This is a genomic window from Pseudomonas anuradhapurensis (assembly GCF_014269225.2).
In the GTDB taxonomy this organism is placed as follows: Bacteria; Pseudomonadota; Gammaproteobacteria; order Pseudomonadales; family Pseudomonadaceae; genus Aquipseudomonas; species Aquipseudomonas anuradhapurensis.
The window spans coordinates 2,334,541-2,443,773 of sequence record NZ_CP077097.1; the positions used below are offsets into that span (position 1 = coordinate 2,334,541).

At 64.0% G+C, this 109,233-nt stretch carries 118 protein-coding genes and 1 pseudogene (2 of these 119 cut by a window edge); 62 read left to right on the forward strand and 57 right to left on the reverse strand.

All coding sequences use genetic code 11. The features are described from left to right. The 5 genes in view from HU763_RS10815 to cyoA are tightly spaced (at most 45 nt apart) and all read right to left on the reverse strand, a layout consistent with a single transcriptional unit that may run on beyond the window. Position 1: a 1-nt sliver of a mechanosensitive ion channel family protein gene (locus HU763_RS10815; RefSeq protein WP_186684777.1), read on the reverse strand. 1,124 nt of this gene lie to the left of the window's left edge; only 1 of the gene's 1,125 nt is visible here; its start codon straddles the left edge of the window (only 1 of its three bases is visible, at position 1); the stop codon falls past the left edge of the window. A gap of 45 nt (positions 2-46) precedes the next feature. After that, entirely contained in the window at positions 47-385 is a 339-nt protein-coding gene (gene cyoD, locus HU763_RS10820) for a cytochrome o ubiquinol oxidase subunit IV (RefSeq protein ID WP_170029565.1), read from the reverse strand. Then, on the reverse strand, positions 385-996 hold the full coding sequence (gene cyoC, locus HU763_RS10825; RefSeq protein WP_170029566.1) for a cytochrome o ubiquinol oxidase subunit III: 612 nt from the start codon (positions 994-996) through the stop codon (positions 385-387). Before cyoC ends, cyoD begins: the two co-directional genes overlap by 1 nt. A 3-nt stretch (positions 997-999) precedes the next feature. Beyond that, a complete protein-coding gene (gene cyoB, locus HU763_RS10830) occupies positions 1,000-2,973 on the reverse strand; it encodes a cytochrome o ubiquinol oxidase subunit I (RefSeq protein WP_186684778.1) in 1,974 nt (657 codons plus the stop codon). 5 nt (positions 2,974-2,978) lie between these two features. Then, positions 2,979-3,902, reverse strand: a complete 924-nt coding sequence (gene cyoA, locus HU763_RS10835) for a ubiquinol oxidase subunit II (protein ID WP_186684779.1) — start codon at positions 3,900-3,902, stop codon at positions 2,979-2,981. A 220-nt stretch (positions 3,903-4,122) separates the two neighbouring features. Between cyoA and HU763_RS10840 the strand changes: the two genes are divergently transcribed. Continuing rightward, positions 4,123-4,419: a hypothetical protein gene (locus HU763_RS10840; protein ID WP_170029569.1), complete on the forward strand. Its 297-nt coding sequence runs from the start codon at positions 4,123-4,125 to the stop codon at positions 4,417-4,419. Between the two features lie 3 nt (positions 4,420-4,422). Here the strand turns inward: HU763_RS10840 and HU763_RS10845 are convergent, their stop codons facing one another. Continuing rightward, the gene (locus tag HU763_RS10845) at positions 4,423-4,566 is read right to left on the reverse strand and encodes a hypothetical protein (protein ID WP_170029570.1); all 144 of its coding nucleotides are present in this window, start codon (positions 4,564-4,566) and stop codon (positions 4,423-4,425) included. Positions 4,567-4,713: 147 nt separating this feature from the next. Between HU763_RS10845 and HU763_RS10850 the strand changes: the two genes are divergently transcribed. Then, complete coding sequence (locus HU763_RS10850) at positions 4,714-5,427, forward strand: DUF72 domain-containing protein (RefSeq protein WP_186684780.1); 714 nt, start codon at positions 4,714-4,716, stop codon at positions 5,425-5,427. Positions 5,428-5,453: 26 nt separating this feature from the next. Here HU763_RS10850 and HU763_RS10855 read toward each other — a convergent pair whose 3' ends face one another. Together HU763_RS10855 and HU763_RS10860 are read right to left on the reverse strand one after the other, a co-directional pair. Next, positions 5,454-5,699: a hypothetical protein gene (locus tag HU763_RS10855; protein ID WP_170029572.1), complete on the reverse strand. Its 246-nt coding sequence runs from the start codon at positions 5,697-5,699 to the stop codon at positions 5,454-5,456. Between the two features lie 43 nt (positions 5,700-5,742). Next, a complete protein-coding gene (locus HU763_RS10860; protein ID WP_186684781.1) occupies positions 5,743-6,207 on the reverse strand; it encodes a hemerythrin domain-containing protein in 465 nt (154 codons plus the stop codon). Between the two features lie 192 nt (positions 6,208-6,399). Between HU763_RS10860 and HU763_RS10865 the strand changes: the two genes are divergently transcribed. After that, positions 6,400-6,696: a DUF6555 family protein gene (locus tag HU763_RS10865; RefSeq protein WP_186674432.1), complete on the forward strand. Its 297-nt coding sequence runs from the start codon at positions 6,400-6,402 to the stop codon at positions 6,694-6,696. Between the two features lie 69 nt (positions 6,697-6,765). After that, complete coding sequence (locus tag HU763_RS10870; protein WP_186684782.1) at positions 6,766-7,836, forward strand: M28 family peptidase; 1,071 nt, start codon at positions 6,766-6,768, stop codon at positions 7,834-7,836. On the opposite strand, the gene HU763_RS10875 is transcribed toward HU763_RS10870, so the two are convergent. The 3 genes from HU763_RS10875 to HU763_RS10885 are packed head-to-tail and all read right to left on the reverse strand — an operon-like array spanning position 7,820 to position 9,297. Next, complete coding sequence (locus tag HU763_RS10875) at positions 7,820-8,263, reverse strand: DUF421 domain-containing protein (RefSeq protein ID WP_170029576.1); 444 nt, start codon at positions 8,261-8,263, stop codon at positions 7,820-7,822. The two genes, HU763_RS10870 and HU763_RS10875, sit on opposite strands and share 17 nt — an antisense overlap. 12 nt (positions 8,264-8,275) lie before the next feature. Continuing rightward, a complete protein-coding gene (locus HU763_RS10880) occupies positions 8,276-8,782 on the reverse strand; it encodes a hypothetical protein (protein WP_186684783.1) in 507 nt (168 codons plus the stop codon). An 11-nt stretch (positions 8,783-8,793) separates the two neighbouring features. Next, positions 8,794-9,297, reverse strand: a complete 504-nt coding sequence (locus HU763_RS10885; RefSeq protein WP_186684785.1) for a CinA family protein — start codon at positions 9,295-9,297, stop codon at positions 8,794-8,796. A 187-nt stretch (positions 9,298-9,484) separates the two neighbouring features. Between HU763_RS10885 and HU763_RS10890 the strand changes: the two genes are divergently transcribed. Together HU763_RS10890 and HU763_RS10895 are read left to right on the forward strand one after the other, a co-directional pair. After that, positions 9,485-9,718, forward strand: coding sequence for a PLDc N-terminal domain-containing protein (locus tag HU763_RS10890; RefSeq protein ID WP_170029579.1), 234 nt, complete (start codon positions 9,485-9,487; stop codon positions 9,716-9,718). Positions 9,719-9,858: 140 nt separating this feature from the next. Then, positions 9,859-10,383 (forward strand): hypothetical protein, encoded by a 525-nt coding sequence (locus HU763_RS10895; protein ID WP_170029580.1) that lies wholly within the window; start codon positions 9,859-9,861, stop codon positions 10,381-10,383. A 49-nt stretch (positions 10,384-10,432) separates the two neighbouring features. Here HU763_RS10895 and HU763_RS10900 read toward each other — a convergent pair whose 3' ends face one another. Then, positions 10,433-10,849, reverse strand: coding sequence for a short chain dehydrogenase (locus tag HU763_RS10900; RefSeq protein WP_170029581.1), 417 nt, complete (start codon positions 10,847-10,849; stop codon positions 10,433-10,435). Continuing rightward, complete coding sequence (locus tag HU763_RS10905) at positions 10,846-12,066, reverse strand: zinc-dependent alcohol dehydrogenase (RefSeq protein WP_186684787.1); 1,221 nt, start codon at positions 12,064-12,066, stop codon at positions 10,846-10,848. The genes HU763_RS10900 and HU763_RS10905 overlap by 4 nt, the downstream gene beginning before the upstream one ends. Positions 12,067-12,245: 179 nt before the next feature. Between HU763_RS10905 and HU763_RS10910 the strand changes: the two genes are divergently transcribed. From HU763_RS10910 to HU763_RS10925, 4 genes are all read left to right on the forward strand, one after another. Further along, the gene (locus tag HU763_RS10910) at positions 12,246-12,497 is read left to right on the forward strand and encodes a hypothetical protein (RefSeq protein ID WP_186684789.1); all 252 of its coding nucleotides are present in this window, start codon (positions 12,246-12,248) and stop codon (positions 12,495-12,497) included. 172 nt (positions 12,498-12,669) lie between these two features. Beyond that, complete coding sequence (locus HU763_RS10915; RefSeq protein WP_186684791.1) at positions 12,670-13,269, forward strand: hypothetical protein; 600 nt, start codon at positions 12,670-12,672, stop codon at positions 13,267-13,269. Beyond that, complete coding sequence (locus tag HU763_RS10920) at positions 13,269-13,697, forward strand: phage holin family protein (RefSeq protein ID WP_186684793.1); 429 nt, start codon at positions 13,269-13,271, stop codon at positions 13,695-13,697. Before HU763_RS10915 ends, HU763_RS10920 begins: the two co-directional genes overlap by 1 nt. Then, positions 13,694-14,500, forward strand: a complete 807-nt coding sequence (locus HU763_RS10925; RefSeq protein WP_170029586.1) for a DUF3618 domain-containing protein — start codon at positions 13,694-13,696, stop codon at positions 14,498-14,500. Before HU763_RS10920 ends, HU763_RS10925 begins: the two co-directional genes overlap by 4 nt. 59 nt (positions 14,501-14,559) lie before the next feature. Here the strand turns inward: HU763_RS10925 and HU763_RS10930 are convergent, their stop codons facing one another. Next, complete coding sequence (locus HU763_RS10930) at positions 14,560-14,970, reverse strand: response regulator (RefSeq protein WP_186684795.1); 411 nt, start codon at positions 14,968-14,970, stop codon at positions 14,560-14,562. 192 nt (positions 14,971-15,162) lie between these two features. Continuing rightward, positions 15,163-15,858 (reverse strand): type 1 glutamine amidotransferase domain-containing protein, encoded by a 696-nt coding sequence (locus HU763_RS10935; protein WP_186684797.1) that lies wholly within the window; start codon positions 15,856-15,858, stop codon positions 15,163-15,165. A gap of 153 nt (positions 15,859-16,011) precedes the next feature. On the opposite strand from HU763_RS10935, the gene HU763_RS10940 reads away from it, so the two are divergent. From HU763_RS10940 to HU763_RS10995, 12 genes are all read left to right on the forward strand, one after another. Next, the gene (locus HU763_RS10940; protein ID WP_186684799.1) at positions 16,012-16,764 is read left to right on the forward strand and encodes a gamma-glutamyl-gamma-aminobutyrate hydrolase family protein; all 753 of its coding nucleotides are present in this window, start codon (positions 16,012-16,014) and stop codon (positions 16,762-16,764) included. Between the two features lie 65 nt (positions 16,765-16,829). After that, positions 16,830-16,988 carry a hypothetical protein gene (locus HU763_RS10945; protein WP_170029590.1) on the forward strand — a complete coding sequence of 53 codons (159 nt, stop codon included), beginning with the start codon at positions 16,830-16,832 and terminating at the stop codon, positions 16,986-16,988. A gap of 14 nt (positions 16,989-17,002) precedes the next feature. Next, the gene (locus tag HU763_RS10950) at positions 17,003-17,227 is read left to right on the forward strand and encodes a DUF2188 domain-containing protein (RefSeq protein WP_170029591.1); all 225 of its coding nucleotides are present in this window, start codon (positions 17,003-17,005) and stop codon (positions 17,225-17,227) included. A gap of 64 nt (positions 17,228-17,291) precedes the next feature. Next, the gene (locus tag HU763_RS10955; RefSeq protein ID WP_186684801.1) at positions 17,292-17,963 is read left to right on the forward strand and encodes a DUF2238 domain-containing protein; all 672 of its coding nucleotides are present in this window, start codon (positions 17,292-17,294) and stop codon (positions 17,961-17,963) included. Positions 17,964-18,056: 93 nt separating this feature from the next. Further along, positions 18,057-18,581, forward strand: coding sequence for an RNA polymerase sigma factor (locus HU763_RS10960; RefSeq protein ID WP_186684803.1), 525 nt, complete (start codon positions 18,057-18,059; stop codon positions 18,579-18,581). Further along, positions 18,578-19,408: a FecR family protein gene (locus HU763_RS10965; protein ID WP_186684805.1), complete on the forward strand. Its 831-nt coding sequence runs from the start codon at positions 18,578-18,580 to the stop codon at positions 19,406-19,408. The genes HU763_RS10960 and HU763_RS10965 overlap by 4 nt, the downstream gene beginning before the upstream one ends. 75 nt (positions 19,409-19,483) lie before the next feature. Beyond that, positions 19,484-21,922, forward strand: coding sequence for a TonB-dependent receptor (locus HU763_RS10970; RefSeq protein WP_186684807.1), 2,439 nt, complete (start codon positions 19,484-19,486; stop codon positions 21,920-21,922). Positions 21,923-22,031: 109 nt separating this feature from the next. Then, a complete protein-coding gene (locus HU763_RS10975) occupies positions 22,032-22,547 on the forward strand; it encodes a chalcone isomerase family protein (RefSeq protein WP_186684809.1) in 516 nt (171 codons plus the stop codon). Positions 22,548-22,561: 14 nt separating this feature from the next. After that, a complete protein-coding gene (locus tag HU763_RS10980; protein ID WP_170029597.1) occupies positions 22,562-23,098 on the forward strand; it encodes a DUF3833 domain-containing protein in 537 nt (178 codons plus the stop codon). Beyond that, complete coding sequence (locus HU763_RS10985; protein WP_170029598.1) at positions 23,095-23,400, forward strand: DUF6482 family protein; 306 nt, start codon at positions 23,095-23,097, stop codon at positions 23,398-23,400. Before HU763_RS10980 ends, HU763_RS10985 begins: the two co-directional genes overlap by 4 nt. Beyond that, the gene (locus HU763_RS10990) at positions 23,394-24,935 is read left to right on the forward strand and encodes a cryptochrome/photolyase family protein (protein ID WP_186684811.1); all 1,542 of its coding nucleotides are present in this window, start codon (positions 23,394-23,396) and stop codon (positions 24,933-24,935) included. Before HU763_RS10985 ends, HU763_RS10990 begins: the two co-directional genes overlap by 7 nt. After that, positions 24,932-25,078: a DUF2256 domain-containing protein gene (locus HU763_RS10995; RefSeq protein ID WP_186684813.1), complete on the forward strand. Its 147-nt coding sequence runs from the start codon at positions 24,932-24,934 to the stop codon at positions 25,076-25,078. Before HU763_RS10990 ends, HU763_RS10995 begins: the two co-directional genes overlap by 4 nt. Here the strand turns inward: HU763_RS10995 and HU763_RS11000 are convergent. The 7 genes from HU763_RS11000 to HU763_RS11030 all read right to left on the reverse strand — a co-directional run bounded on the left by HU763_RS11000 (position 25,052) and on the right by HU763_RS11030 (position 30,546). Beyond that, positions 25,052-25,540 (reverse strand): DUF2878 domain-containing protein, encoded by a 489-nt coding sequence (locus tag HU763_RS11000; protein ID WP_186684815.1) that lies wholly within the window; start codon positions 25,538-25,540, stop codon positions 25,052-25,054. The two genes, HU763_RS10995 and HU763_RS11000, sit on opposite strands and share 27 nt — an antisense overlap. A gap of 2 nt (positions 25,541-25,542) precedes the next feature. Then, entirely contained in the window at positions 25,543-26,790 is a 1,248-nt protein-coding gene (locus tag HU763_RS11005) for an SAM-dependent methyltransferase (RefSeq protein WP_186684817.1), read from the reverse strand. Further along, positions 26,765-27,574 carry a DUF1365 domain-containing protein gene (locus HU763_RS11010; RefSeq protein WP_186684819.1) on the reverse strand — a complete coding sequence of 270 codons (810 nt, stop codon included), beginning with the start codon at positions 27,572-27,574 and terminating at the stop codon, positions 26,765-26,767. Before HU763_RS11010 ends, HU763_RS11005 begins: the two co-directional genes overlap by 26 nt. Then, the gene (locus tag HU763_RS11015) at positions 27,571-28,818 is read right to left on the reverse strand and encodes an NAD(P)/FAD-dependent oxidoreductase (protein WP_186684821.1); all 1,248 of its coding nucleotides are present in this window, start codon (positions 28,816-28,818) and stop codon (positions 27,571-27,573) included. The genes HU763_RS11010 and HU763_RS11015 overlap by 4 nt, the downstream gene beginning before the upstream one ends. Before the next feature lie 5 nt (positions 28,819-28,823). After that, on the reverse strand, positions 28,824-29,576 hold the full coding sequence (locus tag HU763_RS11020; protein WP_186684822.1) for an SDR family NAD(P)-dependent oxidoreductase: 753 nt from the start codon (positions 29,574-29,576) through the stop codon (positions 28,824-28,826). After that, positions 29,573-29,995, reverse strand: a complete 423-nt coding sequence (locus HU763_RS11025) for a nuclear transport factor 2 family protein (protein ID WP_186684823.1) — start codon at positions 29,993-29,995, stop codon at positions 29,573-29,575. Before HU763_RS11025 ends, HU763_RS11020 begins: the two co-directional genes overlap by 4 nt. 104 nt (positions 29,996-30,099) lie before the next feature. Next, a complete protein-coding gene (locus HU763_RS11030) occupies positions 30,100-30,546 on the reverse strand; it encodes a PAS domain S-box protein (protein WP_186684824.1) in 447 nt (148 codons plus the stop codon). A gap of 147 nt (positions 30,547-30,693) precedes the next feature. On the opposite strand from HU763_RS11030, the gene HU763_RS11035 reads away from it, so the two are divergent. Further along, positions 30,694-31,581 carry a MerR family transcriptional regulator gene (locus HU763_RS11035; protein WP_186684825.1) on the forward strand — a complete coding sequence of 296 codons (888 nt, stop codon included), beginning with the start codon at positions 30,694-30,696 and terminating at the stop codon, positions 31,579-31,581. A gap of 177 nt (positions 31,582-31,758) precedes the next feature. Here the strand turns inward: HU763_RS11035 and HU763_RS11040 are convergent, their stop codons facing one another. From HU763_RS11040 to HU763_RS11050, 3 genes are read right to left on the reverse strand one after another with little or no spacing between them, the layout of a single operon-like run. Continuing rightward, entirely contained in the window at positions 31,759-32,994 is a 1,236-nt protein-coding gene (locus tag HU763_RS11040; protein WP_186684826.1) for an MgtC/SapB family protein, read from the reverse strand. Continuing rightward, positions 32,979-33,800, reverse strand: a complete 822-nt coding sequence (locus HU763_RS11045; RefSeq protein WP_186684828.1) for a helix-turn-helix domain-containing protein — start codon at positions 33,798-33,800, stop codon at positions 32,979-32,981. Before HU763_RS11045 ends, HU763_RS11040 begins: the two co-directional genes overlap by 16 nt. Positions 33,801-33,802: 2 nt before the next feature. After that, positions 33,803-34,051: a hypothetical protein gene (locus HU763_RS11050; RefSeq protein WP_186685079.1), complete on the reverse strand. Its 249-nt coding sequence runs from the start codon at positions 34,049-34,051 to the stop codon at positions 33,803-33,805. 260 nt (positions 34,052-34,311) lie between these two features. Here HU763_RS11050 and HU763_RS11055 point away from each other — a divergent pair, with 260 nt between their 5' ends. Beyond that, on the forward strand, positions 34,312-35,238 hold the full coding sequence (locus tag HU763_RS11055; RefSeq protein WP_170029610.1) for a universal stress protein: 927 nt from the start codon (positions 34,312-34,314) through the stop codon (positions 35,236-35,238). 26 nt (positions 35,239-35,264) lie between these two features. On the opposite strand, the gene HU763_RS11060 is transcribed toward HU763_RS11055, so the two are convergent. After that, positions 35,265-35,813, reverse strand: a complete 549-nt coding sequence (locus tag HU763_RS11060) for a GNAT family N-acetyltransferase (protein WP_170029611.1) — start codon at positions 35,811-35,813, stop codon at positions 35,265-35,267. A gap of 184 nt (positions 35,814-35,997) precedes the next feature. Between HU763_RS11060 and HU763_RS11065 the strand changes: the two genes are divergently transcribed. Genes HU763_RS11065 through HU763_RS11085 form a run of 5 tightly spaced genes read left to right on the forward strand, consistent with a single transcriptional unit; the run spans position 35,998 to position 40,354 of the window. Beyond that, complete coding sequence (locus HU763_RS11065; protein ID WP_170029612.1) at positions 35,998-36,924, forward strand: universal stress protein; 927 nt, start codon at positions 35,998-36,000, stop codon at positions 36,922-36,924. Beyond that, positions 36,915-38,282 (forward strand): MBL fold metallo-hydrolase RNA specificity domain-containing protein, encoded by a 1,368-nt coding sequence (locus tag HU763_RS11070; protein ID WP_186684830.1) that lies wholly within the window; start codon positions 36,915-36,917, stop codon positions 38,280-38,282. The genes HU763_RS11065 and HU763_RS11070 overlap by 10 nt, the downstream gene beginning before the upstream one ends. A 55-nt stretch (positions 38,283-38,337) precedes the next feature. Continuing rightward, positions 38,338-38,946: a hypothetical protein gene (locus HU763_RS11075; RefSeq protein WP_186674486.1), complete on the forward strand. Its 609-nt coding sequence runs from the start codon at positions 38,338-38,340 to the stop codon at positions 38,944-38,946. A gap of 57 nt (positions 38,947-39,003) precedes the next feature. Then, positions 39,004-39,696: a phosphoribosyltransferase gene (locus HU763_RS11080; RefSeq protein ID WP_186684832.1), complete on the forward strand. Its 693-nt coding sequence runs from the start codon at positions 39,004-39,006 to the stop codon at positions 39,694-39,696. A 4-nt stretch (positions 39,697-39,700) separates the two neighbouring features. Then, positions 39,701-40,354 (forward strand): dienelactone hydrolase family protein, encoded by a 654-nt coding sequence (locus tag HU763_RS11085; RefSeq protein WP_186684834.1) that lies wholly within the window; start codon positions 39,701-39,703, stop codon positions 40,352-40,354. 17 nt (positions 40,355-40,371) lie between these two features. Here the strand turns inward: HU763_RS11085 and HU763_RS11090 are convergent, their stop codons facing one another. The 3 genes from HU763_RS11090 to HU763_RS11100 all read right to left on the reverse strand — a co-directional run bounded on the left by HU763_RS11090 (position 40,372) and on the right by HU763_RS11100 (position 43,438). Next, positions 40,372-41,739 (reverse strand): erythromycin esterase family protein, encoded by a 1,368-nt coding sequence (locus HU763_RS11090; RefSeq protein ID WP_186684836.1) that lies wholly within the window; start codon positions 41,737-41,739, stop codon positions 40,372-40,374. A gap of 61 nt (positions 41,740-41,800) precedes the next feature. Continuing rightward, positions 41,801-42,370, reverse strand: coding sequence for a GNAT family N-acetyltransferase (locus tag HU763_RS11095; protein ID WP_170029617.1), 570 nt, complete (start codon positions 42,368-42,370; stop codon positions 41,801-41,803). A 96-nt stretch (positions 42,371-42,466) separates the two neighbouring features. Beyond that, positions 42,467-43,438 carry a universal stress protein gene (locus HU763_RS11100; RefSeq protein WP_186684838.1) on the reverse strand — a complete coding sequence of 324 codons (972 nt, stop codon included), beginning with the start codon at positions 43,436-43,438 and terminating at the stop codon, positions 42,467-42,469. A gap of 126 nt (positions 43,439-43,564) precedes the next feature. Between HU763_RS11100 and HU763_RS11105 the strand changes: the two genes are divergently transcribed. Next, positions 43,565-44,296, forward strand: a complete 732-nt coding sequence (locus HU763_RS11105) for a helix-turn-helix domain-containing protein (protein ID WP_170029619.1) — start codon at positions 43,565-43,567, stop codon at positions 44,294-44,296. Here HU763_RS11105 and HU763_RS11110 read toward each other — a convergent pair. Next, positions 44,271-44,993, reverse strand: a complete 723-nt coding sequence (locus HU763_RS11110) for a hypothetical protein (RefSeq protein ID WP_186684840.1) — start codon at positions 44,991-44,993, stop codon at positions 44,271-44,273. The two genes, HU763_RS11105 and HU763_RS11110, sit on opposite strands and share 26 nt — an antisense overlap. Before the next feature lie 194 nt (positions 44,994-45,187). Between HU763_RS11110 and HU763_RS11115 the strand changes: the two genes are divergently transcribed. From HU763_RS11115 to HU763_RS11125, 3 genes are read left to right on the forward strand one after another with little or no spacing between them, the layout of a single operon-like run. After that, positions 45,188-45,745, forward strand: coding sequence for an Hsp20/alpha crystallin family protein (locus tag HU763_RS11115; RefSeq protein ID WP_186674391.1), 558 nt, complete (start codon positions 45,188-45,190; stop codon positions 45,743-45,745). Between the two features lie 57 nt (positions 45,746-45,802). Beyond that, positions 45,803-46,267, forward strand: a complete 465-nt coding sequence (locus HU763_RS11120) for a CBS domain-containing protein (protein ID WP_186684842.1) — start codon at positions 45,803-45,805, stop codon at positions 46,265-46,267. Between the two features lie 33 nt (positions 46,268-46,300). Next, on the forward strand, positions 46,301-48,679 hold the full coding sequence (locus HU763_RS11125) for a phosphoketolase family protein (protein WP_186684844.1): 2,379 nt from the start codon (positions 46,301-46,303) through the stop codon (positions 48,677-48,679). Between the two features lie 6 nt (positions 48,680-48,685). Here the strand turns inward: HU763_RS11125 and HU763_RS11130 are convergent, their stop codons facing one another. The 3 genes from HU763_RS11130 to HU763_RS11140 are packed head-to-tail and all read right to left on the reverse strand — an operon-like array spanning position 48,686 to position 51,655. Further along, positions 48,686-49,111: a potassium channel family protein gene (locus tag HU763_RS11130; protein ID WP_186684846.1), complete on the reverse strand. Its 426-nt coding sequence runs from the start codon at positions 49,109-49,111 to the stop codon at positions 48,686-48,688. Between the two features lie 28 nt (positions 49,112-49,139). Continuing rightward, positions 49,140-50,987: an ATP-dependent zinc metalloprotease FtsH gene (gene ftsH, locus HU763_RS11135; protein WP_186684848.1), complete on the reverse strand. Its 1,848-nt coding sequence runs from the start codon at positions 50,985-50,987 to the stop codon at positions 49,140-49,142. Positions 50,988-51,007: 20 nt separating this feature from the next. Next, the gene (locus HU763_RS11140) at positions 51,008-51,655 is read right to left on the reverse strand and encodes a BON domain-containing protein (RefSeq protein WP_170029626.1); all 648 of its coding nucleotides are present in this window, start codon (positions 51,653-51,655) and stop codon (positions 51,008-51,010) included. A 200-nt stretch (positions 51,656-51,855) separates the two neighbouring features. On the opposite strand from HU763_RS11140, the gene HU763_RS11145 reads away from it, so the two are divergent. From HU763_RS11145 to HU763_RS11160, 4 genes are all read left to right on the forward strand, one after another. Beyond that, complete coding sequence (locus tag HU763_RS11145; RefSeq protein WP_170029627.1) at positions 51,856-52,107, forward strand: hypothetical protein; 252 nt, start codon at positions 51,856-51,858, stop codon at positions 52,105-52,107. A gap of 5 nt (positions 52,108-52,112) precedes the next feature. After that, entirely contained in the window at positions 52,113-54,395 is a 2,283-nt protein-coding gene (locus tag HU763_RS11150) for a heavy metal translocating P-type ATPase (RefSeq protein WP_186684850.1), read from the forward strand. A 111-nt stretch (positions 54,396-54,506) separates the two neighbouring features. Then, positions 54,507-56,126 (forward strand): chaperonin GroEL, encoded by a 1,620-nt coding sequence (gene groL, locus HU763_RS11155; RefSeq protein ID WP_170029629.1) that lies wholly within the window; start codon positions 54,507-54,509, stop codon positions 56,124-56,126. Positions 56,127-56,153: 27 nt separating this feature from the next. Beyond that, positions 56,154-57,044 (forward strand): universal stress protein, encoded by an 891-nt coding sequence (locus tag HU763_RS11160; RefSeq protein WP_186684852.1) that lies wholly within the window; start codon positions 56,154-56,156, stop codon positions 57,042-57,044. Between the two features lie 14 nt (positions 57,045-57,058). On the opposite strand, the gene HU763_RS11165 is transcribed toward HU763_RS11160, so the two are convergent. Beyond that, positions 57,059-58,018 (reverse strand): ribose-phosphate diphosphokinase, encoded by a 960-nt coding sequence (locus HU763_RS11165; RefSeq protein WP_186685061.1) that lies wholly within the window; start codon positions 58,016-58,018, stop codon positions 57,059-57,061. Positions 58,019-58,173: 155 nt separating this feature from the next. Between HU763_RS11165 and HU763_RS11170 the strand changes: the two genes are divergently transcribed. After that, positions 58,174-58,665: a BCAM0308 family protein gene (locus HU763_RS11170; RefSeq protein WP_225931945.1), complete on the forward strand. Its 492-nt coding sequence runs from the start codon at positions 58,174-58,176 to the stop codon at positions 58,663-58,665. 52 nt (positions 58,666-58,717) lie between these two features. Here the strand turns inward: HU763_RS11170 and HU763_RS11175 are convergent, their stop codons facing one another. Beyond that, entirely contained in the window at positions 58,718-59,707 is a 990-nt protein-coding gene (locus HU763_RS11175; protein ID WP_186684854.1) for a universal stress protein, read from the reverse strand. Positions 59,708-59,776: 69 nt separating this feature from the next. Between HU763_RS11175 and HU763_RS11180 the strand changes: the two genes are divergently transcribed. Further along, positions 59,777-60,667, forward strand: a complete 891-nt coding sequence (locus HU763_RS11180; protein ID WP_186684857.1) for a universal stress protein — start codon at positions 59,777-59,779, stop codon at positions 60,665-60,667. Between the two features lies 1 nt (position 60,668). Here HU763_RS11180 and HU763_RS11185 read toward each other — a convergent pair whose 3' ends face one another. Continuing rightward, positions 60,669-61,241 carry a phosphoribosyltransferase family protein gene (locus HU763_RS11185; protein WP_186684859.1) on the reverse strand — a complete coding sequence of 191 codons (573 nt, stop codon included), beginning with the start codon at positions 61,239-61,241 and terminating at the stop codon, positions 60,669-60,671. 234 nt (positions 61,242-61,475) lie between these two features. Between HU763_RS11185 and HU763_RS11190 the strand changes: the two genes are divergently transcribed. Genes HU763_RS11190 through HU763_RS11200 form a run of 3 tightly spaced genes read left to right on the forward strand, consistent with a single transcriptional unit; the run spans position 61,476 to position 64,964 of the window. Continuing rightward, positions 61,476-62,666, forward strand: coding sequence for a cation:proton antiporter (locus HU763_RS11190; RefSeq protein ID WP_186684861.1), 1,191 nt, complete (start codon positions 61,476-61,478; stop codon positions 62,664-62,666). Between the two features lie 55 nt (positions 62,667-62,721). Next, entirely contained in the window at positions 62,722-64,053 is a 1,332-nt protein-coding gene (gene potE, locus HU763_RS11195) for a putrescine-ornithine antiporter (protein ID WP_186684863.1), read from the forward strand. After that, positions 64,050-64,964, forward strand: coding sequence for a transporter substrate-binding domain-containing protein (locus HU763_RS11200; protein WP_225931946.1), 915 nt, complete (start codon positions 64,050-64,052; stop codon positions 64,962-64,964). Before potE ends, HU763_RS11200 begins: the two co-directional genes overlap by 4 nt. Here the strand turns inward: HU763_RS11200 and HU763_RS11205 are convergent. The 4 genes from HU763_RS11205 to HU763_RS11220 form a co-directional block, all read right to left on the reverse strand. After that, positions 64,961-66,067 carry a hypothetical protein gene (locus HU763_RS11205; protein WP_225931947.1) on the reverse strand — a complete coding sequence of 369 codons (1,107 nt, stop codon included), beginning with the start codon at positions 66,065-66,067 and terminating at the stop codon, positions 64,961-64,963. The two genes, HU763_RS11200 and HU763_RS11205, sit on opposite strands and share 4 nt — an antisense overlap. A gap of 58 nt (positions 66,068-66,125) precedes the next feature. Beyond that, the gene (locus HU763_RS11210; protein WP_186684864.1) at positions 66,126-67,544 is read right to left on the reverse strand and encodes a DUF2252 domain-containing protein; all 1,419 of its coding nucleotides are present in this window, start codon (positions 67,542-67,544) and stop codon (positions 66,126-66,128) included. Positions 67,545-67,709: 165 nt separating this feature from the next. Then, entirely contained in the window at positions 67,710-68,963 is a 1,254-nt protein-coding gene (locus HU763_RS11215) for an arsenic transporter (protein ID WP_186684865.1), read from the reverse strand. A 7-nt stretch (positions 68,964-68,970) separates the two neighbouring features. After that, positions 68,971-70,218 (reverse strand): MFS transporter, encoded by a 1,248-nt coding sequence (locus HU763_RS11220; protein WP_186684866.1) that lies wholly within the window; start codon positions 70,216-70,218, stop codon positions 68,971-68,973. Positions 70,219-70,600: 382 nt separating this feature from the next. Between HU763_RS11220 and HU763_RS11225 the strand changes: the two genes are divergently transcribed. From HU763_RS11225 to dctM, 4 genes are all read left to right on the forward strand, one after another. Beyond that, complete coding sequence (locus HU763_RS11225) at positions 70,601-72,229, forward strand: mechanosensitive ion channel family protein (protein WP_186685065.1); 1,629 nt, start codon at positions 70,601-70,603, stop codon at positions 72,227-72,229. A gap of 174 nt (positions 72,230-72,403) precedes the next feature. After that, the gene (gene dctP / locus HU763_RS11230) at positions 72,404-73,399 is read left to right on the forward strand and encodes a C4-dicarboxylate TRAP substrate-binding protein DctP (protein ID WP_170029640.1); all 996 of its coding nucleotides are present in this window, start codon (positions 72,404-72,406) and stop codon (positions 73,397-73,399) included. Positions 73,400-73,452: 53 nt separating this feature from the next. Continuing rightward, positions 73,453-74,085 carry a TRAP transporter small permease gene (locus tag HU763_RS11235; RefSeq protein ID WP_186684867.1) on the forward strand — a complete coding sequence of 211 codons (633 nt, stop codon included), beginning with the start codon at positions 73,453-73,455 and terminating at the stop codon, positions 74,083-74,085. Further along, a complete protein-coding gene (gene dctM, locus HU763_RS11240; RefSeq protein ID WP_186684868.1) occupies positions 74,082-75,362 on the forward strand; it encodes a C4-dicarboxylate TRAP transporter large permease protein DctM in 1,281 nt (426 codons plus the stop codon). Before HU763_RS11235 ends, dctM begins: the two co-directional genes overlap by 4 nt. Before the next feature lie 173 nt (positions 75,363-75,535). Here the strand turns inward: dctM and nhaA are convergent, their stop codons facing one another. Together nhaA and HU763_RS11250 are read right to left on the reverse strand one after the other, a co-directional pair. Continuing rightward, positions 75,536-76,897, reverse strand: a complete 1,362-nt coding sequence (nhaA, locus tag HU763_RS11245) for a Na+/H+ antiporter NhaA (RefSeq protein WP_186685067.1) — start codon at positions 76,895-76,897, stop codon at positions 75,536-75,538. Between the two features lie 228 nt (positions 76,898-77,125). Next, positions 77,126-78,040 (reverse strand): LysR family transcriptional regulator, encoded by a 915-nt coding sequence (locus HU763_RS11250; protein WP_112249302.1) that lies wholly within the window; start codon positions 78,038-78,040, stop codon positions 77,126-77,128. A 206-nt stretch (positions 78,041-78,246) separates the two neighbouring features. On the opposite strand from HU763_RS11250, the gene HU763_RS11255 reads away from it, so the two are divergent. From HU763_RS11255 to HU763_RS11275, 5 genes are all read left to right on the forward strand, one after another. After that, entirely contained in the window at positions 78,247-79,269 is a 1,023-nt protein-coding gene (locus HU763_RS11255) for a zinc-dependent alcohol dehydrogenase family protein (protein ID WP_186684869.1), read from the forward strand. A 517-nt stretch (positions 79,270-79,786) separates the two neighbouring features. Next, a complete protein-coding gene (locus tag HU763_RS11260; protein ID WP_186684871.1) occupies positions 79,787-81,160 on the forward strand; it encodes a hypothetical protein in 1,374 nt (457 codons plus the stop codon). Further along, entirely contained in the window at positions 81,160-82,518 is a 1,359-nt protein-coding gene (locus tag HU763_RS11265; protein WP_186684873.1) for a GntR family transcriptional regulator, read from the forward strand. The genes HU763_RS11260 and HU763_RS11265 overlap by 1 nt, the downstream gene beginning before the upstream one ends. Positions 82,519-82,603: 85 nt before the next feature. After that, positions 82,604-84,253 carry a VRR-NUC domain-containing protein gene (locus tag HU763_RS11270; RefSeq protein WP_186684875.1) on the forward strand — a complete coding sequence of 550 codons (1,650 nt, stop codon included), beginning with the start codon at positions 82,604-82,606 and terminating at the stop codon, positions 84,251-84,253. Continuing rightward, complete coding sequence (locus HU763_RS11275; protein WP_186684877.1) at positions 84,250-86,523, forward strand: ATP-dependent DNA helicase; 2,274 nt, start codon at positions 84,250-84,252, stop codon at positions 86,521-86,523. The genes HU763_RS11270 and HU763_RS11275 overlap by 4 nt, the downstream gene beginning before the upstream one ends. Here HU763_RS11275 and HU763_RS11280 read toward each other — a convergent pair. Next, positions 86,520-87,701 (reverse strand): NnrS family protein, encoded by a 1,182-nt coding sequence (locus tag HU763_RS11280; RefSeq protein WP_186684879.1) that lies wholly within the window; start codon positions 87,699-87,701, stop codon positions 86,520-86,522. The two genes, HU763_RS11275 and HU763_RS11280, sit on opposite strands and share 4 nt — an antisense overlap. Positions 87,702-87,915: 214 nt before the next feature. On the opposite strand from HU763_RS11280, the gene HU763_RS11285 reads away from it, so the two are divergent. The 9 genes from HU763_RS11285 to ureG all read left to right on the forward strand — a co-directional run bounded on the left by HU763_RS11285 (position 87,916) and on the right by ureG (position 94,775). After that, positions 87,916-88,830 carry a site-specific integrase gene (locus HU763_RS11285; RefSeq protein WP_186684881.1) on the forward strand — a complete coding sequence of 305 codons (915 nt, stop codon included), beginning with the start codon at positions 87,916-87,918 and terminating at the stop codon, positions 88,828-88,830. A gap of 382 nt (positions 88,831-89,212) precedes the next feature. Beyond that, a complete protein-coding gene (locus HU763_RS11290) occupies positions 89,213-90,046 on the forward strand; it encodes an urease accessory protein UreD (RefSeq protein WP_186684883.1) in 834 nt (277 codons plus the stop codon). 9 nt (positions 90,047-90,055) lie between these two features. After that, positions 90,056-90,358: an urease subunit gamma gene (locus tag HU763_RS11295; RefSeq protein WP_186684885.1), complete on the forward strand. Its 303-nt coding sequence runs from the start codon at positions 90,056-90,058 to the stop codon at positions 90,356-90,358. 19 nt (positions 90,359-90,377) lie between these two features. Continuing rightward, the gene (locus HU763_RS11300; protein ID WP_170029652.1) at positions 90,378-90,695 is read left to right on the forward strand and encodes an urease subunit beta; all 318 of its coding nucleotides are present in this window, start codon (positions 90,378-90,380) and stop codon (positions 90,693-90,695) included. Then, positions 90,692-92,395, forward strand: coding sequence for an urease subunit alpha (gene ureC, locus HU763_RS11305; RefSeq protein ID WP_186684886.1), 1,704 nt, complete (start codon positions 90,692-90,694; stop codon positions 92,393-92,395). Before HU763_RS11300 ends, ureC begins: the two co-directional genes overlap by 4 nt. Positions 92,396-92,405: 10 nt before the next feature. Further along, positions 92,406-92,903, forward strand: coding sequence for an urease accessory protein UreE (ureE, locus tag HU763_RS11310; RefSeq protein ID WP_170029654.1), 498 nt, complete (start codon positions 92,406-92,408; stop codon positions 92,901-92,903). A gap of 17 nt (positions 92,904-92,920) precedes the next feature. After that, the gene (locus HU763_RS11315; RefSeq protein WP_186684887.1) at positions 92,921-93,466 is read left to right on the forward strand and encodes a HupE/UreJ family protein; all 546 of its coding nucleotides are present in this window, start codon (positions 92,921-92,923) and stop codon (positions 93,464-93,466) included. Then, on the forward strand, positions 93,466-94,140 hold the full coding sequence (locus HU763_RS11320; RefSeq protein WP_186684888.1) for an urease accessory protein UreF: 675 nt from the start codon (positions 93,466-93,468) through the stop codon (positions 94,138-94,140). The genes HU763_RS11315 and HU763_RS11320 overlap by 1 nt, the downstream gene beginning before the upstream one ends. An 11-nt stretch (positions 94,141-94,151) precedes the next feature. Next, positions 94,152-94,775: an urease accessory protein UreG gene (gene ureG / locus HU763_RS11325; protein WP_010953755.1), complete on the forward strand. Its 624-nt coding sequence runs from the start codon at positions 94,152-94,154 to the stop codon at positions 94,773-94,775. 145 nt (positions 94,776-94,920) lie between these two features. Here ureG and HU763_RS11330 read toward each other — a convergent pair whose 3' ends face one another. The 12 genes and pseudogenes from HU763_RS11330 to HU763_RS25055 all read right to left on the reverse strand — a co-directional run. Continuing rightward, positions 94,921-95,649: a DUF899 domain-containing protein gene (locus HU763_RS11330; protein WP_186684889.1), complete on the reverse strand. Its 729-nt coding sequence runs from the start codon at positions 95,647-95,649 to the stop codon at positions 94,921-94,923. A 95-nt stretch (positions 95,650-95,744) separates the two neighbouring features. Continuing rightward, the gene (locus HU763_RS11335) at positions 95,745-97,946 is read right to left on the reverse strand and encodes an LTA synthase family protein (RefSeq protein ID WP_186684890.1); all 2,202 of its coding nucleotides are present in this window, start codon (positions 97,944-97,946) and stop codon (positions 95,745-95,747) included. Between the two features lie 135 nt (positions 97,947-98,081). Further along, a complete protein-coding gene (locus HU763_RS11340) occupies positions 98,082-99,362 on the reverse strand; it encodes a hypothetical protein (RefSeq protein ID WP_186684891.1) in 1,281 nt (426 codons plus the stop codon). Positions 99,363-99,408: 46 nt separating this feature from the next. After that, positions 99,409-100,161 (reverse strand): hypothetical protein, encoded by a 753-nt coding sequence (locus HU763_RS11345; protein WP_186684893.1) that lies wholly within the window; start codon positions 100,159-100,161, stop codon positions 99,409-99,411. A gap of 44 nt (positions 100,162-100,205) precedes the next feature. Continuing rightward, on the reverse strand, positions 100,206-100,886 hold the full coding sequence (locus tag HU763_RS11350; protein ID WP_186684895.1) for a C39 family peptidase: 681 nt from the start codon (positions 100,884-100,886) through the stop codon (positions 100,206-100,208). Positions 100,887-100,948: 62 nt separating this feature from the next. After that, a complete protein-coding gene (locus HU763_RS11355; protein ID WP_186684897.1) occupies positions 100,949-102,400 on the reverse strand; it encodes a heme utilization protein in 1,452 nt (483 codons plus the stop codon). Positions 102,401-102,449: 49 nt separating this feature from the next. Beyond that, positions 102,450-103,028 carry an adhesin gene (locus HU763_RS11360; RefSeq protein WP_186684899.1) on the reverse strand — a complete coding sequence of 193 codons (579 nt, stop codon included), beginning with the start codon at positions 103,026-103,028 and terminating at the stop codon, positions 102,450-102,452. A gap of 1 nt (position 103,029) precedes the next feature. After that, positions 103,030-103,464: a hypothetical protein gene (locus tag HU763_RS11365; RefSeq protein ID WP_186684901.1), complete on the reverse strand. Its 435-nt coding sequence runs from the start codon at positions 103,462-103,464 to the stop codon at positions 103,030-103,032. A gap of 301 nt (positions 103,465-103,765) precedes the next feature. Further along, on the reverse strand, positions 103,766-104,335 hold the full coding sequence (locus HU763_RS11370; RefSeq protein WP_186684903.1) for an AAA family ATPase: 570 nt from the start codon (positions 104,333-104,335) through the stop codon (positions 103,766-103,768). Further along, positions 104,332-104,898: a nicotinamide riboside transporter PnuC gene (gene pnuC / locus HU763_RS11375; protein ID WP_186684905.1), complete on the reverse strand. Its 567-nt coding sequence runs from the start codon at positions 104,896-104,898 to the stop codon at positions 104,332-104,334. The genes HU763_RS11370 and pnuC overlap by 4 nt, the downstream gene beginning before the upstream one ends. Before the next feature lie 113 nt (positions 104,899-105,011). Then, positions 105,012-105,746, reverse strand: a complete 735-nt coding sequence (locus tag HU763_RS25050; protein ID WP_420831055.1) for a methyl-accepting chemotaxis protein — start codon at positions 105,744-105,746, stop codon at positions 105,012-105,014. 138 nt (positions 105,747-105,884) lie between these two features. Beyond that, positions 105,885-106,661: pseudogene (locus tag HU763_RS25055) on the reverse strand (cache domain-containing protein); the annotation flags it as partial. Between the two features lie 282 nt (positions 106,662-106,943). On the opposite strand from HU763_RS25055, the gene HU763_RS11385 reads away from it, so the two are divergent. Together HU763_RS11385 and HU763_RS11390 are read left to right on the forward strand one after the other, a co-directional pair. Further along, positions 106,944-107,774, forward strand: a complete 831-nt coding sequence (locus HU763_RS11385; RefSeq protein WP_170029668.1) for an undecaprenyl-diphosphate phosphatase — start codon at positions 106,944-106,946, stop codon at positions 107,772-107,774. After that, positions 107,767-108,180: a DUF1294 domain-containing protein gene (locus HU763_RS11390; protein ID WP_186684910.1), complete on the forward strand. Its 414-nt coding sequence runs from the start codon at positions 107,767-107,769 to the stop codon at positions 108,178-108,180. The genes HU763_RS11385 and HU763_RS11390 overlap by 8 nt, the downstream gene beginning before the upstream one ends. A 76-nt stretch (positions 108,181-108,256) precedes the next feature. On the opposite strand, the gene HU763_RS11395 is transcribed toward HU763_RS11390, so the two are convergent. Continuing rightward, complete coding sequence (locus tag HU763_RS11395; protein WP_186684911.1) at positions 108,257-108,616, reverse strand: MmcQ/YjbR family DNA-binding protein; 360 nt, start codon at positions 108,614-108,616, stop codon at positions 108,257-108,259. Beyond that, positions 108,609-109,233, reverse strand: the 3' portion of a protein-coding gene (locus HU763_RS11400) for a LysR substrate-binding domain-containing protein (RefSeq protein ID WP_186684912.1). Its footprint extends 278 nt past the window's final position; only the last 625 of its 903 coding nucleotides appear in the window; its start codon lies beyond the right edge, outside the window; the stop codon is at positions 108,609-108,611. The genes HU763_RS11395 and HU763_RS11400 overlap by 8 nt, the downstream gene beginning before the upstream one ends.

A 109,233-nucleotide genomic window follows, 5' to 3' on the forward strand; every position in this document is an offset into this window, starting at 1 on the left:
TGAGGGCTTGCCTCCTTCCGTCAGGGTCGGGTGACAGGGGCCGGGCCTACAGACCCAGCATGTTGGCGTGCACGTAGTACATGATCCACAACGACAGCCCCACCAGCAGCACGATGATCACCACCGTGAACACCAGCGCCACCAGGCTCCAGCGCTGCTCCCGCGCAGTGGTCAGGTGCAGGAAGAACAGCATGTGCACGAGGATCTGCACCACCGCGCAGACCAGCACCAGCAGGAACGTCAGGTGGCGTGGCAGGCTCGGGTACATGGCCAGCCCGAAGGGCACGAGGGTGAGGATGGCGGCCAGCAGGAAACCCACGTTGTAGGATTGGTGGCTGCTCTGGCTGGCACCGGCACTGCTGTGGACCTGGCTTTCACTGGACATCAGATCACCCCGAACAGGTAGACGACGGTAAACACGCACACCCACACGATGTCGAGGAAGTGCCAGAACAGGCTCAGGCAGCTCAGGCGTGTGGAGTTGACGCAGCACAGGCCGCGCTGCTGCACCTGGATCATCAGCAAGGCCATCCACACCAGGCCGACCAGCACATGCAGGCCATGGGTGCCGACCAGGGTGAAGAAGCCGGTGAGGAACGCGCTGCGCTGCGGGCCGGCACCTTCGGCAATCAGGTGGTGGAATTCGTTGAGCTCCATGGCGATGAAGCCCAGGCCGAGCAGGAAGGTCACCCCGAGCCACTGCAGCACCCGGCGTTTGTCCTTGCGGTGGTTGGCCAGCATGGCGTAGCCGTAGCTGATGCTGCTGAACAGCAGCAGGAAGGTTTCGACCAGTACATACGGCAGCTCGAAGATGTCCGCCGCGCTCGGCCCGCCGGCCACCGCCTGGCCCAGCACGGCATAGGTGGCGAACAGCGTGGCGAACAGGATGCAGTCGGTCATCAGGTAGATCCAGAAGCCGAACAGGCTCAGGGAACCGGCATCCTCGTAGCCTTGCTCCTGCTGGTGGGCAGTTTCGTTCAGCACGATATGGGACATGGTTCAGGCCTCCGCCAGCAGTTGCCGCCGTTCGGTTTCCACGCGCTCGACTTCCTCGGCCGACACGTAGTATTCGGTGTGCTGGTCATAGCTGCGCACCACCAGCGTCGCCACCGTGGCCAGCAGGCTGGCGATCACCAGCCACCAGATGTGCCAGACCAGGGCAAAGCCCATCACCGTCGAGAGTGCCCCAAGCACCACGCCCAGGCTGGTGTTGCAAGGCATGTGGATCTTGCGGAAGTCCGCCTCCACCAGGGTTTTCACGCCTTTCTCCTTCATCCCCCAATAGGCATCGATGCCATGTACCACGGGTTGCTCGGCAAAGTTGTAGAACGGCGGCGGCGAGGCGGTGGCCCATTCCAGGGTCCGGCCGTCCCACGGGTCGCCGGTGTGGTCGCGGTTTTCGTGGCGCTTGCGGATACTCACCACCAGTTGCATGACCTGGCAGGCCACGCCGCACAGGATGATCAGCACGCCGAGCATCTCCAGGAGCAGCAACGGCCGCCATTCCGGCACGTCGAAGTGGTTCAGGCGCCGGGTCATGCCCATGAAGCCAAGGAAGTAGGACGGCATGAAGGCGCAGTAGAAGCCGACCAGCCAGCACCAGAACGCCGCACGGCCCAGCGGGTCGTAGAGCTTGAAGCCGAAGGCCTTGGGGAACCAGTAGGTGAGGCCGCACAGGTAGCCGAACACCGCACCGCCAATGATCACGTTATGGAAGTGCGCGATCAGGAACAGGCTGTTGTGCAGCAGGAAGTCCGCACTTGGCACCGCCAGCAGTACCCCGGTCATGCCGCCGATGCTGAAGGTGACGATAAAACCAACGGTCCACAGCATCGGGGTCTCGAAGCGCACCCGCCCGCGGTACATGGTGAACAGCCAGGTGAAGATCTTCACCCCGGTCGGCACGGCAATGATCATGGTCATGATGCCGAAGAACGCGTTGACGTTGGGCCCGGCGCCCATGGTGAAGAAGTGGTGCACCCAGACGATGAACGACAGCACGGTGATGACGATGGTCGCCCACACCAGCGAGTAGTAGCCGAACAGGCGCTTGCGCGAGAAGGTCGAGGCCACTTCGGAGAAGATGCCGAAGGCCGGCAGGATCAGGATGTACACCTCCGGGTGGCCCCAGGCCCAGATGAGGTTGATGTACATCATCGGGTTGCCGCCCAGCTCGTTGGTGAAGAAGTGCATGCCCAGGTAGCGGTCCAGGCTGAGCATGAACAGCGTCGCGGTGAGGATGGGGAAGGCCGCCAGGATCAGGATCGAGGTGCACAGCACGGTCCAGGTGAACACCGGCATGCGGAACAGGGTCATGCCAGTGGTGCGCATCTTGAGGATGGTGACGAAGAAATTCAGGCCCGTGAGCAAGGTGCCGATGCCGGATATCTGTAGCGACCAGATGTAGTAGTCCACGCCGACGCCCGGGCTGTAGCCGATGCCGGACAATGGCGGGTAGGCGACCCATCCGGTGTGGGCGAACTCGCCGACACCGAGGGAAATGTTGACCAGCAGGGCACCGGCAACGAACAGCCAGAAGCTGACCGCGTTGAGGAACGGATAGGCCACGTCGCGCGCACCGATCTGCAACGGCACCACGATGTTCATCAGGCCGACCACGAACGGCATGGCCATGAAGAAGATCATGATCACCCCGTGGGCGGTGAAGATCTGGTCGTAGTGCTCCGGCGGCAGGTAGCCCGGCGAACCGTCGGCGGCCATGGCCTGCTGGGTGCGCATCATCAGCGCGTCGGCGAAACCGCGCAGCAGCATCACCAGGGCGACCACGATGTACATCACGCCGATGCGCTTGTGGTCCACCGAGGTAAACCACTCCCGCCACAGGTACGTCCACTTGCGCTTGTAGCTGATCGCCCCCACGCCGCCGATGCCGATCAGCCCGACCACCGCCAGGGTGTACATGATGATGGGCTCGCCGAGAGGGATGGCATCCCAGGTCAGTTTTCCGAACATGTGCGTTACTCCTTGCCGGGTTGTGGCGCATCACCTTGTGGGTCGCTCAGGCGTCGCTCGACCTCGCGCGAGCGCTTGACGCCCTGGTACTTGTCGATCAGCGACTGGAACAATTGCGTGTCGACCGCGGCGTAGTGCTCCACCGGGTGGGCGACACTGGGCTTGGCCAACTGCGTGTAGCTGGCCTGGTCGAGGCGGCGCTGCGAACCACGCACCTTGGCCACCCAGGCGTCGAAGCCGGCCGGGTCGAGGGCGAGGGCCTTGAAGTGCATGTCGGAAAAACCGGGGCCGTTGTAGTTGGCGGCGATGCCGGTATAGCTGCCGGCATGGTTGGCGATCAGGTGCAGCTGCGTCTGCATGTCGGCCATGGCGTAGATCTGCCCGCCCGGGGCGGGGATGAAGAACGAGGTGATGGCCCCGTCCGAGGTCACCCGGAAGTCCACCGGCGTGTCCACCGGCATGGCCAGTTCGTTGACCGAGGCAATGCCCAGTTCGGGATAGACGAACAGCCACTTCCAGTCGGTGGCGATCACCTGCACCTTGATCGGGCGGGCCTCGGACTGCAGCGGGCGGTAGGGGTCCAGGGCGTGGGTGGAGCGCCAGGTAACGATACCGAGGACGATGATGATGAGCAGCGGCACGCCCCAGACCACCAGCTCGATAGCGCGCGAGTGGCTCCACTCCGGTGTATACCGCGCTTTGACGTTGGAGGCCCGGTAGTGCACCGAGAACACCAATGCCATGACCATCACCGGGAGGACCACGATCAGCATCAGCAGCGTGGCGAGGATGATCAGGTTGCGCTGCTCCAGGCCGACCTGGCCCTTGGGGTTGAACAGCACCATGTCGCAGCCCGACAACTGCAGCGTGATGCCCCCGAGCACCAGCAGGCCGAGCAGCCTGGCGGCTTCCGTATATGCCTTTGCCATGTGTTTGTCCCGTATTGTGTTACCGAATGTTCAGGCTTGTTGAGTTAGAAGAAGGGCAGGCGGGGGAAGGTTGTATGGAATCTGCGCATAGGCGACGAGCGGTGGTTGGCAGTGGGCAACGTTGGTCCAGCCAGCCGGCTGTCTGATGGTTCGGATTGTTTTTGCACTGGGCAGCGGAACCCGACGATCTATGGAAGACACCACCCACGAGGGCTGCCCCATGAAGAAGAGAGGCGAGACGTACCGCAGCTGGTGCGATCCGATCCTGCACCATCAGGTCCACGAGGAAACCCTCGACGACGACACCCGCCTGGAGGTACAGACGCGCCTGTCACGTACCGGGGCAACCCAGCTGTTCATTGGCGTGTATCTGGCCGACGGCACGGCGCTATACGAACGCGCCTATGCCCGGCGCCCCGGCGAAACCATGAGCCGGGCGCTGGTGTGGGGGGTAGGGCGCGCCCGGCGGGTAGCGGCCGAGCGCCGGGCGTTCAGCGCCGAGTCGCTCGGTGGCTGAGGCTCAACCGTCGGACTGTTCCTCGGGTGGCACCTGGCCCTCCGGCCAGTCGGGCGCCTGTTGTTCCGGCTCCGGCTTGGGTACAGGTTCGCCGGGGTTGTGCGGTACCTCGTCGACATACGGATCGGGGTGGTTGGGGTCGATCATGGCGTGGCTCCTTGCAGGTTGGTTACCTGGCTTAGGTCGCCCTGGCGCGCAAGCTGTTCAACTGGATGTCGCCAATGGAACGTCGTACCCGCTGGAGTGTTCCATTGAAGGACCCCGTCACGGGGGAAGATTCAGGGAGTCGACGCGATGATTCATCTGGGTTGCGCAGGTTGGAGCCTGCCTCGCCAGTATGCTGATGAGTTTCCAGCCCCTGGCAGCCACCTGCAGCGCTACGCCACGGGCTTGAACGCAGTCGAGATCAACAGCTCGTTCTACCGGCCGCATCGGCCTGGTACCTATGCCCGCTGGGCTGCGTCCGTTTCGGCGGATTTTCGTTTTGCCGTGAAGCTGCCGAAGCGCATCACCCACGAACAGCGGCTGCGCGGGGCCGTGCCAGCGTTGGAAGCGTTCCTCGCCCAGTGCGGCCAGCTGGGCGAGCAGCTCGGCTGCCTGCTGGTGCAATTGCCCCCCTCGCTGGACTACACCCGCGAAACCGCCTGGCCATTCTTTGCCGATTTGCGCGCCCGCTATGCCGGGCCGGTGGCGCTGGAACCCAGGCACGCCAGCTGGCAAGGCGCACACTCGATGCTGGTCGATCTGCACATCGCCCAGGTCGCCGCCAGCCCTGCACGCTTCGCCAGCGACGCCCAGCCAGCCGGCTGGCCGGGCCTGGTCTACTGGCGCCTGCATGGCGAACCACGCATCTATCACAGCGCCTACGCCGACGACTACCTAAAACGCCTGGCCGAGCAGTTGCAGCGCAGCCGCGCCGCTGGCGTGCCGAGCTGGTGCATCTTCGACAACACCGCCTCCGGCGCTGCGCTGGGCGATGCCTTGAGGCTGCAGCGTTATCTGCGCTAAGCCAGACAAAGCTGATAGCCAAGCGCTCAGCCCGCTTCCATTGCGGTGTTCTTTTTCCACCCCCGCAGGTTCATCGCGCACAGGCAAACCTGCAGGATGATCAGGGCCCAGGCCTGGGCCTGCCAACCCCAGATCGCCCACAGCAGGTTGCTGGCAATGAAACAGCAGAAACCCAGCTTGCGCCGGCCAGGGCGGCGCGAGCCAATGCACCAGGCGGCCAGCACCGTCAGGGCCATGGCGGGCCATTGCAACAAGTCGATCCAATCTTCCATCACACGGCGCGCCTGCGCGCCCGGCGGGGCGCGCAGGCGGTTGTCAGGCGGCGTTCAGCTCGCCCTTGAGCAGTTTCTTCTGGGCTTGCATGGCCTGGCCCATCTCTTCCAGCGCCTGGTTACCCAGCAGCTTGCGGGCAGTCGGGAACAGCTCGCTTTCCTCTTCCTCGATATGGTGCTCCAGCAGCTCCTTCATGACCTTGACCCGGCCGGCGAACTCAAGGGTAGCGGTGTCGGTCTGCAGCAGGTCCGGCAGCACCAGGGAATCGACGGCACGGTGCTCTTCCTTGGCCTCGTAGTACATCTTCGCCTCTTCCTTGCCACCGGCCTGCTTGATCGCCGGGTAGAGGATTTCCTCTTCGAGGGCGGTATGGATGGTCACCTCCTGCTTGATGCGTTCGAGCAGCTCGCTGCGTTTTTTCACTGCACGCTCGGTAGTGGAGGACAGCTCCTCCAGCAGCTTCTTCACCAACTCATGGTCCTGGACCAACAGATCGATTGCGTTCATGAATCACCTCTTCGGGCTCGGAAAAATCACGGTTGCCTTCGATGGAGTGAAGCGTTGGGCGCAAGGTTCAAAGCGGTTGATAAACGCACCGGTCGGCCGCTGCACGGGCGGGTGATGACCAGCAAGTCAGAATAAATGAATCTTTTTGCCAAGCGCGGGCTCAATTAGCCTGAATTGATGGAGGAGAGTCCAATGGCAGGACCGCAGTTGTTTGTGATCGAGTACGAGCTTCATGGGGAATTTCGCACATTCATCATCCGCCAGGAACGCATGGACAATGCCGAAGCCTGGCACTGGGCAAGTTGCGATGCCGGCGTGGGGATCATCCCCAGGTTTGGCCAGCACAAGATCAAGAAGGTCAGCCGGCCGATGGCCGAGCGTTACGGGCTGGCCAATGTGCGTTGGCGCGCGTCGGGCCAGGGGCCTGAGTTCGTCGCGCCTCCCATAGACGTGAAGAAATTCTCGAATGGGTCTTCCGGGGAAGCGTGAAGCGCTTTGCTGGCCATTACGTGGGTAATCAGGGCCGCACCAGCGGCCCTTGATCGAAGGGGAAGGTTCATGGAGATTCTGCCGTTACTCAATGCCCTGTTGCTCGCGCGTGGCCCCGGAGGCCAGGAAGATGAGGTCCGTGTGGTCGCGCAGCGTGCGCTGGTCGCTTGTTGCGAGGAGGTGCACGGTGACAGTGCCGGCAACCTGATCGGCGTCGTTCGCGCAGCGGCCCCTGCCGACCCTGCTACGGCAATACGGGTCATGGCCCATCTTGATGAAATTGCCATGATCGTCAAGAAAGTCCGCCCGGATGGCAATCTCGAGGTGCTGGCGCTTGGTGGCGCGCAGCCCATCAGTTTTGGCGTATGCCCGGTCGATATCATGGGCGATCATCGCTTGCTCCCGGGTGTTCTGTCATACGGTTCGATGCACAACAGCGGGCAGTCCGGGAGCGGGCGGGATGTGCTGTCCGGCGCAGTACAATGGAAGGATGTCTATGTCATCACTCGCATGACCCCACAGGCACTTGAGCAGGCCGGTGTGCGTCCGGGCACGCGGGTGGTACTGAGCCAGCATTGGCGCCAGCCGTACCAGGTCGAGGACTGCATTGCCGCGCATTTTCTCGATGACCGCGCACCGCTGGCGGCTGTGATTCATTGCGCGCACCTGCTGCAACAGCGGCGCAGCGAACTGCGTCAGGATGTCTGGTTCGTGCTGACCAGCCATGAAGAAGAATCCAACGCCGGTGCCATGTACGCCGCCGCCAGGCTGCCAGGCGACACGACCATTGCGGTGGAGGTGGGGCCGGTGCTGGATGAATACGGCACCCGCCTGTCAGCCGACCCGATCATCAATACCGGCGACCAGAAGGGCTATTACAGCCGCAGCGTGGTGCAGGCGCTGATGGCCGCCACGCGCCGGGCAGGCTACACACCGCAGCCAGCGCTGCTGGTGGATTTCGCTTCCGATGCCAGCGCAGTGCTCAGCACCGGGACCGATGCCCGCGCCGGGTGCATCGCCATCCCCACCGAGAACACCCACGGTTTCGAGATGGTGCTGCTGGAGGGGATCAGCGCCTGTGCTGCCAGCCTGCTGGAGTATGTGCTGCAACCGCACGCCGCGCTCACTCCTGGGGGATGATCGAGATCTTGCCGTTGCGTTCGACGATGGCGAACTTGATCTGCTCGACGCGTTCCAGGCCTTGGCTGTCGCGGGCCGATTCGAGGATGTCGTCTTCGGTCAGGCGTGCCCGCCGCATGCGCTGATGGAGGAACCGCCCCTGTTCCACCACCAGCGTGGCGTGGCCGTCGAGCAGGCGTGCCAGGCGCCTGGAATTGAGCTTGGCCAGTGACAGGCCGACATCCAGCACGATCAGCGTGGCAATCACCAGCATGGCATTGATGAAGGAGAAATCCTCGCCCAGCAATGCCTGTTGGGTGGCCTCGCCGATAATCAGCAGCAAGACGAAGTCGAAGGTGGTCAGGTCGGCCAGCGAGCGCCTGCCGGCCACGCGAAACAGCAGCATCAGGGCGATGTACATGGCTGTGGCGCGCAGGATCGAGTCCATGTCGTCGAACTCCTAGGGGTAGAGGAAGGTGGCGAACTGCACGGTGCTGTTCTGCCCGGCCCTGACCACACCTTCGAGCCTGCCGACATGTTCGCTGCGCAAGGTCAGGTACAGGGTGGCCGCGCCGTCCTGGCTGGTGCCGAGCTGCAACAGCAGCGACTGGCCATGGGAACGCGACACCTGCGGCTGCGGCTGCATCGTTTCGATGCTGGCTTCGCGCAGCAGGCTGCCGCCGAGCACCACTTGCACCGGTTCACCCGGTGTACCGCGCACGGTGATGCGCAGGTTGTCGGTGGTGCCGCTGCGGCTGAGCCGCTGATAGTCGACCCGCACGCGGCCATCATCACTGGCCACCTGGGCGTCGCTGAGCGGGCCGTTGCCAAACAGGCCGGCCAGGGCCAGCAGCGCGATCACTAGCAGCACGTACCAGCCCACCCGTTCGAAACGCCACACACGCTGCTGCATGCGCATGTCTTCCTCGACCGGGTGATGCCTTGAACGCAGCTCGTCGTCGCTCATGCGCGTAGCCCTCAGGCGCGTTCGCCGCGCAACCAGCGCTGGTGGTAATGGGCCAGGTGCGACAAGCCATACAGCGCGCCCTGGCGCATGACATCTGCCCGCTCGCCGAAAAAGCGCTGGGTACGCGTGAACACGGCCAGCGGTTCACCGGTGAATGCCCAGGCGAAACACAGGGTGCCAGGCGCGATGGCATCCTGCGGCTCTGGCCCGGCGACACCGGTGCAGGCAATGGCGACCGTGGCATCGCTGTCTTTCAGGGCGCCCAGTGCCATCTCCCAGGCCACTGCTTCGCTGGTCAGGCCGTAGCGTTCGATAGTCTGTGGGCTGACGCCGAGCAGGCGTTTCTTGGCGCTGGGCGCGTACACCACGTAGCCACTTTCCAGCACCTCACCGGTGCCGGGCACTGCCGCCAGCAGCGCCACCATGGCGCCTGCCGTGCAGGATTCTGCAGTGGTCAGCACCAGCTTGTGGGTTTTCAGGTAGTCGATGGCCTCGAGTACGGGGTCGGTCGCCATGGCAGGTCACTCATGCGTTGTTTTGTGGTGGACGTGTTTCTTGCGCGGTTGGTTCAGTGCAGGTGAGCCGCCCATCAATGCCGGGCAAAGCCCGCTGAACTTTGCCCGGCCTGGTGGCTTCCTCTTAGTACGAGGTGGTGGTGCGCAGCAGTGCACTGCTGCCGGTCCAACCAGAGGAGAGGCGATCATGACCGAGCCTGTGACGTATTTCTGGATCGCGGTGGCGGCGATCATTCTGCTGGTCGACCTGTGGGCCATTGTCAGTGTGTTCCGCAGCGACAAGCGCGATGCAACCAAGGCCATGTGGGCGCTGCTGTTGCTGGCCTTGCCGGTGGTCGGCCTGGCCATCTGGGGTGTGCTCGGGCCACGCGGCATCAAGCGCGGCACCGGGCCGTCTTCACCTGAACACAGCAAGGGCTAGACGGCGGGGCAGTACGGTCGTTGTGGGAGGCGCTGCATGGCAGCAGCTTCGCCGCTTTGCGTGGGTGAAGCCGCTCCCACACGCGCCGTGCCGGATCAATCCTGTGCAGTCCACATCACTTTCATTTTCCAGGAGCCCACGTGCCACGCATCATCACTCCCGCTACCCCCGAGCATGAAATCAACGAACACAACGCCCGCATGTTCGGCTCGCCAAAGGAGCGGCTGGATTTCTACCGCCATGAAATCCAGTACGAAACCAGTATCCTGGCCAATCGCACCGATGCCTACCTCACGGCCCAGTCGTTTCTGGTGATTGCTTTCGTATCGTCGATGGGCAACCTGAACCAGAGCTGGGGCGAAATGTTCACCCTGATCGTGCCGCCGTTCCTCGCCTTGCTCGGGGTGCTCAGCTCACTCAATGCCTGGCCAGGCATCCGGGCCGCCTACAAGATCATCGAGCACTGGCAGTTGAAGCAGAGCCACCTGCTGCGCAGCGAGCCGTTGATGGGCCTGGCCTATGATGAGTCACCGCTGTTCAGCGAGGCCGAAACCTCGCAGGCGGGGCACCGCAAGTCATTGTTGTTCTCGCTGCGCACGCCCTGGATCTTTCTGGTTTTCTGGATCGTCTTGGGCGGTTATGCGGTGTTCATCCAGCTGGCATGAGCCGGCAGCTGCTCCGTCGAAGGGGGCCTTACGAGCCCCCTGTGCGGGCTCACCGTCGTGCGCGACGCAGTGCTGCCAGGCAACAGCCGCCCAACAGCAGCATGGCGGCAACCGCCAGCACGCCAGGTCTGTCGTGCCGCTTGCGACGCTCGCCTGGTTGCCTGGGCAGGGCTTCCCCGGCTGCCCAGGCATCGATGCGGGTCAACGCCAGACGCGTGCCGTCGACCAAGGTCAGGGTCAGGTCCTTGATGTCGCCGGCCGCACGCCCGGGGAACACCGGTTCGCCGGTGGCATCGAGTGCGTCATAGATGAACCGCTGCCCTTCGAGCCAGCCGACCGCGGTCAGCAGCTCGGGCCCCAGGTAGTATTTGCCGTCGAGGAAGAAGCCGGGAAACTGATGCGCCCGCTCCAGGCTTTCCACACTGTAGCGCTCGCCCGGCCGCATGCCGGTTGCCGGATCGATCATGGCTGGCCCCCCGCGAATGCGTGGTCAGGCCCCAAGGTGCCGGCAGCAGCGCCCGGCACGAGGATGACCTTGCGGCAGTCGTCCTGCTTCTGGTCGAACATCCGGTAGCCCAACGCCGCTTCTTCCAGGGCCAGGCGGTGGGTGACGATCAGTTCCGGCTCCAGGCGCCCGGCCTCGATATGTTCGAGCAGTTCGGGCAAGAACTTCTGCACATGGGTCTGGCCCATCTTGAAGGTCAGGCCTTTGTCGAAGGCATCGCCAAACATGAAGGCATGGATGAACCCGGCATACACCCCCGGCACACTGACCACGCCACCTCGGCGCACCGCGGCGATGCTCTGGCGCAGCGCCTTGCCGCTGCTGCCCTCGATCTTCAGCGTGGTCAGCAGCGTTTCGGTGGTGCTGCCCTTGGCCTCGAAACCGACCGCATCGATGACCGCATCCACGCCGCGCATGCCTGGGGTCAGACGGATGATGCTGTCGGCCGGGTCGTCATCCTGTTCGAAGTTGATCGGCACCACGCCGTAGGCATCGCGGGCGAATGCCAGGCGGTAGTCGTTGTCATCGACCATGAAGATCGTCTGCGCGCCGAGCATGCGTGCGCAGGCCGCGCTCAGCAGGCCGACCGGGCCGGCACCATAAATGGCCACGGTCGAACCCTGGCCGACCTGGGCATTGGTCACGGCCTGCCAGGCCGTGGGCAGGATGTCCGAGAGGAACAGCACCTTGTCGTCGGGCAGGGCGGTGGGCACCTTGAACGGGCCGACGTTGGCCTTGGGCACCCTCACGAAATCGGCCTGGCCACCGGGCACGCCGCCATATAGGTGGCTGTAGCCGAACAACGCCGCACCCGGCGGGATGCTCTTCTTGTTGAGGATTGCACCACGGCCGCTGTTGGTGGTTTCGCAAGCGGCGAACTGCTCGAGCTGGCAGAAAAAGCAACTGCCACAGGCGATCACGAAGGGGATTACCACGCGATCACCGACCTGCAGGTTGGTGACGCCGCGGCCGGTCTCCTCGACCACGCCCATGAACTCGTGGCCGAAGATATCGCCAGGTTCGGTCTGCGGAATCTTGCCGTGGTACAGGTGCAGGTCGGAGCCGCAGATGGCGGTGGCGGTGACCCGCAGGATGATGTCGTCCTCGTCCTGGATGGCCGGGTCAGGGACGTTGTCGACCCGGACGTCCTGGGCCCCGTGGTATGTCAATGCTCTCATGGGTTCAGCTCCTGCAGTGGCGGATGGTGTTGATGCTGCTCTATGCAGGGGAAGCCAGGGGCAGAGGGAAAGTTCAGGTGGAATCATTCAGTGGCAAACCAGGCGCTTCGGTGAACGCGATCGAGTGAACCTTGTTCCGTCGTCAGGGCTCGACTGACAAACAATGGAGGGCGGCCAACATGAATGCGCTTAGCGGGCAGATCAGCATCGAGCAGCGCCGGCTCGAGGCCATCAACCGCTGGTTCTGCCTGTTCGATGATCTTGAGCGACGGCGCGAGTGCCCCAGCAGCCATCACGAGGAACTGCTCCGTCAGGCCGAGGAGATGGACCGCCTCGGCCTGGTGTCCTGGGAGCAGTGGCGCGACCTGCGACAGTTGGCCGACCGCGCGTTCCTCAAGGCCATTGCCGGCGCTGATTACCATGGCTGCTGAAACCCTTGCACCAGATGCACGGCCCGCGGGTTGTCGGTGCGCGGTTCATTGGCCCGCTGGGTAAATGTCACAGATCATCACGACTGAACTCGGCGAGGCGTGGTTACGTCCCTCGAATGGATGCCTGCAGAAATCCGGCATTTTTCCAACAATCCGCTTCGAGGACGTAATGATGGAAAAGACCGATCAAAGCTCGACCTCTCCGCCCAACCGCAACCCGGATCACGTACATGCCATTGGTGAGGAAGCCGGGGCCTTGCTGGGTGAGGCCAGGCAGAAAGGTGGTGAGCAGCTGGAGCATTACCGCGACAGTGCGGCCGATCAGCTCGACTCCCTCCAGGAAGGCGCACGGTCGGCTGCAGCGGCCCTGGAAGGCAATGACAGCCTTGGCCTGTCGCGCTACCTGACCCAGGCGGCGGAGTGCATGGGCGATTTTGCCGAGCAGGTGCGCCATGAAAGCGCCGAGAGCCTGTTGCAACGCGGCGCGCAACTGGCGCGCAGCAATCCGGCCTTGTTCCTGGCCGGCAGCGTGGCCGTCGGTTTTGCCATTTCGCGCTTCATGCGCGCCAGCGAAACCCATGCGGGCACACCCTCCGACACAGCAGCGCATGGTTTCACCGCGCCAGGCGCCACGCAGCCAGTGGTACCCGACCGCGGCAGTGACGTATCCACCCGTGAACCCTACACCCCGGTCGACCCGATCGGGCCCGGTGCCGGCACGCCGGTCAGTGGCAGCCCATTCGAACGCGATCCGCTCAAAGGAGGCGAATGATGAACAAAGATCCTTTGCACACTACCCCAGGGCTGCACACTCCGGCTGATGACCCGGTCGGCGTCGGTGGCCTGCTGCGTCAGCTGATGCGCGAAGTACCGGAGCTGTTCACCAAGGAGCTGGCCCTGGCCAAGGCCGAACTGCAGCACAACCTGGCCACCCTGAAGGCTGGCACTGCAGCCGTGGCGGCCGGCGCGATCGTGGTCCTGGCAGGGTTCATCATGCTGCTGCTGGCGGCAGTCTACGCCTTGGCCCTGGTGCTCCAGCCCTGGCTGGCGGCGCTGATCGTGGGCGCGGTCACGGTGGTGATCGGCTTCATCATGCTGCAGTCGGGCAAGAAACAGTTCGAGCCTGGCCACTTGGCCCCTGACCGTACCCTGCATGCCATGCAACAGGACAAGGACACGCTGACGAGGAAACTGCCATGACTACTTCCTTCGAACATGAGGCGCACAAGGACCCGGAGCAGCTCGAACAGGAAATCAATGCCAAGCGCGAGCACATCAGTGACCTGGTGGATGCCCTGGAACAGCGGCTGAGCCCGGGCCAGATGGTCGACCGGGTACTGGCTTACGCCAAAGGTAACGGCGGTGAGTTCTTCACCAACCTGGGCACCACCCTCAAGAACAACCCGGTGCCTGCCACCTTGACCGTGCTGGGCCTGGCGTGGCTCGGGCTCAACCAGAACCGCCCGTTCAATCCGGGGCCGGCGCACCACGGGCCGGGGCTGGGCGACAAGCTCGGCGAGGCGGTGGATAGCGTGAAGGGCGCCTTCGCTTCGGCAGGCGAGGCAATGCACGATGCCAGCCAGAAAGTGCGCATGAAAGCGCATGACATGCGTGATCGGGCCAGTGACCTGGGCAGCGGTGCGCGGGATTCGATGGGCGCCTCTGCCGATACCTTGCGCAGCTCCGCGCACAAGGTCGGCGATCAGGCAACGGCACTCAAGGGCTCGTTCGACCACCTGCTGCAAGAACAGCCGCTGGTGTTGGCTGCGCTGGGCATTGCCCTGGGTGCTGCGTTAGGAGCGGCGCTACCGAGTACCCGCAAGGAAGACCAGCTCATGGGCGCCAGCAGCGACCGCCTGACCGACACGCTCAAGGCCAAAGGCAGCGAGGTGAAGGCGTCGGTTACGCAGTCGCTTGAGCAGGGGGCCGACAAACCGCCGGCCCGGCCGGGGCGGGGCGCTGACGGCTCCGACCTGTCATCAGGGTTGGGCTTCAACCCCTGACCTGCGGCACCTTGCGCACCAGCCCCTTCGGCATGCGCTGAAGGGGCCGCTGCCGGGAGTCAGGCGGCAGGCCTGACGATCGGCGGTTTGACCTTTTCCAGCTGGTCGCCAATGACCGCGAGCAACTGGTCAAGCGCCCAAGGCTTGGGCAGAAACACCGCACCCGTCGGTAGCGTGGTGCTTGCCGCCTCGTGGTAACCACTCATGACAATGATGCGGGTCGCCGGTTGGCGCTCATGGATCTCCTGCGCAAGCGCCAGCCCGTTCAACGGGCCGGGCGTTCTGACGTCGGTCAGCAGCAGCGAAAATGCCTGCCGTAGCGAGAGCCGCCGGCCCTCTTCGGCGGTACCCACCGGGAAGACCGAGGCGCCGAGGTCTTCCAGGGCGCAGGTCAGCAGTTCACGCAGGATCGGCTCGTCCTCCACCAGCAGGATGGTTGGGTGAACAGCGGATGACTCGTAGGTGTTCATGGCAATACTCAAACATCGCGCACGGGTGGAAAGAAGGGACGTCAGCTTGCGTGGGTCAATGCAGGCGGTGGCAGTGCGCTATCACTGCGACAGCGGCAGGTTGCCGAAAATTCCTTTTTGCTGACAGGTTTTGTGCAGTCCGGTACACCGGGCAGCGCCACGCGTTGGCAGTGCCCGGGGTTACCGGCCAGGTCAGGCGCCAGCTTCCTGACCCAGGCGCTTGAGCAGTGCCCTGGCCACCGCCTCGGATGACGCGGGGTTCTGGCCAGTGATCAAATGGCCGTCCTCGACCACATGGCTGGCCCAGTCGGCAGCCTTGGAATATTCACCACCGTTGGCCTTGAGCATGTCCTCCACCAGGAACGGCACCACCTCGCTCAGCCCCACCGCCTGTTCTTCGCTGTTGGCGAAGCCGGTCACTCGCTTGCCCTTGACCACCGGGTGGCCGTCGGGTGCCTTTACCTCCTTCAGCACGCCGGGTGCATGGCACACCGCGGCAATCGGCTTGTTAGCGGCATAGAACGCTTCGAGCAAGGTTCGCGAATCTGCGTCCTCGGCCAGGTCCCATAATGGCCCGTGCCCACCGGGGTAGAACACCGCATCGAAGTGGTAGGGGTCGATTTCCCCGAGCGGTACGGTGTCGGCCAGGGCCATTTGCCCTTCGGTGTCGTGGGCGAAGCGCCGGGTCGCCTCGGTCTGCGCGTCGGGCTCGTCGCTTTTCGGGTCCTGCGGCGGCTGGCCGCCCTTGGGCGAGGCGAGCGTGACATCGGCACCGGCGTCGATGAACACATAGTAGGGCGCGGCGAATTCCTCCAGCCAGAAGCCGGTTTTCTTGCCGGTGTCGCCCAGCTGGTCGTGAGAGGTCAGGACCATCAGGATGTTCTTCATGCAAGCATGTCCTCCGAGGGTGAATGGGCAGTGCGCGGCTCGCCCTGCATTACTCTGGGAGGGTTACGCACAGCAAAGCGTTCCATGACGTTGCAGGAACCGCAGCATCGGTGGCGTTGCCGAAGGTAGCGTGAGCGTCTACCGGGGGTTGCAATGTCACGTCTTCCGATCATCGGGGTCACCGCCTGTTCCTACACGGTCGGCCCGCATGCGGTGCAGCTGAACGACGACAAGAATGCGCGAGCGGTGGCCTGCGCGGCCCAAGGGCTGCCCTTGATCCTGCCGATGTTCCCCGAACTGCTCGACAGCGCCGAGATCATCGCGGCCCTGGACGGGCTGTTGTTCACTGGCTCGCCTTCGAACATCGAACCGCACCACTACGATGGGCCGCCCAGCCCGCCAGGCACCCAGCACGATGCCGCCCGCGACCACCTCGCGCTGCCTTTGTGGCGGGCAGCGGTTGCGGCGGGTTTGCCGGTGCTGGGCATTTGCCGGGGTTTTCAGGAAATGAACGTGGCCTTCGGCGGCACCCTGGTGCAGCAGCTGCATCAGCCCGGTGCCAAACACGAGCCGCCCAGCAATGAACCGGTCGAAGACCAGTACGCACCGGCCCACCTGCTGGCGGTCCGGCCGGGGGGCGTGCTGCAACGGCTGGGGTTTGCGGAGCAGATCGAAGTGAATTCGGTGCACGGCCAAGGTATCGAGCGGGTTGGCCAGGGCCTGCGTATCGAAGCCGTGGCCGAGGACGGGCTGGTCGAGGCGCTTTCCGTGGAAGGCAGCCGGGCGTTTGCCCTGGGCGTGCAATGGCACCCGGAATGGCAGGTGCTGTTCTACCCGCAGTACCTGGCGATTTTCCAGGCCTTCGGCGCCGCCTGCCGGGCGCGAGCGGCACAGCGGCCAAGGTGAGGCGGGTAAAACTGAACATTGCCGCGCGCGCCCGCTCCAATGGCAGGTGACCTGGAGGATTCATCATGCAGCCAGAAACCGAAGGACTTGAAGAGCAAGGGCCGGGCAAGGTCCCGTTCATCAACGACCCCTTGAAGCCTACGTCGCCCCCATTGAACGATGCGGATGCCACGGACGCAGCCGAAGCCGAGCAGGATATCCAGGACGATGGTGAGCCGCTTTGAACAGGAGCAGTGCAATGGACACTTATCATGTCAGCCCGGCGGGTGATGGCTGGGAACTCAGGAAGACCGGGGCCGACAAGGCCTCCAGGCGCAGTGCGACAAAAGCCGAGTTGCTGGGCTTGCTACCTGAGCTTTTTGCCGGGCAGACCGCCTCGGTGAAAATTCACAAGGCCGACGGCAGCATCGAAGAAGAACGTACCTACCCGCGCGCCGCCGACCCGAGGCGCTCCAAGGGCTGACCCGGCCACGGCTCACCGGTGATCGGCACGACACGGTCACCTGTGCCGGCCCGAGCGCAAAGCCATGAATGAGAAGGTGAGGGTGCCCGCCAGTTGCGCCCCGTCGGCCACACCCCGCCAGAGCGCAGCATGGCTGGCAGTGGCCACGGTGATGGTGCTTGCCTCCGGGGTTGCACCGTTGGATCGGGCAGATTGGCTGGTGGAAAACGTCTTGCCGGCAGCGTTGCTGCTGACCCTGGCACTGACCTGTCGGCGCTGGCGGTTTTCGCCAGCGGCCTATCTGGCCATCGTCGTGCTACTGGCGATTCACGAACTGGGTGCGCATTTCACCTATGCCAAGGTGCCCTACGATGCTTGGCTGCAAGCGTTCACCGGCCATGCACTGAATACCGCCATGGGCTGGCAGCGCAACCAGTTCGATCGCCTGGTGCATCTGAGCTACGGCCTGCTGTTCGTCTGGCCGATCAAGGAGCTGCTGCAACGAAAGGCAGGCCTGAACGGTGCCTGGCTGGCGCTAGGCACAGTGTCGCTGGTGCTGGCGACGTCGGCCCTGTACGAGCTGTTCGAATGGGTGGGCGGCCAGTACCTGGGCGAAGACCGGGCACAAGCGTTCCTGGCCACCCAGAAAGACCCATGGGACGCGCAGAAGGACATGGCGCTGGCGTTGTTCGGCGCTGTCGTGTGTTTGTTGCTCCAGCAATTGGCAGCATTCAAACGACCGAGGCCGGCGGCCTAGGCGTGCGGGAGCGAACAGGGTGTTTATTCGCGATTATTTCTCATTTACACTTGGCGCCTCTCTTCGCAGCCTAGCGCTCTTGCAGGATGTATCGTGTCGTTCGAGCCCGCCAAACCGACGCTGTTGTCTACCTTGGTCCGTCACTACGACGAGCTGGTGGACCACATTCGTCGACGCTTCGGCGACCGAGGCATGGCCCGCGACGTTGTGCATGACGTGTGCGTGCAGCTGCTCGAACGCGACGAAAAAGACGACGTTCGGGCGCCACTGGCGTTGCTGCGCAAGATTTCCAACGACACCGCCATCAGCCGCTATCGTAGCGATCGTCGCCGCGGCGCCTGGGTGCAGGCGTTCGCCGAGCTGCCGGAGGTGGTCTGCCCGGCACCGACGCCCGTAGGCAGGTATGATGCCGAGCGCGAGTTCCAGCTGCTGGTCAACGCTATCGCCAGCCTCCCACCGCGCTGCCAGGCCGTTTTCATCATGCACAAGATCCACCAGATGCCCCAGGCCGAAGTCGCCGCACACCTCGGTATCTCCATCAAGACCGTGGAAAAGCACCTGCGCCTCGGGGTGGCGGCGTGCAAGGAGCGGCTTGGCCGTGATGGGGTGTGCGCATGACCCGCATAGCGGAACAGTTGCCATTGGACGAGGTGCTGGGGCGACATCGTGACCAGCTCCGCCATTTATTCCCCGTCCCGCCGCCCAGGCCCGCACGCACGAAAGCGGCCAAGTCGGCGGGTATTGCGCTGGTGGTTGCATGCGCCTTTGCAGCCCTGGCCTGGCTGAACCCGGTGTACAAGACCGAGCGTTTCGCTACCGCCATTGGTGAACAACGCGCTGTGTTGCTGGGCGACGGCAGTAGACTGCTGCTCGACAGCGGTTCCCGCGTCGATGTTCGCTGGCGCCTGCGCAGTCGCGAAGCCGGCCTGCACGTCGGGCAGGTCCTGTTCGATGTGTCCCCGGCCGTGTATCGCCCGTTCGTGGTGTCGGCAGGGCTGACGAAAGTCGAGGTGCTAGGCACGCTGTTCAATGTGCGTCGCCTGGAGGACGACAACGTGCGTGTGACACTGGCGCGCGGGCGCGTGCAGGTCGCCGCTGCGGCGCAAAAGGCTGTCAGCCTGATGCCAGGGCAGCAGGTTGATGCGATTGGTGGGCGACTGCTGCCGGTGACGAATGCTGACGCTGCCCGGGCGATGGCCTGGAAGGAAGGGCGCATCGTGTTCGAGCAGACGCCGCTGGGTGAAGCAGTGTCGGTGTTGCGCCACTATCGAAAGGCAGCCATTCGCCTGGACGACCCGAGCCTGGCCGCGCTCAAGCTGAGCGGGGTGTTCGACGCGCACAATGTCGACCGGCTGCTGGCGCTGCTACCGAGCATCCTGCCGGTTTCGGTGCAGCAGGAAGGCGATGGTAGCGTGCAGATCCGGCGCAAACCAGTACGAAAATAATTCTCAGGCGCAGGTAGGGTTGCTCGATGTCCGTGGCGGCTTCAAGAAAAGCCTACCCACAAAGGATCTCGAGAAGTGCATTTTCCGCTCCGCAATCGTCAACTCCGCCTGTCACTACTGGCCAGTAGCTTGCTCATCGCAATGTCGGCCGAAGGCCGTGAACGGGTGAACGTGGACCTGCCTGCTGCCCCGCTGGGTGAGGCCATCAACGCCTTGGCGCAGCAGTCTTCGGTACAGATCCTGTTCGCCAGTGATCTCGCTGCAGGTCGCCAGACTCCTGCGGTGAAGGGCCGCTTCACCATCGAGGAAGCACTTCAGACACTGCTCAAGGACAGCGGCCTGCAAGTCGAGGCCAGGGATGAACGCACCTTTGTCGTCGTCCCACAGGGTTCACTCACTGCCATGCCGACAGCCCAGACTGCGCCCGTGGAAATGGCGCAGATGGAAATCACCGCTTCGCGTACCAGCAGCAGCCTGGTCTCGGCGACGCGGCAGTCTACCGTTATCGAGCACGAGCAACTGCAGGAGCTGCGCCAGGGCTCGGAGAGCCTGGCCACGGTACTGGCCAAGGCGGTGCCGGGCATGTCCGACTCCAGCCGCACCGTCACCGAGTACGGGCAGACCTTGCGCGGGCGCAGCCTGTTGGTCATGGTCGACGGCGTGCCGCTCAACACCAACCGCGACTCGTCGCGCAACCTGGCCAACATCGACCCGGCACTGATCGAACGGGTCGAAGTCATCCGTGGCAGCAGCGCCATCTATGGCAGCGGCGCCACGGGAGGCATCATCTCCATCACCACCCGGCCTGCCGGTGATGAAAAGCGGGCTGAAACCAGCCTCAGCGCTACCTCGCCGTTGACCCGCCTGGGCAGCGATGGCCTGGGTGGGCAGTTCCAGCAGTACCTTGCAGGCTCGCAGGGCGCGGTGGACTATGCCTTCGATTTCGGTACCCGCCATATCGGTGCTTCATACGACGCACACGGCGCCCGCATCGCCCCGGAGCCCAGCCAGGGCGACCTGTTCGACTCGAATATCTACAACGTTGGCGGCAAGCTGGGGCTGCACCTCGACGAGGACCAGCGTATCCAGCTCGCGGCCAGCCACTACGAGGCACGCCAGGATAGCGACTATGCCACCGACCCCAGCGTCGCCAGGTACCCGGCCGGTTCGCTGCCGGCCAACGCGATCAAGGGCCTGGACCTGGACGAGCAGAACCATATTCGCAACACCTTGCTGAACCTGGAGTACGAGCACCTCGACATCCTCGGCAGCAAGCTGTCTGCCCAGCTGTACTACCGCGACTACTTCACCCGCTTCACGCCGTTTGATGCCCGCGCCGTGGCCACCCGTGGCGGCAATGTCGACCAGATCATGCAGAACAGTGAAGTGTTCGGCAGCCGCCTGACCTTGCGCACACCGCTCGGCGACAGCGGTAGCACCGAGCTGGTATGGGGCGGCGACTACAACCAGGAACGCAGCGACATGCCGATCGATGTGTTCGACCCGGCGGCTTACGATGCCAGCGGCGGCCTGGTCTTCGACAAGATCGGCAAGCTGACCTACATGCCACCGCTCAAGACCCGCAGCGCCGGTGCGTTCGCCCAGCTGCAGCATCGCTTCGACGAGCATTGGTCGGTGGACGGCGGCTTGCGCTACGAGTACTCCACCGCCGAGTTCGATGATTTCGTACCGTTGTCCGAATCCAGGGCGGCTTCGCCCGTGGCGGTGGAGGGCGGAAAGATCCATTACGATGCGCTGCTGTCGAACCTCGGCATCGTCTATTCACCGGTGCTCGGCCAGGAGCTCTACGCTTCTTTCAGCCAGGGCTTCCAGCTGCCTGACGTGGGCATCCAGCTGCGCAATGCACGGCGCGGCTTCGACCTTGGCGCCTCGAACCTGGAGCCGGTCAAGACCAACAACTATGAGCTCGGCTGGCGCGGTGAGCTGGGTGGCAACACGCTCGGCACGTTGGCGCTGTTCTACACCACCTCCAAGCTGGGCGACGTGCAGAGCTTCAACAATGGCCTGATTCTCACCCGCACCAAAGAGCGCATCTACGGTGTCGAAGCCAGCGCCGACTGGCTGTCGGACGATGCGGTGTGGGGGGCAGGCGGCAGTGCGAGCTGGATGCGCGGGCGCGAGAAGCCGGACGGCAAAGGCTGGCAGGACATGACCGGCTACCGGGTGCCGCCGCTGAAGCTGACTGCCTATGTGCAGTACAAGCCGACCCTGGACTGGAGCAACCGCCTGCAAGCCACGTTCTTCGATGGCAAGGACTACAGGCTCGATGGCCTGGACAGCTTTGGCCGACACGAGGTGAGCAGCTATACGACCGTCGACCTGATCAGCCAGTACCAGGTCTCTGCTGACGACAAGGTCAGCGTCGGCATCCAGAACCTGTTCAACCGGGACTACTACCCGCTCTACAGCCAGTTGTTGCGCAACAACAACAATACCAGCCACTTGCCAGCCCCAGGCGCGGTGGTGACCGCCAGCTATACGCACAATTGGTAATCCGCATCGCCGGGCCCAGGCGGGTGGAGACCGATGGTAGTCGCCTTGTATAGAAATTCGGCTATATCTGTACAATAATTTTATTTTGTATAGTATTTGAGTCGAAGCGATGGCAACGTCAACCGCAGCGCGTTGGGCCTGGCTAGCCCTGTTGTTCCTGCTCGCCGGGCCGGCCGCCGCCGACTGGCGCTCGGTAGTCCCTGCTGCGCAGCTGTCCGGCAGCGGTGATTTCACCTGGTTCGGAATGCGCCTGTACAGCGCCCGGCTTTGGTCCAGCGGGCCTGTACAGGGTGGCCAGCAACCGTTTGCGCTGGAACTGCGCTACCACGTCGAACTGTCCCGCGACACCTTGGTGCAGGCCAGCCTCAAGGAAATGCGCAGGCTTGGCGCCGCCACGCAACAACTGGATGCCTGGCGTGGCTGGCTGGAGGCGGCGTTTGTCGATGTTCGCCCAGGCCAGCGTATCACTGGCGTGTACCTGCCAGGCCTGGGCTGTCGCTTCTACGTGGATGACAGGTTGCGCCGCGAAATCGGCGACACCGCCTTCGCCAAGGCATTTTTCGCCATCTGGCTGGGCGAGGGTGCCAGGGACCAGCAATTGCGCGCCCGCCTGCTGGGCCGTTGACCATGGGGGTGAACATGTACAAGGTGCTGCTGATGACCGCCTGCCTGCTGCTGGCCAGCTGCGGCAATGTCGACGTGGATCACTACGCCCGGGAAACGCCAACCCTCGACCTGGCGGCCTTCTTCTCGCGGCCGGTACAAGCCTGGGGCATGTTCCAGAAGCGTTCCGGCGAAGTGGTCAAGCGCTTTCATGTGCGCATCGACAGCCGACGCGACGGTGAGCGGCTGATCCTCGACGAGCATTTCACCTACAGCGATGGCACCCGACAACAGCGCACCTGGACCTTGGTGCCGGACGGCCGCGGCCAGTGGCGGGGCACGGCGGGCGACGTGATCGGTGAGGCTCGCGGGCAGGTGGCGGGCAACGCGTTGCGCTGGCGCTACCGCCTGGACCTGCCGGTAGACGGCAGGCACTGGGAAGTGGAGCTGGACGACTGGATGTACCTGATGGATGAAGACACGCTGATCAACCGCTCCAGCATGAGCAAGCTGGGCGTGGAGGTTGGCCAGGTTACCTTGTTCTTTCGCCGCATGCCGGAGGTCACACCATGAACCTGCAACGCCTTACCGAGCTGGCTGCCGCCGGCGCCGTCAACGAACTCGAGCTGCTGTCCTTGGAGGGCGGTTTCTATGTGCTGCGGGCCCTGACCGGCGCCGGCCCGGTGACCTTGAGCGATGAGCACGGGCAGGCCACGCGCCTGCGCTCGACAACCGAGGTACGCCAGTTGCTCGCCGGTTGGCCGGCGGTGCCCTGCATGCTGGTGCAGCAAGTGGTGCATGATGAAATGTGCGGCCAGCGCGACGGCCCCATCGCGCCGCTGCGGGTGCCTGTGTCGCTGAGTACGCAATGGTAGCGCGACCGTCACGCCTGGGCCTGGTGCTGGGTGACCAGCTCTCGTTCGACCTGGCCAGCCTGGCAGCGCTGGACCCGGCCCGCGATACGCTACTGATGGCCGAGGTGCAAGACGAGGCTACCTACGTGCCGCACCACCCGCAGAAGATCGTGCTGATCTTCAGTGCCATGCGCCACTTTGCCCAGGCCCTGCGCGAGCGGGGCTGGCGGGTGCAGTATGTCGAGCTGGAGACACCCGGCAATAGCGGCTCTATCGTCGGCGAACTGCGCCGCTGGCAGCAGGCGCTGGGCTGCGCCGAGATCCACCTGACCGAATGTGGCGAGTGGCGGCTGGAACAGGCCTTGCGTGAGGCCGAGCTGCCGCTGGTGTGGCACCCGGACACGCGCTTCCTGTGCTCGCGGGGGGCTTTCGCGCGCTGGGCGCAGGGGCACAGGCAGCTGCGCATGGAGCATTTCTACCGCGGCATGCGCAAACGCTGCGGGCTGTTGCTGGCAGCCGATGGCGGCCCTGCCGGCGGTGCCTGGAACTTCGACCGCGACAACCGCAAGGCCCTGCCACCTGGGCTGCGCGGGCCGTTTGCGCTGCAGTTTGCCGTGGATGACATCACGGCGGCGGTGATCAGCCTTGTAAGCCGGCGCTTCACTGACCACTACGGTGCGCTCGAAGGCTTTTCCTACCCCGTTAGCCACGCCCAGGCCGAACAGCTGTGGCAGCACTTCCTGGACTTTAGCCTGGCAGCGTTCGGTGACTATCAGGACGCCATGGCCGAAGACGAACCGTACCTGTTTCATGCGCGTATCAGCGCCGCCCTGAACATCGGCCTGCTGGACGTGCGCCGCCTGTGCCAGGACGTGGAGCAGGCCTGGCGCGACGGCCGGGTGCCACTCAATGCCGCCGAAGGGTTCATCCGCCAGCTGATCGGCTGGCGCGAGTACGTCCACGGTATCTACTGGCTGCGCATGCCTGAATATGCCGCGCTCAACCACCTGGGCAACCAGCGCGCGCTGCCCGAGTTCTACTGGACCGGACGCACGCGCATGCGCTGCATGGCGCAAGCCATCGGCCAGACCCTGCGCCTGGGATACGCCCACCATATCCAGCGGCTTATGGTGACCGGTAACTTCGCCTTGCTCGCCGGGGTACTGCCCGCAGCCATCTGCGAATGGTACCTGGCGGTGTACCTGGATGCGTTCGACTGGGTGGAACTGCCCAATACACTGGGCATGGTCATGCACGCCGACGGGGGTTTTCTCGGCTCCAAACCGTACTGCGCCAGTGGCCGCTATATCCAACGCATGTCCGATCACTGCAAGGCTTGCGCCTACAACGTCAAGCAGGTGACGGAAGAGCAGGCGTGCCCGTTCAACGCGCTGTACTGGCATTTCCTGATCCGCCATCGCCAGCAGTTGGCCGGCAACCCGCGGCTGCACCTGGTGTACCGCAGCCTGGACGGCATGCCGGCGGCGCGACGGGAAGCGGTGTGGGCTCGTGGCGAGCAGTTACTGGCGCAGCTGGATGCAGGGGCGTCCCTGTGAAGAAGCAGCATTTGCCGAGCAAGGTGTGCGTGGTGTGCAAGCGGCCATTCAACTGGCGCAAGCGCTGGGCGCGTTGCTGGCAGACGGTGGTCTACTGCTCCGAGCGCTGCCGGCGTTCAGCGCCACGTGGCAAGGCGCAATAGCAAGGGCAGGGCCAGCGCCCAGACTGCCGCCAGCAGCGTCGCGGTCGTCAGCGTGCCCAGCGGCAGCTCGACCTGGGCCAGCCTGGCCCCGGCCACATAGGCAAGCGGGCCACCTGCCGCGCCGAACAGGGCGGCAAGCCAGGTGTGCCGGGCCAGCCAAGCCAGGCTGTGGCGCAGGCCGCAGCACAGCACGCTCCAGAGCAGGGCCAGCCACAGTGGCAGCGGCCAACTGTCGAAGCGAAACACCCCGAGCATGCCCAGCAGGCTGTCGAGTACACAGCCGGCGAGGGCGCAGCGCAGTACCGCCTGCAACTCGCCCTGGCGGTCCCGGCAGCAGCCGAAATGCCAGGCCAGGCCGACGGGCACCAGGCCAAGCAACCAGGGCTGATGGGCCCCATACACACACAGCCACCAGCCTGCCTGCAACCACACGGCGTTGGCCAGCAGCCCGCGCCCGGTCATGCTCAATGCTCGGGCAGCGGGGCGCGCAAGGCTTTGGGCGCGGCCAGCAACAGTTGCGCCACGCCGATCGCACGCTCCTCGAAACCGCCCTGGCAATAACACAGGTAGAACTCCCAGAGACGCTGGAACGCGTCGTCATAGCCCAACGCGTTCAGCGCGTTGCGCGCCTGGCGCAGGTTGTCGTGCCAATGGCGCAATGTGCGCGCGTAGTCCAGGCCGAAATCCTGCAGGTGCACCAGGTTCAGCGGCGTGTGCCGGGTGGCGTTGTGCAGCAGCACGGTCAACGAGGGCAAGGCACCGCCGGGGAAGATATAGCGCTGGATGAAGTCCACCGAGCGGCGCGCCTGGTGGTAGCGTTGATCGCGGATGGTGATGGCCTGCAGCAGCATCAGGCCGTCCGGCTTGAGCAGCCGGGCACATTGGTTGAAGTAGTCGGGCAGGTAGCGGTGGCCGACGGCCTCGATCATTTCGATCGATACCAGTTTGTCGAACGTGCCGCGCAGGTCGCGGTAGTCCTCGCGTAGCACGGTCACGCGCTGCGCCAGGCCCAGCGCCTCCACGCGCTGGCGGGTATACGCATATTGGGCTTCCGACAGCGTCGTGGTGGTCACTCGGCAGCCATGCCGGGTGGCGGCGTGAATGGCCAGGCTGCCCCAGCCACAACCGATCTCGATCAAGTGATCGCCGGGGTGCAGGCGGAGTTTCTGGCAGATGTGCTCCAGCTTGTTCAACTGGGCCTGCTCGAGGCTTTGCCCGTCATGCTCGAACATCGCTGCCGAGTACATCATGGTCGGGTCGAGCAGCTGTTCGAACAGGGCGTTGCCCAGGTCGTAATGCGCCAGGATATTGCGCCTGGCCCCGCGTCGGCTGTTGCGGTTGAGCCAATGCAGCAGCCGCAGCGCAGGCCGCCCCAAGCGGGCAAGCCCGCTTTCCATGGCGTCGAGAACCTCGAGGTTGGCCACGAACAGGCGCGTCACGGCGGCCAGGTCAGGGCTGCGCCAGTAGCCGTGGATGTATGCCTCGCCGGCACCGATCGAGCCGTTGCAGGCAATCAGGCGCCAGGCTCTGTCGTCGACGATTTCCAGCTCAGCCTGCAAGGCGCTGTCGGCGCTGCCGAAACACCATTGCTGGCCAGCGTGGCTCACTCGCAGGTAGCCGTGGCGCAGCTTGCCGAGCTGAGCGAGTACCAGGCTGCCCAGCCACGGGACCAGGCCGGCGGACTTGCTAACGCTCACGCTGGGATTGTGCATGCTCAGGATCCTCACAAGGTTGGCCGACGGCCAGGTTGCCCTGGCTGGCAGCGTGGTCATGGACAGGGGTACGTTTGAACAGCAGGCGCAATGCCTGCCAGTAGATGGCCGACAAGGTCCGCAGGCTCATCCACGGGAATGCCAGGATGTGGCGGAGCAACGACCGGCTATCGAGCGGCTGGCGGCGTAGCGCCAGGTCGGCCTCGAACACCTTGTGCCCGGCGTGCCAGTTTTCCATGTGCAGGCGCACATGCTCGGCGTCCAGGTGAAAGCGCAGGCGGTAGTCCATGGCCAGCGGCATGAACGGTGACACATGGAAGGCCTTGGCCATGCGGTAGGGCCGGTCGAGGCCAGCCTGCACCGGCAGCACGTAATGGAAGCGTTCACGCCAGGGCGTGTTGCGCACTTCCAGCAGGATGGCCACCAGGTGTGCCTCGGCGTCGTGGCAGAAGTAGAAGCTCACCGGGTTGAACGACAACCCCCAGCAGCGCAGCTGGGTCAATAGGCGAACCGGCCCGGTGGGCGCCTGCCCGGTGGCCCGCCCGACCAGGTGGCGGGCGGCATCGGCCAGGCTCAGCCCCTGGCGGGTCAGGCCTGGCAGGTAATCGGTCTCGCGCCAGCACAGCGGCGCCAGGCGCCAGCGCCCGAGCCAGGGCGATAGGGCCGGCAGCCTGGCGCTGTCGTCGAGGTCGAGGTCGAACATGCCGATGCGGTAGCGAAATGCATGCGCGCGTGGCAGCAGCCGGCGATGGCTGACCCAGCCTTGGCAAAGCCTGCTGTTCACAGTGTTTCTCCGAACCGTTCGGCGACTTTCAAGGCGCTTGCCACGCCGTCTTCATGGAAGCCGTTGCCCCAGTAGGCGCCACAGTAGTAGCTGTGCCTGTGGCCCTGCAGTTCGGCGTGGCGTGCCTGTGCCGCGGTCGCCGCCAGGCTGTATTGCGGGTGGGCATACTGGAAGCGGGCAAGGATCTGCATTGGGTCTATCAGCGCGGTCTGGTTGAGGCTGACGCAGAAGGTTTGCGGCGCCTGCAGGCCTTGCAGGATGTTCATGTTGTAGGTCAGCGCCGCCGGCGCCTGAGGGGGCCCGCCCAGGCGATAGTTCCAACTGGCCCAGGCTGCCTTGATGGGTGGCAACAGGCGAGTATCGGTATGCAGCACCACGTCGTTGCTGGCATAGCGGATAGCCGCGAGCACCTTGCGCTCGAGGATGCTCGGCGCTTCCAGCAAGGCCAGCGCCTGGTCGCTGTGGCAGGCGAACACGACACTGTCGAAGCGCTCGGTGCCGGCGGCACTGTGCAGGGTCACCCCGCCGTCGTCGCGTACCACCCGGTAGACCTTGCACGCCAGGCGTAACTGGTCGGCGAAGGGTTTGCATAGCGGTTCCAGGTAACTGCGCGAGCCCCCCTGGATGACCCGCCACTGCGGGCGCTGGTTGACCGACAGCAAACCGTGGTTGCGGCAGAAGCGCACGAAAAACGCCAGCGGAAAGGCAAGCATGTCACTGCGCGACATCGACCAGATCGCCGCGCCCATGGGGATGATGTAGTGCTCGATGAAGCGCTCGCCGTAGCCCCCGACATGCAGGTACTCACCGAGGGTGGCGTGGGCCAGCTGGCGCTGGCCGTCGAGGTCGGCCAAGGCTTCGCGGTTGAAGCGCAGGATATCCCTGAGCATGCCCCAGAAGCCCACCGACAGCAGGTTGCGCCGTTGCGCGAACAAGGTGTTCAGGCTGTGCCCGTTGTAGGCCAGGCCGCTCGCCGGGTCGTGCACTGAAAAGCTCATTTCGGTCGGCTGCGAGGCGACCCCGAGGCGGTCGAGCAGGCGGATGAAGTGCGGGTAGGTCCAGTCGTTGAAGACGATGAAACCAGTGTCGATGGCGTAGGTTCTGCCGCCACAGCTGACATCTACCGTGTGGGTATGCCCGCCGATCCAGCTGTCGGCCTCGAACACCGTGACCTGATGCCGGCGCGACAGCAGATAGGCGCAGGTCAGGCCGGAAATGCCGCTGCCAATGATCGCGATACGCATAGGCTTCACCCTTCCTGCCTGCGGGCCAGGCGCAGGCCGATGGCCAGGCGCAGGCGCGCCGGCAAACTGCCGAGCAACCTCAGCACCAGGATGAAGCCGCGCGGGAAACTGATCTCCAGCGGCCGCCGGGGCAGGCGGCTGACGATGAAGCGTGCCGCGCGGGCGGCTGTCCACATTTGCGGCATCGGGAAATCGTTGCGTCGGGTCAGCGGTGTGTCGACGAACCCTGGGCTGACCAGGGTGACGTCGATGCCTTCGCTGAACAGGTCGATGCGCAGTGATTCCACCAGGTAGCGCAAGGCCGCCTTGGACGCACCGTAGGCGCCGGCTCGGGGCAGGGCCAGCCAGGTCACCGAGCTGCCCATCACCACCAGATGGGGGTGGCTGCCGGCGCGCAGCAAGGGTAGGGCGGCCGCCAGGCATTGGCTGGTCGCCAGCAGGTTGGTGCGCAGCACCCGCTCGATCAGGGCCGGGTCGAAATGCCCGGGCTCCAGGTATTCGCAGGTGCCGGCATTGAAAATCGCGATGTCGAGGCCGCCCCAGGCCTGGTTGATCCGGGCGGCGATCTGCTCCACCTGGTGCGAGTCGTCAAGATCGCCGACAGCCAGCAGTACCTGGCCGGGAAAGCGTTGCACCAACGGCGCCAGGCGTTCGGCATGGCGCCCGCCCACGGCGACTTGGTGGCCTTGTTCGAGCAGTTGCTCGGCAAGCGCGGCGCCGATACCGCTACTTGCGCCGGTCAGCCAGCACCGGCTCATGCCAGCCGCCCTTTCAGCCAGCGAACCGCGCCGCCGAGGAGCGGAACGTGTTCATACAGCAGCGCGCCGGCGTCGAAGTAGTCCTGGTGGCTGAACACCCGTTCGCGCCATTGCAGGAAGCTGCAACCTTGCAGGCTGACGGGCTCGCCGCCTTTCAGCCGCGGGTGGCAGAAGCGCAAGCGCCAGCGCAGGTAGCCCTGGCCTGGCCGCACCTCGTCGTAGCCGGCGAAGCTGTAGCTGATATCGCCCGCATTGGCATACAACTGGCCGAAATAGGCGCGTAACGCATCGAGCCCCTCGATATGGTGCAGGGGATCGCGGAAGGTGACCGAATCGTCATATAACTCGCCGAGGAGGTGCAGGTTGTCGCGCTGAAGGCAGGCGAAACGCTCGGCGAACCGCTGAAGGTAGACGGACATGTGCAGCTCCAGTTAAAGCTATACAAATCACCTGATTTGTATAGGTATGACTGAAGCCTATGGCTAAAATTGTACAAGCGCAACGGTCTTGTACAATTATTTGTTCATGATTTCTGTACGGCGAGCTGCTGGCGCAACGCCGCGACTTCCGCCTCCAGCTCACGCACCCGCTGTTCGGCGTGCACCTGCGCCGTCACATCGCGCTGGATGCCGATGTAGTAGGTCAGCTCATCGGCGTCGTTGTGCACCGGCGTGATGGACAGCTCGTTCCAGAACAGGCTGCCGTCCTTGCGATAGTTGCGTAGCACCTGGCAGCACGGGCGGCCCTCACGGATCGCTTGGCGAATGCGTTCCAGGGCCAGCTGATCGTGGTCAGCGCCCTGCAGGAAGCGACAATCCTGGTACAGGATGTCGTCGCTGCGATAGCCGGTCAGCCGTTCGAACGCAGGGTTGACGTAGATAAGAATGCTGTCGTTGCCTTCCTGTTCGGCGACGACGATACCGTCGTTGGAGTTGTCGACCATCAGTTGCAGGAGCTTTGCGTTGATCATTCAAGCCCACCCGGGAGTATGTTTTGCCTATGCGTCGCCTGGCCCGTCGGGGCAGGCGGCGCGTTTTCCACATGATGGCCCATACTGGCTCGCCGCAGAAGGGGAGGATGAGGCTAGAATGGGCGCACCTTGCGGACGAACCCCGGTATGACTGAAACGACCTCCACCGATTTGCTGCCCATGCGTGACGTGGTCAGCCTGACAGGCATCAACCCGGTTACCCTACGTGCCTGGGAGCGCCGCCATGGGCTGATCCAGCCGCATCGCACCGAAGGCGGCCATCGCCTGTACACGCCCGGCGATGTACAACGGATCCGCGATATCCTGCGCTGGACCGCCAATGGCCTGCCGATCAGCAAGGTGGGCGCGTTGCTCGAACGGCAGCCTGTCGAGTGCCGGCAGGGCGACGAGCAGTTCGCCGATTGGCGCGCGGCGCTGGCGCGGGCCGCTGCGGCTTACGATGTACAGGCGCTGGAAGCGCTGCACGGGCAGCTGTTCACCCTGTTGCCGAAAACGGCCGTGCTCAGCCAGGTGTTGCTGCCGGTGTGGCAGCAACTGCGCAGCAGCAACGCGCCAGGGGCCCGCAGCCAATGGTTGTTTGTCGATTTTTTCCTGCGCGCCCGGCTGCTGCTGCGCCTGCAGCTGAATCAGGCCGCTGCCCCACGGGTGCTGCTGGTGGCAGGCGACGAACAGGCGGAGCTGGCACTGCTGGGTACTGCACTGCTGCTCAGTGGCGAGCAGCAACGCATCGAGGTCCTGGGTGGGCCTCTGCCACTGGAGGAGGTGGCACTGGTGTGTGCGGCGGTGCAACCGGCGGCGCTCGTGGTGGCGATGCAAGGGCCGCTGAATGCCGCACTGGCCAAGCGCCTGCGCTGGCTGCAGATGGAGATCGCCTGCCCGCTGGCCCTGGCCGGCGAGGGGCTGGTGTTGTCGCAGGCGCTACTCGACGGCGCGCCCGTGTGCCTGCTCGATACCCAGGGCGGGGATGTGGCATCGGTGCTCAGCGCCTTGCTCAGAGGCGGGCTGGATGTGTGACCGGCAGTGGGTCGGCAAGCTGCGGCTGTCAGCGCATGAACAGCCCTAGTCTCTGTGTGAAAAGCCTTGATACTCGGTGATGCTGCGTTGAAAACAGCCTCGGAATGCTCATTTACAACTCGTAAACTCCGCTTCCTCGGCTGTTTTCGCCTTGCCTGACCTTCGTCTCAAGACTTTTCACACAGAACCTAGCCACATCGCGCCAAGTATGATCGCCTGGGCCGGAAGCAGATAACGGGCAAAGCGCAAGCCGCCATTGCTGAGCGCCAAAACGCATTTAGTCAAGGTGTTCCCGGTCAGGGCCATCATGCCCGGCACCACCAGATCGGCCATCTCCAGCCGCCCGGCCACCACCAGCGAGGCCACCGACGCAATGGCCGCATGGGCATCCCCCAAGCCACTGACGAACGCCGCGATGCTGACGCCGCCTTGGCCGAGATGATCCAGCAGAAACGCCGAGAACAGGACAACGCCGGTCAGGGCGACGGTAATGATCAGCGCGGTCCAGAGGCTGAAGGCACCGTCGCCCTGATGCGCCGCGGCCCCGCCTGGCGCGGCACGCCAGGGGGCCAGCAGCAGTACGCCATACACCACGGTAACCAATGCACCGAGCCCGATGGAGGTGGCGAACGGGCGCACCAGCTGAGGGTCGATGATGAACAGCACCAGGGCGAACTGGGTAATGCTGGCGAGGTTGGACAGCACGGCCGCCGCCGCCAGGGCGCGCACGGCAACTTCCTGGCGCCGGGCTTCGTGTGCCAGCAGGGCAATGGTCGCCGAGCCCGAGGCAAAGCCCGAAGCGATTGCGCTCAAGGGCAAGCCGTAGCGAGGCCCCATCAGGCGCATGGCGACATGGCCCACGGCACCGACCGTCATCAGCAGCACCACCAGCGTGCAGATGGTGCGCGGGTTGAGCACGTGGTATGGCCCCAGGAACCGGTCGGGTGTCAACGGCAGCACCACCAGCGCCACCGTCAGCAACATCAGGCCGTCGCGCAGTTCCTGTTCGCTCAGTTGCTGCAGCACAAAATGATGAAGTTCCCGCTGCAGGGCCAGCAGCACGGTCAGCACCACGCCGGCTGCGGTGGCCAGTTCAGGCTGCTCGAGGCTGAGCGCGCCCAGGGTCAGCACCAGCAGCAGGGCGATCTCGCTGGTGACCTCCGGGTCCTTGTCGGCATGTTTGCGGTAGTGCATGCACAGCATCAGCACCAGGCCCAGGCTCGCCACCCCGACCAGCATCGCCCCGGCCAGCAGCATGCTGACATAGCCCAGCAGGGCGGTGATGGCGAAGGTTCGCAGCCCGGCGGCAGCGTGGTCTTCGTTGCGGCCTTTCTTGCGTTCGCGTTCTAGCCCGACCAGCATGCCGATGCCCAGCGCTACGGCGCCGTGGCTGACAGTCAGGGTGTCGAGCATGGCGCCTTCGTGGCGTCCTTGTGCGCGGCATCAGCGCCGCCTTGCTCCAGGGCCATCAGCGCCGCCGGGTCGAGAATTTCCACCAGCCGTCCATGCAGGTTGACGATGCCCAGCGCGCGCAGGCGGGCAACCGAACGGCAGACGGTTTCCAGGCGCAGGCCAAGGTACGAGGCCATGTCCTCGCGGGACATGCGCAACATGAAGCCATGGGCCGAGTAGCCACGGCTGACAAAGCGCTGCGACAGCCCGACCAGGAAGCTCGCCAGCCGCTGTTCGGCGGTGAGGTTGCACAGCATCAGCACGCGCTGGTGCTCACGCACGATCTCCCGGCTCATCAAGCGGTTCAGGCTTTGCTGCAGCACCGGAAACTCTCGCGCCAGGGTTTGCAGGCGGCGATAGGGCACCGGGCAGACTTCGCTGTCTTCCAGGGCAATGGCGTCACAGACATGGTGCTCGGTGGCAATCGCATCGAGGCCGAGCACGTCACCCGGCATCCAGAAGTTGATCACCACGCCCTGGCCTTCGACGCTGTTCAGGCTGGTCTTGAAACTGCCGCAGCGCACCGCATAGAGCATGGTCAGTGGGTCGTTGGCATTGAACAACGCTGCGCCTTTGCGAACGCGCATGCGTGGGCCTATCAATGCGCCCAGGCAGCTGTGGTCGAGAACGGGCAGGCCGGTGGGCAGGCACAGGCCGCTGACACGGCAGTCCTTGCACAGGGACACCAGCGGTTTCAGGTGGATAGGGTTTGCCGCATGCCGCGCAACAGGTGGGTCGAGCAGCGTGACTTTCAGTTGGCCGGACATGCTCAGGCCCTCTGCGCGCGTCGACTATCGGTGTGTTGCGCTGTATTGCGAGGGGCACTGTGCGCCTCTGCCAGTGCGGCGCGGGGCGACCAGCCGGCGAGCATGTCGAGAGAGTGGGGCGCATTGAGGCGCGAGGTGAGCCGCTCGACGAACTGTTCGGCTTCGGCTGCTGTCCTGAAACTGATCCGGCAGTCGTCCAGGCGGACCCACCAGCGGTTCTGTTCGGTGCTGTTCTCGACGTAAACGTTCATGGAGCCTCCTGAGTACGCATGAGCAAGACGACTGCTGACCAATGCAAAACGAAGGCATCCCTGCCGACAGCGGGGCGCTTGGCCCAGGTCGGTATGGAGTTAGCGTGCGCCGATGAAGCCGCCAAGTATTGATCGCCGTCAAATTATCGAGCGATCGACCGTACCGCTGGTCTGCAGTGGGTTCTGGTTGATAAACATCAAGTCTGCCGGCTGTGCCTGGCAGATGCTCCAGGTATGTACCGCAACCGCAGAGGTGTGCCATGGAAACCCCGCAAAGACTGCTGCTGATTGCCTCCCCGCTGATGCGCCGGACCCCGGTCTATGACCGTGCCGCAGCGCTGGCCAAGGCCAAGGGGATGGCGCTGCACATCGTCGCTTTCGACTACCTGGAAGGGCTGGCCACGGCAGGCCTGGTCAACGACCAGGCACTGGCTGTGATGCGCGAGGGCTATGTCCAGCAACACCGTGAGTGGCTGGAGACACAGGCGCTACCGATGCGTCGCAACGGGGTCACGGTTACCACGGAAGTGGTGTGGGTACAGCACCCGTTGAAGGAAATACTCGTGCATTTGCGCGAACAACCCTTTGCCATGTTGATCAAGGCATTCGAACATGAGCCCTGGTGGATGCGCGCCATGTTCACTTCGCTGGATATCCAGCTGCTGCGCGAAACCCGCATCCCGCTGCACCTGGTGCACAAGGCCAGCAATGCGCTGCCGCGCAAGATCCTTGCAGCGGTTGACCTGTCCAGGCCGGAAGACCAGTTTGAAGGCTTCAATGACCAGATCATCGGCGAAGCGTTGAAGCTGGCCTTGCAGTGCAATGCGCAGGTCGAATTGTTGTATGTCTACGATCTGGGCGCCATGTACGTGGACGCCGGCGGTAGCCGCGAGCATTCCTTCCTGTTCGAATCGAACCTTGCCCAGACCCTGCACGAAGTACAGAGCGATGCGTTCCAGGCGCTTGCCGAACGCAACGGGATCGCCGCCGAACACCGGCATATGCGCATAGGTGACCCGGCCAAGGCCCTGGCCGTGTTCATGGACAACAATGACATCGATGTGCTGGTCATGGGCAGTTACCACCACCATGGTATCGGCTGGTTCATCGGCAGTACCGCCGAGCGGGTTCTGCACCGGCTGTCCAGCAGCGTGCTGGTGATATCGCCGGAGCGTTCCCAGGGGTAGCACCAAGGCCCGCAAGGGCCTTGTTTTCAACTGCGCAGGTCAAGCTCGTGGAGGATCTCGCTGACGTCGCCACCCAGGTAGCGTGAGCTGAAGCCCAGCGCCTTGGTCAGCCGGTGCATGGCATAGTTGTTCGCCAGGTCCCTGGACACCATGCACTGGTAACCATTGCTGCGCGCCGCGTCGATCAGGTGTGTCATCAGGCGCCTGCCGAGGCCTTTGCGCTGCCAGGCTTCATCGACCGCGACCGCACATTCGCACTGTTGGCTGCCAGGTATGCCGGCATAGCGGCTGACACCGACCTGGACCAGTTTGCCCTCGACATGCGCCAGTGCGATGTAGGCCATGCGCTGGTGGTAATCAACCGGCATCCGCAGCGGGTCCAGGCTCGGCAGGCCGCCGCTCAACCCGGCGATGAAGCGGAACCGACGGGTTTCATAGGCGATGGTGCTGAGAAAGCGCTTGTCCCTTTCGTGGTCTTCCTCGCGCAGTGGGCGGATCAGCACTGGCGTACCGTCCGCGAGCTTTTCGACCCAGTGCTCGCACGCCTGGGGCTGTTCAGTTGGCTGCCCGTTCATGTCGCCTCCCGGTTGGCTGATGTTTGCCTGGTGTTGCTGTTGTAACGCCAGGCGCCGGTGCGGTTCTGACAATCGTCAAGTTCCGGCCGGGTGGTGGTTTTCTGATCTGCATCAAGCGGCATCAGGCCGGTGGCCGGAAGATTTCCTGCATCACCCCCCAGCCGCGCAAGCCCGGAGGTTCGCCATGGGTCAATATCGACAACTGCTGGTGCTGCTCACCGAGGTCGATCCGCATTCCGCGGCGTTGCGCAGGGGCCTGGCCCTGGCGCATGTCAGCGGCGCCAGCGTGCACGTGCTGGGCTTGTTCGAGCCGAGCGAGGAACATTTGCTGCGCGAAGAGCGGCTGAACGAGGCTGACATCAAGCGCCAGTACGAAGCCTATCGCGAGCGTCTGACGGCCCTGGTCGAGCGGCACCGCAACAGTGGCGTCGCGCTGACCGTCGATAGCCTGCAGGCCGACGACATTCGCAGCCAGGCCATCGATTACATCAACGAACTGCAGCCCGACATGGTCATCAAGGACAGCGAGGCTGCAGCGACCCTGGTCCGTTTGTTCAGCACCCCGCTGGACTGTGCGTTGATGCGCGGTTGCAAGGGCGTCACCCAGTTCGTGCCGGCGGCGGCGGTGTCGTTGCCGCAACGTATCCTGGTAGCCGTGGACACCGCGTTCAGCGAGACGCCGGCCATCCAGGAACTTTTCAACCGGGGGCTGATCCGTGCAGCCCAGGCCCTGGCCTTGCAGTGCGACGCGCAATTGCACCTGCTGTCGGCGTATAACCTGGCCGGGGTATTCGCTTCGGACATGAATGTCACCCAGGCCTGGATCGACGAAATGCGCGAGGCGCTGCAGCAACCGTTCGCGGAGCTGGCCGATGCCGAAGGGGTCGCAGCGGACCGCCGGCACTTCATCGAAGGTGGCCCGGTGCAGGTCATCCGTGAACAGGTGGCCGCCCTCGATATCGATGCGCTGGTGATGGGGGTGGTGCAGCCCAAGGGGCTGGACAAACTGCTGGGTGACACCACCGAACGCATCGTCGGCCGTCCGCCGTGCAGCGTGCTTGCGGTTCATCCTGAGGTGGCCGAAACCTGGGAGCCCTCGCCATGCAACTGACTTTTCTGGGTGGCACCGGCACCGTGACCGGCAGCAAGTTCCTGTTGACCCGTGACAGTACCCGGATACTGGTCGACTGCGGGCTGTTCCAGGGCTACAAGCAGCTGCGCCTGCGCAACTGGGAGCCGCTGCCTCCGGCCTTGCGGGCGCTCGATGCGGTGGTGCTGACCCATGCCCACCTCGACCACAGCGGCTACCTGCCAGTACTGGCGCGCGAAGGCTACAGCGGGCCGATCTATGCCACCCCGGCGACCTGTGCCCTGGCGGAAATCCTCCTGCTCGACAGCGCCCGCTTGCAGGAAGAGCAGGCCGAACACGCCAATCGCCACGGCTACTCCAAGCATACCCCGGCACGCCCGCTGTACACCGAGGAGGATGCGAAACGCGCCCTGGCACTGTTTCGCCCGGTCGAACTGCACCACCCAATGGTGATTGCCGAGGGCATGGAGCTGCTGTTGCGCACTGCCGGGCATATCCTCGGCGCGGCCACCGTGCAGATCCATGCCGACGGGCAGACCTTGCTGTTCTCCGGCGACCTGGGGCGCCCGCAGGACCCGATCATGCGCGAGCCGGAGCTGGTCAGGACGGCGGACGTGCTGCTGGTGGAATCCACCTATGGTGATCGCAAGCATCCCGCCGAGTCGACCGAGGCGTATCTGGCCAAGGTCATCAACCAGACGCTCCTGCGCCATGGCATCACCCTGGTGCCGTCGTTTGCCGTTGGCCGTGCCCAGTTGCTCATGTACTACCTGTACAAGCTCAAGCGCGACCGGCTGATCCCGGATATTCCGGTGTACCTGAACAGCCCCATGGCCACCGACGCCACTGTGCTGTATCAGCAGTTCCGCAGCGAGCATCGGTTGACCCTGGCCGAGTGCGCCGCGATGTGCAGGGGCACGCATATCGTCCGTACGGTGGATGAATCCAGGCATCTGGACCAGTTGCGCGAGCCTGCCGTGATCATCGCCGCCAGTGGCATGGCAACCGGTGGGCGGGTATTGCACCATCTCAAGGCGCTGGCGCCCAACCCGCGCAACAGCATCCTGTTCTCGGGCTTCCAGGCTGGCGGCACGCGCGGTGCCGATATCGTTGCCGGTGCCCACAGCGTGCGCCTGCAGGGCGAGGATGTGCCCATCCGGGCGCAGGTATATGCCATGGACACCCTCTCCGCACACGCCGATGCCGACGAGATCATCGAATGGTTGCGTGGCTTCACTCGGCCGCCGCGGCAGACCTACGTCATTCATGGCGAACCGCATGCCGCCGACACATTGCGACGGCGGATCTGCCTTGAGCTGGGTTGGCAGGTGTGTGTGCCCGATTACCAGGAAACCGTTGCCATCGACCCGGTGCGCTAGCCCGGTGTGGGAGGTATGCATGAATACGCAAGCGAGGGCGAAACTGCGGGCCTGGATGCACCGGCCCAGAGGCAGCCTGGGTTGGATCGTGGCCATCGTCGCTCTACTGGTGGCGGCGTCCGCCTATCGTGCAGTCAGCCCGAGCTGGCGCCTGCCGATGCGCGACCCCGCGGTATTGCTGGCCTTGCTGGCGTTGAGCGTGGCGCTGGGCTGGGCGGTGCAGCGGGGCGTGAAGCGCACGGTGGGCAAGGCCATATTCGCTGGCCAGGCAACGGGCTGGCAGGCCAGGCTGGCCTTCCTTCGCTCGGTAACCCGGGAGTCGAACATCCTGTTGGCGATGCTGTTGCTCCTGGTTTTGCTGGGCGGGGGGACCTTGTGGTTGGCGGGGAACGCGGCGGCGCGCATCGTCGACAGCTGCGCAGCCAATCTGCAGGCTCAGGTGGACATACCCGAGGATGAGAAGCTTGCCGCGCTGGTCGGCAAACCGGTGTGCACGTGCCTGGCGCAGGCGTTCTTGCAGCGCAACGGGGTGCTGCGCCTGGCCTTGCTCGGAACCCCCCTGCAGGAAGTGGCCGGCTTGCAGGCGCTGACTGCCGATGACGAGCAACGCTGCCTGGCGCAGTTCGACCTGCTGCCCGAAGAGGCTCAGGCGACCACGCCATGACTCGGCATCAGCCACAAACCGAAACGATGGGCGCCCATGGCGGCGCGGGAGGTTTCCATGTCACATGACCTTGCTCTGCAAACGCTGTTCCCAGACCGCAGCGAGGCCGGGCGTTGTCTGGTCGAACCGCTGGCCGGATATGACGGCAGGTCTGACGTGATCGTGCTGGCACTGCCGCGTGGGGGTGTTCCCGTGGCTTATGAAGTGGCGAGTGCGCTCAAGGTCCGTCTCGACCTGCTGGTGGTGCGCAAGCTCGGCATGCCGTTTCATCCCGAGCTTGCCATGGGCGCAATTGCCACGGGCGGTGTGACATTCCTCAACGATGACGTGTTGCGGGCTTACCCCGTCGACCCGGCGCTGTTCGACGCTGTGGTCGCCGAGGAAACCCGGGAACTGGCGCGGCGGGAGCACGCTTACCGGGGCAGCCGCCCACCGCTGCAACTCAAGGATCAGGTGGTGATCCTGATCGATGATGGCCTGGCGACTGGCGCGACCATGAGGGCGGCCATCCTGGCCGTGCGCGCGCAGTCACCTGCGCGGATCGTGGTGGCGGTGCCGGTCGCGCCGCCGGAAACGTTGCAGGCGATGTACGGCGAAGTGGATGAACTGGTATGCCCATTGGTACCCGAGCGGATGGTTTCGGTTGGTTACTGGTACCAGGACTTCCCGCAGGTTTCGGACGCCGAAGTCACCGCGCTGATGCGCCAAGCTGACAGGCAGGCTGCTGTCCAAGGGCCTGCCCAGGAGTGAGGACATGACTGAAGTACGATCGCAGACAATGAAGCTGCCAGGTGTCGAATTGCTTGCCGACCTGCGTTTGCCGACCGCTGCCCATGCACTGGTGATCTTCGCTCATGGCAGCGGTAGCGGTCGTCTGAGTGCACGCAATCAGTACGTCGCCGACAGGCTCGCGGCACGTGGCCTGGGATCGTTGCTGTTTGACCTGTTGACGCAGGACGAGCAGCAGCTGGACAACCAGACCGGTGAATTGCGCTTTGACATCCCGCTGTTGGCCAAGCGCTTGATCGATGTCGTCGACTGGGTTGGGCGCGACCCGCAACTGCACACCTTGCGCGTTGGTTTGTTCGGTGCAAGCACGGGTGCCGCGGCAGCGCTGTGTGCGGCTGCAGAGCGCCCGGACGTGGTGGCGGCAGTGGTCAGCCGGGGTGGCAGGACGGACCTGGCCGGGCCGGTGCTGGCGCGGGTGAAGGCGCCGACTTTGCACATTGCAGGTAGTAACGATGCGCAGGTGCTGGAGTTGAACCGCCTGGTTGGGCGCAGCTTGCATTGCGCGCATCGCCTTGAGGTGGTACCGGGCGCTTCGCATCTGTTCGAAGAGCCTGGCACCCTGGGCAAGGCTGCCGCCCTTGCCGGCGACTGGTTTGTCACGCACTTGCAAGCCGCCTGAAGCCTCACCACAGGCTTTCACACACCGAACGGATAGGTCTCGTCCTCCGGCTCCAGGTGCTGGCGTGTCGGTAACGGCAGCGCACTGACCGGGTGTGTTTGCTCGAACCACAGCAGGGCATCGAATTGCTCGGCCAGCACGGCGTCGAAGTAATGGCTGAGCCGTTCGCTTTCCGGGCGATAGATGACACCGATGGCACGCTCGAGCAACGGTGTCGACAACATCCGACGCAGTTCCTTGCGCTGCGGGTCGCGCCAGTCGGTGAGGGAGGCCGGTATGCCGGCCAGGTGGAACTGGTGCTCCCAGCTGTCTGCACGGGGGGGCCGGATATTCTTGATATGCATGTCGCCATCCCAATCGTCGGCGGCGGCCACCTGGCCTCGGCCGGTGGCCATGCCGACCAGCACGGCATCTTGCCCAAAGGCGTTGCGGCACAGCTGGCCGATGTTGAACTGGCCTTTCCAGCCCATCTCTGTAGCGCCAGCGTTGCCGATATGCGAATTGTGCGCCCACACCACCGCCTTGGCGTGCGGCCCACGGCGTTCCAGCAGCGCACGCAGGGTATCGAACATGTGCCGGTCGCGCAGGTTCCAGGAGGCGGCCGACCCCCGATAGATGGCGCGGTAGTATTGCTCCGCAGCGACGATCACCCGGGCATTCTGCGTGGCATTGAAAAATGCTTCGTCATTGCGTATCAGCCCGGAGAGTTGTTCGGCGAGCATGACATTCAGCTGCTGGACTACCGGTTGCTCGCAAGGCATGACGCCGCCCCGCTCGACAAAGTGGCCATATTGCGCCGGGTCGTCCTGCCAGGGCGTCAGGCAACCGTAGCGCCGACGGGCCTCATGGGCCAGCTTTGAGTCGACCCGGTCCAGATAGGCCAGCACCTCATGGATGGAATTACGCAGGCTGTAGACGTCCAGCCCGCGGAACTCCACGCGAAGGTCATTGGCGAGCAAGCGGTTATGCCCATGCAGCCATTGGGCAAAGGCCTTGACTTCGCCGTTGCGCCACATCCAGGTCGGAAAGCGGCTGAATATATGGCGTTTCCATGCTGAATGCGCCAGGCCCCGGACATACTGGTCGACATGCCCGGCATCCGGCCAGTCGGCCTCGACGGCCACGATGTTGAAACCATGCTGCTCGATCAGCCGTCGGGTAATCGCTGCACGGGCGCGATAGAACTCGCTGCTGCCGTGGCTCGCCTCACCAAGCAGGACCACCCGGGCGTCAGCGTAGCGGTCGAACAGTGCCGCGAAGGCCGGTGTGTCCAGGTCCGGCAGGGGTTCGGCATATTGATGCAGCAGTGGCGCGATATCGGCGATTTCGACCTGATACTGCTGGCCATAGAGCCTTTCCATCAATTTTTTCGAGGGGCCGTTCATGGGCATGCTCCCATAGGCAGGCCGCCGCGCCACAAGGGATGATGGTGCGGCGGCCCTGGGGTCAGTTCAGGACCAGCCGGTGGATCACCTGGCTCGGGTCATCCGGGTCGGTGGCCGTGGTGAATCCTGCCGCTTTGGCCAGATCGCGCATTGCCTGGTTGGCGGCGGAGTCGATCGAGTACATCTGCCGGAAGCCCTTGGCGCGGGCATGGTCGGTGAGGTGCTTGAGCAGCAGGCGGCCCAGGCCGTGGTGCTGCCAGCTGTCGAGTACGGTGACGGCGCACTCGCATTCATCCTTGTCTGTGCAGGCGGCATAGCGGGAAATACCCACTTCCTGCAGTTCGCCGTCGACATGGGCCAGGGCGACGAAAGCCGCCTGTCGGTCCTGGTCGACCTTCATCAGTTGGTCGAGCATCGCCTCGCCGGGCTCCTTGAGCTGGCACAGGAAGCGAAAATGCCGCGACTCGGGCGACAGGCGTTCGATGAAGGCCCTCTCGCGTTCCCGGTCCTTGGCTTGCAAGGGCCGGATCAGTACGTGGGTGCCGTTTTCCAGGGCTTCGATCCAGTGCTCGCCAGCGGGCGTCGGAAACGAAGGCAGGGTATGTGGACGGGAAGTCTCGGCGGGCGCCATGGCAATGTCCTCTGCGTGTTATGAACAAGGGACGTTCAGTTTCGGCTTTCGGCCTTGCGCTGACTTGATACTTGTCAATTGCCCGCGCACCGCCTGTCAGGCCGGTGAAACAAGCGAATCGAACAGGCCTGGGGAGCGAAGGTTGGCCACGCGGTCATCGCTGGCGTTGGCATTGACCACCAGCAAGCTGCATTGCAAATGGTTCATCAGATAGCTCAGCGTCTCGCGCTGCCGGGCGTTCAGCGGGCTTGCGATCACTACCAGGTCGTAGCCACAGCGATTGGCATAGGCGCAGAGGGTATGGGCACAGGCGCCGACGATCAGATGATGATGAACGGCGGGGATACCGAGCTGCGCGGCAAAGCCTCTGACCTCGGCCACGAGGGTTTCGTAGCGAGGGATTTCCGCCAGGCTGTAGTGCTTGCTGTGACGCAGCAAAGCCGCCTGGTCGTAGACGGTGAACAGATGCATGCGGGCCTTGCGCGCTTGGCTGATGGCCTTGGCCACTGCAACCACATGCGTGTTCAGCGCTATCTGGTCAAGGTCTTCGCAGCTGGCTGGCGCGGCGACGAACAACTTGCCATGACTGCGAATGGGCTGTTCCTGCGCTGACAGCACGGGGCAGGGCGCCTGCTGCATCAGCATGAGCGCGAAGTCGGCGCCAGCGTCTGCCTGCACCAGCGCCGGGTCCAGGATCAGCAGGTCGGCGGTGCATGCCTTGGCAAGCCTGACCAGCGCATTCACCCCAGGCTTGAGCACAACGACTTCGGCATTGATGCGAACGCCTCTGTCGAGCAGGTCCGTGGCCAGGCTTTTCTGGCGAGCCCGAATGTCGACGCGCTTTCCGTCGGACCCGGCCGAGCCAAGGATGGCCACCGTCACCGTGGCGTCGACGGCCGTGGCCAGGTCGATCGCCTGTTCCATGGCCGCACTGTAGCGATTCTGACTGGGTGCAACGACAACCAGGCTACGGATTTGCATGATAGGCACCCTCTTGGTTGGCATGGCCGCTCTGTAGGCAAGCAGGGGTAATGCAGTACGCGACGCTAGAGCATGCAGCAGGTGCATCGGCCGGGTTTGACCTGCATCAATTCCCGCCATGGGCAGGCCGACCCTTGGTCGCTAATCCCGCAAACAGTCAGTGCGCCAGCTAGTTTGAATATATGGCCGCGTGCAAAAGGCGGAGGCGTCATCATGTCAGGCCCTATGGATCTGGGGGCGAGGCCCCATGTGAAGTGCCTTGCATGCTCGTTGAGCCGGCTTTGTCTGCCCGCCAGCCTGAGTGCGGAGGAGGTGGACAAGCTGGAACGCATCGTTCGCCGCAACCGCCCGTTGAAGCGCGGCGAGTACCTGTTCAAGGCTGAAGAGCCGATGGAACAGGTATTTGCCCTGCGCTCGGGGGCAATCAAGCACTTTCTGCTCGACGCCGATGGCAACGAGCGGATCGGCGGCTTCATACTGCCCGGTGAAATGCTGGGCCTGGATGCCATCGGCGCCAGTCATTACCGAGGCTTTGCTGTGGCGCTGGAGATCTCGCTGGTCTGTGCCATCAGGCTCGACCAGCTGATGGATCTCTCCGGCCAGATTCCGGGGCTGCGTTATCAGCTGTTGCACATGCTCAGCCTGGGCATCCAGGGCAAGGACGAGCAGCTGCGCTGCTGCCACGGGCGTGCCGAGCAGCGGCTGGCGATCTTCCTGCTGGGCATGTCGGCGCGTTACCAGGCCCGCGGGTTGCGGGCTGATGTGTTCAAGCTGCCGATGTCGCGCGGCGACATTGCCAACTACCTGGACCTGACCCTGGAAACCGTCAGCCGACTATTCGGTCGTTTTGTCCAGGCCGGGTTCCTGCAATGCAGCGGGCGCGAAGTCAGGCTCATCGACTTGCACGGCCTGGGTAATCTCACCCGCCTGGAGGAACCCACTTGAGTGCCGCCAGCACCCGGTCATAACGTTGCACAGGCCAGCCCAGGGGTTGCGGGCCGCCCCAGGCCGGGCGCGGCAGATGATCCGTGCGTAACCAGATGCGCTGCGCGGCAATGCCTGTCTGCCAGCACAGGCGGGCAGCCTGGCGCGCCACCTGGGGTGGCGCGCAACAATACACCGTGTCCGGCCGAAAGGTGTCCAGCGTTCGCTGCAATTGCAGCCAGCCGCTGCTGCTGTCGTGCGCCAGCGCCGCAAGCCAGGTTGGACAAGCGTCTGGCAGGCGTTCGGCAGGGATACCCGCATGAGACAAGCTCACCTGGACCCAAGGCAGCCAGCAACGGATTTCATCCAGCACCGCCAACAGCGGCAACAGGCCTTCGGCGCGGCTGATGGCCAGCAGCCTTGCGCTTTGCAGGGGCAGCGGCCAGGCGTTGCCAAGCGGCCCGGAATAGCCGAACAGGTCACCGGCCTGCCCCACGGGTTTCACGCTGCAGGTGGCCACCAGAAAGCGACCGCTGGCGCCAGGCAGGCTCACATAACTGCAGGGCCAGCATTCGTTGTGGCTGCTCAGCAGGCAGTACTGGCCTGGCATCGCTTCGCTACGTTGCGGGCTGCAAAGGGCCAGGCGCAGGTATTGCTGGGTACCGGAGCCCGGCACCGCCTCGAGTAAGCGGACGCTTGCACTGCCGCCCCGGCCCATAGTCGCCTCGCACTGTATGTGGTGACCTTGCTTGATTCAGCCTATGCCCAGGCCATGGCAACGCTTTGACCAGGATCAAACCGCCAGGTGACAGTGGCTTCACGCAGGTTGACAAAGGTCAAGCAAGGGGCTGCCGTGCCGCGCAAGATCGAAGGCGTCTCCCTGGGAGGCATTACTTATTCGAGGAGCGCGCCATGTCGGAAGCAGCCAAGAAAGTACCTGTCACTCCAGCCGCCACGCCAGCGAAAGCTGCGCCGCCCAGCAGCGAACCTGCTGATCTCTGGCGGCCTTTTCAGCAATTGCGCCGTCAGATCGACGGCCTGTTCGAGGATTTCGGGCGGCGGCCATTGCGCATGCCGTTCAGCCACACGCCGTTCGATGTCGAGCCGTTCTGGCGGCGTGACCTGTTCACCCATGGCATGCCGGCGATGGATATCAGCGAGCAGGCCGAGGAGTACCGCATCAGTGCCGAACTGCCGGGTGTGGACGACAAGGACATCGAGATCAAGCTGGTCAATGGCAACCTGGTGATTCGCGGCGAGAAGCATCAGGAGGTCGATGAGAAACGCAAGGAATATCACCTGAGTGAGCGCCATTACGGCAGTTTCGAGCGAGTGCTCCAGTTGCCTCCCGAGGTCGACGCCGAGAAGATCAACGCGCAGTTCGCCAAAGGCGTGCTGCTGGTGCATCTGCCCAAACGTGCCGAGGCGATTCACCCGGAAAAGGTGATCCCGATCAACAGCAGCAAGTAAATGACGGTCCGGTCACTTTCAGGAGCAGGGACGCTCCATCCAGCAGAGGTAACCAGCATGTCCATTGGCAGATATTGCAACCGGGATGTGGTCACTGCACCACCCGACATCTCCATCTACGCTGCGGCACGCATGATGAGCCAGTATCACGTCGGCGACCTGGTACTGGCCGAGCCGGTCGACCGCGAGCGTTTCCGGCCCGTCGGCCTGATCACCGATCGTGACCTGGCCTTGCGGATCATTGCGCGCAACCCACCGGACCAGGAGGACCTGCAGGCGATCGATGTGCTGCCACGACCATTGATCACTGCGAACCAGAATGAAGACCTGTTCGATGTCATCCTGAACATGCGGCGGGCCAACATCCGGCGCATCCCGGTGGTGGATGACTTCGGCCTGCTGGTCGGCATCGCCACTGCGGACGACCTGGTAGGGCTGCTGGCAGACAACCTGCACGAACTGTCGCTGCTGATTCGTCAGCAAAGCCGGCGGGAGGAAGACCTGCGCGGTGAGGATCTGTGAGCGCGCGGGGATGATTCCCCACAGGAGGCGAGCATGAGCGATTTTCCCAGTACCGAGGAACTTGAAGGGCTGGATGCCTATTGGCGAGCCGCCAATTACCTGACCGTTGGCCAGATCTACCTGCAGGGTAACGCCTTGTTGGCAAGCCCGCTGACGCTGGCCGACATCAAGCCCAGGTTGCTGGGGCACTGGGGGACTTCACCGGGACTCAACCTGATCTATACCCATCTGAACCGGCTGATACGCCAGTACGACCTCAACGTCCTGTTCATCACCGGCCCCGGCCACGGGGGGCCGGCCTTGGTTGCCCAGGCCTATCTTGATGGTACCTATACCGAGCTGAACCCGGCGATCGAACGCAATGTGCTTGGCATGACCCGGCTGTTTCGGCAGTTTTCATGGCCCTATGGTATTGGCAGCCATGTCGGCCCGCATGTCCCAGGCTCCATCCACGAAGGGGGAGAGCTGGGTTACTCGTTGGTGCATGCCTATGGTGCTGCGCTGGACAATCCACAATTGATCGTGGCGTGCGTCATTGGCGATGGTGAGGCGGAAACCGGCGCGCTGGCAGCCAGCTGGCACTGCAACAAGTTTCTCAACCCCGCCCGGGACGGGGCGGTACTGCCAATTCTGCATCTGAATGGCTACAAGATCGCCAACCCGACTGTGCTGTCCATGATCAGCGAAGATGAGTTGACCAGCCTGATGTACGGGTATGGCTATGACCCCTATTTCGTCGAAGGTGATGAACCCATGGAGGTCCACCGCGCATTGGCCAGGACTCTGGAGGTCATCTACGAGAAGATCTGCCAGATTCAGCGCCTTGCGCGCCACGCCGAAAACCCTCAGGCCATCGACAGGCCTTTGTGGCCGGTGCTTGTGCTGCGTACGCCCAAGGGATGGACCGGGCCCAGATACGTCGACGGGCAGCGCGTCGAAGGTACCTGTCGCTCCCATCAGTTACCCCTGGCGGACCTTGGCCAAGCGACGCACTTGCTACAGCTGCAGCAATGGCTGGAAAGCTACCGTCCGCAAGAGCTGTTTGACGCGCAAGGCGCGTTGCTGCCCGAGCTGGCCGCGCTGGCGCCTTGCGGCCGCCGGCGCATGAGTGCGAACCCGCATGCCAACGGGGGGATGCTGCTGCGGGCACTGGATCTTCCGCGCTACGCGGACTATTGCGTGTCGATGACAGGGCCGGGGCAGGTACGGGCCGAGGCGACCAGGGTGTTGGGCAGGTATGTATGCGATGTCATGAAAAACAGCCGGTTGTCCCACAACTTCCGACTGTTCGGCCCCGATGAAACGGCGTCCAACCGTCTGGACGCAGTGTTCGAGGCTGCCGACAAGATGTGGCTGGATACCTGCGGTAGCGATGACAAACACCTTTCGGCACAGGGCCGGGTCATGGAAATACTCAGTGAGCACATCTGTGAGGGCTGGCTGGAGGGCTACCTGTTGACCGGCCGGCACGGCCTGTTCTCCTGCTACGAAGCCTTCATCCACATTGTCGATTCGATGATCAATCAACATGCCAAATGGCTCAAGACCGCTGCCGAGGTGCCGTGGCGCAAGCCGATTGCGTCGTTGAACATCCTGCTGACTTCGCATGTGTGGCGCCAGGACCACAACGGCTTCTCGCACCAGGACCCTGGCTTCCTCGACCTGCTGGCCAACAAGAAGGCCAATGTTGCGCGAATCTACCTGCCCCCTGATGCCAACTGCCTGTTGTCAGTGGCCGAGCATTGCTTGCGCAGCCGCAACTACATCAATGTCATCGTTGCCGGCAAGCAGCTGGAATGGCAATGGCTCGACGGGGAAGCCGCTGCGGTGCATTGCCAGGCGGGTATCGGTCGCTGGGCCTGGGCCAGCCATGATGACGATGCGCCCGAGGTGGTGCTCGCCTGCGCCGGCGATGTGCCGACGCTGGAGGTGCTGGCAGCGGTGACGCTGCTTCGCGAACAGGCGCCTGAGGTGCGGCTGAGAGTGGTGAATGTTGTCGATCTGATGGCGCTGCAGGTGTCGCAACAGCACCCCCACGGCTTGTCCGACCGTGACTTCACTGCCTTGTTCACCGAGGATCAGCCGGTGATCTTTGCCTTCCATGGTTACCCGGCATTGGTGCATCGCCTGATCTACAAGCGTGCCAACCCCCAACGGTTCCATGTGCGAGGTTTTCGCGAAGAGGGTGCTACCACCACGCCGTTCGACATGGCGGTGATCAACAATCTGGACCGCTACCAGCTGGTACTCGATGTCTTCGAGCATGTACCGCGCCTGCAGCCCCAAGTGGAACAGGCGCGGGCCCGCTACTGGTCGACCATGGAGAAGCACAAGCTGTACCTGATCGAGCATGGTGAGGATATGCCGGAGGTGGCCCAGTGGCGCTGGACCTCGCCGGCGAACCGTGGGTGACGGGTGTTACTTGGCCTTCCAGTACTTCTGCATCTCGAGGAACAGGAACGAGGCGGTCCAGGTGATCAGCACCAGGCCCGTCAACGCCTGCAGGCCAGTGAGGTATTTGAGATGGCCGCTGGGGGCAATATCGCCGAAGCCTATCGTGGTGTAGGTGGTGAAGGAAAAGTACACACAATCGAGCAGACTGCCGTCGAAGTTGCCGCTGAGCCTGCCCCAGCCCTCGGCATGGTTCATCAGGTAGTAGACCACTGCGAAGCACCACACTTCCAGGGCATGCGCCAGCAGCGCGCCGAATACCCCCAGCACTATGCGAAACCGGCTCCACAGCTTGAGCCGCGGGAGCCAGTCGTTCAGGCGCAGCAGGCATTCGTAGTGAATGATCACCACCACAATCACCACCAGCATGTTGATCAAGGTGACGGTCAGCATTGCAGATACCCTGGCTGGCCCTGACGGTTCATTTCGAGGTGTCGACCAGAGTATAGGTGGCCGTCTCACTGGCCTGCGGCAGCAATGGCGGGAATTCCTCGGGGGTGATGGTCTCCCTGGCGAGCAACAGGCGCGCACCTGCTTCCAGATCGTCGCGGCGTTGTTCGAGCAATGCCCGGGCGCGGCCATAGGCTTCTTCCAGCAAGTCTCGGATGCCTAGGTCGATCTCGCGAGCGGTCTGTTCCGAGTAGTCCTTGCGTTCCTGGCGCAAGATCGATTCGCCCAGATAGCTTGCCTGTTGCCGCTCCAGCACCGCCTGGCCCAACGTCGGGCTCATGCCGAAGCGGGTGATCAGTTGCCGGGCGATATCGGTGGCACGCCCCAGGTCGTCGGCAGCGCCGGTGGACACCTGGCCGAACGCCAGGCTTTCAGCGGCGCGCCCGGCCATCAGCACCACCATGCGGTCGCGCAGCATCTGCGTGCTGATCAGGAAGCGGTCATCGGTCGGCCGTTGCAAGGTATACCCCAGCGCGCCGGCAGCGCGGGGAATGATCGACACCTTGTGCACCGGGTCCATGGCCGGCAGGCTGCTGGCGGCCAGGGCATGGCCCATTTCGTGGTATGCCACTACCTGGCGTTCGTCGCTGCGCAGCACGCTGCCCTTGCGTTCGACGCCCGCCACCAGGCGTTCGATCGCCGCAGTGAAGTCCTGCAGTTCAACCCATTGGCTGGCGCGCCGGGTGGCGACGATGGCCGCCTCGTTGACCAGGTTGGCCAGGTCGGCGCCGGTCAGTCCGGGGGTGATTTCGGCAATGCGCTCGCAGTCCAGGTCGTGCTTGTAGACGATCTTGTGCAGGTGCACCTTGAGAATTGCCAGGCGGCCCTTGCGGTCGGGCCGGTCGATGAGGATCTGCCGGTCGAAGCGCCCGGCGCGCAGCAGTGCCGGGTCGAGCACCTCGGGGCGGTTGGTTGCCGCCAGCAGCACCACGCCTTCACGCGGGTCGAAGCCATCCAGCTCGGCCAGCAGTTGGTTGAGGGTCTGTTCCTTCTCGTCATTGCCGCCGAAACTGCCGATGCCGCGCATCTTGCCCAAGGCGTCCAGTTCATCGATGAAAATGATGCAAGGTGCCGCCTGGCGGGCCTGTTCAAAAAGGTCGCGCACCCGCGCAGCGCCCACGCCAACGAACATTTCCACGAACTCCGAGCCGGAGATCGAGAAGAACGGCACGGCAGCTTCCCCGGCGATGGCTTTGGCGACCAGGGTCTTGCCGGTACCGGGTGGGCCGACCAGCAGGGTACCCTTCGGCACATGGGCCCCCAGACGGGCGTACCAAGCCTGGTTCTGCAGGAAGGAGACGATTTCGGTCAGCTCCTGCTTGACGTCATCGATGCCGGCCACATCGGCGAAGGTCACCTTGGTGTCCTGCTCGACATAGACACGGGCGCGTGACTTGCCGACGCCCATCAACCCGCCCAGGCCCTGTTTCTGGCCGAGGCCACGGAACAGGAAGTACCACAGCGCCAGCATCATCAGCAGCGGCATGAACCAGCCCAGTACATTCGCCACCGTGCTGTCTTCGGCAACGCCGGTGAACGCCACGCCCGAGCGCCCCAGCTGTTCACTCAACGCCGGGTCGACACGTACCGTCGAGAACGCCGAGCGCCCGTTGATGGGCTCCTGCAGCTTGCCCAGGATGCGCTCGTGCTCGACGCGCAGGTCACTGACCTTCTGCTGTTCCAGCAACTGCAGGAACTGGCTGTAAGGGATGGCCTGCACCGACGGTTGGCTGAACAGGCCGAACTGGACCGCCGCCAGCACCGACAAGCCGACTGCCAGCAGATAGAACTTCCAGGGCTGGTCCTTGTTCATGCTCATCCCTCCACCACGCTGCAAGGCTAGGCGATCAGCAGATAGTCTTCGACCTTGCTCACACCAGGCACCGACCAGGCTGCGCGTTCGACTACCTCCCGCTCGCGCAGCAGGTGCACCTTGCCTTCCAGCCTGACTACGCCGCCGTTGACGCTGACGCGAATGCCTTCGGCCTGGATTTCCGCACTGCGTTTGAGCGCGTCTTCGATATGGCGTTTGATATCACCCACGTCAGCCCGGGCTTTGAGGGTGATGCGGTTGTGCACGCCGACCACGCCGGACAGCCGCCAGACCGCCTGTTCGAGCTCCTCCTTCTGGTATTGCCAGTCGAGTTGGCCTTCCAGGGTCACGGTTCCTTTGTGCACGGTGACCTTGATGCCTTCCACATTGGCATCCGAACTCCAGGCGATGATTTTCAGGGCGCGACTGGCAATCGTGTCGTCCGCCGTACCTTCAAGCTTGTTCAGGCGTACCTCGATTTCCTCGGCCAGCCCACGCACGCCTTTGATGGCTTTGACGGTGCGCTCGGCACTGACTTTCTGGGCGTAGCTGTTGACATGGCCGGACAGCGTGACCACACCGTCCTGCACAGTCACACCGATGCTGGCGGCATTGATATCGGGTTTGAATTCCAGCTCTTCGAGCACCAGGTCTCGCAAGTCAAGGTCGTTCATGTTCGGCTCCGGTAGCAGGTCAAGAGGTGGGCCGGGTGGCCCTGAGTCTTTGTTTCTACCCTTGCGCCGAACGGCGTGATTGATAAAGGTCAAGACAGCCAGAACAACTTGCACGCGCCTTCGCAGGTTGACAAATGTCAGGCCACCGCAGGCCTCGCCACCGATACTTGGGGTATTCCGCCACGCGTGAGGGTATGGCCATGCAACGCTATCTGCTTGTGGGGTGGGCGAGCCTGCTGCTGGCCAGCGCCGCCTGTACCCCATGGCACGCTGAAGAGTACGACGCGCGCCTGGAGTCGGCAGAGGACAACGCTGCCACTGCCCGCTTGCGTGCCGACCAGGTGTGCTACCGCATCGACCTGGTCGAGCAGACGGCCAACGAAGCGCTGCGCAGGGCGACGCAGGCCCAGGAGCAGGTCCAGCAACTGCTGCAACAGGCCAGACGCAAGTAGCCGCCATGGCGCTACGATGGTTGAACCCCGGCCTGCTGCTGGCCTGTGTACTGGCATTGGCGGCCGGGGGGATGGCCTATGCGGTCCAACGGCCTGCGTGGGCCGCTGTGGCCTGGGCGGCGGGTGGCACCATCATGGCCTTGGTGCTGGCGGTGGAAATGGCCAGGCGCCTGGCGAAGGGCCAAGCCGGCATCGACCTGATTGCGTTACTGTCAATCGCCGCCGCTTTGGCGTTGGAGCAAATGCTGGTGGCTGCCGTGCTCGCACTGATGCTGGCCACTGGTCGTGCGCTGGAATCGTTCAGCCTGCAGCATGCAGAGCGTGAGTTGCGCGCACTGATCGATCGCGCGCCCCAGCATGCCTGGGTTCAGGAACAGGACGGCCTGCGTGAAGTTGCGGTGGATCAGGTGCAACCTGCGCAGACCGTGCTGGTGCGCCTGGGCGAAATAGTACCGGTGGATGGCCGGCTACAGAGCGCTCACGCAACGCTGGACGAGGCCGCATTGACCGGCGAATCGTTACCGGTAACGCGCCATGCCGGCGAGCGGGTTGCCAGTGGAGTGGTCAATGTCGGCGCGCCGCTATTGCTGCTGGCAACACATACCGCGGCGCACAGCACCTATGCCGGCATCGTGCGCCTGGCCGAGGCGGCACGCCAGTCGCGGGCACCGTTCGTGCGCCTGGCCGACCGTTACGCGTTGGCGTTCATTCCGCTGACGGTGCTGCTCGCGGCGTTCGCCTGGTGGGCCAGTGGCGACGTCCAGAGGGTGCTGGCCGTGCTGGTGGTCGCCACCCCGTGCCCGCTGATCCTGGCTGTACCGATTGCCATTCTGTCGGGCATCTCGCGCGCGGCTCGGCGCAATATCCTCGTCCGTGACGGTGAGGTACTGGAAGCGCTTGCCGGGGTCCGCCAGGTGTTTCTCGACAAGACTGGCACTTTGACCAGCGGCCAAGCCCGCTTGCAGTCGATTGAGCTCAAGGGGGAGGGTATGCCGCTGCAGGTACTGCAATGGGCAGCTTCGTTGGCCCAGGCATCCACCCATCCGATTGCCCAGGCTGTCGTTCACGCTGCCCGCGCGCGCGACCTAGCGCTGACGGCGCCGGAACAGGTAGAGGAAAGCCCAGGCCAGGGGCTTGCCGGCCAGGTGCAGGGCAGGGCCGTGCGCCTGGGTACCCTGGCCTACGTGCAGGGCGCGGAAGACCATGATCGCTGGGTGCAGGCGCGCTTGCGGCAACTGGATTATCTGGCCAGCAGTGGCAGTTTCGTGGCGATAGATGGCGAGTTGAAAGCGATGTTGCGGCTGGCCGACGATGTACGCCAGGAGACCCCTCAGACCCTGCGCCTGCTGCGGTCGCGGGGGATCGACAAGATCGTCATGTTGACGGGCGATCGGGCGCAAACGGCCGAAACGATTGCCTTGAGGGCGGGTATTGATGAACTGCGTTCCGGCCTTTCGCCCGAAGACAAGACGCGTCTAGTGCGGGAAGGTTGCCGCGAACGGCCGACACTGATGGTTGGCGATGGCATCAATGATGCACCGGCGCTTGCTGCGGCCGATGTCGGTGTAGCCATGGGCGCCGCGGGGGTGACCGCCTCGGCGCAGGCGGCCGGCGTGGTCCTGCTGGTCGACCGGCTGGGCCGCCTGGTCGAGGCACTGGACATTGCCCGCAATGCCGTGCATATCGCCCGGCAGGGGGTGTGGGTTGGCATGAGCTTGTCAATGCTGGCGATGCTCATTGCCGCAGCAGGCTACCTGCCAGCGGTGATGGGTGCCGTGCTGCAGGAAGGCATCGACCTGCTGATCATCCTCAATGCATTGCGCGCGCTCGGGCCCTGGGGCGGAGATGGCCGCAACGGGCTTGCCAGTGGTGACCTGGACCGCCTGCAGGACGAGCATCGGCAGCTGCAGAGCCTTTTGACAGACCTGAGCCAGATGGCTCGGGATTTTTCCAGCCGCCCTGTGCTTCAGGCGCGCACCGACCTGGCTGCGCTCATTGCCGCATTACATGACGTGCTGGAGCGGCATGAGCGGGATGACGAGCGTCGGTTATACCCACTGCTGAGCCGGTACATAGGCGGTGAGGATCCGCTTGCGGCGATGAGCCACACGCACCGGGAAATTTTCCGGTTGATCCATTTGTTGGCGCGCATGAGCGGGGATTTCGCACAGGCAGCAGCCACGCCAAGTGCCGAGGAGATCCAGCATCAGCTTATTCGCCTGGACACGTTGGTGAAGCTGCATTTTGAACAGGAGGACGCCTTGTACCGGCATCTGGACCGGCGCTGAAGCGCGTGATGACCCGGTGCGATTGATAAAAATCAAGCGCCAGGCGAAGGGGAAGGGGATGCTGGCAGCATCAGAGTGGTCCATCCCCTGGCCTGTACGGGAGTCGAAATCATGCCGCATAGCAAAATCCTCTTCCGATCGGCTGCGCGGGAAAAAATCCTCAGTGGCGCCACCCAGCTCGCCGATGCCGTGCGCGTCACCCTGGGTCCCAAGTCGAAATCGGTACTGATGCAAAACAGCTGGGGACGGCCGACGGTGTGCAATGACGGAGTGTCCATCGCCAAGCGGGTCGACCTGCAGGACCCCGAGGAAAACCTGGGGGCGCAGATGCTGCGCCAAGCGGCCGAGCGCACCGGAGAGGCGGTTGGCGATGGCACCAGCACCGCGACGGTACTTGCCCATGCAATCCTGGCCGATGGCGTGCGTAATGTGGTGGCCGGCGCCAGTGCCATCGACCTCAAGCGTGGCCTGGACAAAGGCCTTGCGCTGGTAATGGCGGCATTGCTGGCGCAGTCACGCGCGGTCAGTACGCTCAAGGAAAAGGCCCAGGTGGCCACGTTGTCGGCGCACAACGATCCCTTGATCGGGCAGCTGGTCGCCGATGCGCTGGAGAAGGTCGGGGTGGAAGGTGTAGTGAGCGTGGAGGAATCCAAGACCACCGAGACAGTGGTCGACATCATGGATGGCATGCGCTTCGACAGAGGTTATGTTTCGCCGTACTTTGTCACCGATACCGAGAAGATGCAGGTCGAGCTGACCGATGCCTGCGTGCTGCTGTGCGACCACAAGATTGGCGCATTGGCCGACCTGCTGCCACTGCTCGAGCAAGTGGCGAAGAGCGGCCAGCCGTTGGTGGTGATTGCCGAGGATATCGACGGCGAGGCGCTGACCACGTTGGTGGTCAACCAGATTCGCGGCGTGTTGCGCGCGGTAGCCGTAAAAGCACCAGGCTTTGGTGAACGGCGCAAGGAAATGCTCCAGGACATTGCCGTGCTCACTGGCGCCACCGTGGTATCGGCAGAGCTGGGCGTCAATCTCGAACATCTGCAACTGTCCCAGCTGGGTCAGGTTCACCGCGCTGTGGTGTTGAAGGACAGCACCGCGCTGATCGGCGGCAAGGGCACCCAGCAAGCGGTTGCTGCCCGCGTTTCGCAGATCCGTGCACAGATCGACGCGAGCAGCAGTGATTACGACCGGGAAAAACTGCAGGAACGCCTGGCCAGGCTTGCCGGCGGGGTTGCGGTGATTCGCGTTGGCGCGCCCTCCGAAGCCGAGATGAAGGCGCGCAAGGACGCCTTGGACGATGCCTTGTCTGCCACCCGTGCGGCGATCGCCGAAGGCATCGTGCCAGGCGCTGGCCTTGCCTTGCTCAAGGCGGTGCCAGCATTGCTTGCCGAAGAGGCGGGCAGCGAAGGCGATACGCGTACAGGCTTGCAGATTCTGCGGCGTGCGTTGGAAGCGCCGGCGCGGATGATCGCCGAGAATTCCGCCGTGGATGCCGGCGTGGTGGTGGCTCGGATGCTGGCCGAAACGGGTAGCATCGGTTTCGATGCCGCAGCCAACGCTTATGTCGACCTGTACGAGGCGGGCATCATCGACCCCACCAAGGTAGTGCGCATCGCCCTGGAAAATGCGGTCTCGGTCGCCAGCATCCTGCTGCTGACCGAAGCCACCATGACCGATATCCCTGAAAAGAACACCCCTTCCATGCAACCCCCGCTGCCTGAGTGACAGGCCAACCGACCGTTGGAGGCAATCATGAGCCACTATCAACGCCTGCTGCTGGTAATGCGCCCGCTGCTGCGCCAGTCTGGTGCCCTGGAGCAGGCGGCTGCGCTGGCCAGGTCAAGTTCTGCCAGCCTGCACATTGTCGCCCTGCTGGAGTCACTGGACAAACTCAGGCTGCTGGAAACGGGTGATCATCAAGCTGCCAGGCAGGCCTATCTGGCAACCCAACACCAACAACTGGAAAACCAGGTGAGTGCCTTGCGCGCCTCGGGCGTGCAGGTCACGACCGAGGTTGCCTGGAGCAGCGACGTGCAGGACGACATATTGGCGCATGTGCAGGAGATGCAGCCCGACCTGCTGCTCAAGCAGGTCGAGCATGAGCCGGTGCTCAAGCGCGCGTTCTTCACCCCGCTGGACTGGCAGTTGCTGCGCCACTGCCCGACCCCGGTCTACCTGCTGGGCGCCGCCAGGCCGGCACTGCCGCGCCAGGTCGTGGCCGCGGTGGATGTGGCCGATACCTCGGACGAAGGGCTGGCGCGCAACGACGGTATCGTCCGGCAAGCCAGTGCCCTGGCCTTGCAGACCGGGGCGCAACTGGATCTGCTGCATGCCTGTGACCTGTCGATGGCCTACATGGGTGACATGGGTTATTCCGCCTGGGCCATCGGCGATATCGCCGGCCCCTTGCGGCAGGCACTCGAGGACGATTTCAGGGCGCTGGCCGAGCGTTTCGGAGCACCGCCCGAACGCCGCCACTTCGTACTGGGTCGGCCGGTCGCGGTGCTGGGCGAATACGCCGAGTCACAAGCCGTGGACGTCATTGTCATGGGACGGCCGCTGGCCCGTGGGCTGGACCGCCTGTTCGGCAGCACCACCGAGCATGTGCTGTACCAGGTACCCTGCAACATCCTGGTGGTGTAGCGGCATGCGCCTGTTCATGCCGCTGGCCCGAGACCGTGGGCCAGGTGCGTGGCGATCAGGGCGCTGGTGTCGACGATAACCAGTGCCTGCCGACAATGCGCTGGCAGGCGAAAGGGCTCGATGCTGTCGCTGACCAGGATCCGCTCGAACATGCTGCTGTCGAACAACTGGGCTGCGGCGGTGAACAGGCCGTGGGTAGCGGCGGCCAGCAGACGGGTCGCGCCAGCCTGCCGGCAGGCCTGCGCAGCGTGCAGAAGGGTCTGGCCGGTGCTGATCATGTCATCGAAAATGACCACGGTGCTTGCGGTCACATCGCCTACCAGGTAGTCCCCGCTAAGGGCCTCGTGCTGGCGGTGCTTTTCCATCAGGGCGGTGCTGACCGGGCGGCCGAGCAATTGTGCCAGCGCCTGGCGAAAGTGCTCGGCGCGCTTGACGCCGCCGATGTCCGGCGACACTACCGTGACCGGCTGTTCTGCCAGCAGCGGGGCAATGCGCTGGGCAAACAATTGCACGCATGACAGGTTCCAGGCTGGGATGCGGTAGGCATTGTCGAACGCGCTGGGGTTATGCACGTCCAGCGCCAGCACCCGGTCGATGCCGCAGCTTTCCATCAGGCGGGCCACATGGCGGGTGATGGTGGAATCCTGGAATTCTACCTTGCGGTCCTTGCGGCCATAACACAGATAAGGCGTCAGCGCTGTCACCTGAATGGCACCGGCATCCTTGATTGCCGCGCAGAAAAACAGCAGCCGGCACAGCTTGTCGTGGGCGCTGTGGCGCGTATCACCATAGAGCGAATGAACCACGATGACGCTTCGGCCTGCGACCGCTTCGCTCGGCCAGCATTTGTGTTCACCGTCCTCGTAGTCCCGTTCTTCATGTGCCGACAACCTGCAGCCCAGACGCTGCGCCACGGCACTGCCGTAGCCCTCGCTACCTTGCAAGGCAAACAGTAAAGGCGGTATGTGGTTCATGTACTGTGCTCCGTCGTTCATGGCCGGCACCCCGAAAGCGTGGGTACCCCTTGATTTGACCATTATCAAGTCCTGTGTCGCCGGCCGGCAGACACTGGGCAGGTCAACGCATGCCAAGGGCTGCGATCCTCACAACCTGCAAAGTGAGCACGCCGATGGACAAGTATCAGAAAAGCCGCAAGGACAAATTGTTCAAGTCCCACCCTTTCGATCCTTATGCCACACCGCTTCGCCCGGGCGGTAGCGCGCGTTGCCCGCAATGTGGTGCCGCCTACCACGAGGGTGAATGGCACCTGCATGGGCCTGTTGGCCCCGGCCCGGTGGACGCGACGGTCTGCCCGGCCTGCCGCCGTATCGAGGACCGTGCCGCGGCCGGACAAGTGCGCATATCCGGGCGTTTCCTGGCAACCCATGAGCAAGAGATCCGCCAGCTGATACACCATGCGGAACAGCAAGAACGGCAGACGCATGTGCTTGAACGGCTGATCGCGGTCGATTGCAAGGATGACGAACTGCTGGCGACTACCACGGGTACGCACCTGGCCAACCGCATCGGCCATGACCTGGAAGCCGCCTATGACGGCACCTGCAGTTACCGTTACAGTGACAGCGAGGTGTATCTGAGCGTCGACTGGCATCGCGATTGAAACCTGCCGCCTGGTTGCCTGCGCAAGGATGCCGTGCACACCAGGCGGTGAATCAACCATGGATCGCCAGTAGGCTGGAGTGCACCTTGTACAGGCTTTGCTCGGTGGTGCTGCCGATGACCTTGGTCATGCCCTCATGGTAAACCGTCCCCATGACCACCACATCGAAGGCATGCTGGTTGGCGTATTCGCTGACAACATTGCGCGCGGGGCCTCGCACCAGATGCAGGTGATCCGGCTTGATACCGTAGTGGCTGGCGAACTTCGCCAGGCGTTCGCGCGCCCGACCGGTCATTTCCTCGACGCGGTCCTCGGTCCACGCCACTGGCGCGGCGGCATAGGCCAGGAAGCTGGGGCCAGGCTCATACGCCTGCAGCACATGCAATTGCGCCTTGCAGCGCTGCGCCAACACCTGTGCATGTTGCAGGATGCGCTCGTTGATCTTGGCCACCGCGTGGTCGTCCTCGACCAGATCCACTGCCGCCAGCACCCGGGCTGGCAGTGTGGTGTCTGCCTGGGCCACCAGGTGCAGCGGGATCGGGCAGCGGCGCAACAGTTGCCAGTCCAGGGGTGTAAGCAGGGCGCGGCTGACGAGGGTTTCGTGGCGGACATCCTTGATCAGCATCTCGACCCGATGCAGCTGGGCCAGCCGGATCAGATCCTTGAGCGGGTCTTCGTCATCCAGGGTTTCGGCATAGGCAGTCGTGCCTAGCTCGCCAAGCGCCTTGACCTGGTCGTTCAGCCAGGCCTTGCGGTGCTCGGCATCCTGCCTGCGGACATTGCCGCGCAACACGTGGTCCAGGGTGGCCAGGCGGGATGGCAGTTGGCTCAGCACCACCAGGTGCAAGGTAGCGCCTGTCGCCTTGGCCAACGCTTGGGCACGCGCCAAGGCAGGCGAGGGGTGCAGGTCTGGGTGGCAGATCAGTAACAGTTGCGACAGAGCGTTCATGAGGGCCTCCACAGCGATGGCCGCCACGATGACGGCACAGCGGTTCAAGGGTAGGGTGGCGCGATGGCGCTCGGGTGCCTTGATATTTATCAAGAATGGCCCAGCACCCGCGCCGACAATGGCAAGGGCGCACAACCTTGTTTCCGCGCCGGGAGGTGGCCGATGAACCGGTATCGCCGGATTCTGCTGATCATGACCGAAGTCCAGGCCAACGCCGCACTGTATCGCGCCATGGCCTTGGCGACGACCTCAGGCGCGTCCTTGCATGTGCTGGGCATCCATGAACCCAATGAGCTGCAGCTGCGTCACGCGTTGCAGGAATCGCCGCTGCCTTCGGCCGCTTTCGTGCACTTCAGTACCGGCTTGCAGGCATTGCTTGACGAGCAGCCAGCGCTGGGGCTGCAGCTGAGTTTCGAGGCCGTCGAAAGCCTCAGCCCGCGCGACCTGTTGCCTGCCTGCATCGCCCGCTATGCACCTGACCTGGTGATCAAGGCTTGCCCCGGCTGCTCGTTGCTCGACCAGATCGCCCGCAACTCGCTGGACCAGGTGCTGCTGCACGCGAGCGCGGCGCCGCTGCTGTTCGTCCCGGCGAACGCCCCGGCCGTGCCTGGCAACGTCCTGGTAGCGGTAGATGTTGCCAACCCTTCGCCGGAAAATGATGCACTCAACCATGCGCTGCTGGCGGCAGGCCAACAACTGGTGGCGCAGTGCAGGGGGCAGTTGCACCTGCTCTCTGCTTACGACCTGCCGATCGCCATGCTGGCCAATCCCGACCTCGCCGGCCCCTGGGCCGACGAGGTGCGCGACGCCCGCCAGCAGCCCTTCGACGCGTTGGCCGATGCCCATGGCATCGTGCACGCTCATCGGCATTTCAGCGAAGGCGCGCCGTTGCGCGTGATCAAGGCTCAAATTGTCGCTTTGAACATCGATGTGGTGGTGGTTGGCGTGGTGCAAGCCAAGCGTTGGGCGAAACTGATCGGTGATACCACCGAACGGCTGGTCAGCCAGGCACCCTGCAGCATCCTTACGGTCAGGCCCACGGCTGCCCGCTGAGTCAGGCGGTATCGCCTGCTCGACCGTGGCGCAGCACTTCCACGCAGAATTGCGCCTCGTAGGGCGGCACATGGCATTCGACGATATCCTGCGCCGCTAGCTGCAGGTGAATGCCGACGATATCGGCATGCACCGGCTGGCGGCAGACGTGCCGGTCGACAAGCACTGCGCTGAGTACCTGACGCGCGCCCAGTTCGGCCAGGTAGGCGCAGGTGCGCAGCAGCGAGTACCCTTCATAGAGCACGTCATCGACAACCAGCAGGGTGGTACCGGCAAGGTCGAGGTTGCCGAGTTCCGGGTTGCCAGTGAGCTGCGTATGGGCGTGCAGGATGCTGAGGTCATCGGCATAGCGCTTGACCTTGACCGGATAGAGCGGCAACGGCGCTGCACCGGTCAGTTGCTGCAGGTGCAATTGCAGGCGCTGTGCCAAAGGCTCGCCGCGCCGTTGGATGCCCACCAGCGCCAGCCGGGACGCAGGCAAGCAGGCCAACGCCTGGTGGGCCATCGCGCGCAGCACTGTGTCCAGTTCTTCCTCGTCATACAGGCGAACTCTTGTAGGAGGCGTGCTGTTCATGGTCTGTGCCTTCACCGGACATGGGTCAGTGCACCTTACCCAGGCAGCGCAGGGCGGGCTTGATAAAAGTTAACTACTGGCCATTCCAGCCAGGGCGAAGTGCTCCGCCGGCAGTTGGCAGGTGTTGATCACCGGCAATATTGACCTAGGATAACTTCTGCCGTTTTTTCCATCGTCGCGCCGCAGATGCAGTGATAGCGTTCTTGCATAGGCTTTTGCTTTCGGGGCGTGGCCATGTATCAGAACCTGGCTGTTCTGGCCGCCTTGCTGGTGCTCTACGCCAGCCTGGCCGGCGCGCTTGAATCCAGACCCATCAACGGGCCTCTGCTGTTTTTGCTGGCGGGTCTGGCGGTCGGCCCCTCCGGGCTTGGGCTGCTGAACCTTGCGCTGGACCGCAACGATCTGCGCCTGCTGGCCGAACTCACCCTTGCCATCGTGCTGTTCAGTGATGCCGCCAAGGCCGACCTGGCGCAGCTGCGCCACTACCGCAGCCTGCCGCTGCGCTTGCTGACCATAGGCCTGCCGCTGACGCTGATCGCGGGATGGTTTGCCGCGTGGCTGATCTTTCCGCAAATGCCCTGGCTGGAAATGGCGCTGCTGGCAACGATACTGGCGCCAACCGATGCCGCCCTCGGCAAGGCCGTGGTCAGCAACCCGGAGGTTCCAGCCAATGTGCGCGAAAGCCTGAATGTCGAAAGCGGTTTGAATGACGGCATCTGTGTGCCGGTGCTGCTCTTGCTGCTGGCCCTGGTGACGGAAGCGCACTCGACGGTACCTTTTGCCCTGGCCGGTTACCTGTTCCTGGAGGAGTTGGGCGTCGGTGTCCTGACGGGCGTGGCGCTGGCCTTGCTGGTGGGCGGGCTGTTGCGCCTGTCGCAACGCCATTGCCTGCAGATCGAGGCGTGGCAACAGCTGGTGATGCCGGCGCTGGCCTTGCTGAGTTTCGCCTGCGCCCAGGCATTGGGCGGCAGTGGCTTCATCGCCGCATTCTGTGCCGGGCTGCTGACAGGTTGCCGGTTCAAGCAGGAAACCCAGCCGCTGCTCGCCACCGGCGAGTCTTGTGCTGAAGCGTTGTCACTGCTGACCTGGGTGGTGTTCGGTGCCTACGTGGCGCCCAAGGCATCGCAGATTCTGTCGCCCTCGGTATGGTTCTACGCCCTGTCAAGCCTGTCGCTGGTGCGCATGCTACCTGTCTGGATCAGCTTGAGCGGTAGCGCGCTCACCGCCGAGAGCCGTTTGTTCATCGGCTGGTTCGGGCCCCGCGGCCTTGCTTCCATCGTCTTTGCCGTGCTGGTGCTGGATGCGCAATTGCAAGAAGGCGCTACCATCATCGCTACTACCATCGCTTGCGTCATGCTCAGCGTGGTACTGCATGGGATGAGTGCGTTGCCAGGGGCTCGCCGGCTCGGGCGCAGCGCTGAATGATGGCGTGGTGCGCGATCGCCGGTTCTATCGATACGCTTGGCTGAAGGTGAGCAGCATGGATGATCCAGCAAAGAAAATGAGCCTGGTCGGGCTCACCACTCTGGTAACGGTGAACATGATGGGGTCGGGCATCATCATGCTGCCGGCAAGCATGGCCCAGATCGGAGCGGTGTCGCTGCTGTCCTGGCTGATCACCGCTGTGGGTTCGATGGCCATCGCCTACTGTTTTGCCCAATGCGGCATCTACTGTACGCGTTCTGGCGGGATGTCCGCCTACAGCGAGCAAGCGCACGGCAAGTCGGCCTTTTTCCTGTGTTCGTATCTGTATTTTCTTTCGTTGATGATCGGCAACGTGGCGATCGGCATCTCTGCGGTGGGCTACCTCACGCCGTTCTTCCCGTGGCTAGGCAGCGGTGCTGCGCCGCTGCTGGCGGGGGCGGTCATGCTGATCTGGTTCACTACCCTGGCCAACCTGGGCGGCGCCAAGATCACCGGTCGGCTCGGGGCGATCAGCGTGTGGGGGGTGATCGTGCCGGTTGCCGGGCTGAGCCTGATCGGCTGGCACTGGTTCAGCCCGGCCATCTTCGAGGAGGCATGGAACCCAGGGCAGATGCCAGTTGCCCAGGCCATTACCAGCAGCATCCCGCTGACGCTGTGGGCCTTTCTCGGCATGGAGTCGGCCGCGCAGAACTCCGATGCGGTGGAAAACCCCAAGCGCAATGTGCCCCTGGCTTGCCTGTTCGGCACCCTTGGCGCAGCCGTGGTGTACATCTTGTCGACCAGTGTCATTCAAGGGATCGTGCCCAACCCCGAGCTGGCCAATGCCAGCGCGCCCTTCGCCATGGTCTACGCGCGCATGTTCAACGACACTGTCGGCAGCGTGATCATGGGGCTGGCGGTGATCGCCTGCGTGGGGTCATTGCTTGGCTGGCAATTCACCCTGGCCGAAACCGCCAAGGTTACCGCCGGTGAGGGGCTGTTTCCCCGGCTCTTCACCCGCGTCACAGCGCGCGGCGTGCCGTTGGCGGGCTTGTTGACCTGTGCCGTGCTGCAAAGCCTGATCGCACTGTCGACGCTTTCGCCGAATGCTACTGCCCAGTTCAGCAAGCTGGTCAACCTGGCGGCAGTGACCAACATCATCCCCTACATCACCTCGCTCACCGGATTGCTGGTGATCATGTACAAGGCTCAGGTGCCGCTGAACATTTTTCGCCGTAACGCCATCATCATGGTGGTCGCCGTGTGCTACTGCTTCTACGCCCTGTATGCCTCGGGCCTGGAGGCAGTGTTTGGCGCCGCGCTGATCATGGCGCTGGGCTACCTGCTGTTCGGCTTCATTGCCAAGCGTTTCGTCAAGGTGCTGGACACGGTCGGGGGTGCGTCGTGAAAAATCGTGCGAAAGTCGCCGGTTTGTGCCTGGCAAGCCTGTTGTTGTACGGGGCAGCGGCCAGCGAGGTGGCAACTGCCGATGTCCTGGGCCGGTTACGGCACAGCCAGGTGCTGACCCTGGGGTTCATGGACGGCCTTGCGCCGTTCTCGTCAGGTAGTGAGCAATCCCCGCAGGGATACGCCGTGGAACTGTGCATGGCGGTGGTCGAGCGGATCCGTCAGGCGCCTGGGCTTGCTGGCCTGCAGGTGCGCTGGCGCGCTTTGGCAGAGGCACAGGTGGTTCCAGCCTTGACTGATGGGCAGGTCGACCTGGTGTGTACGCCGATGGTGGAAACCGTTGGCCGACGTGCCGTGGCGGATTTTTCCATCCCGGTCTTTACCTCAGGCCTGGCTGTGCTGGTCAGGCGTGACGCACCGGCTACCTTGCTGGGGCCACTCAGTGGCAAGGCGCAGGACAGCGGCCCACGCTGGCGTGCAACCATCAACGCAGGGCTGAGCAAACACAGCTTTGCCGTATTGCGTGGCACATTGAGCAGCCGCTGGGCCCATGAACGGATACGCCAGCTTGGCTTGCAATCCACCCTTGAGGAGGTGTCGACCTACGAGGAAGGCGTGCAGCGGGTGGCCGAGCGCAAGGTCGACGCATTGCTGGGGGACCGGGTCGTTCTGCTGGCCTATCAGGCGCGCCAAGCCGAGCGTGAGCAGTTGTGGGTTCCGGAGCGGATGTTTGTCATGAGCCGGGTGGCGCTACCCATGGCACGCGGGGATGACGATTTCCGCCTATTGGTCGACAGCGCCTTGAGCAAGGCGCTGGCGGGGGCGCGGGGTGAGGAACTGTTCGTGCGCTACCTGGGCCCGTTGTCGGCCCAGGACCGCCTGTTGCAAAGCCTGTATCCTCTGCCGGATTAATTGGCCGGTACCGTGATGACCGGGACTTCCGGGGCCACGCCCGTTTCAGCCAGGGAAAGCAGCACCAGGATGAACAGGAATTCGGACTTGGACTTCATGTCGCGGTCGTCAATCCAGAACCAGTAGTCGCGATAGTGCACGGCGGCATAGGCATCGCCTGGCTGGTGCGCGCTGGAATGGATGCGCACCAGCGGGGCGTCCCACTCGCTGGTAACCGGCAGGGTGGGTGCGGGGTTGGCCCGCCCTTCTTGCACATGGATGGCGGGCGCCTCGATCGTGGCGGCGATTTCCGCAAAGATTTCCGACATCGACCGGGTCAGCAGCGCCACTTCGGTATCGCTCCTCTGCACGGAGCCGAAGGTCAGATGCAGGACTTCCTTGTCGGGCTGCAGGCGCAGGTACTCACGCACCAGTCGACGGTCGTCCTCGAGCTGTGCTGACGTGGTGTCGGCGATCAGGAACAATTCACTGTCATCGCCGCTGCGCTGGCTGATACGCATGCCGAGTTTTTCCGAGCGCTGGATGCGACGAAGCGCATCCAGCACGGCGTAGAAGCGGGGGTCTGCTGCACGCAATCGGGACGGCGAATTCGAACGGTTGTAGAGGCCGTTCGCGGCGCGTGTGGTCAGATGCAGTACGCGGTCCACCGGATAGCCCGCCTGGATCAGGGAAAATACCGCTGCTGGCGACAGCGGGGTAAGCAGATAGCGGGAAAACCGCTCGCCAGACAGCGGCGTGTAGCTGATGGTCGGGCGATCCGTGTAGACACCGGAGGCGCCGATTGCCTGGCTATTGCCGTCGGCAGGCAAACCGCTGAACCAGCTGGCGGACAGGTTCACCTGGCTCTGGATGGCGGTGGAGCTGATCACCGACGAAACCTCAAGATAGACCGGTGCATCGGCGTACCGCAGCTTGACGATATTGAGCAAGGTCTGTTCTTTCCAGGTGGTGGCTATGACCCCCGCATAGTCCGTTCGATCACGCTCGATGGTGGTGGGGCCCAGTGTCGAACAGGCGGCCACCAACAGGGTGGCGGCGACCAGCACGGCACGTTGACATCGACCTGAGTTTGCCCGCGATTCGGAAAAACGCTGCTGCTTCATCTGTCGCACCCGGGTAAATGCAAGCGGGTCATTCACCAGCGCTCAGGCTTGAGCGTGCCTAATCGTCTACCTCACGCAGCGCCTTGATCCGGCCTTTCCTTTCGGCGTCGACCAGCGCCCGGTAATCCTTCGCATTCTGCCCGGCATAGGCCAGGGCAAAGCTGCCAATGGCGGTATCGAAGGCGTCCGATTTGCCCAGATAGCCGCTGATCAACGCGGCGTCGCCGGATTTGGCGTGCGCCCGCGCCAAGGTCATCCCGCACACTTCGGCATACATCGCCATCTGCTCGAACGACGCACCTTCGACCGGCAGTGACATCTTCATGTCACGCAACTGCCTGACGAAGAACTGCCGGCCCTTGCTGCCTTCCGTCCAGCCCAGAAAGATGTCGCTGGCCGATTGCGACAGGCGCTGGCCGGTGACCACGCGCTGGCCCTGGTTGGCGAATTCGCTGGCGCCGGCGTAGGGCGCCAGCACCGACGGGCAGGCCTCCTTGAACTGCAGCAGTAACGGATTGTTTTCTGCCGAGAAAAACAGGCCGACAAAGCAGAACGTGCCTACACTGCCGATGCCGACGGCCTTCACGGCAATGTCTTCCAGGCGATAGCGGTCATACAGCACCCGGCGTTCCGGCAGCAGGGAGTTACGGTAGTCCTCGAGCGCCAGTTTTACGCGCTTGGCAAAATCGGCCTCACGCACATGGAACAGGATCGGCGGCTGGTCGACCAGACGCCGCCGGCCACCCACTTCATCGCTGATCTGCGGGTACAGGTAATCGCCGATGCGCGTCCGGGCTTTGGCCATCAACGCTTCGCGTGCCTTGCGGTACGCAGCATTGGGCGCCATGTCGATCAGCGTTTGCGCATCCAGGCGGTCGTACCATACGTCCAGCGGGCTCATCAGCGACAGCTCACGCATGCGTTTGCGGTAGGCACTGACACAGGCCATGGCCAACTGCCGGGCCTGCTTGCGCTCGAGTCGATTGTCCAGGGCCGCGACGGCAAAACTGACCGCCAACCGTTTGATGTCCCATTCCCAGGGCGCGGGCAGGGTTTCGTCAAAATCATTGATATCGAAGATCAGGTTGCGCTCAGGAGTAGCGAACAGACCAAAGTTCAGTAAATGGCAGTCGCCGCAGGCTTGCACGCGGATGCCGGTACTGGGGAGGCTGGCAAGGTCCCGCGCCATCAGGCCGGCCGAGCCACGCAGGAAGGTGAAGGGGCTGCGCAGCATGCGACCGTAACGGACAGGCACCAGTTCGGGATGCCGGTGACGGTTGGACTGTTCCAGCAACGCGACTGGGTCACGCTGCTTCGAGGAAGGTTTCCACGTTGCATGTGCCGCCCGTGGAACACTGTCGCGCAAGCGCTTGCCGGCCTCGAGCCGCTGCTTGCGCGATTGGAAGTTCCTGTCTTCCCGGAGGTCTTCAATCGCCTTGGGCTTGCGTTTGCTCGGACGTTTCTTGGGCTCAGACATATCGGCACCTTTGATGGGCAAAGGTCATGTGCAGAAGGTAGGCCTGAAGAACAACGGAACTCAGCTGTGCTAAGCCGGCAAATCCAGCGTGACGGATTCCTGGACAGGTATTCAAAGCGTAGCAGCAAACGGCGCCGTTCACGGGCGCCTTTGCCTACCCGTTGATCACACCCACAGCGCCAGCAGCGCCGCCACCAGGGCCGGGGGCATCACCAGCAGCCCCAGGCGCAGGAACTGCCAGGCACTGACATGCTCGCCTTCGCGACGGATCGCGACCAGCCACAGCAGCGTCGCCAGCGAGCCGGTAATCGACAGGTTCGGCCCCAGGTCGACACCGATCAGCAGCGCAGCCGTTGTCTGTTGCGGCAGTTGCACCAGTGAACCCATGGACCCGGCCATCAACCCGGTGGGCAGGTTGTTCATCAGGTTGCTGGCGATGGCGACAGCCACGCCTGCCAGCCAGCTGGCCTGGCTCGGCGCTGCCTCTGCCAGCGTGGCCAGCGCCTGGGCAAGGCGCACGACCAGGCCGGTCTGGGCAACCGCTTCGACCAGTACGAACAAGCCCGCCACCAGCGGCAGCACCCCCCAGGCGACGTGACGCAGTACCGGCATCGGGCTGCGCCGCTGGCGCAGGTGGATCAGCGCCGTGATCGCGACGCCGGCAGCGAACGTCGGCAGGCCCAGCGCCATGTCCAGTGCCGAGGCCCCCAGCAGCAAGGCTGCGGTCAGTGCGATGCCCAGCGCACACAGGCGGGCGCCGGCCGATAGCGGCTGGGTGTGCACGCTCAGGGCCAGCGGCTGATTGATCTGCCGGCGCTGGGCCAGGCGCAGCATCAGGTAGGTCAGGGCGATGGCTGCCAGCGATGGCAGGGTGAACTGCCGGAGCCAGTCTGGCAGCGGTGGCATCTGGCTGCCGAATACCACCAGGTTGGCCGGGTTGGAGATCGGCAGCACGAAGCTGGCCGCGTTGGCAATGAATGCGCAAATGAACAGGTACGGCAAAGGCTCGGCTTTGGCCGCCTTGCACGCTGCATACACTGCCGGCGTGAGCACCACCGCCGTGGCATCGTTGGAGAGGAACACGGTGACCAGCGTACCGACCAGGAACACCAGGTCGAACAGCCGTTGCCCGGAGCCCTGCGCGTGCTGCACGGCGTAGCGCGCCAGCCAGTCGAACAGCCCCTCCTGGCGGGCCAGCTCGGCCAGCACCATCATGCCGACCAGGAACAGGTAGACGTCGCTGCCCTCGGCCACCGCGGCCAGGGCGCTGTGCGCTGTGATCAGGCCCAGGCCGACCAGCAGCAAGGCGCCGCCCATGGCCCAGACGTATTCAGGGATACGCCAGGGGCGCAAGATGACGCCAGCGGTGGCCAGGGCGGCTATGGCCCAGATGATCGATGCGTGTTCGCTGACTGGCATGGGCTGTTCAGTTTCCGGCAAGGGTAGGCAAGGAGGGGGATGGCGAAGCGTCGGGCTGGGTCTCGGGCAGGGCGACCAGCACCAGCACGAAGGCGGCGAGGGCAATCGCGGCCAAGGTCAGGAATGCCGCATCATAGCCAGCGGCCTGCAGCACCAGCCCGGCGATGCCCGGGCTGAGCGCGGCGCCCAGGCCGAATACCGCCGCCAGCGCACCGAGGCTGACATTGAAGCGCCCGGTGCCGTCGGTCAAGTCCTTGACCACGACAGGGAACAGCGCGCCGAAGATACCCGCGCCGACACCGTCGAGCAGCTGCACACCGACCAGCCAGAACGGGTTGTCGGACACCACGTACAAGGCCCCGCGCAGGGGCAGGATGAGAAAGCCGGCCAGCAGGAACGGCTTGCGCCCCCACTGCTCGGCCTTGGCCCCCACCAGCAGCGCCATGGGTACCATCACCAGCTGCGCCGCGACGATGCAGGCGGAGGTGAGCGGGGTGGCCAGGCGCAGGTCGACCTGCGACAGCTTCTGGCTCACCAGGGGCAGCATCGCCGCATTGGCCAGGTGGAACAACGCGCAGCACACCGCGAAAACCAGCAGGGTGCGGTTGTGCAGCAGCAGCTTGAACCCGGCAGGGTGGTCATCACCGCTTGGGCCATGGGCCAGGCCGCGCGCCAGCTGGTGGTCGATCGCTGCGGCGGGCACGCGCGCGACGGCGACGATGCTGGCCACGGTCATGACCGCCATGAGGTAGAACACCACCACCGGGCCGAACAGGTAGGCCAGGCCGCCGGCCAGCAGTGCCGAGCAGGCATTGCCGGCGTGGTTGAAGGTTTCGTTGCGCCCGACCCGCTGGGTGAACGCCTTGGGGCCGGTGATACCCAGCGAGATCGCGGCTATCGCCGGGGCGAACACCGAGCCTGCCAGGGCACTGAGCGTCTGGGTCAAGGCCACCCAGGCGAACGACGAAATCAGCGGCAGCAACAGGCAACTGCCGGTTACCAGCAGGGCAGCGATCACCAGCACCGCGCGCTTGGCCGGGGTGCGGTCGATCAAGGCCCCGGCCGGCGTCTGCGCCAGCAGCGCGACGATGCCGGCCAGGCTCATCAGCAGGCCGATGTTGGCCGGCTGCCACTGGTGCACGGCGAGCAGGTAGATGGCCAGGTAAGGGCCGAGGCCGTCGCGTACGTCGGCAAGGAAGAAGTTCAGCCAGTCGAGGGCACGGTGATGGGAAGCGAGGGGCCTTGAATTTGCCAAGGAGGTCGTCTCGTGAAAGCCATGGGGGAGCGCGAGCGGTAGCCGCGTGTGCCGGATTCAGCCGATAGGCAGGGGCGCTTCGCAATGGGGTAACGAAGCGGGTGAGCGACGGATGGCCGAGGGCAGTGGAACAACGAGGAGAATGTCACGTTTCACGATAGAACTTGATGAAAATCCGATTTTCCGCGCTGGCGATCCTGCTGAGGGCCATGGCACATCGCCAATCCTGGCGTGGGCCAATCATACCGTGGGGGGCGTTGAAATGCAGTAGCCACGCTCAGGCGCAAGATTCGCACCCGTCAACACCTTTGCGGGACGCGGGCCGGCGGCCGCTGTGCTATCACTACCGGCATGCCTTTGGTCAGGGACCAGGAATTTCATGATGAAGCGCCTTTTCTGCCTGCTGTTGATCCTGTTGAGCGTGCGGCCCATGGTCGGCCATGGCGACCAGGCAACAGGCAGTGCCACCGATGGCATACCCGCCGAACCCGCCCAGTTGACCATCGCCAACCGCAGCATCTTCACCTTCCACGCCACCTTGCTTGGGGAAACGCCAGCTGCGCGGGTACAGCGGGCTACCGCGGTGATCGACGAAGCCTTGCGCGGCACGGATGAGCTCAAGGTCACTGTCGACCCCATCCTCAATAGCCATCTGGTGCTGTTGGGCGGGCGACGCGCCTTCATCATTGCTCCGCGTGACCTGGGCCCGGATGACGGCGATACCCGCGCAGCGGCCGAGCAGGCTGCCACGATGCTGCGCCAGGTGGTCGAGGAGACCGGCCAGGCGCGCAGCCTGCACTTCCTGTTGAAGGCGGCCGGCTATTCGACGCTGGCGACGCTGATCTACCTGGCCTTGTTGAAAGCGACCAACCTGGCACGGCGCAAACTGCAAGGCCTGTTGCCGCAGCTGATGCGCGAGCGTGCCCGGCAGATCCGCTTCGGGCAGATGCCGCTGTTCGACATGCAACTGGTCTACGGCTTGATCGAGCGCCTGCTGCGGCTGTTGCACTGGGCCGTGGTGTTGCTGCTGAGTTACCAGTGGTTGAGCTTCGTACTGTCGCAATTCCCCTACACCCGGCCATGGGGTGAAAGCCTCAACGTCTACCTGCTCGACCTGTTGCGTTACCTGCTGCAAGGCATCATGGACGCGATCCCGGGTATCGCCGTGGCGATCATGATCTTTTTCGTCGCCCGCGGGATCAGCGGCTTCAGTCGGCGCCTGCTACAGCGCATGGCCCGGCCGGGAAACCTCAAGTGGCTGACCGAAGAAACCCTGCAACCGACCACCCGCCTGACCTCGCTGGCCATCTGGCTGTTCGCTCTGGTCATGGCCTACCCGTACCTGCCGGGCTCCGGTACCGACGCCTTCAAGGGGCTGTCGGTGCTGCTCGGGCTGATGATCTCGCTCGGCGCTTCGAGCATAGTGGGGCAGGCGGCAGCGGGCCTGATCCTCACCTATTCCCGCACCTTGAAGGCCGGCGAGTATGTGCGGGTCGGTGACCACGAAGGCACGGTGAGCGAAGTCGGCATGTTCAACACCACCATCCGCACCGGCCTGGGCGAGGTGCTGACCTTGCCCAACTCGATGATCACCGGCTCTGTGACGCGCAACTTTTCACGTGTGGTGCAAGGGCAGGGGTACATCGTCGATACCGTGGTGACCATCGGTTATGACACGCCCTGGCGCCAGGTCGAAGCGATGCTGGTGGAAGCTGCCAGGCGTACCGACGGCGTACTGGAAAAACCCAGGCCGCAAGTGTTCCAGACCGGCCTGTCGGATTTCTACCCCGAATACCGCCTGGTAGCCCAGGCGGTGCCGAGTGAACCCAGGCCCCGGGCAGAACTGCTGAGCCTGCTGCACGCCAACATCCAGGATGTGTTCAACGAGTACGGGGTGCAGATCATGTCGCCGCACTACCTGGGCGACCCCGCGCATGAGAAATGGGTGCCGCCAGAGCGCTGGTATGCCGCGCCGGCACGGGCACCCGGTGGCGATCGGCAAGGGGAATAGTCGCTTGCCCGAAGACTATTGCGTGCCACCGAGGGTGGCCCGCGCCAGGCACGCAGCGGCGCTACTGACCCCAGCGGCTGCTGGGGCTTGAGGGCGATTGCGAGAACAACTGGCAAATGCCGCCTAGACTCTGAAGGTCACGTGGCCACAACAACAATAAAGAGGATTCATCGGATGTTCACTCCTGCGATCAAAGCTTTATTCTGCGCGTTTGCCTTGAGCGCCACTGGCCTGGCCCAGGCGGCTGAGCCGATTACCATCAAGTTCTCCCATGTTGTCGCCGAACACACGCCCAAGGGCCAGGGCGCGCTGTTGTTCAAGAAGCTGGTGGAAGAGCGCTTGCCCGGCAAAGTCAAGGTCGAGGTTTACCCCAACTCATCGTTGTTCGGTGATGGCAAGGAAATGGAGGCCTTGCTGCTCGGTGACGTACAGATTATTGCGCCGTCGCTGGCCAAGTTCGAGCAGTACACCAAACAGATCCAGTTGTTCGACTTGCCGTTCCTGTTCGACGACATCCATGCCGTCGACCGCTTCCAGATGAGCCCGGCCGGCCAAGGCTTGCTCAAGTCCATGGAAAGCAAAGGCATCACCGGCCTGGCCTATTGGCACAACGGCATGAAGCAATTGTCGGCCAACAAACCACTGCGCGAGCCGAAGGATGCCCGTGGCCTGAAATTCCGTGTACAGGCTTCGGCCGTGCTCGAGGAGCAATTCAAGGCCTTGCGGGCCAACCCGCGGAAAATGAGCTTTGCCGAGGTCTACCAAGGCCTGCAGACTGGTGTAGTGAATGGCGCGGAGAACCCGTACTCGAACATCTACAGCCAAAAAATGCATGAGGTGCAGAAGTACATCACCGAGTCCAACCACGGCGTGCTGGACTACATGCTGATCACCAACACCAAGTTCTGGAACGGCCTGCCAGCAGACGTGAAACCGGTACTGGAGAAGATCGTCGGCGAGGTCACCACCGAAGTGAACAAGCAAGCCGAGGCGCTCAACCAGGGCGACAAGCAGCGCATCATTGATGCCAAGACCACCGAGATCATCACCCTGACCCCGGAGCAACGCGAAGCGTGGCGTGATGCGATGAAACCTGTGTGGAAGAAGTTCGAAGGTGAGATCGGTGCTGACCTGATCAAGGCCGCCGAAGCCGCCAACACGCCTCAGTAAGGCAGTAGCCGGCCCTGCGCGAGTGGGGCCGGCTTCGCTCTGGAGATCGCGCCATGCACGCCCTCAGACGTATCTGGGAACATTTCGAGGAAGGTTTCATCGTCTTTCTCCTGGCCGCCATGACCCTGGTGACCTTCGTCTACGTGATCCTCAACAACCTCTACACCCTGTTCTACAGCGTGGCTGAGCATTGGCCAGGGGCAGCCGACCTGTTCAACGCCGTTGGCGACCAAGTGATGGACGCCGCCCAGGCCATGACCTGGAGCAATGCGCTGACCAAGGCTTTGTTTGCCTGGTTGATATTCTTCGGCCTGGCCTATGGCGTGCGCACCGCCGGCCATATTGGCGTCGATGCGCTGGTCAAGCGGGCCAGCAAGCCGGTACAACGCATTATCGGTGTAGTAGCCTGCGCCAGCTGCATGGTTTATGCCGGGCTGCTGAGCGTCGCCAGCTTCGAGTGGATCGAGACCTTGCTGACCGCCAGCATCGGCGCCGAAGACCTTGGTCATATTGGCATCATGCAGTGGCACATCGGCCTGATCGTGCCGCTGGGCTTCACCCTGGTATTCATCCGCTTCGGCGAAATCATGGTGCGCATCCTCATGGGCCGCCAGGTGGGGCTGGGCCTTGCGGATGAAGCCGCCGAGGCCATGAAGCTGACCGAGCACGAGGAAGATAAACCATGACCGTCCTGTTCTTGTTCACGGCCTTGTTCGTGCTGATGTTCATCGGCGTGCCGATCGCCATTTCCCTGGGGTTGGCGGGCTCACTGGCGATCATGTTGTTCAGCCAGGACTCGGTGCGCTCGCTGGCGATCAAACTGTTCGAAACCTCCGAGCACTACACCTTGCTGGCCATTCCGTTCTTCCTGCTGGCCGGAGCATTCATGACCACCGGTGGTGTAGCCCGCCGCCTGATCGACTTCGCCAACGCCTGCATCGGCCATGTGCGCGGTGGCCTGGCCATCGCGGCGGTGCTGGCCTGCGTCCTGTTCGCCGCGCTTTCCGGTTCCAGCCCGGCGACGGTCGCCGCCGTCGGTTCGATCGCCATCGCCGGTATGGTGCGCTCGGGTTATCCAACCGCTTTCGGCGCAGGCATCATCTGCAACGCAGGCACTCTGGGCATCCTGATTCCACCCTCGATCGTGATGGTGGTATACGCCGCCGCTACCGAGACTTCGGTCGGCAAGTTGTTCATGGCAGGGGTGGTGCCGGGGTTGATGCTCGGGCTGATCCTGATGATTGTCATCTACATCGTGGCGGTGAAACGCAACCTGCCGGCGTTGCCCCGGGCTACGTTCAGCGAGTGGCTGAGCGCGGCGCGCAATGCAATCTGGGGGCTGCTGCTGATCCTGATCATTCTCGGTGGCATCTACAGCGGAATGTTCACCCCAACCGAGGCGGCTGCGGTCGCGGCGGTGTATTCGGCCTTCATCGCGCTGTTCGTGTACCGCGACATGTCCTGGCGCGAAGCACCGAAGGTACTGCTGGAGTCCGCCCGGCTGAGCATCATGCTGATGTTCATCATCGCCAACGCCATGCTTTTCGCCCATGTGCTGACCACCGAACAATTACCGCAGCAGATTACCGCCTGGGTCATCGAGGCCGGGCTTACCCCCGTGACCTTCCTGCTGGTGGTCAACGTGGTGCTGCTGGTGGCTGGCGCGTTCATGGAGCCATCGGCGATCATCCTGATCCTGGCGCCGATCCTGTTCCCGATCGCCACGCGACTGGGCATCGATCCGGTGCACCTTGGCATCATCATGGTGATCAACCTGGAAATCGGCCTGATTACCCCCCCGGTTGGGCTCAACCTGTTCGTCACCTCTGCCGTGACCGGCATGCCACTGGTGGACACCGTGCGTGCAGCAATGCCCTGGTTGCTGATCCTGCTGTTGTTCCTGATCCTGTTGACTTACGTGCCTTGGATCGCGCTGGTGTTGCCTGAGATGTTGGGCATGTGAACCCACAGTGATAGCGGCTTTGTATTGCCGGAAGCCGTCATGGACGGGTGTCCGAACACGGTTGACCGAAACGCCATGGGCAGGATATGTGGTGGCCCGCCTGACACAGTGGGTAGCTGTGTCAGGCGTGGCGATCCGCTTGCCCAATTGCAGTGGATCGCCAGTTGATACTGCTAGACGGTCGAACCGGCTTTGCTCACGGTAGGTGCCCTGCGCAGGTTATACGCCCCCCAGGCCAGGCCTAACAGTGCCGCCAGCACCGAGGCGGAAAGCACGCCAAGTTTGGCCGCCGCCAGCGCGCCTGGCTCGGCGAAGGCAAGATTGGCAATGAAGATCGACATGGTAAAACCGATGCCGGCCAGCAACCCGATCAAGAAAATGCTGCGCCAGCCTACCTCGGCGGGAAGCGCGCACCAGCCCAAGCGCACCATCAGCCAACTGACGCCGACGATGCCCAAGGGTTTGCCAGCTACCAGGGCGACAGTGACGGCGATCATTACCCATTGCGGGGCCTCGGCAGACAGATCGACACCTGATAGATTTACCCCGGCGTTGGCCAAGGCAAACACTGGCATGATGCCGAAAGCTACCCAGGGATGCAGGGTACCTTGCATGCGCACCACCGGCGGCACCAGTTCACGCTGGGCCAAGCGCAGCCGTTTCAACGGGTCCATGAGGTCGCTGGCATCCCGCTCTGGCGCCCTGGCGCGTCCCAGCAGTTCTCCGGTAAAGCGGGTAACTGCATCCAGCGGGCGCTCGCGCATCGGCATTGCGGCTACAGGCGTCATCAGGCCCAACACAACGCCGGCGAGGGTCGGGTGGGCTCCGGTCAACAAGACACCCAGCCAAGTGATTGCGCCAGGAATGATATAGGCGTAGGCGGCACCCACACCGATCTTCTGAAGCCCGATCACCATCAGCAGGCCGATCACTGCAACGCCGAAACCGCTGTAATCCAGGCCACCTGAATAGAAGAACGCGATGATCAGCACTGCGATGATGTCATCGATGATCGCCAGGGCCAGCAGGAACACGCGGACGTTGGACGGGATCGACTTGCCGAGCAGCGCCAGAACCCCTACCGCAAAGGCGATATCCGTAGCCGTCGGGACGGCCCAACCTTGTTGTTCTGCCGATGCGTGGCCAAAACCCAGATAGAGGAGGGCGGGCACGGCGACACCGCCGACGGCGGCTGCCATGGGTAGCGTGGCTTGACGCAGGCTGGACAGTGCGCCCTCGTGGATTTCGCGACGGATTTCCATGCCGACGACCAGGAAAAAGATGGTCATCAAGCCATCGTTGATCCAGAAATGCAGGGACTGTGAATAGACCAGCGAGCCAACACCGATCGTCAACGGCGTGTGCCAAAGGCTGTCGTAGCTGTCGGCAGCTGGAGAGTTCGCCCAGATCAGTGCCGCCACAGCGGCAAGCAGTAGGACAATGCCGCTGACTGCTTCAATGTGTACGAAGCGTTCAAGGTTGGCGAAGGCACGCTCGGCCAGTTGCTGGGCGCGAGGCAATTCCTTTTTTTGCATAGGCGCAAGTACTCCCGCATGGCGGCCCGACCTGCGCTGTTCTTTAACCTGCCTCTCTGCACCGTGCAGTTGGCACCCATCCGGTAGTCTACCGAACAAACACCGTCAGATGAACGAAAAGTGCCAAACCTGATGTTTCGCAGAGCAGCGTGAACACACGGTGGGCGTCGGCTTCGACGATGGCTGTGGCGCCGGGCATCGTGGTCAAGGTTCGTTTCCGGTGCGCGCTTAAAGACTGTCCGGATCGCCGAAGAACATCTGTATCCGCGAGCGCAACCAGCGCTCCGCCGGGTCGTTGTCCTGGGCCCCGCGCCAGGCCATGTGCAGTTCGAAACTGCGCACCTCAAGTGGCAAGTCCTCCGCCCGCAGCCCACCCGCTGCGGTCAGCGCATCAGCCGTGTAGTCCGGCACCGTGGCCACGATATCCGTGCCCGCCAGCAAACTCCCCAGGCCGTTGAATTGCGGCACCGCCAGCACCACATGGCGCTTGCGGCCAATTTCTTCCAGGGCTTCGTCGATGAACCCCGACAGGTCACCGGCGAACGACACCAGCGCGTGCGGCCGAGCACAGAAGTCGTCCAGGGTAATGGCGCCGGGGACGCTGTCGGCGCGCAACAGCTTGGGCATGCTGCGGCGCAGCACCTTGCGCTTGGCGTTGGCGGGCAGCTCGCTGGTGTAGCTGACCCCCACCGAGATCTCGCCCGAAGCCAGCAGCGTCGGCATCAGCAGGTAGTTGACCCGGCGCACCACCAGCACGATGCCCGGTGCTTCGGCACGGATACGCTTGAGCAACTGCGGCAGCAGGGCGAACTCGGCGTCGTCCGACAGGCCGATGCGGAACACCGCATTGCTGGTGGCCGGGTCGAATTCGGCTGCGCGGCTGACGGCGGTGGAAATCGAGTCCAGCGCGGGAGACAGCAGGGCGAAGATCTCGTGCGCCCGGGCCGAGGGCTCCATGCTACGGCCGGTACGCACGAACAGCGGGTCGTCGAACAGGTTGCGCAGGCGTGACAGGGCCGCGCTGATGGCGGGCTGGCCGAGGAACAGTTTTTCCGCGGCACGGGTCACGCTGCGCTCGTGCATCAGCGTTTCGAACACAATCAGCAGGTTGAGGTCTACGCGACGCAGGTCGTTTCGATTCATCGGGGCGCTTCGCCTGAAAGGGGGCAGGGGTGAATCTTAAGGCCAAAGGCTGGTACCCTGCACGGGTTTACGGGGGCCAATCGCAAGGAAAGTCAGGTGCCCAATCGATGACAAGCATGTCGACTATTAATGACCACTGATGGTCTAACCGGTAAAGCCCGGATAGAGTTCGTGGTAATTAGAGGTTCACAATGGCGAGGTATGCGATGTCCCGCATGATCCGTTTCCACAAGTTCGGCGCTGCCGATGTGCTCCGCTGCGAGGAGCAGGCCGAACCGTCACCCGCTGCCGACGAGGTGCAGATCCGCGTCGAAGCGATTGGCGTCAGTTGGTATGACGTGCTCTGGCGGCAGAACCTGGCACCGTCCCAGGCACGCCTGCCGGCGGGGATCGGCCATGAGATGGCCGGGGTGGTGACGGCGGTCGGCGAAGGCGTCGAAGACATCGCGGTAGGCGACCGGGTGGCCAGTTTCCCGGCGACCAGTGCCAACGACCACCCGGTGTATGGCGATGTCATCGTCCTGCCACGCACTGCCATTACCCGCTACCCGGATGTACTCACGCCGATCGAGGCCAGCGTGCACTACACGCCGCTGCTGATCGCCTATTTCGCCTACGTCGACCTGGCCCGGGCCAAAGCCGGGCAGACCGCGCTGGTCACCGATGCCAGCCATTGCGCGGGCCCGGCCTTCGTGCAACTGGGCAAGGCCCTGGGCTTGAAAGTGTTTGCCGCTACCAAGGAAGCGGAACAGCGTGAGTACCTGCTGGGCCTGGGCGCCGATAAGGTGATCGTCACCGAAGAACAGGATTTGCTGCTGCAGGTTGGCAAGTACACCGACGGCCGTGGCGTGGACATGGTCCTCGACGGCATGGGCGGGCCGCAGATGTCATTGCTGGGCGATGTTCTGGCTCCGCGTGGAAGCCTGGTGCTGTATGGCCTGCAAGGCGGCAACCAGACGCCGTTCCCGGCCTGTGCGGCGTTCCAGAAGAACATCCAGTTCTATGTGCATTGCATCGGTAACTTCACCGGCAAGCCGGAGCTGGGTATCAGCCAGGACCAGGTCGCGCTGCAGCGCGCCCTGCGCGATATCAACCAGTTCACTGCCGACCAGTTGCTGACACCGCAGATTATCAAGGTGTACCCCTTCGAGCAGGTGGTGGAGGCGCACCGCTACATGGACCAGTGCCCGTGCGGTGGGCGTGTGGTGTTGAATATGGGGCGCCACTGACACTGACGGTTGTTCGATGGTCGGAAAACCCGGGGCTGCCCCCGGGTTTTTTTGTGCCTCGAAAAATGCCTGATAGGTAAAAACCAGAAGTTACTTACAATACTGCGCGAATCGGACTACATGTCTGCGGCGGTTTTCCTGCTCTATCGAAATATTTCGGCATGTTTTTCGCCTTGTATTGTATTTACACCGCAGTCAATGTGATTTTTCATTTTTTCTGAATGGTTTTTATACGCTGATCTGTATCTTCCATTCGCTTTGCATCGCTCGATAATGGCCCAATGATAGTTTGCGCAAGGAATGTGGGATGAGCAGGGCTATGCACAAGCCAGGGCGGTGTTTGCCAGCGCCGCGCAGTCGCAGGGCTGCATTTTTCTCGATGGCCTGGCGACAGCGAATAGTTACGTCATTACTTCCTTTCGTTTGTAGGAAATATCTTCGGGAAAGGTCGAGACATGTGTTCGAGCAGGGTGTTGTTCGGCATGCATCGGCTGTTTGAAGTTGATGAGGTGACTCCGTGACGGCTATTCACGACCAGGCAATGCACTATATCTACCAGCAAGTGCTCGAGCGTTTGCTGAACCACATGTCCAAGGCCCAGCGTGCCTCTCTGCAGTTGCTGATACAGCGCTTGCTGGTCGCTGCAGGCGGGCCCGAATACATTGGCACTCTCCGCCTGCTGGTATTGCAGGGCAGCGATCGTCGCAGTGCCCGGCTGCTGGCCATGCTGCGTGCCGCGCAATTGAGCATTGCCTTGCGTGCACCAGTCACGTTCCAAATACGGGTGCTGGTGGTCAGCTTGCCTGCCGCCGACAGCGCTACGCTGGAAAACCATGAGCGCAGCTTCAGCGCGCTGTTCCTGCAGGACGACCCGCGGGTGCAGCTCCAGATGATCGAGGGGCGCGAAGTAGTGCCGTTCAGTCGCCAGCCCTCGGCAGCGTACGAACGACGGTTGCAAGCGCGAGATGCCCTGCTGATATTTGGCCACCTGGTCGATGCCAGGCCCGAAGCCCTGTTGGGTAGCCGCCTGCACCTGGAGCTGGCGGATGCCGTGGGCGCCGCGCTGCAGGCCCAGGCACCTGCCGACGTACTGGTTACTGCCGTCCCGGCGCACCTGCGCCGGCGCTACCTGGCCTGGGCCCGGCGCAGCCTGCGCCTGGCGGGGGCGCAGGGCTCGCACCGCGGCCATCAGTGCCTGGCGACGCTGAGCCAGGGGCTGGGCTGGCTGCACGGTAGCGTCGGCGGGGCACTCGAACCCCAGGGCGAGGCGACAGCGGGCGTGGCGGCCGAGGATGCGCCCGTGCGGATGTTTGTCATCGATGACTTGCTGCCGCATTTGCTCGAAGGGCAACAACTCGACCTCATGCTCGGCTGTGGCTTCGCCGCCGCTCAGGATACCTGGGCGCTGGCGGCGTTCATCGACCCATCGGCCTTGGCCCAATTGCACGAACTGCGCGCCCGCAGCCTGGAGCCCCAGGCCGGTCGGCCAGCGCTACGCCTGGCCGGCAGCCGGCCCGCCGATGCACAGCAGATGCAGTTTGGCAAAGCCTACGGTATCAACCAGACCCAACTGGTGTGCGTCCTGTTCAGCCCGTTTGCCAGGCAGGGGAAGAACCTCGAGCGGTTCCTGCAGTGCCGGCATCCCGACATGCTGGTGGCGTTGCCGTACCTGCACCGAGCCCTGCAGGGCAAAACCTGCCCAGAGGCGGTCAAGGACTGGCTGGTAACCACCAGTGGCCTGTCGCTGGCGCAATTGCGGGCGATCTATGACGGGCGCTTGCGCCTGGCGGCCTGGCGCCTGATGAGCAACCTGGCGCAACGCGATATCCATTTGCGCTGGTTGCCGCCCGGCGCGGCAGGGCGGCGGCGCGGTGCGGCAGGGCAGCCCTGATGAAAACGCGGGCCGTACGGAGCGAGTTTGCCTATCGCAAGGTGTACCGCTACCTGATAGCGCTGATCGACGAAGCACCTGGCGCAAGCCCATGCCGCTTGCCGTCGCTGCGAGCGCTGTCGCGCCGGCTGCGAGTATCGTTGGCCACCGTGCAGAGCGCCTACAACCTGCTGGAGGAGGAGGGCCGGGTTCGCTGCCTGCCAAGATCGGGATACTTCATCCACGAGGCTGCCAAGGGCGAGGCCGTGAGCATGCCCGCGCAGGCCCCCTTGCCTGCGCAGCCAAGCCTTGAGCGTGCCCTGTTCAACCACGAGCGGCGCCTGGCGCGCCAGCGCACGCACAGTGCCAGCGCCTGGGCGGAACTCGGCAGCGCCCGCCTGCGCCATGCGCTGGCACAGCGCTATACCCGCTCCTCCAGCCTGTACTGGCGTGCCGAGGATGTGCAACTGGCCCCGGATGTCCCGGCGCTATTGGAAACACTGCTGGCTGCGCTGGCCTTGCGAGGGGGAACCGTGCTGGTGCATGCGCCCTGTTGCCCACAAGTGCTGCGCGCCCTGGCGCGTGCCAGCATGCGCGTGCTGGACGTGCCGGCAGACCCGCATGGCAACCCCGACTTGCGCGCCGTGGCCCGGCTGCTGGGAAGCGAGCCGGTGTGCATGATGGTCATGCCGTCGTGCCTTGGCATGCCGCAAGGGCGCCTGGTGGCGCCGTACTACCAGCGCCAGCTTGGCCAGTTGTTGGCCCGCCACCCGGTATGGCTGCTGGAGAACGACCTGGACAGCGAGCATTGCTACAGCGGGCCGCCGACCCAGCGCCTGCGTGACTGGGTCGATCCACGCTGGCTGCTGGTGATGGGGGCGTTCGAAGCGGTAGTCGGGGCCGAGGCACCCTACGCCTATGTCCTGGCCCAGGATGCGGTATTGGCCGGTACGTTCGCCGAGCGTGCGTTTCGGCTTGCGCCACTGCGCCTGCAGGCGCTTGCGCAAATGCTCGGCAGACGGGAGATAGAAGCACAACTGGTACGCTTGCGCTCAGACCTGCAAAGGCGCGCACTATGCCTGGCACACGCGCTGGAGCTGCAGTTCGGCACGCGGGTGGTGCTGGAAATGCCTGAGGGGGGCCAGGCACTCTGGGTGCGTTTTCGCCAGCCGTTGGTGTGGGAGGGGATCGCCGCGGCCTTGGCGGGTTCGGCACTGCATGCGCTACCCGGCGGGCAGTTCAGCCAGCAGGGGCAGTATCAGCAGTATCTGGCGTTGGTGTGGGTGGGGGAGCAGACGGAGGCCTTGCACCAGGCTGTGGAGCGCCTGGCCCAGGCACTGGAGCTGCGTTGCGGGCGGCCCGCCAGCATTGTGGGTTGAACACGGCACGACCCACGGCACTTGCCAGGCGGGCTGATCTGTATGTATAACCAGTATCTACTCCAGCCGCCTGACCCCATTTCCAGTGATCGCCCATTCCGTCGATGACCCGTTCTACTACCTGCACAATTTCCGCCAGGTGCTGCTGTGGGTCGAACAACGCTACGCAGACCTGCTTGACGACCAGGAACTGGCTTTCATCCGCACCTTCAGCCAACTGGCCGCCCCGGCGCAGGCGCTGATGGTGCGCATGGTCATGCGCAAAGGCGAGCTGTTTCGCAGCGACCGCCTCGACTATGCCGAGATCGGCGACACCGGCCAGGCGCTGCAGCCGTTGCTGGCCCTCGGCTGGGTGCAGGAACCTGCACACCTGGCGCTGGAGCAGCTGTTCGCCTTGTTGCGCAAGGACGAGCTTGCCCGCTGTCTTGCCCGCTACCTGAGCCACCCGCGCGCTGCCAAGCAGCAGTTGCTGGCCCAACTGCAACCGCTGGGCCTGGAGCCCCGGCCATTGGCCGAGTGGTGCCCGGGCAGCGACCTGCGCATCTTGCAGTGGTGCCGGCAACCGCTGTGCGACCGCATGCGCCTGCTGTTTTTCGGCAACCTGTATCAGGACTGGTCGGACTTCGTCCTAGCCGATCTTGGCCTGTTGCGCTACGAACAGGTGCCGTTCAGCACCGATTCGCGTGCCTTGCAGCAACGCGCCGAGGTCGACCTGGCCATGGCCCTGCATCATTGTGCCGAACGCCTGGACCAAGGCGACGACCCAAGCGCGATCCTCGCGACCCTGCACGGCCTGCACAGCGACAACCCATGGCTGGCCCGGCGTTATGCGCGCCTGCAATTTGCCCTGGGCCAGCAGTGCGAGCGCCAAGGCGACTGGGCGCAGGCCATGGCCGTCTACGCCCAGTGCAGCCATGCCCAGGCGCGCATCCGCCAGGTGCGGGTGCTCGAGCGCAGCGAGCAATGGCCCCAGGCGCATGCCCTGGCACTGCAACTGGCGGCGGCACCGGCCAACGCGCTGGAAGTGCAGGCGCTGGAGCGCATGCTGCCACGCCTGGCCCGCAAGCTCGGTGGCCCACCACAACCGCGCCAGCGTGCGGCCGCCCTCGAGCTGATCGAACTGGAGCTGCCACGCGAGCACGCCGCGCTGGGCGTGGAGGAGGCCGTGCGGCAACACCTGGCCGAAGCGGATGGGCCAATGCATTACGTGGAGAACACGCTGTTCAACAGCCTGTTCGGCCTGCTGTGCTGGGAAGCGATCTTCGCCCCGGTGCCCGGCGCGTTCTTCAACCCGTTCCAGGCGGCGCCCCAGGACTTGCATGACAGCGACTTCCAGCACCGCCGCAGTGCACAGTTCGAGCGTTGTCTGGGGCGGCTCGACGACGGCAGCCATCACCAGGCCATTCTCGACTGCTACGCCACCAAGCAGGGCTTGCAGTCGCCGTTCGTGTTCTGGTCCATGCTCAGCGAGACGCTGCTGCAACAGGCGCTGGCCTGCCTGCCCGCGGCGCACTTGAAGCAGTGTTTCCTGCGCCTGTTGCAGGACATCCGCAACAACCGCGCCGGCATGCCCGACCTGATCCAGTTCTGGCCTGGGCAGGGCCGCTATCGCATGGTCGAGGTCAAGGGGCCGGGCGACCGCCTGCAGGATAACCAGCTACGCTGGCTGGAATTCTGCCGGGCCCATGGGCTGCCCGTCGCGGTGTGCCATGTGCGCTGGAGCGAAACACCGTGAGCTACAGCGTGGCGGTGCGTGCACTGTGCGAGTTCAGCGCCAAGGTCGGCGACCTGGACCTGCGTTTCACACCATCGCCTACCGCCCAGGAGGGGATCGAGGGGCATCGGCGGGTGGTGGCACGGCGCGCGGCGGGCTACGAGTCGGAAATCACCCTCGAAGGCCAGTTCGAAACCCTGAAGGTGCGTGGCCGTGCCGATGGCTATGACCCCGCCTGCAATCGCCTGGAAGAAATCAAGACCCACCGTGGCGACCTCGCGCGCCAGCCGGCCAACCATCGCCAGTTGCACTGGGCGCAGGCCAAGGTCTATGGCTGGTTGATGTGCCAGGCACGGCAACTGCCGGCCATCGAGGTGGCGCTGGTGTACCTGGACGTGGACAGCGACGGCCAGACGCTGCTCAGCGAGCACTGTACCGCCAGCGAACTGCAGGCTTTCTTCGAAACCCAGTGCCAGCGCTTCCTGGCCTGGGCACAACGGCAGGAGCAGCGCCTGGCCGAGCGTGACCGTGGCCTGCAGGCATTGGCCTTTCCGTATCCGGCGTTTCGCCAGGGTCAGCGGCAACTGGCGGAAACCCTGTACAAGGCGGTGAGCACCGGCCGTTGCCTGATGGCCCAGGCCAGCACTGGCATCGGCAAAACCCTCGGTACCTTGTTCCCGCTGCTCAAGGCCATGGCCCCGCAGCGCCTGGACAAGCTGTTCTTCCTGACTGCCAAGACGCCGGGGCGGGCCCTGGCCCTCGATGCCATGCGCCAGATCACCGACGCCACGCCGCAACCGGCCTTGCGCACCCTGGAACTGATTGCCCGCGACAAGGCCTGCGAATACCCCGACAAGGCCTGCCACGGCGAGTCCTGCCCATTAGCAGCGGGCTTCTACGACCGCCTGCCTGCCGCGCGCGAAGCGGCCGCCGCGCTGCCATTGCTGGACCGCGCGCAGCTGCGTGAGGTGGCCTTGGCGCACCAGGTGTGCCCGTATTACCTGGCCCAGGAAATGGCGCGCTGGGTAGATGTGCTGGTGGCGGACTACAACTACTACTTCGATGCCCACGCCCTGTTGTTCGGCCTCACTCTGGTCAACCAGTGGCAGGTCGCGGTGCTGGTGGATGAGGCGCACAACTTGGTCGAGCGCGGGCGTGGCATGTACAGCGCCAGCCTCGACCAGGGCCAGCTGCTGGCCCTGCGCCAAAGCAAGCCAGCCGGGCTGGTCGGTGCACTGGACCGCCTGAACCGGCAGTGGAACGCGCTCTACAAGGAACAGCGGGCGCCTTACCAGGCCAGCGAGTCGCTGCCGGAAGGCCTGCTGCGTGCCTTGCAGCAGTGCATCGGGCTGATCCAGGAACAGATGAACCAGGCGCCTGCGCAAATCGACCCGCAGGTCCTGCAGTTCTTCTACCAGGCCCTGCAGTTCAGCCGCGTCGCCGAGCTGTTCGACGAGCACTTCCTGTTCGACATCAGCCAGCGCCAGGGGCCACGCCAGCGGCGGCTGGCCACCCTGAGCCTGCGCAACGTCACTCCGGCGCGGCTGTTGGCCCCGCGCATGCAGGCGGCGCGAAGCGTGACGCTGTTTTCGGCGACGCTGAGCCCACGGCATTTCTACAGCGACCTGCTGGGCATGCCGGCGGATACCGCCTGGCTGGAAGTGGCGGCGCCGTTTCGCGCCGAACAGCTGCAAGTGCGCATCGCCAGCCAGGTGTCCACCCGCTACCAGCAACGCCAGGCCTCGCTGGCGCCGATCGTCCAGCTGATTGCCGAGCAGTATGCGCGAATGCCCGGTAACTACCTGGCTTTCTTCAGCAGTTTCGAGTACCTGCAGCAGGTGGCCGGGCTGTTGGCCGAGCAGCATGCACAGATTCCCTTGTGGTGCCAGGAGCCCGGCATGGACGAAGCCGCCCGCCAAGGCTTCCTCGACCGCTTTGTGGCGGATGGCCGTGGCGTCGGTTTTGCAGTCCTGGGCGGCGCTTTCGGCGAGGGCGTGGATTTGCCGGGCACGCGGTTGATCGGTGCGTTCGTCGCCACGCTCGGGCTGCCCCAGGTGAACCCGGTCAACGAGCAGTTCAAGCAGCGCCTGGGGCGGCAGTTTGGTGCGGGGTTCGATTACGCCTATCTCTACCCGGGCGTGCGCAAGGTCATCCAGGCGGCGGGCCGGGTTATCCGTGGTGACCAGGACCGTGGCGTACTGGTGCTGATCGACGAACGCTTCGCCGAACCCCGGGTGCAGCAGATGTTCCCGGGGTGGTGGCCAGTGGCCGAACAGCTGGGCGCAGGTTAACCCGGCATGCCATCGGCACGTGGCCGCAGCAGGATAGGCAGGTAGTGTTGCAGGAACAACAACAAGGCCAGGCTCCAGCACAGCGCCGCAAGGCTCACCCCCAACGGCGTGAACACTGCCAGCAGCACCCGCGCCAGCGTCGCCAGCTGCATCAGGGCAAACGCCCAGGCAACGCGTTTCGGTACCTGCAGCGGCCTGCCGGTATGGCCCAGGCTGACCCGTGCCATCATTGCCAGGATCAGCCCGCTCATGGCCCCGACAGTCAAGGCATGGGTGACCAGGCTGGGGTTCAGCGCTACCCCTGCATGCCATAGCGCCATGCCCAGGCAGGCAATGGCCAGCCAGGCATAGGCCAGGTGCAGCGACCACAGCAGAGGTACCCGCCACAGGCCGCGATCATGCCATTGCACCAGGCGGGTGGCCTGCAGCGCGAACAAGGCGCCGAACAGCAGTGCCAGGCCGATATTCGGCGTGTCGGCCAGGCCCGCGACGAAGGCCAGCGGTACCGCCACGCTCAGCAGCAGGCAGGCCCGATCCTGCCAGGGGCGGGCAGGAGCCGGGGTCATGTTGCCCAACCCACGCAGGGTGAAGAACGGGATGACTCGCCCGCCCAGCATGGTCATCATCGCGGCCACCAGCCACAAGCCGGCGAACACTCCCCGCCGTTGCCACAGCTCGTCCTGGCGCAGCCAGCCGGCCAGGGTCAGCCACTGGCAAGCGGCAATCAGCAGCACCAGGCCGACAATGGGATAGTTGTTGCGCAAGCGCCGTTGCACGATTGGCCGTGCCAGGGCCAACGCCACCAGGGGCAGAAAGCTCCCTTCGATCAGCACCAGCAAGCTGCCCGGCAGCGCTACAAACCAACTCGCCCGGCCCAGCAGCCACAGCAGGAACAGGCCTTGTAACGCACGCCCATGCAGGCCCGGGATGCCGCTCCAGTTCTGCACCGCAGTCAGCAGGAAGCCGGCGACGATGGCTGCGGCGAAGCCGTAGAGCATCTCGTGGCGATGCCAGGCCAGCATGCCGCCGGCGGGTGTTGGGGCAATGACGCCGGCAAGTACCCCGGCCCACAGCAGCACGGCGAGCAGGGCAAACAGGCTGCCGCCGAGAAACAATGGGCGAAAACCCAGGCCCCAGACGGCCTGGCGTGGGCGTGAATCGATCGGTTGCACGAGCATGGGCGGACCTGGATTCGTGAGTGGGCTTCAATTGCGGTAAGATCACGAACCGTGCCAGCTGTAAAGCCCTTGTATATCAAGGTGATGGCACCTCTCTGGGTCCAAATGACTTGCGTACAGCGCAGTCATACCGACTCGCTGGTATGTCGTTTTGACTTGCTTCAGGGGCCGGCCGGTTCGCCGCTGGCCAACGCTTCGCTACAGGATTCACGTTGTGTCCGATCTCTCCAAAAACCCGCTGCTGCAGTACATGGCCCGCCTGGCCCCATCCAGCCAGCAAACCATGCGCTACATTCTCCAGGACGCTGCCGACCGGCTGGGTTTTGTCGACTGCAATATCGTCGATGTGCCCTGGCACCGGCTTGAACCCGGTCATGTGATCGCTCTGGTCGCGGCCCTGCGCACCGACGGCTATGCGCCCAACAGTTCGTCGCTGTACGTCAATGCCATCCGCGGGGTGATGAACGAAGCCTGGCGCCAGGGGCTGATCGAACATGAACAGTTGCTGCGCATCCGCGAAGTCAAGCCGGACAGCGGCAGCCGCCTGCCGCCGGGGCGTAACCTGCGGCGGAGCCTGATTCGCGAACTGATGGATGTGTGTGCAGCCGACCCCCGGCCACAGGGTGTCCGTGATGCGGCGATCATCGCCTTGCTGTATGGCACCGGCATGCGCAAGTCCGAATCGGTGGACATCGACCTCGACCAGGTCGACTTCGAGGCGCGCAGCCTGCAGGTAGTGGGCAAGGGCAACCGCCAGCTGATCAAGTACGCGCCACCGTGGGCGTTCGAGAAGTTGCAGGCGTGGCTCGACCTGCGCCGCCAGGACCTGCCGGCAGGCACCGAGGACGACCCGTTCCTGTTCAACCGCATCCGCCGGGGCAGCCACATCACCCGGGCGCGTATCACCAAGCATGCCATCTACTACATCGCTCGCCAGCGCGGTGCCCAGGTGGGCGTGAAGATCATGCCGCACGACTTCCGCCGGGCCTTCATTACCCGGGTGATCGAAGAGCACGACCTGTCGATTGCGCAGAAGCTGGCGCACCACGCCAATATCCAGACCACGGCCATCTATGACCGGCGCGATGACAACGAGCGTCGGCGCGCGGTGGACCGCTTCGACTACTGATTACCTTACCGGTTGACGCGACCCGCGTAGGAGCGGCCTTGTGTCGCGATGGGCTGCAGAGCAGCCCCAGTCTATCTGTGCTTACCACTGAATCACCGGGGCCGCTCTGCGGCCCATCGCGACACAAGGCCGCTCCTACAGGGCGCCGCCCGAGCACCTGAACAGGGCCCGAGTACGCCCCCGCTTTGTGCGCCAGCCGCTCGTATGCCCGATACCAGAGCGGCGCGCGCAGATGTTTCATCTTCGTTCACCTGCGGAGTTGGCCCGCAACCTGCTATATCCAGCCTGAGAATTTGATCGAGTGGTCAGGCCGCGCGCGCTGTCGCCGTGCATGCCTTGCCCTCTAAACGGCCAGCAGGCCACGGATTTCAGGGGCCGCAGGATGTCGCTCGCGGAGCAGATCGAACAACCACAAGACGACGCAGGCTGGAGCGCCTACCTGCAGTTGCGCTTCGTCAGGCGCGATGCACTGACCCGCCTTGGTGCGCGGCGGCATTTCGGACCTCTTTTGGTGCAGCGGCCGTTCTACCCCGAGGGGGCCCCGTGCCATGTCTACGTGCTGCATCCCCCGGGCGGGATTGTCGCCGGCGACCGCCTGGAGCTGGATATCCAGCTGGAGCCGGGCAGCCATGCCTTGCTGACCATGCCCGGGGCCAGCAAGTTCTACCGCAGCATCGGCCCGACTGCACGGCTGACCCAGCGTTTTCACCTGGCGGCCGACAGCACCCTGGAATGGCTGCCCCAGGACAGCATTTTGTTCTCCGGCGCCCGCGCCAGCCTCGACAGCCGTTTCACCCTTGACCCCGGGGCGCGCCTGCTGGCGTGGGAAACCTTGTGCCTGGGGCGGCCGGTGATGAACGAGCGTTTCGAGCATGGCGCCCTGGACAGCCGCTTGCGCATCGAACTGCCTGGCGAGGTCGGCCTGCATGAGCGCCTGCGCCTGGAAGGCGGGCACCTGGCCAAGCTTGGCGGGCATCCGCTGGTGGCCACGTTCTGCGCCGCACCTGCCGACCAGGGCGTGCTGGAGCAGGTTCGCCCGCTGCTTGAACAACTGGGCAATCCGGCCGGCGCGACCCTGCTCGGGTCGTTGCTGGTGATCCGCCTGCTCGACCATGACAACCAACACCTGCAACGCACCCTGCAACGCCTGTGGCATGTGCTGCGCCCGGCCGTCCTTGGCTTGCCAGCCTGTCCCCCGCGTATCTGGGCCACCTGAGAGAGCGCCATGGAGCTGACCCCGAGAGAGAAAGACAAACTGCTGCTGTTCACCGCCGCCTTGCTGGCGGAGCGGCGCCTGGCCCGTGGCTTGAAACTCAACTACCCGGAAGCGGTCGCGCTGATCAGTGCCGCCGTACTCGAAGGCGCTCGCGATGGCCGTAGCGTCGCCGACCTGATGAGCCTGGGCCGTGAAGTGCTGAGCCGCGAGCAGGTAATGCCCGGCATTGCCGAAATGCTCCACGACGTGCAGGTCGAAGCGACCTTCCCGGATGGCACCAAGCTGGTGACCGTGCATGACCCCATCGTCTGAAATTGCCCAGGAGCCCCGCATGATCCCAGGTGAAATCCAGGTCGCCGACGGCGACATCGAACTGAACAGCGGCCGCGCGACGGTCAGCGTCAGCGTGGCCAACCATGGCGACCGGCCGGTGCAGGTCGGTTCGCACTATCATTTTTATGAAGTCAACCAGGCGCTGGTGTTCGACCGTGCGCCGACCCTGGGCTTTCGCCTGGACATCCCCGCCGGCACCGCGGTGCGTTTCGAGCCCGGCCAGGCGCGCACCGTGCAACTGGTGGCCTACGCCGGCAAGCGCGAGGTGTACGGCTTTCAGGGCAAGGTGATGGGCGCGCTGGAGGGCCGGGCATGAGCCGTATTTCCCGCCGGGCCTATGCCGACATGTTCGGCCCTACCGTAGGCGACCGCGTGCGCCTGGCCGATACCGCCCTATGGGTCGAGGTGGAGCAGGACTTCACGGTCTATGGCGAAGAGGTCAAGTTCGGTGGCGGCAAGGTCATCCGCGATGGCATGGGGCAGGGCCAGATGCTGGCCGCCGAGGCCATGGACCTGGTCCTGACCAATGCCCTGATCATTGACCACTGGGGCATCGTCAAGGCCGATATCGGCATCAAGCACGGGCGCATCGCGGTGATCGGCAAGGCCGGCAACCCCGATGTGCAGCCGGGGGTCACTGTGCCGGTGGGGCCCGGTACCGAGGTGATCGCGGCCGAGGGCAAGATCGTCACCGCAGGCGGCGTCGATTCGCATATCCATTTCATCTGCCCGCAGCAAGTGGACGAGGCGCTCAACAGCGGTGTCACCACCTTCATCGGCGGCGGCACCGGGCCGGCCACCGGCACCAACGCCACCACCTGTACGCCCGGCCCCTGGTACCTGGCACGCATGCTCCAGGCCGCCGACAGCCTGCCGATCAATATCGGCTTGCTGGGCAAGGGCAACGCCTCGCGGCCCGAGGCGCTGCGCGAGCAGATCGCCGCCGGCGCCGTGGGCCTCAAGCTGCACGAGGACTGGGGCTCGACACCGGCGGCCATCGACTGCTGCCTGGGGGTTGCCGAGGAAATGGACATCCAGGTGGCGATCCACACCGACACCCTGAATGAATCCGGCTGCATCGAAGACACCCTGGCGGCCATTGGCGAACGCACCATCCACACCTTCCACACCGAAGGGGCCGGCGGTGGGCATGCGCCAGACATCATCCGCGCGGCGGGCCAGGCCAACGTGTTGCCGTCCTCGACCAACCCGACCCTGCCGTACACGGTCAACACCGTGGACGAGCACCTGGACATGCTCATGGTCTGCCACCACCTGGACCCGAGCATCGCCGAGGATGTGGCCTTCGCCGAGTCGCGCATCCGCCGCGAGACCATTGCCGCAGAAGACATCCTCCACGACATGGGCGCCTTCGCCATGACTTCGTCCGACTCGCAGGCCATGGGTCGGGTCGGCGAGGTGGTGCTGCGCACCTGGCAGGTCGCCCACCAGATGAAGCTGCGCCGTGGGCCACTGGCGCCGGATACCCCCTACAGCGACAACTTCCGGGTCAAGCGCTACATCGCCAAGTACACCATCAACCCGGCGCTGACCCATGGCATCGGCCACGAAGTGGGCTCGGTGGAAGCGGGCAAGCTGGCCGACCTGGTGCTGTGGGCACCGGCGTTCTTTGCGGTCAAGCCGGCGCTGGTGATCAAGGGCGGAATGATCGTCACCGCCCCCATGGGCGACGTCAACGGTTCCATTCCTACGCCGCAGCCGGTGCACTACCGGCCCATGTTCGGCGCCCTCGGCGCGGCGCGACATGCCACGCGCATGACCTTCCTGCCGCAGGCGGCGATCGACCGCGGCCTGGCCGAACAACTCAACCTGCGCAGCCTGATCGGCGTGGCCCATGGCTGCCGCCGGGTACGCAAGCCCGACATGCTCCACAACACCCTGCAACCGCTGATCGAAGTCGACGCGCAGACCTACCAGGTGCGTGCCGATGGCGAACTGCTGGTGTGCGAGCCGGCCAGCGAACTGCCGCTGGCCCAGCGCTATTTCCTGTTCTGAAGGAGGACCGATGATTGTCTTGACCCGCCGAATCACCGAACCCGGCCCGCTGGGCGAAACCGGCAGCGTCACCCTTGATGTCGACAGCCGGATCAAAAGCCGCCTGCGGGTAACCCTGGACGATGGCCGCGAAGCCGGGCTGATGCTTGAGCGCGGCCACCTGCTGCGCGGCGGCGAACTGCTGGCCGATGCCGAGGGCACCCAGTTGATCCGCGTGCTGGCGGCGCCCGAGGCGGTATCGACGGTGCGTTGTGCCGACCCGCACCTGCTGGCCCGTGCGGCCTACCACCTGGGCAACCGCCATGTGCCGCTGCAGATCGAGCCCGGCCTGTTGCGCTTCCAGCATGACCATGTGCTGGACGACATGCTGCGTGGCCTGGGCCTGACGGTGGAGGCCGAGCAGGCTCCGTTCGAGCCGGAGGCGGGCGCCTATCAGAGCGCAGCGCACAGCCACAGCCATGCTCATGCGCACGACCACCCGTTCGTGCGCCTGCCCGCCCATTCCTGACCGACCTGGAGCCACTGATGAAAAACACTTTCGCCCTGTTCCTGCTGATGCTGGCGCTGCCAGCCTTCGCCCACCCGGGCCACGACAGCCAGCCGCTGCAGGATGGCTTGCTGCACCCGCTGACCGGCCTTGACCACCTGCTGATGTTGCTCGGTACCGGCGTGCTTGCCGCGTTGACCCGGCGCAGCCTGGCATTGCCGGCGGCTACCCTGGCAGCCATGTTCGGCGGTGCCGTGTGTGGCCATCTGTTCGGCGATGTGCTGGGCATGGAAACCCTGATCGCCGTATCGCTGCTGGTGGCGGCCGCCGCCGTGTTGCTGCCCGCTCGGCAGCTGCTGTTGGCCATGGCCATGCCGGTGTTCGCCCTGTTCCATGGCTGGGCCCATGGTGTGGAAGCGACGCCAAGCGCGTTCTGGCAGTTCAGCGCAGGTTTTGTTGCGGTCAGCGGGCTGTTGCTGGCGGCAGGCTTTGCCATCGGTTGCCTGTTGCGCCGGCACAGCGGCCTGCAGAAAGCCTTTGGCGGCGGCCTGCTGGCCGGCGCCGCGCTGGTGCTGGCCGGTTGATGGACAGCGACCTGGCGTTACTGCGCCTGCTGCAGTTGGCCAGCCCCGGCTTGCCGGTGGGCGGCTTCACCTATTCGCAGGGCCTGGAATGGGCGGTCGAGGCGGGTTGGGTACGGGGTGTGGACGGCTTCACTGCCTGGCAGCGTGAACAGATCGACGACACTCTGGCCGGCCTCGACTGGCCGGTACTGGCCCGCCTGTATCGCGCCTGCCAGGCCGAGGATGCCGAGGCGTTCGGCCACTGGAGCCGGTTCCTGCTGGCCAACCGCGAAACCGCCGAGTTGCGCCTGGAAGAACAGCAGCGCGGTGCGGCGTTGGCACGTCTGCTCGACGGCTGGCAACTGGGCCAGGATCCAGCCTGGCGTACCAGCCTTGAACTTACCCAGCTGGGCGGCATGGCCTGGCTGGCCGCGCACTGGGCAATCCCGCTGCGCCAGTTGGCTTTGGGCCATGGCTTTGCCTGGCTGGAGGGCGCGGTAATGGCCGGGGTCAAGCTGGTGCCGTTCGGCCAGCAGGCTGCCCAGACCTTGCTGCGCGATCTGGGCGCAGGTTTGCCGGCCGCACTCGACCAGGCCTTGGCCCTGGGCGATGACCAGCTCGGCAGCGGCCTGCCGTTGTTGGCCATCGCCTCATCGCGTCACGAAACCCAATACACCCGTTTGTTCCGTTCTTGAGGACTGCCTGCATGCAAAGCTATCAACAACCCCTGCGCGTCGGTGTCGGCGGCCCGGTCGGCTCCGGCAAGACCGCATTGCTCGAGGCCTTGTGCAAGGCCATGCGTGACCACTACCAGATCGCGGTGGTGACCAACGACATCTACACCAAGGAAGACCAGCGCATCCTTACCGAAGCCGGTGCCCTTGAGCCGGAGCGCATTGTTGGCGTGGAGACCGGCGGCTGCCCGCACACGGCGATACGCGAGGACGCCTCGATGAACCTGGCGGCGGTCGAAGCGTTGGCGCGCAAGTTTGGCAACCTTGAGGTGATTTTCGTCGAAAGTGGCGGTGACAACCTCAGCGCCACGTTCAGCCCGGAGCTGGCTGACCTGACCATCTACGTGATCGACGTGGCCGAAGGCGAAAAGATACCGCGCAAGGGCGGCCCGGGGATCACCAAGTCGGACTTCCTGGTCATCAACAAGACCGACCTGGCGCCTTATGTGGGGGCTTCGCTGGAGGTGATGGAACGCGATACCCAACGCATGCGCCCGCAGCGCCCGTGGACCTTCAGCAACCTGAAGAAGGGCGAAGGGTTGCAGGCGGTGATCGACTTCATCGTCGAGCGCGGCATGCTGGGAGTGCGCGGCTGATGTGGACTGCTTGTAGGAGCGGCCTTGCGTCGCGATGGGCTGCGCAGCGGCCCCGGAATTTCAGCCCGCAGCACAGATTGCCGGGGCTGCTGCGCAGCCCATCGCGACGCAAGGCCGCTCCTACAAGGCCTGTGCTCGGCTTGGGTCATTTATGGCAGCAATGGCCTGTGTCTGCTTGCCCTTCATAGCGGTCATGGTGTCGCACCCAGTCCATGGTCCCCGCTTCGTTGCGCCCCAATGGCGCGATGTCGAGGAAATTGTAGGTATTGACCAGGATATCCAGCCCGCGGGCATAGGTGGAATAGGTGTGGTAAAGGCTGCCATCGGGCTCGCGGTAGAACGCGCTGAGCCCGGGCAACTCGCTTTCATCACCGGCATACGGCTCGTAGTTGTACTGGCGCTGGCCTTGGTCGCCAACACTCACGCCGAAGTCCTCGTTGAAGCTGCTGCCGTGCGATGAATACCAGGGGAAGCGCCAGCCCATGCGCTGGCGAAATGCCTGGAATTGCGCGTAGGGCGCTCGCGACACCGCCACCAGCGACACGTCGTGGTGCGCCAGGTGCAGGTTGGCGCCGTCAAAGTGGTCGGCCAGGAATGAACAGCCGTGGCAGCCTTCGGCCCAGCCCTCGGCGAACATGAAGTGGTAAACCAGCAGTTGGCTGCGACCGGCGAACAGTTCCGCCAGGCTCAGTTCGCCATCGGCGCCGTGAAAGCGATAGTTCTGCTCGACCTTGACCCAGGGTAAGGCGCGACGGGCCGCCGCCAGCGCGTCGCGGTGGTGGGTAACGGCCTTCTCGTGCAGCCATAGTTGCCGGCGTGCCGCCAGCCACTGGCTGCGGGAAACCACGGGATGCCTGTTTTCGTGGGTGCTCATGGTGATGTCTCCATGCTTGGGGTTCACACACTGGTCGAGCACCGGCGGGGCGAATCGACAGGCAGCGCTGGCCGGGCGATGAGCGGTAGCGGATTTCAGCCCGAATGGGCGATAGGCCCATCGGCCATTTCATCCAGTGCGTCGTCGTCGCCGGGCAGCGCGGTGATCACGCTGAAGTCGCTCACTTCCACCTGGCCACCGCCATAGCCCAGCAGATGGAAGGAAAACGCCTTGCGTGCGGTCGGGTTGTCAAAGCTGAACTCGATCTCCAGGGGTTGGTCTGCCGTGACTTTTATCTCATCAGGCAAGCCCAAAGGTACGTCCTGTTCCAACTGCTTGGCCTTGAGCTGGATATAGGCTGCACGTTTCGGGTCGAGCGAGCGTACCTTGACCCGCACGCGGGTGTGCGAGCCCTCGGGCATTTCCAGGTATTGCGCACCAATCAGGTTGTCCGCCCAGTCGTCGTGAATGCGCTTGTGCAGGCGGATCGGCGCAGGGCCACCGAACTGGTAGCGCAAGTTCAGCGGGGTGTGCTGCAGGGACTGGTCGAGCACTGTGGCGAGTGCGCCGATCTGTTCCCCGAGCAGGTTGTCGCCCGGGCCCAGGTAACGTGCCTGGTCGGCGATGAAACCTTCGCTGGCATAACGTCGGCAACGCTGCTGGAAGTCGCATTCGGTGAACACGCCATGGCCGTCGTGATAGCGCAGCATGCCGTTGGTATAGGAAATCATTTCGCGGCCGGTGTCGTAGTCGCGGTACAGCGAGCGGCCGCCGAGCGCCATGGGAATGGGCAGGGCAAAGTAGTCGAGCAGCGAGGTGGCCAGGTCGACATGGCCGTAGGTGCCGTGCTTGATGCGTGGCAGTTGCGCCTGCTCCGGCGCCAGGGTGAGGTTGAAGCCCCACGATGAGGCCAGGCGCACGCCATCGATGCCGTGGGACTCGTCGGAGGTGACCACCACCAGGGTGTCCTTGAGTACGCCCTGACGCTCAAGGTTGTCGAGGAAGGCGCCGAGCGCGTCGTCGAGGTAGGCGACTGCTGCCTGTTTCGGCGTGTCGTAGCGCTCGAGGTATTCGGCGGGGGCCGAGTACGGCTGGTGGGTGCCGACGGTGAGCAGGGTGAGCATCCACGGCTTGTCCTGCTTCTGCAACTGGCCGACATAGCCCAGGGCACCTTCGAAGAAGGCCCGGTCGTCCTTGCCCCAGGGGAAGTCCAGGTAGTTCTTGTTGCGGAACCACTCCTGGCCATGCACGGCATCAAAGCCGATGTGCGGCATGATGCGGTCCTTGGCCATGAAGCGCAGGCCGGCCCCCTGCAGGTAGTGAGTGGTGAAACCGGCCTGGCGCAGCTGCGCCGGCAGGCAGGCCTGGTTGCGTTCGTTCTGGGTCAGCAGCTCGACCCCCTTGGGCGTGCCGTTGGCCAGCTTGTCGTAGTCACCGCAGAGCATGGAATAAAGGCCACGGATGGTCTGGTGGGTGTGCAGCACGTAGTCCGGGGTGTTCATGCCGCGTTCGGCCCATTGGCTGAGCCTGGGCATCAGCTCTTCGTCGAAGCGGCTGTGCAGCGCCTGGCGGTTGGGCCGCAGGTAGGCACCGGGGATACCTTCCACGGTAATGACCAGCAGGTTGCGGGCGCTGCCGGGCCCGGCCAGCAGGCGCTGACCATGTAGGTCGGATTGGGTCAGGCCACTGCTGGCCAGCGGCGTGAAGGTTTGCGTCTGCCCTGTCCAGCCTTCGACGAGGCGCCCGAGGTCGCCGGCGGCGGCCGACATCAGCTGGTGGGGGAGGTTGTAGAGCCGCCATTGCTCGGCATCGGCAGGTGCCAGTTGCTGGCTACCCCAATGGCCAGCGAACAGCAACAGCGGGATGGCCCAGGCCTTGCGGGGCAGCGGCTGGCTGCGTTGGCTGCGCTGGCGCCAGGCGCTGGCCAGCCAGACCAGCAGGCCGGCACCCAGCGCCCAGGGCAGCCAGGCATGGGCGAGACCGCCGCCGGTTGAATTCTCGATGAATTGCGGGTCGGCCAGGTAGGCCAGGTCGGCTGTGGTGGGCAACCTGCCCACCGCACTCACCAGCTCGGCCGAGGCCAGCCACAGCGCAGCCCATGCCAGTAGCACGGGCAAGGCCAGCCACCAGGGCCGGCGGTGCAGCAGCAGGACCAGCAGGCTGCCGAGGGCCATGTCGGACAGGTAACCGAGCGGGTTGGACCAACCCAGCATGGCGCGCGTACCCAGTGGGATCACCAGCACCAGGCTTGCCAGGGCGGCAAACCGGGTAGGTAGGTGGTCTGACAGGTTGTTCACAAAAAATTCCCTTTTGCCATCAAATCGTCATGCATCTGTGCTGGATGATAACAGCCTGCGGCGGGGAACACGGTTCGCTACAAGGTTGGTAACCAAAATCCGGGCCGCGCGCGCGGGCCCGGACCTTGGCAAGTATCAGAAGTAGTACGGGAATTTCAGGCTGAAGGAAAAGTCCGGCGCATCGTCGGTCAGACCAATGGACAGGTTGGGTACGATGGTCAGGTTGTCGGTGGCGGCGAAGGTCATGCCGATATTGAAGTTGGCCGCGTTGTAGTCGCTGTTGGAGATCGACTGCCAGTCGCCGCCATCCGGTTTGATCTTGCTCTTGCTGGCGAACTGGTCGGACACCGAGAACGACATGCTCATCTTCTCGTTCAGGGCAAAGGCAATACCGCCGCCGATCTGCCAGGAGTCGCCCAGCTTCACGTCACCCGGCACCTTGCTGTTGACCTGCGGGCTGATGTCGCTGAACGAGTCCTGCATGTTGTAGGTGTAGGACAGGCTGCCGAACAGCACGGCCGGGTCGAAGGTCTTGACCAGCGAAATGCCCGGGGTGATCGACCAGACGCCGTTGCCGGTCGGCAGGCTCTCCGGTACCGACAGGTTGTCGTTGCCGGGCACTTCGCGCAATTTGATGCCGTAGGGGTCCTTGCCGGTGGGGGCTTTGATGCGCAGGGTGGCCACGGCATCGGGCCAGGTCTCGTCTTCGTCGAGGAACTTGTAGGCGACGCCGACGTTGATGTCGCCGATTTCCGGGTCGCGGGTCACCGTTTCATCTGACGTGCTCGCCCCGGCGCCACCGGCACCACCGGAAGAATAGGTGGACTCGCGGTACACCACCGGGACATTGATATCAAACTGCCAACGCTGTGCCAGGTTGTAACGGGCCGTCATGTCCAGGGTCCAGTTATCCGCCTTGATCCGGTCAAGATTGATGCTGCCGAGGAAGATCGAGTCCAGCGCCAGGAAGCCGTTGAGCACCAGGGCGCGGGTATCGTAGTGGGTATAGGTAATGCCGGTCTCGAAGCTGAATTTGCCGCCGCCGAAAAAGCCGCTGGCCTCGTCATACAGGTTGGACACGCTCTGCGCCGGCTCGGAATCGGCTGTCAGCGCCTGGCCATAGGAGCTACCGGTAGTACCCGGCGCACCGGATGCGACGGTCTGCGCGCCCTTGACCCCTTCGGCGGGGGATTTGACCAGGCGTTTGGGCGGGGGTGTGGCAGGGGTTTCCTCGACCTGGCGCACGCGCTGCTCCAGCACCATCAGCGCCTGCTGCTGGGCTTCGTAGCGGCGTTTCAGTTCAGTCAGTTCCTGCTTGAGGGCCTCGACCTGCGGGTCGGTGGCTGCATGGAGCACTGTAACCGGGGCCAAGCTGGCCAAACACACAACAGCTTTCAGCGTTATCGATCGGTGCATGGAATTGCCGTCCCTACCGACTCATTTTTGTGAAACTGAGCGTAGATCAATATCCGAATGTGCGAAGACCTTTGAGCTGGTCGAGGCTGCCATTCAGCGAAGCCGCTGTCGGCACGCTTTCGCGCATCACCACGTTGAGCGAGGTGATGTTATTGACGCGGTTGCCGCTGCCCAGCAGAGTGGCGTTCTGCATCAGGCCACCCTGGGCCAGGCGCTGCACGCTGCTGCCCTGGTTGTTGCTGGCATCGATATTGAGCTGCACACCGACACCGCTGGCGGATACGCTCAGCGCGCCTGCGCCGTTCGCGCCCGTCAGCGTCTGGCCGGCGGCCAGCGCCTGGCCCTGCGGCTGCGTGGTGGGAGCCTGGCTGGCCTTGGTCACGTTGATGTCGACGTTGTTGTAGGCGCTGTTGTTGTCGCCAGCTGCGCGGACCACCTGGGTCACGCCTTCAGTGGTGCCGAGCCCGGCGCCGCCGGTCACGCTACCGGTACCGGGGGCAGATGCGCCGGCTGGCGCCGTGCCAGTGCCTTTCTCGTCAATCAGCGAGACATAGAATTGCGGCTTGATGGTCGACTGCTGTATCTGCAGGGTGCTGGTCGCGCCGATCACATCGCCTTTGGCATTCTGCCAGGTGCTGGACATGACGATGCCGAAACTGACGATTCGCCCCGGCATCACATAACGGCCACGCAAGCTCGCCAGTTCCTGGTCCTTCAGTTCGATGGGTCTGAAAGTCTCTGCCTGGATTGGCAGGCTGGCTGCCAGGCAGGCCATTGCGAGCCACAGTGGATGCTTCATGGGTACTCCCCGGAGCGTCATGCCCCTTATCGTTCGACGCGTCGTTAGAAGAAGTCGCTTTTGATGAAACCGAAATCCAGCAGCTCTGCGTCCTGCACCGGGGCGAAGTCGTTCACCCGACCCTTGGCGGTCAGTGGCAGGGGCGGGTCGAGCAAGACGTTGTGCTTGTCGTAGCCCTGGCCGATCACGGCGAAGATGATGCCGTTCCAGCCTTTGAGAAAATCGTCGATTTTATAGCGCTTGTGGCCCAGCACCGGGTCACCGATGTACACCCAGCCGCGGTCGACCTTCTGCATGACCACGAAGTGCTTGTAGCCGCGCACCTCCATCAGCACCACCACCGGGATGCGAACGCTGTGCAGGGTCTCGGGCGCCACCCGGTAGCCGCGGGCGCGCATGCCAAGGCTTTCCACGTAGCGTTTCATGTCCAGCATCGAGAAGCCTTGGGTGCGGACCAGGTCCTGGTCGGCGTGGGCCAGCATGCCTTCGATGATCTGTTGCTCGTTCACGTCCAGCCAGTAGGCCTGGCGCAGGATGGTGGCCAGTGCAGCGGCGCCGCAGCTGAAGTCGGTTTTCTGTTGCACCAGGTCGGCGAACTTGCGCTCGCGTACGCTCTGGATGGGTTTGAACACCACCGCGCCACCGGGCAGCACGGACAGTGGCATTTGCGCAGCCTCATTCACGCTGGCCAGGCACAGCAGACACGCCAAGGCGACAATACGCATGATCGGATGCCTTCCCTTTCTTCGGTGAAAAGGCCCCCCGCAGGGGGCCTCGAGCACAGCGATCAGAACGAGGTGTTGGAGATCGCCAGCGAGTTGCTTTGCTGGTTACCCACACCGGCTGCCACGTTCACGCCCAGGTTGCCGCTGCCACCATTCACCGAGCCGCTAAGGGTCGCAGTGTTGGTCACAGGGTTGGCCCAGCCGGTCGGGGTCAGCACTTGGAAGGACACGGTATTGCTCAAGTCGTAGGCGCTGCTTTCGCTGTAGCTCTTCGCCACGTCGTTCGAAGATTGCGACGATTTCTCGCCAGACTTTTCAAACGCCGATTCCGATGCATTGGCATAGGACGACTCGTGAGCTTTTTCATACGAGGAGTCGCGAGACTTGTCGTAGCTCGATTGGCGAGACTTGTCATACGACGAGTCGAATGCCTTCTCGAACGATGCGTCGTACGCGCTTTCCCGCGAACGGTCGACGTCGACATTGAGCGAGGCATTGAGCGAGCCATCGAAGCTGTCGGTGCGTGTGCGCTCGCGGCGGCCGTCATCGGTCGTCACGGTGCGGGTAGCGTCGGCAGCGGCAGCCAGGGAGGCACTCAGGCTGGAGCTGCTGGACGAACTGGCGTTGCCGGCCACCGAGCCACTGGCATTCCAGCTGTTGGAACCGCTGGCCGTGGCGCTGTGCGAGCCGCTGGCATTGCTGCTGCTCGACCCGCTGGAACTCCAGCCATTGGAGCCGCTGGAGCTGGCGCTTTGCGCGCCGGCCACGCTGAAGCTCGAGGACGAGCTGCGGTCGTCGGACGAGTTGAACGTGCCCTCACGCGAACTCGAACCGCTCTTGCTGGTGGTGATGGTCAGCGTATCCACGCGGTAGGTGCGGTCGGCACTATTGTTCACCACCAGGCCCGGGCCATTCTGCTCGGCCGAGGCGGTGGCCGTGGCATTGCCCAGCGGGGCACCGGTATTGGCGATGGCCATGGTGTTCTTCTGCTGGTTCAGGTCGCCGCCGGCGATGTTGACGCCGACGTTGCCCTCTGCACCATCGGCCGAGCCGGTCATGATTGCCGAGCTTTGCGTGGACCAGTTGTCGACGCGGTTGTTGTTGCTGAACTGGCGGACATCAGCGGTGGCTTCGGCGGTGCCGAACACGAAGCTGTTGTCCAGGCTGGACTCGGACGATGCGTTGGCAATGGCCGCGGCGTTGTCCTGCTGGTTGCCGTTGCCGGCCGCCACGTTGACACCCACGTTGCCGCTGGCACCGGCGGCCGAACTGCTCATCTCGGCCGCATTGACGGTACCTTGGTTGGTGATTTTGTTGCCTGTACTGCGCTGGCTGTCAATGGCGTTGGCCGTGGCAAACACAGGGATCCTGGTGGGAGGAGGCTTGTGGTGCCCGTTATTATGGTGACCATTGTGGTGCCCGCCACTCCGGTCGTTCTGATCAGCCTGTACAGCAACAGCCATGACCGCAGCAATTGCGAAAACCAGAGGCTTGATTGCCATCGAGGGTTTCATGGTGATTCTCCGTACGTTATTGGTTAAGTGTCGTTCTTGACTGAATGGGTCAATCCGCGACCCGGATGCTCAGGGTGTTGGCCATGCGGTTTCCCACCCCGGCACTCTGGTTCAACTGGATCACCCCACGGCTACCGGTGAAGGCCTGGTCACTGGTAGTGACCTGGCGATGGCCTGTTGGGGTGTCAATTGCACCGGAGTTGTTGAGCAGCGCCACGTTCTGCTGCAGGAGGACGCTGTCGTCGATGCTTTGCGGCTGGGCACCGATGCTGATGCTCAGTGCGTTCGCTTGCTGGGTATTGGCGCCAGCGCTCTGGTTGACCCCGAGGGCGCCGCTGCCGTTGCTGAAGGCATTGCCCTGGATCTGCGCGCGGGCGTCCAGCGCAGGATTGGCCGGCGTCGCCAGGCGTTGCCGTATCTGCGTGCTGGCGTTCGCTGCAGGCCCGACGGCAATGGCCCGCGCATTCGCCTGCTGTTGCTGGTCACCTGCAGCCTGGTTGACCGAGAGGTTGCCTTGGTAGTGGCTGCCGGAACTGTCGATGTCGGCATTGTCGAGCACAGGGGCTGGCGATTGGGCGAGGGCCGAGGCACTGCACAGGGTGGCCAGGATCAGCAGCATGGGCTTCATCTCACTTGCTCCCGCCAGTCAGGATCTGCAGCGGGGCGAGGCCACGCTGCACGCTGGAATTGACCATGTTGGAGATGCCGTTGCCCGAGCCTGTGCCGCGTCCGCCGGAAAGGTTGGGCAGTTGTGTCTGCTGGCCGAGATTGCCGCCCAGGTTGTTGGTCTGCTGGGTGATCATGCTGCTGATCCCCGCGCCACTGCTGATGCTGGCGAAGTCGCCGTCACTCAGCTCGTTGGTTTGCCTGAGCACCTGGGCCGACGGGTTGGCATTGACGGTGGTGGGAGTCGGGTCGGGAATCAGCGGCGGGACCGTTGCGTTACGCGTCTGCACGTCGCGGGTGATGATGATGATGCCTTTGTCCGCCTGGGCAGTCAGGCTCAATGCAGCGAACAGGCAGAACAGCAACAGATGGTGAAAGCCTTTGTCAGTTTTCCTCACGACGGCAGCTCCTTTTTTTGAGCGCTGGTCCGGTTCAGCGATGCGAACGGGACAGCAGAAGGTGTGCCGCTTTTGAAAAAGCGTGGTGGATCAACTGGTTAGGGCAAGGGGATGACAAACTGCGGCGTATTCTGTCTCAGCCGTGAAACAGGCGCCGCGGGGTGTTACCAGTCAAGCCGGTGGCGGCTTCGACGGCAAGGGGATTTTTGCCGGGGTGTTTCAGCACGTTGACAGTGCCCGCGAAACAGGGCGAAGGCCCCGCTGTTTCGGGGCTTTTGGTCCAACGAAGTGTGTCGAGGATTTAACACTCTGTGAAACTGGCTGGCGTATCGCTATCAATCAGCCTAGCGACTGTTTGCAGCGCCAGCAACTGGCGTTGTGGCCAATCGCCTGCAATTATTTCGTACGCCTGATCATGCCGTTGCAACCAGTGCAGGCTGTCGTCGAAGAAACGCTGGCGGTCGCTCAGTTCTGGCTGGCTGCGCTGGCCATCGGCAACCCAGTCCACCCCTTGCGGGCTAAGCAACAGGTGCAGGTGGTAATGCCGTGCCAGCAACGCCTGCTCCAGCCAGGGCGGGCAGTCACCGAACAGCGCCTGGCTCCACAGCATGTTGCTCAACAGGTGGGTATCGAGGATCAGCAGTGGCGGTGCTTTTGCACGGGCACTGTCTTCCCAGGCCAGTTGGCCGTGCGCGATGGTGGGAATATCGGCATAGCAGGTGTCGCGGCATTCCTGGTCGATGAAGTGGCGCACGTATTCGGCCACCACCAAGCCGCCGAAACGCGCCTGGATCACCCCGCTGAGCCAGCTTTTGCCGCTGGATTCCGGGCCGCACAGCACCAGCACCTTCATTTCCTGCGGCGTGGTCATGCTTGTACCAGTGCCGGGTCGCGTTGCCATTCCAGCCAGCCGCGCACGGCGATCAGGGTGAGCACGGCGAAGAAGCCGGCGGTGAAGTACAGCTGCTGGTGCAGGTACTGGCCGACGTAGATGATGTCCACCACCACCCAAAGCGGCCAGCACTGCAGGCGTTTTTGCGCCATCCACAATTGCGCAACCAGGCTGAACCCGGTCAGGCTGGCGTCCAGCCAGGGCAGGGCGGCGTCGGTCCAGTTGGCCATGGCGGCGCCCAGCGTGGCGCTCAGCAGCACTCCGGCGGCCAGGCCGCCGAGCAGTGCAGGGCGCTGCAGGCGTGAAACCTGGCGGGCATCTTCAACATGGCCCGGACGTTTCCATTGCCACCAGCCGTACAGTTGTAGGATGGCGTAGGCCAGTTGCAGCAGCATGCCCGAATACAGTTTCACTTCGTAGAACAACCAGCCATAGATCAGCACCATGACCAGGCCGATCGGCCAGCACCAGGCGTTCTGCTTGACAGTGAGCCAGACAGCGATGACGCCGAGGACGGCGGCGATGAGTTCAAGGCCGGACATCGGCGATCCTTGGAAAGATTATCGGAGAGGGCGGCGATTGTAGCGGGTCGCCAGGACAAGGTGTAGGGCGTCGGCGAAGCGGGGGCTGCAAAGCAGCCCCGGCGTTCTCGACCTTAAACCCGGAATTGCCGCAACAGCTGCTCCAGCTCTTCGCTCAAACGCCCCAGCGCCACTCCGGCTTCACTGGACTGGCGCGCGGCATCGGCGGTCTGTTGCGACAAGCCGGCGGTATCCAGCACGTTGCGGTTGATCTCCTCGACTACATGCGACTGCTGCAAGGTGGCGCTGGCAATCGAGGCGTTCAAGGCGGTGAGGTTGTTCAGTGCCTGGTTGATGGCGTCCAGGCTGGCACCGGCTTCACGGGCTTGTTCGACCGTCTGGCGCGAGGCTTCGCTGCTGGTGTCGATGGCCTTGACTGCCGCGTCCGACTGGCTTTGCAGGTGCTCGATCATGGTGTGGATCTCGGCCGTCGACTGCGCCGTGCGCTGGGCCAGCAGGCGCACCTCGTCGGCGACCACGGCAAAGCCACGGCCTTGCTCGCCGGCCCGTGCCGCCTCGATGGCCGCGTTCAGCGCCAACAGGTTGGTCTGTTCGGCGATGGAGCGGATAACGTCCAGCACGCCACCGATGCGGGTGCTGTGCCCGGCCAGCTCACGGATCACCTGCACGGCCTGGTCAATGGTCAGCGACAGCTGGTCGATCTGCGCCAGGCTGCCGTGGATGGCCTGCTGGCCGTGCGCCACCTGCTGCTGCGCTGTACGCATTTCCCCGGCGGCCTGCTCAGCGGTCTTGGCCACGTCCTGCACGGCGTAGGTGACCTCGTTGACGGCGGTCGCCACTTGGTCCATCTGCAGCGATTGCTGGGCGCTGTGCTGCTGCGCGGCGCCGGCATTGTCACCCACATGCCCGGCCGACTGGGCCAAAGCATGGGCTGCCCCCTGCAACTGGCCGACCACACCTTGCAGCTTGCCGTTGAAGCGGTTGAAGTGCTCGCCCAGGTGGGTGATTTCGTCGCGGCCGTGGGTGTCCAGGCGCCGGGTCAGGTCGCTTTCGCCGCTGGCGATGTTGCCCATGGCCTGCACCGCTTCCTGCAGCGGGCGCGCGATGCTGCGGGCAATCAGCATCACCACCAGCGCCATCAGCACGGCAATGGCCAGGCCGACCAGCGAGGCGTCGCGCAACTGGCGGTTGAACTCGGCCTGCACGTCATCGACGTAGACGCCCGAGCCAATGATCCAGCCCCACGGCTTGAACAGCTGGATATACGACGTCTTGGCCACCGGCTCGCTGGCACCGGGCTTGGGCCAGCGGTAGTTGACCGGCCCGGCATCCTGTTTGCGGGCCAGTGCGACCATCTCGTTGAACAAGGCAAAGCCGTCGGGGTCACGGATGCCCGACAGGTCCTGGCCGTCGAGCTTGGGGTTGGCCGGATGCATGATCATCTTCGGCCCCAGGTCGTTGATCCAGAAGTAGTCGTCATGGTCGTAGCGCAGCGCGCGCACCACTTGCAATGCCTGTTGCTGGGCCGCTTCGCGGCTGAGCGTGCCGGCCGCCTCCAGCCCTTGGTAATAGGCCAGTACACCGGCGGCAGTCTGCACCACGTGGCGGGTCTTTTCCGCTTTGGCCTGGTACAGGTCGCCATGGATCTGGCGCAGCATCAGCAGGCCCAGCACCAGCAGCATGGCCACCGCGACCAGCAGGATCAGCCACAGGCGGCGGCTGATAGACATCGATCTCAGGGTTTTCATCCACAGCTCCCGCATTGTTCTTTTTATTCAGGTGCATCCAAGCATGCTTTACGCCATGGCCGTACTCGACTAATGGCTAAGTGCTATGCGACTGATAGTCTGCAGCGGTCGTACAAGGCGATTGCAAAGGCGCTCTGCTAGGATGTCGGCCGCGCAAGATGAAACCTTTAGGCGGGGCGAACTTTTCTGCTGGCATTGCGCCCAACAGACGCTGTAAAACAGCCGGGCCGCGCGCGGCAATTTCAAGCAAATCAAGAACAAGGGGCCTGCAACGAGCAGCGCCTCAGCGGGGGAATGATGGATTTTTGGACTGCCTTTCAGGCAATCATCTTGGGTGTGGTCGAAGGGCTGACGGAGTTTCTGCCGATATCCAGTACCGGCCACCAGATCATCGTCGCCGACCTGATCGGGTTTGCTGGCGAACGGGCCATGGCTTTCAACATCATCATTCAGCTGGCGGCGATCCTGGCGGTGGTGTGGGAGTTTCGTAGCAAGATCCTCGACGTGGTCTTCGGCCTGGCCAGCCAGCCGACGGCGCGGCGTTTCACCGGCAACCTGTTGCTGGCGTTCCTGCCGGCGGTGGTACTGGGCGTGCTGTTCGCCGACCTGATCCATGCCTACCTGTTCAACCCGATTACCGTGGCAGCGGCACTGGTGGTGGGTGGGGTGATCATGCTCTGGGCCGAGCGTCGCGAGCATCGCGTGGAGGTCGACCATGTAGACGACATGCGCTGGAGCCATGCCTTGAAGATCGGCTTCATCCAGTGCCTGGCGATGATCCCGGGCACTTCGCGCTCCGGCTCGACCATTATCGGTGGGCTGCTGTTCGGCCTGTCGCGCAAGGCAGCGACCGAGTTCTCGTTTTTCCTGGCGATGCCGACCATGGTGGGCGCAGCGGTGTATTCGGGCTACAAGTACCGCGATCTGTTCCAGCCCGGCGACCTGCCGGTGTTTGCCCTTGGCTTCGTGACCTCGTTCATTTTTGCCATGATCGCCGTGCGCGCGCTGCTGAAGTTCATTGCCAACCACAGCTACGCGGCATTTGCCTGGTATCGCATCGCCTTCGGCCTGCTGATCCTGGCGACCTGGCAGTTCGGTTGGGTTGACTGGGCCACCGCACATGGCTGAGGCGGCCAGGGGTGTACGCCTGGAAGGCGTACGCAACGCGCGCCTGAAGCTGCTGTTGTTGGGCCTGCTGTGCCTGCTGCCGGGCCTCGGCGCGGCGCGCATGGCCTGGGTCGACCAGGCCTGGTGGCCACTGGCGTTGTACCCGGCGATGAGCCTGATCAGCCTGCTGCTGTACTGGCAGGACAAGCAACAGGCCCGCACCCAGGCCTGGCGTACGCCAGAAAAGGTGCTGCATGCCAGTGAGCTGCTGGGTGGCTGGCCGGGGGCACTGCTGGCGCAACAGCTGTTCCGCCACAAGACCCGCAAGGTCTCGTATCAGCTGGTGTGCTGGGGGATCGTGCTGCTGCACCAGGTGTTCTGGGCGGACTGGCTGTTGCTTGGCGGGCGTTATCTGGCCGTTGGCTGATACGCCGCTGTGCCAGCCCTCTTCGCGGTAACCCTGCTCTTACAGGTGAAGCCGCGAAGAGGCCAGCAGAGATAGGTCAAAGCAGTAGCCCTGCCTGCAGTCGTTTGGGCAAGCGCTGGACCACCAGCTGGTGCGAGCGCCGCAGCAAATCACACAGCTCGTCGCGCCCCATCGGATAGGGCGGCGCCATGCTGATCCACCGCGCCCGTGCCAGATACGGCGCAGGCCGCACCCCCGGGCGATCGCAATAGCCGAGAAACAGCTCGTCGGCGACCTTGAACGACAAGCCAGCGCCCGCCAGGTCGAGCACCGCGAACATCTTGTTGCCCGCCACCGAGAACACCCGAATGCCACCCCATTTGTAGTCTTCCCGCGCCCCGGGCAGGCTCAGGCAGTACGCCGGCACCTCGGTTTCGCTCATGTGCCGTTCAGACATACTGTTCTCCACAGGCCTCGAACGAGGCGGCCAGGTGGTCGATCCACACCCGTACCGCAGGCAGCACGCCACGCCGGTGCGGATATACCGCCTGCAGGTAGCCACCCGGTAACGACCAGTCCGGCAGCAGGCGCACCAGTTCGCCGCGTGCCAGTTCTTCCTCGCAGAACATGCTGGGCAGCGCGGTGAACCCGAGGCCTGCCCGTACAGCAGCATTACGTACTACGAAATCATCGATCGCCAGGCGTGGTTCCAAGGCGATTTCCTGCTGTTTGCCGTGCGGGCCGAACAAGCGGAAGTGTACCAGTCGGTCCGCTTCGGCAGCGCCCAGCACTGGTAACGATGCCAACTCAGCGGGTTCGCGAATGTGGTCGGCGAAACCTGGCGCGGCAACCAGTTGCATCTGCGCCTGGCGCAGGCGCCGGGTCACCAGGGCCGGGTCTTCATCGCCCAGGTCGCGCACCCGCAGCGCCACGTCGATGCCTTCCGATATCAGGTCGACCCGGCGGTTGAGCAGCACCATGTCCAGCTGCACCAGCGGGTATTGCTCAAGAAAGCGGCTGATCACCTCCGGCAGAAAGGCATGGGCCAACGCCACCGGGCAGGACACCCGCAAG

Excerpts from the sequence above, each read along its gene's own strand:
- HU763_RS10880 (WP_186684783.1), bottom strand. The coding sequence starts at position 8,782 with ATGAGCGACGACGAGCTGCGTTCAAGGCATCACCCGGTCGAGGAAGAC.
- HU763_RS11020 (WP_186684822.1), bottom strand. The coding sequence starts at position 29,576 with ATGAGCCGGTGCTGGCTGACCGGCGCAAGTAGCGGTATCGGCGCCGCG.
- HU763_RS11395 (WP_186684911.1), bottom strand. The coding sequence starts at position 108,616 with ATGTCTGAACGGCACATGAGCGAAACCGAGGTGCCGGCGTACTGCCTG.
- HU763_RS10855 (WP_170029572.1), bottom strand. The coding sequence starts at position 5,699 with ATGGAAGATTGGATCGACTTGTTGCAATGGCCCGCCATGGCCCTGACG.
- HU763_RS11005 (WP_186684817.1), bottom strand. The coding sequence starts at position 26,790 with ATGCACAATCCCAGCGTGAGCGTTAGCAAGTCCGCCGGCCTGGTCCCG.
- HU763_RS11265 (WP_186684873.1), top strand. The coding sequence starts at position 81,160 with ATGAAAACGCGGGCCGTACGGAGCGAGTTTGCCTATCGCAAGGTGTAC.
- HU763_RS11090 (WP_186684836.1), bottom strand. The coding sequence starts at position 41,739 with ATGAACGGCCCCTCGAAAAAATTGATGGAAAGGCTCTATGGCCAGCAG.
- ureE (WP_170029654.1), top strand. The coding sequence starts at position 92,406 with ATGATTGTCTTGACCCGCCGAATCACCGAACCCGGCCCGCTGGGCGAA.
- HU763_RS11100 (WP_186684838.1), bottom strand. The coding sequence starts at position 43,438 with ATGCACCTGCTGCATGCTCTAGCGTCGCGTACTGCATTACCCCTGCTT.
- HU763_RS11290 (WP_186684883.1), top strand. The coding sequence starts at position 89,213 with ATGTCGCTCGCGGAGCAGATCGAACAACCACAAGACGACGCAGGCTGG.
- HU763_RS11140 (WP_170029626.1), bottom strand. The coding sequence starts at position 51,655 with ATGAACGACCTTGACTTGCGAGACCTGGTGCTCGAAGAGCTGGAATTC.
- HU763_RS11255 (WP_186684869.1), top strand. The coding sequence starts at position 78,247 with ATGTCCCGCATGATCCGTTTCCACAAGTTCGGCGCTGCCGATGTGCTC.
- HU763_RS10860 (WP_186684781.1), bottom strand. The coding sequence starts at position 6,207 with ATGAACGCAATCGATCTGTTGGTCCAGGACCATGAGTTGGTGAAGAAG.
- HU763_RS11070 (WP_186684830.1), top strand. The coding sequence starts at position 36,915 with ATGCAACTGACTTTTCTGGGTGGCACCGGCACCGTGACCGGCAGCAAG.
- HU763_RS10950 (WP_170029591.1), top strand. The coding sequence starts at position 17,003 with ATGGACACTTATCATGTCAGCCCGGCGGGTGATGGCTGGGAACTCAGG.
- HU763_RS11025 (WP_186684823.1), bottom strand. The coding sequence starts at position 29,995 with ATGTCCGTCTACCTTCAGCGGTTCGCCGAGCGTTTCGCCTGCCTTCAG.
- HU763_RS11390 (WP_186684910.1), top strand. The coding sequence starts at position 107,767 with ATGGCTGAGGCGGCCAGGGGTGTACGCCTGGAAGGCGTACGCAACGCG.
- HU763_RS11295 (WP_186684885.1), top strand. The coding sequence starts at position 90,056 with ATGGAGCTGACCCCGAGAGAGAAAGACAAACTGCTGCTGTTCACCGCC.
- HU763_RS10900 (WP_170029581.1), bottom strand. The coding sequence starts at position 10,849 with ATGATCGATCCGGCAACCGGCATGCGGCCGGGCGAGCGCTACAGTGTG.
- HU763_RS11170 (WP_225931945.1), top strand. The coding sequence starts at position 58,174 with ATGGACAAGTATCAGAAAAGCCGCAAGGACAAATTGTTCAAGTCCCAC.
- HU763_RS11035 (WP_186684825.1), top strand. The coding sequence starts at position 30,694 with ATGACTGAAACGACCTCCACCGATTTGCTGCCCATGCGTGACGTGGTC.
- HU763_RS10890 (WP_170029579.1), top strand. The coding sequence starts at position 9,485 with ATGACCGAGCCTGTGACGTATTTCTGGATCGCGGTGGCGGCGATCATT.
- HU763_RS11065 (WP_170029612.1), top strand. The coding sequence starts at position 35,998 with ATGGGTCAATATCGACAACTGCTGGTGCTGCTCACCGAGGTCGATCCG.
- HU763_RS10925 (WP_170029586.1), top strand. The coding sequence starts at position 13,694 with ATGACTACTTCCTTCGAACATGAGGCGCACAAGGACCCGGAGCAGCTC.
- HU763_RS11315 (WP_186684887.1), top strand. The coding sequence starts at position 92,921 with ATGAAAAACACTTTCGCCCTGTTCCTGCTGATGCTGGCGCTGCCAGCC.
- HU763_RS11190 (WP_186684861.1), top strand. The coding sequence starts at position 61,476 with ATGTATCAGAACCTGGCTGTTCTGGCCGCCTTGCTGGTGCTCTACGCC.
- HU763_RS11105 (WP_170029619.1), top strand. The coding sequence starts at position 43,565 with ATGTCAGGCCCTATGGATCTGGGGGCGAGGCCCCATGTGAAGTGCCTT.
- HU763_RS11080 (WP_186684832.1), top strand. The coding sequence starts at position 39,004 with ATGTCACATGACCTTGCTCTGCAAACGCTGTTCCCAGACCGCAGCGAG.
- HU763_RS11165 (WP_186685061.1), bottom strand. The coding sequence starts at position 58,018 with ATGAACCACATACCGCCTTTACTGTTTGCCTTGCAAGGTAGCGAGGGC.
- cyoA (WP_186684779.1), bottom strand. The coding sequence starts at position 3,902 with ATGGCAAAGGCATATACGGAAGCCGCCAGGCTGCTCGGCCTGCTGGTG.
- HU763_RS11050 (WP_186685079.1), bottom strand. The coding sequence starts at position 34,051 with ATGAACGTTTACGTCGAGAACAGCACCGAACAGAACCGCTGGTGGGTC.
- HU763_RS11350 (WP_186684895.1), bottom strand. The coding sequence starts at position 100,886 with ATGCGTATTGTCGCCTTGGCGTGTCTGCTGTGCCTGGCCAGCGTGAAT.
- HU763_RS11345 (WP_186684893.1), bottom strand. The coding sequence starts at position 100,161 with ATGAAGCATCCACTGTGGCTCGCAATGGCCTGCCTGGCAGCCAGCCTG.
- cyoD (WP_170029565.1), bottom strand. The coding sequence starts at position 385 with ATGTCCAGTGAAAGCCAGGTCCACAGCAGTGCCGGTGCCAGCCAGAGC.
- pnuC (WP_186684905.1), bottom strand. The coding sequence starts at position 104,898 with ATGTCCGGCCTTGAACTCATCGCCGCCGTCCTCGGCGTCATCGCTGTC.
- HU763_RS11125 (WP_186684844.1), top strand. The coding sequence starts at position 46,301 with ATGAGCGATTTTCCCAGTACCGAGGAACTTGAAGGGCTGGATGCCTAT.
- HU763_RS11030 (WP_186684824.1), bottom strand. The coding sequence starts at position 30,546 with ATGATCAACGCAAAGCTCCTGCAACTGATGGTCGACAACTCCAACGAC.
- cyoC (WP_170029566.1), bottom strand. The coding sequence starts at position 996 with ATGTCCCATATCGTGCTGAACGAAACTGCCCACCAGCAGGAGCAAGGC.
- HU763_RS11320 (WP_186684888.1), top strand. The coding sequence starts at position 93,466 with ATGGACAGCGACCTGGCGTTACTGCGCCTGCTGCAGTTGGCCAGCCCC.
- ureC (WP_186684886.1), top strand. The coding sequence starts at position 90,692 with ATGAGCCGTATTTCCCGCCGGGCCTATGCCGACATGTTCGGCCCTACC.
- HU763_RS11075 (WP_186674486.1), top strand. The coding sequence starts at position 38,338 with ATGCACCGGCCCAGAGGCAGCCTGGGTTGGATCGTGGCCATCGTCGCT.
- HU763_RS11160 (WP_186684852.1), top strand. The coding sequence starts at position 56,154 with ATGAGCCACTATCAACGCCTGCTGCTGGTAATGCGCCCGCTGCTGCGC.
- HU763_RS11180 (WP_186684857.1), top strand. The coding sequence starts at position 59,777 with ATGAACCGGTATCGCCGGATTCTGCTGATCATGACCGAAGTCCAGGCC.
- HU763_RS10930 (WP_186684795.1), bottom strand. The coding sequence starts at position 14,970 with ATGAACACCTACGAGTCATCCGCTGTTCACCCAACCATCCTGCTGGTG.
- HU763_RS11150 (WP_186684850.1), top strand. The coding sequence starts at position 52,113 with ATGGCGCTACGATGGTTGAACCCCGGCCTGCTGCTGGCCTGTGTACTG.
- HU763_RS11110 (WP_186684840.1), bottom strand. The coding sequence starts at position 44,993 with ATGGGCCGGGGCGGCAGTGCAAGCGTCCGCTTACTCGAGGCGGTGCCG.
- nhaA (WP_186685067.1), bottom strand. The coding sequence starts at position 76,897 with ATGCAAAAAAAGGAATTGCCTCGCGCCCAGCAACTGGCCGAGCGTGCC.
- HU763_RS11300 (WP_170029652.1), top strand. The coding sequence starts at position 90,378 with ATGATCCCAGGTGAAATCCAGGTCGCCGACGGCGACATCGAACTGAAC.
- HU763_RS10865 (WP_186674432.1), top strand. The coding sequence starts at position 6,400 with ATGGCAGGACCGCAGTTGTTTGTGATCGAGTACGAGCTTCATGGGGAA.
- HU763_RS11015 (WP_186684821.1), bottom strand. The coding sequence starts at position 28,818 with ATGCGTATCGCGATCATTGGCAGCGGCATTTCCGGCCTGACCTGCGCC.
- HU763_RS11280 (WP_186684879.1), bottom strand. The coding sequence starts at position 87,701 with ATGCTCGTGCAACCGATCGATTCACGCCCACGCCAGGCCGTCTGGGGC.
- HU763_RS11060 (WP_170029611.1), bottom strand. The coding sequence starts at position 35,813 with ATGAACGGGCAGCCAACTGAACAGCCCCAGGCGTGCGAGCACTGGGTC.
- HU763_RS11120 (WP_186684842.1), top strand. The coding sequence starts at position 45,803 with ATGTCCATTGGCAGATATTGCAACCGGGATGTGGTCACTGCACCACCC.
- dctP (WP_170029640.1), top strand. The coding sequence starts at position 72,404 with ATGTTCACTCCTGCGATCAAAGCTTTATTCTGCGCGTTTGCCTTGAGC.
- HU763_RS10915 (WP_186684791.1), top strand. The coding sequence starts at position 12,670 with ATGGAAAAGACCGATCAAAGCTCGACCTCTCCGCCCAACCGCAACCCG.
- ureG (WP_010953755.1), top strand. The coding sequence starts at position 94,152 with ATGCAAAGCTATCAACAACCCCTGCGCGTCGGTGTCGGCGGCCCGGTC.
- HU763_RS11210 (WP_186684864.1), bottom strand. The coding sequence starts at position 67,544 with ATGTCTGAGCCCAAGAAACGTCCGAGCAAACGCAAGCCCAAGGCGATT.
- HU763_RS10870 (WP_186684782.1), top strand. The coding sequence starts at position 6,766 with ATGGAGATTCTGCCGTTACTCAATGCCCTGTTGCTCGCGCGTGGCCCC.
- HU763_RS11000 (WP_186684815.1), bottom strand. The coding sequence starts at position 25,540 with ATGACCGGGCGCGGGCTGCTGGCCAACGCCGTGTGGTTGCAGGCAGGC.
- HU763_RS10840 (WP_170029569.1), top strand. The coding sequence starts at position 4,123 with ATGAAGAAGAGAGGCGAGACGTACCGCAGCTGGTGCGATCCGATCCTG.
- HU763_RS10980 (WP_170029597.1), top strand. The coding sequence starts at position 22,562 with ATGTACAAGGTGCTGCTGATGACCGCCTGCCTGCTGCTGGCCAGCTGC.
- HU763_RS11360 (WP_186684899.1), bottom strand. The coding sequence starts at position 103,028 with ATGAAGCCCATGCTGCTGATCCTGGCCACCCTGTGCAGTGCCTCGGCC.
- HU763_RS11370 (WP_186684903.1), bottom strand. The coding sequence starts at position 104,335 with ATGACCACGCCGCAGGAAATGAAGGTGCTGGTGCTGTGCGGCCCGGAA.
- HU763_RS10975 (WP_186684809.1), top strand. The coding sequence starts at position 22,032 with ATGGCAACGTCAACCGCAGCGCGTTGGGCCTGGCTAGCCCTGTTGTTC.
- HU763_RS10955 (WP_186684801.1), top strand. The coding sequence starts at position 17,292 with ATGAATGAGAAGGTGAGGGTGCCCGCCAGTTGCGCCCCGTCGGCCACA.
- cyoB (WP_186684778.1), bottom strand. The coding sequence starts at position 2,973 with ATGTTCGGAAAACTGACCTGGGATGCCATCCCTCTCGGCGAGCCCATC.
- HU763_RS10905 (WP_186684787.1), bottom strand. The coding sequence starts at position 12,066 with ATGAGAGCATTGACATACCACGGGGCCCAGGACGTCCGGGTCGACAAC.
- HU763_RS11145 (WP_170029627.1), top strand. The coding sequence starts at position 51,856 with ATGCAACGCTATCTGCTTGTGGGGTGGGCGAGCCTGCTGCTGGCCAGC.
- HU763_RS11045 (WP_186684828.1), bottom strand. The coding sequence starts at position 33,800 with ATGTCCGGCCAACTGAAAGTCACGCTGCTCGACCCACCTGTTGCGCGG.
- HU763_RS11055 (WP_170029610.1), top strand. The coding sequence starts at position 34,312 with ATGGAAACCCCGCAAAGACTGCTGCTGATTGCCTCCCCGCTGATGCGC.
- potE (WP_186684863.1), top strand. The coding sequence starts at position 62,722 with ATGGATGATCCAGCAAAGAAAATGAGCCTGGTCGGGCTCACCACTCTG.
- HU763_RS10965 (WP_186684805.1), top strand. The coding sequence starts at position 18,578 with ATGACCCGCATAGCGGAACAGTTGCCATTGGACGAGGTGCTGGGGCGA.
- HU763_RS11385 (WP_170029668.1), top strand. The coding sequence starts at position 106,944 with ATGGATTTTTGGACTGCCTTTCAGGCAATCATCTTGGGTGTGGTCGAA.
- HU763_RS11185 (WP_186684859.1), bottom strand. The coding sequence starts at position 61,241 with ATGAACAGCACGCCTCCTACAAGAGTTCGCCTGTATGACGAGGAAGAA.
- HU763_RS25050 (WP_420831055.1), bottom strand. The coding sequence starts at position 105,746 with ATGGACCAAGTGGCGACCGCCGTCAACGAGGTCACCTACGCCGTGCAG.
- HU763_RS10875 (WP_170029576.1), bottom strand. The coding sequence starts at position 8,263 with ATGGACTCGATCCTGCGCGCCACAGCCATGTACATCGCCCTGATGCTG.
- HU763_RS10920 (WP_186684793.1), top strand. The coding sequence starts at position 13,269 with ATGAACAAAGATCCTTTGCACACTACCCCAGGGCTGCACACTCCGGCT.
- HU763_RS10910 (WP_186684789.1), top strand. The coding sequence starts at position 12,246 with ATGAATGCGCTTAGCGGGCAGATCAGCATCGAGCAGCGCCGGCTCGAG.
- HU763_RS11235 (WP_186684867.1), top strand. The coding sequence starts at position 73,453 with ATGCACGCCCTCAGACGTATCTGGGAACATTTCGAGGAAGGTTTCATC.
- HU763_RS10845 (WP_170029570.1), bottom strand. The coding sequence starts at position 4,566 with ATGATCGACCCCAACCACCCCGATCCGTATGTCGACGAGGTACCGCAC.
- HU763_RS11330 (WP_186684889.1), bottom strand. The coding sequence starts at position 95,649 with ATGAGCACCCACGAAAACAGGCATCCCGTGGTTTCCCGCAGCCAGTGG.
- HU763_RS11085 (WP_186684834.1), top strand. The coding sequence starts at position 39,701 with ATGACTGAAGTACGATCGCAGACAATGAAGCTGCCAGGTGTCGAATTG.
- HU763_RS11340 (WP_186684891.1), bottom strand. The coding sequence starts at position 99,362 with ATGCACCGATCGATAACGCTGAAAGCTGTTGTGTGTTTGGCCAGCTTG.
- ftsH (WP_186684848.1), bottom strand. The coding sequence starts at position 50,987 with ATGAGCATGAACAAGGACCAGCCCTGGAAGTTCTATCTGCTGGCAGTC.
- HU763_RS11355 (WP_186684897.1), bottom strand. The coding sequence starts at position 102,400 with ATGAAACCCTCGATGGCAATCAAGCCTCTGGTTTTCGCAATTGCTGCG.
- HU763_RS11095 (WP_170029617.1), bottom strand. The coding sequence starts at position 42,370 with ATGGCGCCCGCCGAGACTTCCCGTCCACATACCCTGCCTTCGTTTCCG.
- HU763_RS11130 (WP_186684846.1), bottom strand. The coding sequence starts at position 49,111 with ATGCTGACCGTCACCTTGATCAACATGCTGGTGGTGATTGTGGTGGTG.
- HU763_RS10940 (WP_186684799.1), top strand. The coding sequence starts at position 16,012 with ATGTCACGTCTTCCGATCATCGGGGTCACCGCCTGTTCCTACACGGTC.
- HU763_RS10945 (WP_170029590.1), top strand. The coding sequence starts at position 16,830 with ATGCAGCCAGAAACCGAAGGACTTGAAGAGCAAGGGCCGGGCAAGGTC.
- HU763_RS11040 (WP_186684826.1), bottom strand. The coding sequence starts at position 32,994 with ATGCTCGACACCCTGACTGTCAGCCACGGCGCCGTAGCGCTGGGCATC.
- HU763_RS11215 (WP_186684865.1), bottom strand. The coding sequence starts at position 68,963 with ATGCCAGTCAGCGAACACGCATCGATCATCTGGGCCATAGCCGCCCTG.
- HU763_RS11250 (WP_112249302.1), bottom strand. The coding sequence starts at position 78,040 with ATGAATCGAAACGACCTGCGTCGCGTAGACCTCAACCTGCTGATTGTG.
- HU763_RS11115 (WP_186674391.1), top strand. The coding sequence starts at position 45,188 with ATGTCGGAAGCAGCCAAGAAAGTACCTGTCACTCCAGCCGCCACGCCA.
- HU763_RS10850 (WP_186684780.1), top strand. The coding sequence starts at position 4,714 with ATGATTCATCTGGGTTGCGCAGGTTGGAGCCTGCCTCGCCAGTATGCT.
- HU763_RS10935 (WP_186684797.1), bottom strand. The coding sequence starts at position 15,858 with ATGAAGAACATCCTGATGGTCCTGACCTCTCACGACCAGCTGGGCGAC.
- HU763_RS10990 (WP_186684811.1), top strand. The coding sequence starts at position 23,394 with ATGGTAGCGCGACCGTCACGCCTGGGCCTGGTGCTGGGTGACCAGCTC.
- groL (WP_170029629.1), top strand. The coding sequence starts at position 54,507 with ATGCCGCATAGCAAAATCCTCTTCCGATCGGCTGCGCGGGAAAAAATC.
- HU763_RS10885 (WP_186684785.1), bottom strand. The coding sequence starts at position 9,297 with ATGGCGACCGACCCCGTACTCGAGGCCATCGACTACCTGAAAACCCAC.
- HU763_RS10985 (WP_170029598.1), top strand. The coding sequence starts at position 23,095 with ATGAACCTGCAACGCCTTACCGAGCTGGCTGCCGCCGGCGCCGTCAAC.
- HU763_RS11225 (WP_186685065.1), top strand. The coding sequence starts at position 70,601 with ATGAAGCGCCTTTTCTGCCTGCTGTTGATCCTGTTGAGCGTGCGGCCC.
- dctM (WP_186684868.1), top strand. The coding sequence starts at position 74,082 with ATGACCGTCCTGTTCTTGTTCACGGCCTTGTTCGTGCTGATGTTCATC.
- HU763_RS11205 (WP_225931947.1), bottom strand. The coding sequence starts at position 66,067 with ATGAAGCAGCAGCGTTTTTCCGAATCGCGGGCAAACTCAGGTCGATGT.